General features: G+C 60.3%; 110 protein-coding genes and 3 pseudogenes (2 of these 113 running past the window's edge). 58 read left to right on the forward strand and 55 right to left on the reverse strand.

The genetic code is table 11. The annotated features are described in order from the left end of the window. The 4 genes and pseudogenes from J5M66_RS14350 to J5M66_RS14365 form a co-directional block, all read right to left on the reverse strand. Window positions 1–222, reverse strand: a pseudogene (locus tag J5M66_RS14350) (TIGR03915 family putative DNA repair protein) (its annotated part extends 597 nt beyond the left edge of the window); the annotation flags it as partial. Then, window positions 219–1,439, reverse strand: coding sequence for a putative DNA modification/repair radical SAM protein (locus J5M66_RS14355; RefSeq protein WP_024013352.1), 1,221 nt, complete (start codon window positions 1,437–1,439; stop codon window positions 219–221). The pseudogene J5M66_RS14350 and the gene J5M66_RS14355, both read right to left, overlap by 4 nt. A 166-nt stretch (window positions 1,440–1,605) precedes the next feature. Then, complete coding sequence (locus J5M66_RS14360; protein WP_280074297.1) at window positions 1,606–2,874, reverse strand: Nramp family divalent metal transporter; 1,269 nt, start codon at window positions 2,872–2,874, stop codon at window positions 1,606–1,608. A 131-nt stretch (window positions 2,875–3,005) separates the two neighbouring features. Further along, on the reverse strand, window positions 3,006–3,542 hold the full coding sequence (locus J5M66_RS14365; RefSeq protein ID WP_024013354.1) for a chalcone isomerase family protein: 537 nt from the start codon (window positions 3,540–3,542) through the stop codon (window positions 3,006–3,008). A gap of 146 nt (window positions 3,543–3,688) precedes the next feature. On the opposite strand from J5M66_RS14365, the gene J5M66_RS14370 reads away from it, so the two are divergent. Both J5M66_RS14370 and J5M66_RS14375 read left to right on the forward strand, forming a co-directional pair. Then, on the forward strand, window positions 3,689–4,462 hold the full coding sequence (locus J5M66_RS14370; protein WP_016775206.1) for a hypothetical protein: 774 nt from the start codon (window positions 3,689–3,691) through the stop codon (window positions 4,460–4,462). 84 nt (window positions 4,463–4,546) lie between these two features. Beyond that, window positions 4,547–5,104, forward strand: a complete 558-nt coding sequence (locus J5M66_RS14375; protein WP_123442171.1) for a hypothetical protein — start codon at window positions 4,547–4,549, stop codon at window positions 5,102–5,104. Here the strand turns inward: J5M66_RS14375 and J5M66_RS14380 are convergent. The 4 genes from J5M66_RS14380 to J5M66_RS14395 all read right to left on the reverse strand — a co-directional run bounded on the left by J5M66_RS14380 (window position 5,094) and on the right by J5M66_RS14395 (window position 8,817). Next, window positions 5,094–5,810: a dienelactone hydrolase family protein gene (locus tag J5M66_RS14380; protein ID WP_123442170.1), complete on the reverse strand. Its 717-nt coding sequence runs from the start codon at window positions 5,808–5,810 to the stop codon at window positions 5,094–5,096. The genes J5M66_RS14375 and J5M66_RS14380 overlap by 11 nt on opposite strands. Before the next feature lie 182 nt (window positions 5,811–5,992). Continuing rightward, window positions 5,993–7,105 (reverse strand): succinylglutamate desuccinylase/aspartoacylase family protein, encoded by a 1,113-nt coding sequence (locus tag J5M66_RS14385; RefSeq protein WP_024013358.1) that lies wholly within the window; start codon window positions 7,103–7,105, stop codon window positions 5,993–5,995. A gap of 200 nt (window positions 7,106–7,305) precedes the next feature. Next, entirely contained in the window at window positions 7,306–8,085 is a 780-nt protein-coding gene (locus J5M66_RS14390) for an ABC transporter substrate-binding protein (protein ID WP_024013359.1), read from the reverse strand. Window positions 8,086–8,388: 303 nt separating this feature from the next. Further along, window positions 8,389–8,817 carry a rhodanese-like domain-containing protein gene (locus J5M66_RS14395; protein WP_122747264.1) on the reverse strand — a complete coding sequence of 143 codons (429 nt, stop codon included), beginning with the start codon at window positions 8,815–8,817 and terminating at the stop codon, window positions 8,389–8,391. A 101-nt stretch (window positions 8,818–8,918) separates the two neighbouring features. On the opposite strand from J5M66_RS14395, the gene ftrA reads away from it, so the two are divergent. From ftrA to J5M66_RS14410, 3 genes are all read left to right on the forward strand, one after another. Then, entirely contained in the window at window positions 8,919–9,908 is a 990-nt protein-coding gene (ftrA, locus tag J5M66_RS14400) for a transcriptional regulator FtrA (protein WP_207808151.1), read from the forward strand. 193 nt (window positions 9,909–10,101) lie between these two features. Continuing rightward, window positions 10,102–10,425, forward strand: a complete 324-nt coding sequence (locus J5M66_RS14405; RefSeq protein WP_024013362.1) for a type II toxin-antitoxin system RelE/ParE family toxin — start codon at window positions 10,102–10,104, stop codon at window positions 10,423–10,425. Between the two features lie 3 nt (window positions 10,426–10,428). Beyond that, window positions 10,429–10,737, forward strand: a complete 309-nt coding sequence (locus tag J5M66_RS14410) for an XRE family transcriptional regulator (protein ID WP_016775213.1) — start codon at window positions 10,429–10,431, stop codon at window positions 10,735–10,737. A 135-nt stretch (window positions 10,738–10,872) separates the two neighbouring features. Here the strand turns inward: J5M66_RS14410 and J5M66_RS14415 are convergent, their stop codons facing one another. Beyond that, window positions 10,873–11,211, reverse strand: a complete 339-nt coding sequence (locus J5M66_RS14415) for an FKBP-type peptidyl-prolyl cis-trans isomerase (protein ID WP_041477007.1) — start codon at window positions 11,209–11,211, stop codon at window positions 10,873–10,875. 131 nt (window positions 11,212–11,342) lie between these two features. Here J5M66_RS14415 and J5M66_RS14420 point away from each other — a divergent pair, with 131 nt between their 5' ends. Together J5M66_RS14420 and J5M66_RS14425 are read left to right on the forward strand one after the other, a co-directional pair. Then, on the forward strand, window positions 11,343–12,389 hold the full coding sequence (locus J5M66_RS14420) for a M4 family metallopeptidase (RefSeq protein ID WP_207808150.1): 1,047 nt from the start codon (window positions 11,343–11,345) through the stop codon (window positions 12,387–12,389). Window positions 12,390–12,403: 14 nt separating this feature from the next. Beyond that, window positions 12,404–12,715: a protealysin inhibitor emfourin gene (locus J5M66_RS14425; RefSeq protein WP_122508038.1), complete on the forward strand. Its 312-nt coding sequence runs from the start codon at window positions 12,404–12,406 to the stop codon at window positions 12,713–12,715. Window position 12,716: 1 nt separating this feature from the next. On the opposite strand, the gene J5M66_RS14430 is transcribed toward J5M66_RS14425, so the two are convergent. Further along, window positions 12,717–13,229: a hypothetical protein gene (locus J5M66_RS14430; protein WP_168772700.1), complete on the reverse strand. Its 513-nt coding sequence runs from the start codon at window positions 13,227–13,229 to the stop codon at window positions 12,717–12,719. A gap of 88 nt (window positions 13,230–13,317) precedes the next feature. Then, entirely contained in the window at window positions 13,318–13,626 is a 309-nt protein-coding gene (locus J5M66_RS14435) for an RcnB family protein (RefSeq protein ID WP_186566484.1), read from the reverse strand. A gap of 485 nt (window positions 13,627–14,111) precedes the next feature. Here J5M66_RS14435 and J5M66_RS14440 point away from each other — a divergent pair, with 485 nt between their 5' ends. Then, window positions 14,112–15,404: an MFS transporter gene (locus J5M66_RS14440; RefSeq protein ID WP_207808149.1), complete on the forward strand. Its 1,293-nt coding sequence runs from the start codon at window positions 14,112–14,114 to the stop codon at window positions 15,402–15,404. A 12-nt stretch (window positions 15,405–15,416) separates the two neighbouring features. Next, the gene (locus J5M66_RS14445) at window positions 15,417–16,187 is read left to right on the forward strand and encodes a substrate-binding domain-containing protein (RefSeq protein WP_024013368.1); all 771 of its coding nucleotides are present in this window, start codon (window positions 15,417–15,419) and stop codon (window positions 16,185–16,187) included. On the opposite strand, the gene J5M66_RS14450 is transcribed toward J5M66_RS14445, so the two are convergent. Further along, window positions 16,177–17,091, reverse strand: a complete 915-nt coding sequence (locus tag J5M66_RS14450) for a LysR family transcriptional regulator (RefSeq protein WP_207808148.1) — start codon at window positions 17,089–17,091, stop codon at window positions 16,177–16,179. The two genes, J5M66_RS14445 and J5M66_RS14450, sit on opposite strands and share 11 nt — an antisense overlap. A gap of 250 nt (window positions 17,092–17,341) precedes the next feature. On the opposite strand from J5M66_RS14450, the gene J5M66_RS14455 reads away from it, so the two are divergent. Further along, entirely contained in the window at window positions 17,342–19,150 is a 1,809-nt protein-coding gene (locus J5M66_RS14455) for a monovalent cation:proton antiporter-2 (CPA2) family protein (protein ID WP_122703825.1), read from the forward strand. Window positions 19,151–19,327: 177 nt separating this feature from the next. Here J5M66_RS14455 and hcnC read toward each other — a convergent pair whose 3' ends face one another. The 4 genes from hcnC to J5M66_RS14475 all read right to left on the reverse strand — a co-directional run bounded on the left by hcnC (window position 19,328) and on the right by J5M66_RS14475 (window position 23,648). Continuing rightward, window positions 19,328–20,587 (reverse strand): FAD-dependent oxidoreductase, encoded by a 1,260-nt coding sequence (gene hcnC / locus J5M66_RS14460; RefSeq protein WP_207808147.1) that lies wholly within the window; start codon window positions 20,585–20,587, stop codon window positions 19,328–19,330. Beyond that, the gene (gene hcnB / locus J5M66_RS14465; RefSeq protein WP_207808146.1) at window positions 20,580–21,989 is read right to left on the reverse strand and encodes an FAD/NAD(P)-binding oxidoreductase; all 1,410 of its coding nucleotides are present in this window, start codon (window positions 21,987–21,989) and stop codon (window positions 20,580–20,582) included. The genes hcnC and hcnB overlap by 8 nt, the downstream gene beginning before the upstream one ends. Next, a complete protein-coding gene (locus tag J5M66_RS14470; protein ID WP_016775225.1) occupies window positions 21,986–22,300 on the reverse strand; it encodes a (2Fe-2S)-binding protein in 315 nt (104 codons plus the stop codon). Before J5M66_RS14470 ends, hcnB begins: the two co-directional genes overlap by 4 nt. A 418-nt stretch (window positions 22,301–22,718) precedes the next feature. After that, entirely contained in the window at window positions 22,719–23,648 is a 930-nt protein-coding gene (locus tag J5M66_RS14475) for a hypothetical protein (protein ID WP_207808145.1), read from the reverse strand. A gap of 308 nt (window positions 23,649–23,956) precedes the next feature. On the opposite strand from J5M66_RS14475, the gene J5M66_RS14480 reads away from it, so the two are divergent. Beyond that, on the forward strand, window positions 23,957–24,640 hold the full coding sequence (locus J5M66_RS14480) for a response regulator transcription factor (RefSeq protein ID WP_016775228.1): 684 nt from the start codon (window positions 23,957–23,959) through the stop codon (window positions 24,638–24,640). Next, window positions 24,618–26,012 (forward strand): HAMP domain-containing sensor histidine kinase, encoded by a 1,395-nt coding sequence (locus J5M66_RS14485; protein ID WP_110600882.1) that lies wholly within the window; start codon window positions 24,618–24,620, stop codon window positions 26,010–26,012. The genes J5M66_RS14480 and J5M66_RS14485 overlap by 23 nt, the downstream gene beginning before the upstream one ends. 131 nt (window positions 26,013–26,143) lie before the next feature. Here the strand turns inward: J5M66_RS14485 and J5M66_RS14490 are convergent, their stop codons facing one another. The 5 genes from J5M66_RS14490 to J5M66_RS14510 form a co-directional block, all read right to left on the reverse strand. Then, window positions 26,144–26,554 (reverse strand): SRPBCC family protein, encoded by a 411-nt coding sequence (locus tag J5M66_RS14490; RefSeq protein ID WP_123442154.1) that lies wholly within the window; start codon window positions 26,552–26,554, stop codon window positions 26,144–26,146. Window positions 26,555–26,575: 21 nt separating this feature from the next. Then, window positions 26,576–27,373 carry an SDR family oxidoreductase gene (locus J5M66_RS14495; RefSeq protein WP_206421915.1) on the reverse strand — a complete coding sequence of 266 codons (798 nt, stop codon included), beginning with the start codon at window positions 27,371–27,373 and terminating at the stop codon, window positions 26,576–26,578. A 351-nt stretch (window positions 27,374–27,724) separates the two neighbouring features. Further along, window positions 27,725–28,393 carry an HAD family hydrolase gene (locus J5M66_RS14500; protein ID WP_206421914.1) on the reverse strand — a complete coding sequence of 223 codons (669 nt, stop codon included), beginning with the start codon at window positions 28,391–28,393 and terminating at the stop codon, window positions 27,725–27,727. Between the two features lie 56 nt (window positions 28,394–28,449). Next, entirely contained in the window at window positions 28,450–28,863 is a 414-nt protein-coding gene (locus tag J5M66_RS14505; protein WP_016775233.1) for a response regulator, read from the reverse strand. 18 nt (window positions 28,864–28,881) lie between these two features. Continuing rightward, window positions 28,882–29,064: a hypothetical protein gene (locus J5M66_RS14510; protein ID WP_122508048.1), complete on the reverse strand. Its 183-nt coding sequence runs from the start codon at window positions 29,062–29,064 to the stop codon at window positions 28,882–28,884. Here J5M66_RS14510 and J5M66_RS14515 point away from each other — a divergent pair. The 3 genes and pseudogenes from J5M66_RS14515 (at window position 29,063) to J5M66_RS14525 (ending at window position 31,902) form a co-directional block, all read left to right on the forward strand. Further along, window positions 29,063–30,004, forward strand: a complete 942-nt coding sequence (locus J5M66_RS14515; RefSeq protein WP_123442150.1) for a class I SAM-dependent methyltransferase — start codon at window positions 29,063–29,065, stop codon at window positions 30,002–30,004. The two genes, J5M66_RS14510 and J5M66_RS14515, sit on opposite strands and share 2 nt — an antisense overlap. A gap of 191 nt (window positions 30,005–30,195) precedes the next feature. Beyond that, a pseudogene (locus tag J5M66_RS14520) lies at window positions 30,196–30,705 on the forward strand (extracellular solute-binding protein); the annotation flags it as partial. A 72-nt stretch (window positions 30,706–30,777) separates the two neighbouring features. Further along, window positions 30,778–31,902: a P1 family peptidase gene (locus J5M66_RS14525; RefSeq protein WP_207808144.1), complete on the forward strand. Its 1,125-nt coding sequence runs from the start codon at window positions 30,778–30,780 to the stop codon at window positions 31,900–31,902. Between the two features lie 210 nt (window positions 31,903–32,112). Here J5M66_RS14525 and J5M66_RS14530 read toward each other — a convergent pair whose 3' ends face one another. Next, on the reverse strand, window positions 32,113–32,745 hold the full coding sequence (locus tag J5M66_RS14530) for a TetR/AcrR family transcriptional regulator (RefSeq protein WP_207808143.1): 633 nt from the start codon (window positions 32,743–32,745) through the stop codon (window positions 32,113–32,115). A gap of 159 nt (window positions 32,746–32,904) precedes the next feature. Between J5M66_RS14530 and J5M66_RS14535 the strand changes: the two genes are divergently transcribed. Next, a complete protein-coding gene (locus J5M66_RS14535; protein WP_207808142.1) occupies window positions 32,905–33,345 on the forward strand; it encodes a hotdog fold domain-containing protein in 441 nt (146 codons plus the stop codon). 63 nt (window positions 33,346–33,408) lie between these two features. On the opposite strand, the gene J5M66_RS14540 is transcribed toward J5M66_RS14535, so the two are convergent. The 4 genes from J5M66_RS14540 to J5M66_RS14555 all read right to left on the reverse strand — a co-directional run bounded on the left by J5M66_RS14540 (window position 33,409) and on the right by J5M66_RS14555 (window position 37,273). Next, window positions 33,409–34,095, reverse strand: a complete 687-nt coding sequence (locus J5M66_RS14540) for a GNAT family N-acetyltransferase (RefSeq protein WP_207808141.1) — start codon at window positions 34,093–34,095, stop codon at window positions 33,409–33,411. Window positions 34,096–34,182: 87 nt separating this feature from the next. Then, complete coding sequence (locus tag J5M66_RS14545) at window positions 34,183–34,740, reverse strand: YceI family protein (RefSeq protein WP_207808140.1); 558 nt, start codon at window positions 34,738–34,740, stop codon at window positions 34,183–34,185. A 60-nt stretch (window positions 34,741–34,800) separates the two neighbouring features. Beyond that, complete coding sequence (locus J5M66_RS14550) at window positions 34,801–35,826, reverse strand: acyltransferase (RefSeq protein ID WP_207808139.1); 1,026 nt, start codon at window positions 35,824–35,826, stop codon at window positions 34,801–34,803. A gap of 88 nt (window positions 35,827–35,914) precedes the next feature. After that, window positions 35,915–37,273, reverse strand: coding sequence for an MATE family efflux transporter (locus J5M66_RS14555; RefSeq protein ID WP_207808138.1), 1,359 nt, complete (start codon window positions 37,271–37,273; stop codon window positions 35,915–35,917). A gap of 199 nt (window positions 37,274–37,472) precedes the next feature. Here J5M66_RS14555 and J5M66_RS14560 point away from each other — a divergent pair, with 199 nt between their 5' ends. Beyond that, window positions 37,473–38,042, forward strand: a complete 570-nt coding sequence (locus J5M66_RS14560; RefSeq protein ID WP_024013384.1) for a chorismate mutase — start codon at window positions 37,473–37,475, stop codon at window positions 38,040–38,042. 124 nt (window positions 38,043–38,166) lie between these two features. Further along, a pseudogene (locus J5M66_RS26975) lies at window positions 38,167–38,448 on the forward strand (hypothetical protein); the annotation flags it as partial. A gap of 77 nt (window positions 38,449–38,525) precedes the next feature. Here J5M66_RS26975 and J5M66_RS14570 read toward each other — a convergent pair. Further along, window positions 38,526–38,861 carry a hypothetical protein gene (locus tag J5M66_RS14570; protein ID WP_024013386.1) on the reverse strand — a complete coding sequence of 112 codons (336 nt, stop codon included), beginning with the start codon at window positions 38,859–38,861 and terminating at the stop codon, window positions 38,526–38,528. A 177-nt stretch (window positions 38,862–39,038) separates the two neighbouring features. On the opposite strand from J5M66_RS14570, the gene J5M66_RS14575 reads away from it, so the two are divergent. Beyond that, the gene (locus J5M66_RS14575) at window positions 39,039–40,694 is read left to right on the forward strand and encodes a diguanylate cyclase (RefSeq protein WP_207808136.1); all 1,656 of its coding nucleotides are present in this window, start codon (window positions 39,039–39,041) and stop codon (window positions 40,692–40,694) included. Window positions 40,695–40,929: 235 nt separating this feature from the next. On the opposite strand, the gene J5M66_RS14580 is transcribed toward J5M66_RS14575, so the two are convergent. Together J5M66_RS14580 and J5M66_RS14585 are read right to left on the reverse strand one after the other, a co-directional pair. Further along, window positions 40,930–41,307 (reverse strand): cytochrome c family protein, encoded by a 378-nt coding sequence (locus J5M66_RS14580; protein ID WP_207808135.1) that lies wholly within the window; start codon window positions 41,305–41,307, stop codon window positions 40,930–40,932. A 40-nt stretch (window positions 41,308–41,347) separates the two neighbouring features. Continuing rightward, window positions 41,348–42,679: a PLP-dependent aminotransferase family protein gene (locus tag J5M66_RS14585; RefSeq protein ID WP_207808134.1), complete on the reverse strand. Its 1,332-nt coding sequence runs from the start codon at window positions 42,677–42,679 to the stop codon at window positions 41,348–41,350. Window positions 42,680–42,768: 89 nt separating this feature from the next. On the opposite strand from J5M66_RS14585, the gene J5M66_RS14590 reads away from it, so the two are divergent. Next, entirely contained in the window at window positions 42,769–43,662 is an 894-nt protein-coding gene (locus J5M66_RS14590; protein ID WP_207808133.1) for a DMT family transporter, read from the forward strand. 3 nt (window positions 43,663–43,665) lie between these two features. Here the strand turns inward: J5M66_RS14590 and J5M66_RS14595 are convergent, their stop codons facing one another. Beyond that, window positions 43,666–44,481 (reverse strand): AraC family transcriptional regulator, encoded by an 816-nt coding sequence (locus J5M66_RS14595; RefSeq protein WP_130899270.1) that lies wholly within the window; start codon window positions 44,479–44,481, stop codon window positions 43,666–43,668. A 131-nt stretch (window positions 44,482–44,612) separates the two neighbouring features. Here J5M66_RS14595 and J5M66_RS14600 point away from each other — a divergent pair, with 131 nt between their 5' ends. Next, complete coding sequence (locus J5M66_RS14600; RefSeq protein ID WP_207808132.1) at window positions 44,613–45,131, forward strand: carboxymuconolactone decarboxylase family protein; 519 nt, start codon at window positions 44,613–44,615, stop codon at window positions 45,129–45,131. A 186-nt stretch (window positions 45,132–45,317) separates the two neighbouring features. Beyond that, entirely contained in the window at window positions 45,318–47,549 is a 2,232-nt protein-coding gene (locus J5M66_RS14605; protein ID WP_122612147.1) for a response regulator, read from the forward strand. On the opposite strand, the gene J5M66_RS14610 is transcribed toward J5M66_RS14605, so the two are convergent. After that, a complete protein-coding gene (locus J5M66_RS14610; RefSeq protein ID WP_207808131.1) occupies window positions 47,517–48,962 on the reverse strand; it encodes a SulP family inorganic anion transporter in 1,446 nt (481 codons plus the stop codon). The genes J5M66_RS14605 and J5M66_RS14610 overlap by 33 nt on opposite strands. Window positions 48,963–49,122: 160 nt before the next feature. Between J5M66_RS14610 and J5M66_RS14615 the strand changes: the two genes are divergently transcribed. Next, complete coding sequence (locus J5M66_RS14615) at window positions 49,123–49,467, forward strand: hypothetical protein (protein ID WP_123442136.1); 345 nt, start codon at window positions 49,123–49,125, stop codon at window positions 49,465–49,467. Here J5M66_RS14615 and J5M66_RS14620 read toward each other — a convergent pair. The 6 genes from J5M66_RS14620 to J5M66_RS14645 form a co-directional block, all read right to left on the reverse strand. Next, window positions 49,434–50,450 carry a lysozyme inhibitor LprI family protein gene (locus J5M66_RS14620; protein ID WP_207808130.1) on the reverse strand — a complete coding sequence of 339 codons (1,017 nt, stop codon included), beginning with the start codon at window positions 50,448–50,450 and terminating at the stop codon, window positions 49,434–49,436. The genes J5M66_RS14615 and J5M66_RS14620 overlap by 34 nt on opposite strands. A 103-nt stretch (window positions 50,451–50,553) precedes the next feature. Beyond that, window positions 50,554–51,087, reverse strand: a complete 534-nt coding sequence (locus J5M66_RS14625; RefSeq protein WP_123442135.1) for a cysteine hydrolase family protein — start codon at window positions 51,085–51,087, stop codon at window positions 50,554–50,556. A 65-nt stretch (window positions 51,088–51,152) separates the two neighbouring features. Next, window positions 51,153–52,880: a gamma-glutamyltransferase gene (ggt, locus tag J5M66_RS14630; protein WP_207808129.1), complete on the reverse strand. Its 1,728-nt coding sequence runs from the start codon at window positions 52,878–52,880 to the stop codon at window positions 51,153–51,155. Between the two features lie 148 nt (window positions 52,881–53,028). Further along, window positions 53,029–53,616 carry an NUDIX domain-containing protein gene (locus J5M66_RS14635; RefSeq protein WP_024013397.1) on the reverse strand — a complete coding sequence of 196 codons (588 nt, stop codon included), beginning with the start codon at window positions 53,614–53,616 and terminating at the stop codon, window positions 53,029–53,031. Window positions 53,617–53,714: 98 nt separating this feature from the next. After that, on the reverse strand, window positions 53,715–54,350 hold the full coding sequence (locus J5M66_RS14640; protein WP_207808128.1) for a lytic polysaccharide monooxygenase auxiliary activity family 9 protein: 636 nt from the start codon (window positions 54,348–54,350) through the stop codon (window positions 53,715–53,717). Between the two features lie 207 nt (window positions 54,351–54,557). Further along, a complete protein-coding gene (locus tag J5M66_RS14645) occupies window positions 54,558–54,998 on the reverse strand; it encodes a hemerythrin domain-containing protein (RefSeq protein WP_016775257.1) in 441 nt (146 codons plus the stop codon). A 152-nt stretch (window positions 54,999–55,150) separates the two neighbouring features. Between J5M66_RS14645 and J5M66_RS14650 the strand changes: the two genes are divergently transcribed. After that, window positions 55,151–55,576, forward strand: coding sequence for a GNAT family N-acetyltransferase (locus J5M66_RS14650; protein ID WP_207808127.1), 426 nt, complete (start codon window positions 55,151–55,153; stop codon window positions 55,574–55,576). A 101-nt stretch (window positions 55,577–55,677) separates the two neighbouring features. Here the strand turns inward: J5M66_RS14650 and J5M66_RS14655 are convergent, their stop codons facing one another. Further along, on the reverse strand, window positions 55,678–56,028 hold the full coding sequence (locus J5M66_RS14655; RefSeq protein WP_024013401.1) for a hypothetical protein: 351 nt from the start codon (window positions 56,026–56,028) through the stop codon (window positions 55,678–55,680). Window positions 56,029–56,161: 133 nt separating this feature from the next. Between J5M66_RS14655 and J5M66_RS14660 the strand changes: the two genes are divergently transcribed. The 7 genes from J5M66_RS14660 to J5M66_RS14690 all read left to right on the forward strand — a co-directional run bounded on the left by J5M66_RS14660 (window position 56,162) and on the right by J5M66_RS14690 (window position 60,124). Next, window positions 56,162–56,491, forward strand: coding sequence for a DUF6388 family protein (locus J5M66_RS14660; protein WP_073471290.1), 330 nt, complete (start codon window positions 56,162–56,164; stop codon window positions 56,489–56,491). Window positions 56,492–56,656: 165 nt separating this feature from the next. Further along, window positions 56,657–57,049, forward strand: a complete 393-nt coding sequence (gene tusD / locus J5M66_RS14665; RefSeq protein ID WP_207808126.1) for a sulfurtransferase complex subunit TusD — start codon at window positions 56,657–56,659, stop codon at window positions 57,047–57,049. A 2-nt stretch (window positions 57,050–57,051) separates the two neighbouring features. Beyond that, entirely contained in the window at window positions 57,052–57,408 is a 357-nt protein-coding gene (tusC, locus tag J5M66_RS14670) for a sulfurtransferase complex subunit TusC (RefSeq protein WP_071172887.1), read from the forward strand. After that, window positions 57,408–57,701, forward strand: coding sequence for a sulfurtransferase complex subunit TusB (gene tusB / locus J5M66_RS14675; protein WP_186566414.1), 294 nt, complete (start codon window positions 57,408–57,410; stop codon window positions 57,699–57,701). Before tusC ends, tusB begins: the two co-directional genes overlap by 1 nt. Continuing rightward, window positions 57,698–58,033, forward strand: a complete 336-nt coding sequence (locus J5M66_RS14680; protein WP_207808125.1) for a TusE/DsrC/DsvC family sulfur relay protein — start codon at window positions 57,698–57,700, stop codon at window positions 58,031–58,033. The genes tusB and J5M66_RS14680 overlap by 4 nt, the downstream gene beginning before the upstream one ends. After that, window positions 58,030–59,031 carry a glycosyl transferase family protein gene (locus J5M66_RS14685; protein ID WP_207808124.1) on the forward strand — a complete coding sequence of 334 codons (1,002 nt, stop codon included), beginning with the start codon at window positions 58,030–58,032 and terminating at the stop codon, window positions 59,029–59,031. The genes J5M66_RS14680 and J5M66_RS14685 overlap by 4 nt, the downstream gene beginning before the upstream one ends. A gap of 91 nt (window positions 59,032–59,122) precedes the next feature. Next, window positions 59,123–60,124, forward strand: a complete 1,002-nt coding sequence (locus J5M66_RS14690) for a glutathione S-transferase family protein (RefSeq protein WP_207808123.1) — start codon at window positions 59,123–59,125, stop codon at window positions 60,122–60,124. Window positions 60,125–60,240: 116 nt separating this feature from the next. Here the strand turns inward: J5M66_RS14690 and cysG are convergent, their stop codons facing one another. From cysG to ftsK, 6 genes are all read right to left on the reverse strand, one after another. Beyond that, entirely contained in the window at window positions 60,241–61,635 is a 1,395-nt protein-coding gene (gene cysG / locus J5M66_RS14695; protein WP_110600816.1) for a siroheme synthase CysG, read from the reverse strand. Continuing rightward, entirely contained in the window at window positions 61,636–62,916 is a 1,281-nt protein-coding gene (gene serS / locus J5M66_RS14700) for a serine--tRNA ligase (RefSeq protein WP_024013408.1), read from the reverse strand. It abuts the gene before it with no gap. 15 nt (window positions 62,917–62,931) lie between these two features. Then, window positions 62,932–63,306, reverse strand: a complete 375-nt coding sequence (gene crcB, locus J5M66_RS14705; protein ID WP_123442126.1) for a fluoride efflux transporter CrcB — start codon at window positions 63,304–63,306, stop codon at window positions 62,932–62,934. Next, window positions 63,306–64,628, reverse strand: coding sequence for a replication-associated recombination protein A (locus tag J5M66_RS14710; protein WP_051600478.1), 1,323 nt, complete (start codon window positions 64,626–64,628; stop codon window positions 63,306–63,308). Before J5M66_RS14710 ends, crcB begins: the two co-directional genes overlap by 1 nt. A 196-nt stretch (window positions 64,629–64,824) precedes the next feature. Further along, a complete protein-coding gene (gene lolA, locus J5M66_RS14715; protein WP_024013411.1) occupies window positions 64,825–65,445 on the reverse strand; it encodes an outer membrane lipoprotein chaperone LolA in 621 nt (206 codons plus the stop codon). A 67-nt stretch (window positions 65,446–65,512) separates the two neighbouring features. Then, on the reverse strand, window positions 65,513–67,921 hold the full coding sequence (gene ftsK, locus J5M66_RS14720) for a DNA translocase FtsK (protein ID WP_024013412.1): 2,409 nt from the start codon (window positions 67,919–67,921) through the stop codon (window positions 65,513–65,515). 521 nt (window positions 67,922–68,442) lie between these two features. Here ftsK and aat point away from each other — a divergent pair. The 3 genes from aat (at window position 68,443) to infA (ending at window position 70,220) form a co-directional block, all read left to right on the forward strand. Then, complete coding sequence (gene aat, locus J5M66_RS14725; RefSeq protein WP_076563519.1) at window positions 68,443–69,123, forward strand: leucyl/phenylalanyl-tRNA--protein transferase; 681 nt, start codon at window positions 68,443–68,445, stop codon at window positions 69,121–69,123. A gap of 58 nt (window positions 69,124–69,181) precedes the next feature. Beyond that, window positions 69,182–69,889 carry an arginyltransferase gene (locus tag J5M66_RS14730; RefSeq protein ID WP_016775265.1) on the forward strand — a complete coding sequence of 236 codons (708 nt, stop codon included), beginning with the start codon at window positions 69,182–69,184 and terminating at the stop codon, window positions 69,887–69,889. A gap of 112 nt (window positions 69,890–70,001) precedes the next feature. Continuing rightward, on the forward strand, window positions 70,002–70,220 hold the full coding sequence (gene infA, locus J5M66_RS14735) for a translation initiation factor IF-1 (RefSeq protein WP_002553999.1): 219 nt from the start codon (window positions 70,002–70,004) through the stop codon (window positions 70,218–70,220). A gap of 612 nt (window positions 70,221–70,832) precedes the next feature. Here the strand turns inward: infA and clpA are convergent. Both clpA and clpS read right to left on the reverse strand, forming a co-directional pair. Further along, entirely contained in the window at window positions 70,833–73,103 is a 2,271-nt protein-coding gene (gene clpA / locus J5M66_RS14740) for an ATP-dependent Clp protease ATP-binding subunit ClpA (protein ID WP_016775266.1), read from the reverse strand. 30 nt (window positions 73,104–73,133) lie between these two features. Further along, window positions 73,134–73,517, reverse strand: a complete 384-nt coding sequence (gene clpS, locus J5M66_RS14745) for an ATP-dependent Clp protease adapter ClpS (RefSeq protein WP_011334948.1) — start codon at window positions 73,515–73,517, stop codon at window positions 73,134–73,136. A 224-nt stretch (window positions 73,518–73,741) separates the two neighbouring features. Between clpS and J5M66_RS14750 the strand changes: the two genes are divergently transcribed. Then, the gene (locus tag J5M66_RS14750) at window positions 73,742–74,023 is read left to right on the forward strand and encodes a cold shock domain-containing protein (protein ID WP_016775267.1); all 282 of its coding nucleotides are present in this window, start codon (window positions 73,742–73,744) and stop codon (window positions 74,021–74,023) included. A gap of 77 nt (window positions 74,024–74,100) precedes the next feature. Here the strand turns inward: J5M66_RS14750 and icd are convergent, their stop codons facing one another. After that, a complete protein-coding gene (gene icd, locus J5M66_RS14755) occupies window positions 74,101–75,357 on the reverse strand; it encodes an NADP-dependent isocitrate dehydrogenase (RefSeq protein ID WP_024013414.1) in 1,257 nt (418 codons plus the stop codon). Between the two features lie 481 nt (window positions 75,358–75,838). Between icd and J5M66_RS14760 the strand changes: the two genes are divergently transcribed. From J5M66_RS14760 to nuoN, 22 genes are all read left to right on the forward strand, one after another. Continuing rightward, window positions 75,839–78,064 carry an NADP-dependent isocitrate dehydrogenase gene (locus J5M66_RS14760; RefSeq protein ID WP_071172899.1) on the forward strand — a complete coding sequence of 742 codons (2,226 nt, stop codon included), beginning with the start codon at window positions 75,839–75,841 and terminating at the stop codon, window positions 78,062–78,064. A gap of 189 nt (window positions 78,065–78,253) precedes the next feature. Further along, window positions 78,254–78,700, forward strand: coding sequence for an NUDIX hydrolase (locus J5M66_RS14765; protein ID WP_016775271.1), 447 nt, complete (start codon window positions 78,254–78,256; stop codon window positions 78,698–78,700). 59 nt (window positions 78,701–78,759) lie between these two features. Further along, window positions 78,760–79,884: a tRNA 2-thiouridine(34) synthase MnmA gene (gene mnmA / locus J5M66_RS14770; protein ID WP_207808122.1), complete on the forward strand. Its 1,125-nt coding sequence runs from the start codon at window positions 78,760–78,762 to the stop codon at window positions 79,882–79,884. Further along, complete coding sequence (hflD, locus tag J5M66_RS14775) at window positions 79,881–80,504, forward strand: high frequency lysogenization protein HflD (protein WP_039763308.1); 624 nt, start codon at window positions 79,881–79,883, stop codon at window positions 80,502–80,504. The genes mnmA and hflD overlap by 4 nt, the downstream gene beginning before the upstream one ends. 126 nt (window positions 80,505–80,630) lie before the next feature. Next, on the forward strand, window positions 80,631–82,001 hold the full coding sequence (gene purB, locus J5M66_RS14780; RefSeq protein ID WP_003223822.1) for an adenylosuccinate lyase: 1,371 nt from the start codon (window positions 80,631–80,633) through the stop codon (window positions 81,999–82,001). 86 nt (window positions 82,002–82,087) lie between these two features. After that, complete coding sequence (locus J5M66_RS14785) at window positions 82,088–83,257, forward strand: cupin domain-containing protein (protein WP_016775274.1); 1,170 nt, start codon at window positions 82,088–82,090, stop codon at window positions 83,255–83,257. Then, window positions 83,250–83,675, forward strand: coding sequence for a GNAT family N-acetyltransferase (locus J5M66_RS14790; protein WP_016775275.1), 426 nt, complete (start codon window positions 83,250–83,252; stop codon window positions 83,673–83,675). Before J5M66_RS14785 ends, J5M66_RS14790 begins: the two co-directional genes overlap by 8 nt. A 233-nt stretch (window positions 83,676–83,908) precedes the next feature. After that, window positions 83,909–84,670 carry a secretin N-terminal domain-containing protein gene (locus J5M66_RS14795; RefSeq protein WP_123442124.1) on the forward strand — a complete coding sequence of 254 codons (762 nt, stop codon included), beginning with the start codon at window positions 83,909–83,911 and terminating at the stop codon, window positions 84,668–84,670. 475 nt (window positions 84,671–85,145) lie between these two features. Further along, the gene (gene aceA / locus J5M66_RS14800) at window positions 85,146–86,471 is read left to right on the forward strand and encodes an isocitrate lyase (RefSeq protein WP_016775277.1); all 1,326 of its coding nucleotides are present in this window, start codon (window positions 85,146–85,148) and stop codon (window positions 86,469–86,471) included. Between the two features lie 646 nt (window positions 86,472–87,117). Then, window positions 87,118–87,531, forward strand: coding sequence for an NADH-quinone oxidoreductase subunit A (locus J5M66_RS14805; RefSeq protein ID WP_003223812.1), 414 nt, complete (start codon window positions 87,118–87,120; stop codon window positions 87,529–87,531). 10 nt (window positions 87,532–87,541) lie between these two features. After that, on the forward strand, window positions 87,542–88,216 hold the full coding sequence (locus J5M66_RS14810; protein ID WP_016775278.1) for an NADH-quinone oxidoreductase subunit B: 675 nt from the start codon (window positions 87,542–87,544) through the stop codon (window positions 88,214–88,216). A 69-nt stretch (window positions 88,217–88,285) separates the two neighbouring features. Then, window positions 88,286–90,070 carry an NADH-quinone oxidoreductase subunit C/D gene (gene nuoC / locus J5M66_RS14815; protein ID WP_207808121.1) on the forward strand — a complete coding sequence of 595 codons (1,785 nt, stop codon included), beginning with the start codon at window positions 88,286–88,288 and terminating at the stop codon, window positions 90,068–90,070. Window positions 90,071–90,072: 2 nt separating this feature from the next. Then, window positions 90,073–90,570, forward strand: coding sequence for an NADH-quinone oxidoreductase subunit NuoE (gene nuoE, locus J5M66_RS14820; protein ID WP_003223804.1), 498 nt, complete (start codon window positions 90,073–90,075; stop codon window positions 90,568–90,570). Continuing rightward, on the forward strand, window positions 90,567–91,922 hold the full coding sequence (gene nuoF / locus J5M66_RS14825; RefSeq protein WP_207808120.1) for an NADH-quinone oxidoreductase subunit NuoF: 1,356 nt from the start codon (window positions 90,567–90,569) through the stop codon (window positions 91,920–91,922). Before nuoE ends, nuoF begins: the two co-directional genes overlap by 4 nt. Before the next feature lie 136 nt (window positions 91,923–92,058). Continuing rightward, a complete protein-coding gene (nuoG, locus tag J5M66_RS14830; protein ID WP_122612131.1) occupies window positions 92,059–94,773 on the forward strand; it encodes an NADH-quinone oxidoreductase subunit NuoG in 2,715 nt (904 codons plus the stop codon). Next, entirely contained in the window at window positions 94,770–95,777 is a 1,008-nt protein-coding gene (nuoH, locus tag J5M66_RS14835) for an NADH-quinone oxidoreductase subunit NuoH (protein WP_016775282.1), read from the forward strand. The genes nuoG and nuoH overlap by 4 nt, the downstream gene beginning before the upstream one ends. Window positions 95,778–95,788: 11 nt before the next feature. Next, entirely contained in the window at window positions 95,789–96,337 is a 549-nt protein-coding gene (nuoI, locus tag J5M66_RS14840; protein WP_016775283.1) for an NADH-quinone oxidoreductase subunit NuoI, read from the forward strand. Between the two features lie 9 nt (window positions 96,338–96,346). Beyond that, the gene (gene nuoJ, locus J5M66_RS14845) at window positions 96,347–96,847 is read left to right on the forward strand and encodes an NADH-quinone oxidoreductase subunit J (protein WP_007951462.1); all 501 of its coding nucleotides are present in this window, start codon (window positions 96,347–96,349) and stop codon (window positions 96,845–96,847) included. A gap of 3 nt (window positions 96,848–96,850) precedes the next feature. Further along, the gene (nuoK, locus tag J5M66_RS14850; protein WP_003180046.1) at window positions 96,851–97,159 is read left to right on the forward strand and encodes an NADH-quinone oxidoreductase subunit NuoK; all 309 of its coding nucleotides are present in this window, start codon (window positions 96,851–96,853) and stop codon (window positions 97,157–97,159) included. Continuing rightward, entirely contained in the window at window positions 97,156–99,009 is a 1,854-nt protein-coding gene (nuoL, locus tag J5M66_RS14855; RefSeq protein ID WP_024013419.1) for an NADH-quinone oxidoreductase subunit L, read from the forward strand. The genes nuoK and nuoL overlap by 4 nt, the downstream gene beginning before the upstream one ends. Before the next feature lie 39 nt (window positions 99,010–99,048). Further along, entirely contained in the window at window positions 99,049–100,581 is a 1,533-nt protein-coding gene (gene nuoM / locus J5M66_RS14860) for an NADH-quinone oxidoreductase subunit M (RefSeq protein ID WP_016775285.1), read from the forward strand. A 7-nt stretch (window positions 100,582–100,588) separates the two neighbouring features. Then, window positions 100,589–102,052, forward strand: a complete 1,464-nt coding sequence (gene nuoN, locus J5M66_RS14865; protein WP_024013420.1) for an NADH-quinone oxidoreductase subunit NuoN — start codon at window positions 100,589–100,591, stop codon at window positions 102,050–102,052. Between the two features lie 252 nt (window positions 102,053–102,304). Here nuoN and J5M66_RS14870 read toward each other — a convergent pair whose 3' ends face one another. From J5M66_RS14870 to J5M66_RS14895, 6 genes are read right to left on the reverse strand one after another with little or no spacing between them, the layout of a single operon-like run. After that, window positions 102,305–104,047: an ABC transporter substrate-binding protein gene (locus J5M66_RS14870; protein WP_101159117.1), complete on the reverse strand. Its 1,743-nt coding sequence runs from the start codon at window positions 104,045–104,047 to the stop codon at window positions 102,305–102,307. 47 nt (window positions 104,048–104,094) lie between these two features. Next, the gene (locus tag J5M66_RS14875) at window positions 104,095–104,367 is read right to left on the reverse strand and encodes a DUF2160 domain-containing protein (protein WP_038861868.1); all 273 of its coding nucleotides are present in this window, start codon (window positions 104,365–104,367) and stop codon (window positions 104,095–104,097) included. A gap of 10 nt (window positions 104,368–104,377) precedes the next feature. Next, the gene (locus J5M66_RS14880) at window positions 104,378–105,178 is read right to left on the reverse strand and encodes a carbohydrate ABC transporter permease (RefSeq protein WP_073471306.1); all 801 of its coding nucleotides are present in this window, start codon (window positions 105,176–105,178) and stop codon (window positions 104,378–104,380) included. Between the two features lie 9 nt (window positions 105,179–105,187). Next, window positions 105,188–106,054: a sugar ABC transporter permease gene (locus J5M66_RS14885; RefSeq protein ID WP_007912484.1), complete on the reverse strand. Its 867-nt coding sequence runs from the start codon at window positions 106,052–106,054 to the stop codon at window positions 105,188–105,190. Next, window positions 106,051–107,163 carry an ABC transporter ATP-binding protein gene (locus J5M66_RS14890; RefSeq protein WP_041477087.1) on the reverse strand — a complete coding sequence of 371 codons (1,113 nt, stop codon included), beginning with the start codon at window positions 107,161–107,163 and terminating at the stop codon, window positions 106,051–106,053. Before J5M66_RS14890 ends, J5M66_RS14885 begins: the two co-directional genes overlap by 4 nt. Further along, window positions 107,163–108,257: an ABC transporter ATP-binding protein gene (locus tag J5M66_RS14895; protein ID WP_125918071.1), complete on the reverse strand. Its 1,095-nt coding sequence runs from the start codon at window positions 108,255–108,257 to the stop codon at window positions 107,163–107,165. Before J5M66_RS14895 ends, J5M66_RS14890 begins: the two co-directional genes overlap by 1 nt. A 320-nt stretch (window positions 108,258–108,577) precedes the next feature. Between J5M66_RS14895 and J5M66_RS14900 the strand changes: the two genes are divergently transcribed. Then, on the forward strand, window positions 108,578–110,413 hold the full coding sequence (locus J5M66_RS14900) for a sigma-54-dependent Fis family transcriptional regulator (RefSeq protein ID WP_207808119.1): 1,836 nt from the start codon (window positions 108,578–108,580) through the stop codon (window positions 110,411–110,413). A gap of 162 nt (window positions 110,414–110,575) precedes the next feature. Here J5M66_RS14900 and cysS read toward each other — a convergent pair whose 3' ends face one another. Further along, window positions 110,576–111,958 (reverse strand): cysteine--tRNA ligase, encoded by a 1,383-nt coding sequence (cysS, locus tag J5M66_RS14905; protein WP_122612129.1) that lies wholly within the window; start codon window positions 111,956–111,958, stop codon window positions 110,576–110,578. Window positions 111,959–111,976: 18 nt separating this feature from the next. Further along, window positions 111,977–112,900, reverse strand: the 3' portion of a protein-coding gene (locus J5M66_RS14910; protein WP_207808118.1) for a glutamine--tRNA ligase/YqeY domain fusion protein. Its footprint extends 774 nt past the window's final position; the window shows 924 of its 1,698 coding nt (coding positions 775–1,698); its start codon lies beyond the right edge, outside the window; the stop codon is at window positions 111,977–111,979.

The following is a 112,900-nucleotide window of genomic DNA, read 5'->3' on the forward strand; positions in this document are numbered from 1 at the left end:
GCCGCGATAGCGCGCCGCTTGTTCGAGGGTGGCGAGCAGCGCACGGGGAATACGCGCCTGAAACGGCCCCTGCCCTTCGGGCACGTGATCATCGCTGGCAAACAGATCGCCCACCCCTTCCGCCGCCCAGCTCACCAGACTTGGATCGATCTCATGGCTGAGCAACCAGCGCGCCTGCTGGCGCCAGGTGTCGAACAGATCGTCACAATCGAGACTGATCATCCCCACAACCCCATCTGCTGCGGCATCGGCCGGTCGCGCAATTGCTGGTAGAGCATGTGACTGGTGACTTCCGCCTGTTGCGGGTGGTAATCGCTGGTGATGATGAACGGCTTGGCCTTGGCCAGCACACAGCGCATCCGTGCCACGTCTTCGTAACGGATGCGGCGCTGACGGCGCAACTCGACCAGGCGCTCGGTGGTGCGCAAGCCGATGCCCGGGATGCGTGCGATCAACGTCGCGTCGGCACGATTGAGGTCGAGCGGGAACACTTCGCGATTTTCCAGCGCCCAAGCCAGCTTCGGGTCGATATCGAGCGCCAGATTGCCCGGGCCTTTGAGCAATTCGTCAGCGCTGTAGCCGTAGCTGCGCAGGAGAAAATCAGCCTGATACAAACGGTGCTCACGCATCAGCGGTGGCGCGGCGAGCGGTACGCTTTTCGGGCTGTCGGGGATCGGACTGAATGCCGAGTAATAGACCCGGCGCAAACGGAAGTTGCCATAAAGGGACTGAGCGCTGTGGAGGATGGTGCTGTCGTCGGTGTCATCGGCACCGACGATCAGTTGCGTGCTCTGCCCCGCCGGGGCGAATTTTGCCGAGCGCGGTTCGTTCAACACTGTTTGCACGCCGGTGTAGATGGTGTTCATCGCTTGCTTTATCGAGGTGATGTCCTTCTCCGGCGCCAGTGTCTGCAGGCTGGCGTCGGTGGGCAGTTCGATGTTGACGCTGAGGCGGTCGGCGTAACGCCCAGCCTCCTCGATCAAGGCCGGATCGGCTTCCGGAATGGTCTTCAAATGGATGTAGCCGCGAAATTCGTGCTCTTCACGCAGCAGCTTCGCCACGCGCACCAGTTGCTCCATGGTGTAGTCCGCCGAGCGGATGATCCCGGAGCTGAGAAACAGCCCGCTGACGCAGTTGCGGCGGTAGAAATCCATGGTCAGCGTCACGACTTCTTCCGGGGTGAAGCGCGCACGCGGTACATCGCTGGAACGGCGGTTGACGCAGTACTGGCAATCGTAAAGACAGAAGTTGGTCAGCAGGATTTTCAGCAACGACACACAGCGCCCGTCCGGCGTGTAGCTGTGGCAAATGCCCATGCCGTCCGTCGAACCGAGCCCGCTCTTGCCCTCGGAGCTGCGCTTGGGCGCACCACTGCTGGCGCAGGAGGCGTCGTACTTGGCGGCGTCGGCGAGGATGCTGAGCTTGTCGATGATTTGCATGGCGCGGGCTCTATACTGTGTGCATATACAGTATAGGCTCGCCCGCCGCGAAACAAGTTGATGGATGACCCCTCGTCGGCTGATCACCTGAATTGCCATCACCCGCGCAACCAGTGGGAGCGAGCCTGCTCGCGAATAGGCCCTGCCAGTCACCACAACTCAGTGATCAAACCGCCCACTGCAATATCAACCAACTGTTCGCCCCGCTGATCAACACAAACAGCCCCCAGGCCAGCACCCGCGTGGGCCAGCGATTGACGAACGGCCCCATCAATTGCCGATCGTTGGTCATGCGGATCAGCGGGTACAAGGCGAACGGCAGTTGCAGGCTGAGCACCACCTGGCTCAACACCAGCAGCTTGCCGATTGCGCCGTCACCGAGCAGCCATACGCCGATGAACGCCGGAATCAGCGCCAGCCCGCGGGTGATCAAACGCCGCTGCCAGCACGGGATGCGCAGGTTCAGATAGCCTTCCATGATGACCTGCCCGGCGATGGTCCCGGTGAAGGTCGAACTCTGCCCCGACGCGAGCAGCGCCACGCCGAACAACACACTGGCCAGCGCACCGCCCACCAGCGGATCGAGCAGATGATAAGCGTCCTGAATGTCGACCACATCGGTGTGCCCGGACTGGTGAAAGGCCGCCGCGGCGAGAATCAGGATCGCCGCGTTGACCAGCAACGCCAGGGCCAGCGAACCGATGGTGTCGATGCGTGCCAGTTTCACCGCGTCCTGTTTGCTCGCCAGGTCCTTGCCGATCATCCGCGTTTGCACGATCGAGGTGTGTAGATAAAGGTTGTGCGGCATAACGGTGGCGCCGAGGATGCCGATGGCCAGATACAGCGGCGCCGCATCGCTGATCGCGGACAGCGAGGGTTTGAAGCCCATCGCCACGTCTGGCCAGTACGGTTTGATCAACAACAATTCGACGAAGAAACACACACCGATGGTCGCGACCAGAACCAGCATGATCGCTTCGAGACGGCGGAAGCCCCGGTTCTGCAAGGCCAGCACCAGCAGCGTGTCGAACGCCGTGAGGGCAATGCCGAAGGTCAGCGAACAGCCGAGCAGCAAGTGAAACGCCAGGGCGCAGCCGAGCACTTCGGCGAGGTCGGTGGCGATGATCGAGATTTCCGCCAGCAGCCATTGCAGGCGCGCGGTCGGCGTGCTGTAGCGCTCGCGGGACAACTGCGCCAGATCGCGCCCGGTGGCGATGCCCAACCGCGAGCACAGGCACTGCACCACCATGCCGGCCAGACTCGCCAGCAACACGACGAACAACAGGCTGTAGCCAAAACGCGAACCGGCCTCGATCGCGGTCGCCCAGTTGCCCGGATCCATGTAGCCGATCGACACCAGCAAACCGGGACCGGCGAAACGCAGCACACGTTTGAAGAACGAGGCAGTCGGATCAACCGCAACACTGCCAGCCACTTCCGGCGGGCAAAACGGCGCGGTGGCGATTTTGGGCAAACTGAATTTCACGCACACATCCAGAAACAAAAACGGGAGCCCGGCAGCTTAGTCGTTTCGCCTGATGCCTTGAAGCGCAAAGATCACTGAACCTATGGGTTCACCCCCAGCAACTGCTCGCGCAACTCGGGACTGCGTGTTCGCGGATCCAGCCAGATATCGAAGAACGCCTTGGCAAACTGCGGATCCTCGATCTCATGCTGGAGCTTCTGCCCGACAAAAAACCGCGCGCCCTGCCCCGGCAGATACACGCCGGTTATGCGCGTGCCGGCCTGGACGTCGACAAAGGATTGCTGCATCTGCGCCTGCCAGCCGGCCAATTGCGCTGAAGTGACCCGAGGACCGGCAAGGCGTTTGATCTCATCGACGCTGGTGCTGACCAGATCGTCTCGCGAGATGTTGCGCCGGTAGATCAGCTCCAGAGCAAACGGCTGGCCGTCCGCCAGAGGCCGCGCGGCACTCCACAAGCGCGCGCTGTAAACATCGAAGCCGAACACGCTGAAATCGCCACTGCCGATGATTTGCGCCCCTGGCACTGCGTCCTGCCAATTGGCCCACGTCGGCGTCAGCAACAGCGCCCACAAGCCGATGCCACAACAGCCACGTACGAGCTTGGGTGTTCTGTTCATCGCCGTATCGTCTCCGCTGCATTCTGATGATCAAAGCATAGCCGGATTCGCGCCTGAATTTTTGTATACAAAAATTGAGAACATAGGCAGCAATCTTTAATCGGCAGTGCTAACGTGGCTCATCCTGACCCGATGGAGACACCCGCGTGCTGATACTCAAACTGCTGCTGATTCCCGGTTTTCTCCTGCTGATTTCCCTGGCGGGCAAACGCTGGGGGCCGAGCGTGGCCGGGTGGTTGTCGGGATTGCCGGTGGTGGTCGGGCCGATTCTGTTCTTTCTGGCGATTGAACAAGGGCCGCAGTTTGCCGCGCAATCGGCGGTGGCGGCGCTGTCGGCGATGTTCGCGATGATCGCTTTCTGCATTACCTATGCGCAGGTGGCGCAGCGGGCGAACTGGCCGTGGGCGTTGACCATTTCACTGGCGGTTTGGGCCGCGCTGGCGACGGTGTTGTCGGTGATTCCGGCGTCCTTGCCGTTCTCGGTGATTGCGGCAGCGGTGGCACTGCTCGCTTCGCCTTATCTGTTCCCTGAGGTGCAGCCGGTGTTGAACGGGCCAGCACCGAAGTCGGACAAACTGATCTGGCGGATGATCGCCGGTGCGGCGCTGACGCTGGTGGTGACGATGCTGGCAAGCACCGTCGGCGAACGCTGGAGCGGCCTGCTCGCGGTGTTCCCGGTGCTCGGCAGCGTCATGGCAGTTTTCTCGCAACAAACTCGCGGCCCGGCGTTTACCGCTGCGTTATTGCGCGCAACGGCGACCGGCATGTATTCGTTCTCGGCGTTCTGCCTGGTGTCGGCCTTGACGCTGCCGACCATGGGCCTCAGCGGTTTTGTCGTAGGCGTGGCAGTGTCGGTGGCCATGCTCGGGGTGACCCGGCGTCTGCTGGCGCGGCCAGTGGCCAAGGCGCAAGCGCAATAACCGCCCGGACGAATCGCGCTGGAACGCCCGGCACGCTCCGTGGGATGATCGCCCGCCTCGCGCGACCATTCACCGGAGATTCACATGTCATTGTTGAGCAAAAAAGCCCTCGTCCTGATGCTGGCGGCCGTCGCCGGTTTCGCCGCGATCAACGCGCACGCCGCCAAGGAAAAGGTCAAAACCGAGAAGGTTACGCTGCTCGACGGCAAATTCGCCTTCGTCCTGCCCAAAGGCTTTGTCGCTGACCCGCTGCCCACCAGCCCGAGCGGGGCCAAGGGCACGATGTACACCAACCAGACCACCAAGACCGTGGTCATCGCCGCCGAAAACCAGATCCCCGCAGGCCAGAACGTCAAGGACAACGACGGTGAGTTTCTTGACGGCAGCGTGTCGAGTTTCATCGACGATCAGCGCAAGGCCCTGCCGGACTTCAACAAGCTCAGCGAAAAAAGCCTGACCCAAAAAGGCACCGGCCTGGGGCTGCGTCAGGTTGACAGCACCGCCACTCAGGGCGGTGGCCAAACCCTGAACACCACATTGCTGGCCGGCTCGGGGACGAAGATGGCGCTGGTGCAGGTGATTTCCCGCGTCAGCGACAAGAAGGGTCACGATGCTTTGGTCAAAGCCATCGTCAAGGATTGAGCCTCTGCAACCAGCCGTTCAAATCGCGCAATTCGGCCGCACTGATGCTGTGGCCGACGCCCGGATACGCGTGAAACTCGGGCTGGTAATCGAGCTTGTGCAATAGCGCGTTGGCCTCGGTGCCGTGACGGTAAGGCACCGGATCATCAGCGGTGCCGTGGCCGATAAATATGCTCAGCGGCAGTGGCGCTTGCCCGGGCTTGAGTTCGGCTTTGAGCACCGGCAACAAGCGCCCGCTCAACGCGGCAAACCCGCCCACGACCGCTGGCGCGCGCAGGCCCACTTCGTAACTCATCATCGCGCCCTGGCTGAAGCCGATCAGGTACACCTTGTCCGGCGCGGCGTGATATTTCTTCGCCGCCTGGGCGATAAAGTCGCGCAGCTTCTGGCCGCTGACCTTCAGATCATCGGTCTCGCCGTTGTAGGCGCCTTCACCCTTCTTGCGAAACCACTGGAAACGTCCTTCACCCAACGTCATCGGTGCGCGCACGGAAAGGTAGTTGTACTGCGCCGGCAGCTGAAATTTCATGCCGATCAGATCGGCCTCGTTACTGCCGTAACCGTGCAGGAAAATCACCAGCGGACGTGGTTCGGCGTCGGCGTGGACCTGTTCGAGGTATTTGAGCGGCAGGTCGGATTGCAGGGTGGTTTGCGCGTGGATGGCGGTGGATGCGAGCAGGGTCAGCAGGGCGAACAATTTGAGCATTGCAGCGTTCCTTCACAGAGTGTCGGGTTCGCCGGGGAGCCTAACATTCTCGGCTGAGGATCCAAATTTTGTGGAGTGGCTGATGGCCCTTTCGCGAGCAGGCTCGCTCCCACCGTTAAAATGCGTTCCCCCTGTGGGAGCGAGCCTGCTCGCGAAGAGGCCCGCACCTTCACCGCAACCTGTCAGTCGTTCGTCAGCTTGCCCGTACGAAACGGCACCCGCCCCGCCACTTTCGCCTGCCAGATCCCCGGCTCGGTATAGCGCCCGCGATCAATCGCGAACAGCACCCCGCTGGTGCCGGCGCGCACGGTGGTCACGCGATCCTGCAACGGGTCAACGACCTCGAACAGCGCATCGCCCTGCTCTACCCACTCGCCGGCATTGCGCAAGAAACTGACCACGCCGTGGTGCGGGGCGAACAGGTATTCGGTGCCTTCGAACGGCAGACCTTCACAACATTCGTTCGGGGCTGCCGGCCATTCGCCGCTGATGAAACCCTGCTCGGCGAGAAAACCCAGGATCGCTTCGCAGTTGGCCTGAGCCTGATCGACGCGGGTGTCGCCCATACTGCCCAGCTCCAGCGTCGTCGCCAGATTCGCCGCCGGAATCGCCGCGTTCGGGAACGCTTTGGCCAGACGCAGCCACGGCGTCGAGCACGACTCATCGAACGAGCTGCCGCCGGAGTCCTCGCAGAGCAACGCGACGCCGGCCTGCAACCGCGCCGCCAGCGATTGCCATTGCGGCCAGTGTTGCGGCAGCGCGTAGAGGTGAATCGCAGCGTCGAAGTCGCAATGCAGATCGAGGGTGATGTCGGCGTCGCAGGCGTGGCGCAGCAACAAGCGGTGCAAGGCTTCCAGTTGCGAGGCCGGCGCTGGCAACTCCTCGAAGACCTGAGCCATGGCCTGGCGGATCAGGGCGACGTTGGCCTCGGCATCCGCGCCCAGACGCTCGCCCACCAGCGCTGCGACCGGGGCGCTGAGTTCGACGAATGCGCGGTTGAAATTCTTGCCGCTGCCCAATTCGAAGCGGCCCATGTGATTGCCTTGCAGATGCTGATCCAGGCCGATCGGATTCGCCACCGGCACCAGTTCGATAATGCCCTGCAAACGGCCCTGCCGTTCCAGTTCGTTCAAGCGCAGCTTGAGTTCCCACGCGGTGCGCATGCCCGGCAGTTCATCGGCGTGCAGGCTGGCCTGGATATACACCTTGCGGCTGCCGGCGCCGTAGCGAAAAACGCTGAGGGAGCGCTCGCTGCCCAAGTGGCTCCAGGGCAGAACGTGGTCGATGCGTTGCATGGAAAACTCCTTAATAGCTGGGTTACGCAAATCCCTGTGGGAGCGAGCCTGCTCGCGAATGCGTCAGGTCAGACGATGACGATGTCGAATGTCAGACCGCTTTCGCGAGCAGGCTCGCTCCCACAGAGAATTTCCATCAATAAAAGAACATAAAAAAAGTGGCCACCGCGCAAACGGGGCCACTTTTTTTTCACGGCGTATTAATGGCCGTATACGTCAAAGTCGAAGTACTTGTCCTGGACTTTCTTGTACTCGCCATTGGCGCGGATTTCGGTGATGGCTTTGTTGAATTGCTCAGCCAGTGCGGTATCGCCCTTGCGCACCGCGATGCCAGCGCCGCCGCCGAAGTACTTGGCGTCTTCGTAGGTCGGGCCGACGAATTCGAAGCCTTTGCCGGCGTCGGTTTTCAGGAAACCGTCGCTGAGGTTGACCGAGTCGGCCAGCATCGCGTCGATACGCCCGGACACCATGTCGAGGTTGGCTTCCTGCTGCGAGCCGTAGCGCACCAGTTCGATCCCGGCCGGAACCAGCACTTCGGTCGCGTAACGGTCGTGAGTACTGGCGCGCAGCACGCCGACTTTCTTGCCCTTGAGTTCGGTCAGCGGGTCTTTCACGCCCGAGCCTTCCTTCATCACGAAGCGTGCCGGGGTGTGGTAGTACTTGATGGTGAAATCGACGTTCTTCTTGCGATCGTCAGTGATGGTCATCGACGACAGGATCGCGTCGATCTTCTTCACTTTCAGCGCCGGGATCAGGCCATCGAACTCTTGCTCGACCCAAGTGCATTTAACCTTCATCTGCGCGCACAGTGCGTCACCGATGTCCACGTCAAAACCAGTGAGTTTGCCGTCAGGGGTTTTCATCGAGAATGGCGGGTACCCGGCTTCGATACCGATGCGGATCGGCTTGGCGTCTTCGGCCACGGCGGTCAGGGACAACATCGACAGTGCCAGGGCACCGAACATCACTAGCTTTTTCATTTATTACTCCCGTGCGGAGGCTTTTATTGGCAGCTTTCGAGTCAGCGTTCGGTCATGGCGTTCTAACGGCAAAAACCGACGTGGCCGGCAGTCTATGGCGGCGCGCACGGAGGCAATTGTTTTTAAGCGACAATTACTTACAGAACATCGGCGCACGCATTGACTGGGGTCAACGCGTGCGCCGTGGTGGTGCGAAGGCTGTAGGACACTGCCCTTTTCAGGTCAGAAATATGCTTTTTTTGCTCGGGACTCTCTATGTCCTGACACGAGATGCGGAGCGTCCATGGCGGCGAGATCGAAGCGTCAGCAGGCGCAGCTGATCGCAGTGTTGGTTGCTGAAACCGCGTTCAATTCGAAACCCTCATCGAGCCATCCGGTGACACCGCCGATCATCTCCTTGACCGGATAGCCCAATGCCGCCAGCTTCACCGCAGCCTTGTTCGCGCCGTTGCAATGCGGCCCGGCGCAATAGACCACGAACAAAGTGTGTTTCGGGTAATCGGCCAAGCGCTCCGCCGTGAGCAAGCGGGTCGGGATATTGATCGCGCCGGGCACATGGCCGCGCTCGAACGCCAATGGGCCGCGCACATCCACCAGAACAAAATCGACCTCCCCGGCCTCGTGGCTACTGAACACGTCGGAACAATCGGTTTCGAAGGTCAGACGATTGCTGAAATGCATCAGGGCAATCGCCGAAGGGGCGGCGGGAATTTCGCGAACCAGGCTGGTCATGCTGTGTTGCTCCTTTGTCTGTGGGGGATGAACAGACTTTATCGAGACGGCGCTTGCCGCTACAGTGGCGCGCAAGACACCGACCGGGAGATTTCCGCCAAATGCCCACTCAGCCCAATCTGGTTGCCATTCTGGCCTACGACGGCCTCTGCACATTCGAGTTCGGCATTGCCGTGGAGATCTTCGGCCTGGCCCGACCAGAGTTCGACTTCCCTTGGTACGAACACGCGATAGCGGCAGTCGATCAAGGCCCGATGCGCGCCATGGGCGGGATTCAGGTGCTGGCCGATGGTGGCCTGGAACTGCTCGCCGCAGCGCGCACCATCGTCATTCCGGGCTGGCGCGACCGCAACGCCCCGGTACCGCCTGCGGTGATCGACGCGTTGCGTCAGGCCCATGACCGAGGCGTGCGGTTGCTGTCGATCTGCTCGGGCGTGTTCGTCCTCGCCGCCAGCGGCCTGCTCGACGGCCACCGCGCCACCACGCACTGGCGCTACACCGGTGAACTGGCGCAACGCTTCCCGGCGATCGAGGTCGATCCGGACGTGCTCTACGTCGACGCCGGTCAACTGATCACCTCCGCCGGCAGCGCCGCCGGCATCGACGCCTGCCTGCATCTGGTAACCCGCGACTTCGGCACGCAGGTCGCCAACGCCGTCGCGCGGCGCTTGGTCATGTCGCCACAACGCACCGGCGGCCAGGCCCAATTCATCCCCACCCCGGTCAGCCCGACACCCCGCAGCGACCTGTCGCGCGTCATGCAATGGGCCCGCGAACGCCTGCACGAACCACTGGAAGTCCGCGATCTGGCCAGCGAAGCGGCGATGAGCGAGCGCACGTTTTTGCGGCGCTTCACCGAAGCCAGCGGGCAAACGCCCAAGGCGTGGCTGCAACATGAACGCCTGGCGCGAGCACGAGAGCTGCTCGAGAGCACCCATCAACACACCGAGCAGATCGCCCAGCGTTGCGGCTATCGCTCGGTGGAGAGTTTTCGTGTGGCGTTTCGCAGCGTGGTGGGCGTACCGCCGTCGGTTTATCGGGAGCGGTTTGGGCGAAGCAACAAGCTTTCGCTCCATTCCACAGCGTTTTAAGGGCCGACGCTGGCGGCGAGACCTGCAGAAACGCCAGCCGATGAAAATCATAAAACGGACAAATGCGGCTTGCTTTATATTGATTCTGATATAACCTGAAAATCAAACGCGCACTGGCACTTCTTGCAATACAACTCACCGTCGCCGCTTACGTTCAGCTATTACGCTTTTCCTTTTGACACAGGACTAACCGATGCCGAAACACAAGGATGTGGTGTTCGTGGGAAGCGCGTTGAAAGATCTCAAAGCGTTCCCGGTTGATGCCCGAAGAGCGGCGGGGTTTCAGCTGGACCTGTTGCAACAGGGTGATGCCCCACTCGATTGGCGCCCTATGAAAACCGTAGGACGCGGTGTCAACGAAATCAGAATCACCGAGGACTCAGGGGCGTTTCGCGTGTTTTATGTAGTCAATCGACCTGAAGCAATCTATGTGCTTCACGCCATGCACAAAACCACGCGTAAAACGGAAATTAGAGACATCGAACTGGCCCGGGCCAGATATCAGGAAATAGGTTAAGCCATGAAGGAACATCAAGACTCATCCCAACGATTTTCCAGTGTATGGGATGCATTGGAGGACACGCCTCAGGAAGCCGCCAACATGCGTTTGCGAGCCAAGCTCATGCGTTCGCTTTGCGAGACCATTCGAGCGTGGGAGCTCCCTCAAAAGGACGCGGCACAGAGATTGGGAATCTCGCAGCCGCGCCTCAATGATGTACTCAACGGGAAAATCGACAAATTCTCGCTCGATGCATTGGTCAACCTGTCAGCTGCTGCAAGGCTGGAGGTGGACATTTGCTTTCCGTCAGGCCCGTTGCAATGGGCCTGACACTGGCTCTGCGTGGCAATGTCCACCCTGCATTCCGAGTTTCGAAATCGAGGGAGTTGAATAGCATGCAACTTCGCAGCTAACCATCGACATCATCCAGCTGCACAGAAACTCCGCTGGATGATTCCTCCCCCTTCAATCCTCCCGCGTCAAAACCTCCAGCAACTCAATCTCAAACACCAGATTCGAATTCGGCGGGATCTTGCCCATGGTCCGCTCGCCGTAGCCCAGATGCGCCGGTACCAGCAATTTGCGTTTGCCGCCGACCTGCATGCCCATCAGGCCCTGATCCCAGCCTTTGATCACGCGCCCAGTGCCGATTACGCACTGAAACGGCTTGCCCCGGCTCCAGGACGAATCGAATTCAGTGCCGTCTTCCAGCCAGCCGGTGTATTGGGTGGTGATCAGCGCGCCTTTCACCGCGGCTTTGCCGTCGCCCGGTTGCAGGTCGATGATTTGCAGTTCGTCTGTCATGTCGTTGGCTCTTGAGATGTTCGCAGGCGGCGTTTTTCGCAGAATCCAGCGTCGATGGCAATCCATGGAACCGAAAACACGCCTTGCCGCTCACATGTGTATCGACATCGTATGACGACAAGGATGCTTAGATGACCGACTCTCGATTGCTGCGCAGTTTCATCCCACCCTACATTCTCAACCGCATCATTGCCCACGGTTCCGAGCCGCAGCGCAACGCCGCGATGCAGACGCTCAATCATGTGCGCAGCCTGCTGCCCAACCCCGGCCGTCCTTCGCAGCCGCCGGCGCGGGCGATTCTGCCGGAGGCGAGCAAGCCTGGCCTGGCACGGCGCAGCGTGCATGATGCGCAGAACAAAATGCTCTTGCCGGGCATGCCGGTGCGTCTCGAGGGCCAGCCGGCGTCCGGGGATCCGGCGGTCGATGAGGCGTACGATGCGCTGGGCGCCAGCTATGATTTCTTCTGGAAAGTGCTCGGTCGCGACTCGATCGACAATCAGGGATTCGCGCTGATCGGCAGCGTGCATTATGGCCAGGGCTACGAAAACGCATTCTGGAACGGCGCGCAGATGGTCTTCGGTGACGGCGATGGCGAAATCTTCCAGCGCTTCACCCGCTCGCTAGACGTCATCGGCCATGAACTGGCCCACGGCGTCACCGAAAGCGAAGCCGGGCTGATTTATGCCAATCAGTCCGGCGCGTTGAACGAGTCGCTGTCAGACGTGTTCGGCGTGTTGACCAAGCAGTACACCCTCGGCGAGACCGCCGAGCAGGCAGACTGGTTGATCGGCGCCGACCTGCTGATGCCACAGATCCAAGGCAAGGGCCTGCGCTCGATGTCGCACCCCGGCACGGCATACGATGACCCGATGCTGGGCAAGGATCCGCAACCGGATCACATGCGCAAGTTCGTCATCACCAGCGAAGACAATGGCGGCGTGCACATCAACTCCGGCATTCCCAACCGCGCGTTTTACCTGGCAGCCCGAGCGTTTGGCGGCTTCGCCTGGGAAAAAGCCGGACGCATCTGGTACGACACACTGTGCGACGACCGTTTGAAACAGGACGCAACGTTCGACGCGTTCGCAAAACTGACGATCAACCACGCCGGCGAGCGCTTCGGCGCCGAAGCAGCCGACACGGTGCAGCAAGCCTGGGCACAGGTCGGCATCGAATAATCCGAGGAGACCGTATGAAAACGCTACCCGAGCTGGATAAAGATTCCGTTTTGCGCGTATCTCGCCAGGGTGGCGTTGCAGCGATTCACAGCCTGAGCCGACCACGGGAAATCGAATTTGCCCAGTGCGATATCAGTCAGCGTTCAAGGATCTGCTCGGTGCTTGAGGGTTGCCTGCCACTCGATAGCAGCGAATCGGGCCGTGGGGATCAGCGCTTCTACCAGATTGAAGTGCGCTATCAGTCCGGGGAAATGGTGTTGAAGGTGCCGGAGGATCGGGCGCCGGGGGAGCTGGTGCATTTGTGGGACAAGGGGGAGCTGCTCTGATTCACGCTGGCGGCTCTTCTGCGTCGACAACTGACGATGTGCGCGGGCCAAAGCCCGCGGTCTGGCCGAATACGACACCGTTGAACGTGTGGGTACAGCACTCGCAGCTCGGCGTCATGTCCTGCGCCTTCAGTTTCGGATTGACCATTTGCAGGAGATTTTGCTCGTCGACGTACAGCCCGTTGAAATAACTGGACTCACCCAGTCGCACGACTTCTTCGCGATCCTTCTCATGGATGGCAACCATCCAGAACACCGGCGCTGATTGATCCAGTCGCGCCACAGCTTCGCTGAAAATGGCATCCCAAGAACCGCCCACCCGAGACAGCAGGAAGCGAAACAACGGCGTGTAATCTCGCCCGTATTGTTTGCCTGCGTGCATCGAACTTCGCATGCCTTCGTCACGGCTTGCAGCTTTGCTGTTGCGCTGATCGCGATAATGCGCAACTGATTCGTGGCGACGAACACCCCACGTTCGAGTGTTCACTTTGCGGTAGAGCGGTTTCTTGTCCAATCCCTTGTTCCTCATCCAGACGTTCGTTCTTTTACCGGAACGGCGTTTGAATGCGATCAGCCATCCGTGGCCAATTGTAAAACCGGGCCTATCGCTCGACCGGCTGCATCTCGACAATCGTGCCGTTGGTGATCATCACCATCACGTACTGGTCATTGATCTGCACCCACTGCGCCTGGTCGATAGGCGCTTTCAGACCTTTGGCTTTCCAGTTCTCCAGAGCCTTGTCTTTGCGCTGGTACATTTCCGGCGCGCGGTCGTTGACCTTCAACTGGCGGTCGCTGGTCGGCGATTGCACGGCGGGTTCGCTGGAGGTTTGCGCCGCTTGAACAATGGGTGTGATTCCGGCAATGCCCGCAACAAGGGCCAGGCTGGCGATTAGGGTTTTGCTGTTCATCGGTGAACCTCTTTCGGATGAGTAGTACCTGAACTCCGACTGCACGGCGCGGGAAACATTCCTTGTTTTTTGCCGGAGGTGGCCGTAAGAGGCCTTGTCCATCAGACCGCCATCGCTGGCAACTCGAATCGTCGCACCGCAGCTCCCACAGGGTTGGTGTTACACCACAGTTTTTGACCTGAGCTCCATTCCCACAAGTCTTGGCGGACGCTGATTCTCTGATCAGCACCGATCCCCTGTGGGAGCGAGCCTGCTCGCGAATACGCCGGCACATCCGCCATCGTTGCCAACTGACGGAAAGCCTTCGCGAGCCGGCCCGCTCCCACAAATGCGCCGAGCACTGAAGCCATTGATCCGCCCCACGCATCAATCCATGCCAACAATGCAATTAACAGATTGTTACATCTGCGCCACCATCCACCTCAATAAAAACCGTGCGCCGCCTCTCCGTAGCGCACGTCATAAAAGCGGTGGAGTACTTTTCAATGACAGCCTCAATCCCAACCAACGGCTCGCGGGCCGGTGCCATCTTCCGGGTGACCTCGGGCAACTTTCTCGAACAGTTCGACTTCTTTCTGTTCGGCTTCTACGCCACGCAGATCGCGGCGGTGTTCTTCCCGGCGAGCAGCGAGTTCGCCTCCCTGATGATGACTTTTGCGGTGTTCGGCGCAGGCTTCCTGATGCGTCCGCTCGGCGCCATCGTGCTCGGCGCGTACATCGATGATGTCGGCCGGCGCAAAGGTCTGATCGTCACCCTGTCGATCATGGCCAGCGGCACGATATTGATTGTGCTGGTGCCCGGATACGAAACCATAGGCCTGTTCGCACCGGCGCTGGTGTTGATCGGGCGGATGCTGCAAGGCTTCTCGGCCGGCGCGGAACTTGGTGGTGTCTCGGTGTATCTGTCCGAGATCGCTACGCCGGGCCGCAAAGGGTTTTTCACCGCTTGGCAGTCGGCCAGCCAGCAAGTGGCGATCATCGTCGCGGCCGCGCTGGGCTACGGTCTGAACCAGTGGATGGAGCCGCAAGCCGTGGCAGCCTGGGGCTGGCGCATTCCGTTTTTCGTCGGTTGCATGATCGTCCCGTTCATCTTCTTCCTGCGTCGTAATCTGGCGGAAACCGAAGAGTTCGCCGCACGCAAACACCGTCCAAGCATGCGCGAAGTGTTCCGCACCCTCGGCCAGAACTGGGGCGTGGTGCTCGGCGGAATGCTGATGGTCGCGCTGACCACCACCGCGTTCTACCTGATCACCGTGTACGCGCCGACCTTCGGTAAAACCGTGCTGCACCTGAGCACTTCCGACGCGCTGCTGGTGACGCTGCTGGTGGGTGTGTCGAACTTCTTCTGGCTGCCGATTGGCGGCGCGTTGTCCGACCGTATCGGTCGTCGCCCAGTGCTGATAGGCATGGCCCTGCTGGCGCTGGCCACGACTTATCCGGCGCTGTCGTTCCTGGTGCAGGCGCCGAGCTTCACCAACATGCTGCTGTCGCTGCTGTGGTTGTCCTTCATTTACGGCTTGTACAACGGCGCGATGATTCCGGCGCTGACCGAAATCATGCCGGTTGAAGTGCGCGTCGCCGGTTTCTCGCTGGCCTACAGCCTGGCCACGGCGATCTTCGGCGGTTTCACCCCGGCGATGTCGACCTTCCTGATCCAGTACACCGGCGACAAAGCCGCGCCAGGTTATTGGATGAGCATCGGTGCCCTGTGCGCGCTGTGCGCCACGCTTTATCTGTACCGCCGTGCCGGTGGTCGTCTGCAACCTGTCGCGGCCTGAGGAAAACTCGCCATGAAAAAACTTTTTACTGTCACCGCCCTGCTCGCCGGTCTCGCCTTCAACGTCGCGGCCCAGGCCGAAGAACTCAGCGTGATGACCTCCGGTGGTTTCACTGCCGCCTACAAGATCCTCGGGCCGAAATTCGCCGCCGCAACGGGCAACACGCTGACCACCAGCCTCGGCCCGTCGATGGGCAAGGCGCCGGAAGCGATTCCCAATCGTCTGGCGCGCGGCGAGCACGCCGACGTGGTGATCATGGTCGGTTACGCCCTCGATGAGCTGATCAAACAAGGCAAGGTCGACCCGGCTTCCCGCGTCGAACTGGCGGATTCGCGGATCGGCATGGTGGTGCGTGAAGGCGCGGCGAAACCGGACATCAGCAGCGTCGATGGCCTGAAGAAAACCCTGCTTGATGCGCAATCGGTGGCCTACTCCGACAGCGCCAGCGGCGTGTACATCGAGCAGCAGCTGTTCAAGAAACTCGGCATCGAAGATCAGTTGAAACCGAAAGCCAAGATGATCGCCAGGATCCCGGTCGGCTCGGTGGTCGCCACTGGCGACTATCAGTTGGGCTTCCAGCAGGTCAGCGAATTGCTGCCGGTGCCGGGCGTGAGCTTCGTCGCGAAGATTCCGGAATCGGTGCAGTCGGTGACGCGTTTTGCCGCTGGCATTCCGGTCAAGGCCGAGCATCCGCAAGAAGCCAAGGCCCTGCTCGCCTACCTCGCTGCACCGGCCGCTCAGGCTGACGTGCAGGCCACCGGGCTGGATTCGGTCAAGCGTTGATCGTTGGCGGCTGGACGCGCATTTCCACGACCAGCCGCTCCAGTTCCAAAGCCGCCGGGGTCAACGTGCGATCCCGGCGCTTGATGATGCCGACACTGCGCATCACCTGCGGCTCAATCAGTGGCACCCGCGTCAGGATCGGATGATCCGGCCCGGGCATCGCCATCAACGGCACCGCCGCCACGCCCAGCCCCGCCTCCACCAAGCCGATCATCGTCGTCACATGCCGCGTCTCGCAGATGCTCTGCCGCTGCGGCACTACCCCGCCCAAGGCCTGATCGAGCAGAAAGCGATTGCCCGAAGTCTTGTCCAGCGCAATGTAATCCTGTTGATAGAACTCGTCCCAACTGACGCTGCTGCGCCCGGCCAGTGGATGATCGCGACGACAGGCGACAACGTAGCACTCCTGCACAAGCGGTTCGAACTCGACTTTGGCATCCTGCGTGCCGAGAAAACTCAAACCGAAATCCGCCTCGCCATTGACCACCCCACTCAACACATCGTGGGCGCTGGAATCGAGGACTTTGACCTTGATCCGTGGAAACTGCCGGTGATAGCGCGCGACCACGCGGGGCATGAAGTAGTACGCCGCCGACGGCACGCAGGCGACGGTGACATGGCCCAGACGCGTCGAGGCGACTTCGCTGATGCCGAGCAAGGCAATGTCGAGATCATCCAGCAAGCGCTCGACGCTGGGCATGAAGCCGCGCCCGGCCTGGGTCAGGCTGACCTTGCGCGTGGTGCGCTCGAACAGTTTCACGCCGAGGGCGTCTTCGAGCTTTTCGATGCGCCGGCTGAGCGCCGGTTGCGACAGGCGCACGGTGTCGGCAGCCTTGCGAAAACTGCCCTGCTCGACCACCGCGCGAAAGGCTTGCAGGTCGTTGAGGTCGAAGTTGATGGCCATGGCGTTTCCGGAAATTGATGCGCAGGGGTTATAAATGTAACCAGTTGATGCAAATTATTACAGACCTGATGAAAGCTGCCCTTGTGGGAGCGAGCCTGCTCGCGAATGCGGAGCATTAGTCAATGCATAGGTGACTGACCCACCGCATTCGCGAGCAGGCTCGCTCCCACATTGGATCTCGAATGGTCTGGAGACCGCGTAACCCTTATCCTTGTCCCCCCCGCCGTACCCGTAGTCAGGAGTCGTTCCAATGCCCCATGAAGGCAATCTGTTGCAAGCCGCTGTCGTGTTTCTGTTCGCGGCAGTGCTCACCGTGCCTTTGGCCAAACGTCTGCAACTGGGCGCGGTGCTCGGTTATCTGTTTGCCGGGGTGATCATCGGCCCGTCGGTGCTCGGCCTGATCGGCAACCCGCAAAGCGTTGCGCATATCTCCGAGCTGGGCGTGGTGTTGCTGCTGTTCATCATCGGCCTGGAGCTGTCGCCGCGCCGCTTGTGGGTGATGCGTAAATCCGTGTTCGGCGTCGGTCTGGCGCAGGTGCTGTTGACCGCATCGGTGATCGGCGTGCTGGCGCTGTCGGTGTTCGGCCAGCCGCTGAACAGCGCCATTGTGCTGGGCCTCGGTCTGGCGCTCTCCTCCACGGCGTTCGGCCTGCAAAGCCTTGCCGAACGCAAGGAACTGACCAGTCCCCACGGGCGGCTGGCCTTTGCGATTCTGCTGTTCCAGGACATCGCCGCGATTCCGCTGATTGCCTTGGTGCCGATGCTCGCCGGCGTCGATCACCACACCAGCACCGCCGACGATATTCGTCACAGCTTGCAGGTGCTCGGCGGTATTGCCGTGGTGGTGATCGGCGGGCGGTATCTGCTGCGTCCGGTGTTCCGCGTGGTGGCGAAAACCGGTCTGCCCGAGGTATCCACTGCCACGGCGTTGCTGGTGGTGATCGGCACGGCATGGCTGATGGATCTGGTCGGTGTGTCGATGGCGTTGGGCGCGTTTCTCGCCGGTCTGCTGCTGGCGGACTCGGAATATCGCCACGAGCTGGAAGCGCAGATCGAACCGTTCAAGGGCCTGCTGCTCGGGCTGTTTTTCATCAGCGTCGGCATGGGCGCCAATCTCAGCCTGTTGTTGAGCGCGCCGATCACCGTGTTGGGCCTGACTCTGCTGCTGATCGGTCTGAAATTGCCGCTGCTGTTCGTGGTTGGGCGCCTGGCAGGAGGATTGAACAAGATCAGCGCAATCCGCCTCGGCATCGTCCTCGCTGCCGGCGGTGAGTTTGCCTTCGTGGTGTTCAAGATCGGTCGCGATCAGGGCCTGTTCGAGCCGCGTCTGTACGACCTGCTGGTGCTGACCATCACCCTGTCGATGGCGCTGACGCCGCTGCTGCTGTTGATTTGCGCACGTCTGGTCAGTCCGAAAGTACAGCCAGTGGAAGTGCCGGAGAAATTCCGCGAAATCGATACCGAGGCGCCACGCGTGGTGATTGCCGGCATGGGCCGGATGGGCCAGATCGTGGCGCGGATTCTGCGCGCGCAGAACATCAAGTTCGTTGCGCTGGACACCTCGGTGGAAACCATCGAACTGTCGCGCAGCTTCGGCGGTGTGCCAGTGTTCTATGGCGACCCGATGCGCCCGGAAATCCTTCACGCGGCGAAGGTCGGCGAGGCGGAATATTTCGTCATTGCCACGGACGATCCGGAGACCAACATCAAGACTGCCGAAGTGGTGCACAAGCACTATCCGCACATGAAAATCATCGCCCGCGCGCGTAACCGTCAGCACGTGCATCGCCTGGTGGATGTCGGCGCGGAAGCGATTCGTGAGACCTATTATTCGAGCCTGGAAATGAGCCGGCGCACGCTGGTCGGCCTCGGTCTGACCCAAGCCCAGGCCGATGCGCGGATCAAGCGTTTCAAGCATCACGACGAACAGGTGCTGGAGGCGCAACACGCTGTCTACGACGACGCCGCCAAAGTCCTGCAGACCGCCCAGGAAGCCCGGGCGGAACTGGCCAAACTGTTTGAATCGGATCAGCTCGAAGAAGAAGCCCGCAACACCTGATGCATGCGAATCCTCTCTAGAAGCTGCCGAAGGCTGCGATCTTTTGATTTGATTGTTCCCACGCTCCGCGTGGTAACACAGCCCGGGACGCTCCGCGTTCCACTTCCCGAGCTGGAACGCGGAGCGTCCCTTGAGGCATTCCCACGCAGAGCGTGGGAACGATCATGCGGGAGAGGGTCAGGCCCGTTCCAGCGCGGGCACTGGCTCGACGGCTGCAACCGCAAACCGATCCGCCAGAAACGGTGTGATATCCAGCGGCAGCGGTTCGTCATTCACCAGTTTATCCAGCAACACCCCGGTAATCGCCGACGTCAGAATCCCGGTGCGGAAGTGCCCGCAAGCATTCAGATAACCCTCGACCCCACGCATCGGCCCGAGGATCGGCAACTCATCCGGTGAGCCCGGACGCAGTCCCGCCCAGGTGCGCTTCAGATTGACGTCCACAAGCTCCGGCAGACAGCGCACCGCGCCCTGCACCAGCCCGGCGATTTCCGGGTAGGTGGTGGTGACGTCGAAGCCTTTGTCCTCGGTGGTGCTGCCGATAAGGATTTCGCCGTTGTCCTTCTGCGCCACGTAGCAATCGCTGGTAGTCAGGCAGCCGTTGAGGATTTTCGGCATGCGCTCGGTCAGCAGGATCTGCCCTTTCACCGGTTTCACCGGAATACGAATTCCCGTCGCCCACTCGCTCAAATCCGCCGCCCAGGCACCGGCGGCGTTGATCAGCGTCTTGCAGTGAAACACGCCCGCTTCTGCCGTCTGCACACCCGTCACGCGAGTGCCGTGATGCAGCACGCCGGTGACGTTGGTGTTGACGAAGAGGTCGACGCCGTTCTGCCGCGCGCCTTCCATGTAGGCATCCGCGAGGCGAAACGGACTGACCTGATGGTCGCAGAGAAACTCCAGCGCCCCGCGCGCCTCATGGCTGACACTCGGTTCAGCCGCGCGCAACGCCGCCTGATCCAGCCAGCGCACCTGATCGGCCAGATGCGGAATGCAGCCGACGATGTGCTCGGCGTAGAGCCGATCTTCGTCGTCATAGATCACGAATTTCAATCCGGTCTTCTCGAACTTGCAATCCATGCCGTGATTGTCTTTCAGCTCGCGGTGCAGCGCCGGATAGAGCGCGTTGGACTGCAAGGCAAAATCGAAGAAGGATTCCGGCAAGATATGCGGGGTACTGGCGTCGACCGCCACCGCTGCGCCCTGGGTTTCGCGCTTGCGGTTGGCCGACATCATGCGAAAGAAAATCACCCCGCAGCCGAGGCCGACCGATTCGCCGATCGCCCATAAACCACCCGCCGAAGCGCGGGTCGCGTTGCCGGGGCGCTTGGCGTCGATCAGCGCAACTTTCAAATCTTTGCGCTTGGACAATTGGTAGGCACAGGAGGCGCCGATCACGCCGCCACCGGCAATGACCACGTCGTAGAACTTACTCATGGCAAGCGCCCTCCGTGCCGAGAGACTGGAACGCGGAAAACGGTACCGGATCGATTGGAAAGCGTGGGCGCAGCCAACCGACATCCTGACGTCCGGTGGCCTGGCGCAAGCGATCGATGCAATAGCCGACGCACATCCGCCCCTGACAATCGCCCATGCTCACGCGGGTGCGCATTTTCAGGCTGGCGATGTCTTGCACACCCTGCTCCAGCGCCAGATCGATGTCGGCGCGGGTTGCGTGCTCGCAGCGACAGATCACCGTGTCGGCTGCGGGCAAAGCAATCTGCCCGACACCGCGTTCGGTGTAGCGATCCACCGCCGCACGAAAGCGCACGATGGCTCTGAGTTTGCTTGCGTAGCGATCACGGCGCACCCGGGCGAGCTCGGCGTCGAGCACGCCGCGTTGCAGCAGGATAGAAGTGGCGGCGATCTTGCCGGCGAGCATCGCCGCTTCGCCGCCGCGGATCCCGCCCATGTCGCCGGCCAGATGCACATGCGCCACGCTGCTTTGCTGCCAGACATTGGCGTGCGCACGCAGGTAGCCATCGGCGCTGAAGCCGTGATCAAGGCCCATCTGCTGGCTCAATTGCGTGCGCGGAATAAAACCGTAACCGACCGCCAGCGTCTGCGCTTCGAAACGCTCGACCCGCGACAGATCTGCCTCCCACGTCGGCGAATACGGCGCGACGCTGACGCTTTTCAATTCGCCGTCGCCATGGGCCTCAACCACGCCCCAGCCGTAGTTCATCGGGATGCCGTGCAACTTGAGGTAAGCGAGCATGCTCAACCCGTCGAGGAACAGCTGCGGCTTGTTCAGCAGCGCCAGACTCTCGCGGGCGATCTTGCCGAATGCGCAAGCCTCATAGACGCCGGCGACGCGCACGCCAGACGCATGTAACTGGGTCGCGACAAGCGGCAGCAACGGCCCGGTGCCGGCGATGATCACCGGCCCTTGCGGCTTGACCACGCCACTCTTGATCTGCAACTGCAGGCCGCCGAGCAGGTTCACCCCCGGCAACGTCCAGCCGGGAAACGGTACGCTGCGTTCATGGCAACCGGCGGCCACCAGCAGTTGCGGATAAGCCATCTCGTGCAGTTGCTCATCACCGTCGAGCACCACCACTGCGCGGGTGCCTTCGGCGCCGACCACCCGATGGTTGAGGCGCACGTCGATCAGCCCGGACTGCTGCTGGAATTCACCGTGCAGTTTGTCCAGTGCTTCGGAATAACGCGGCCCGAGATAATCCAGTTGCACGCCATCGCGCAACGGCCCGCGATAAACCACACCGCCGAGGCGCGAAGCCTCTTCGAGCAAGGTGCAGCGCACGCCGTGGCGCGCCAGTTCGATGGCCGCCGCCATCCCCGCCGGCCCGCCGCCGACAATCAACGGTTGCAGGCTCATACAACCTCCTGCGCGACGACGCGGTTGACTCGGGTTTCGATCTGCATGCCGTCGCGTACCACGGTCTGGCAGGCGCGGCGCTTGTGGCGACCGTTGATTTTCACCAGACAGCACTGGCACACGCCCATGCCGCAATAGGCGCCGCTGATCTGATCGTGGTCATTGCGTGCGATCTGGCGCACGCCGAGGGACTGGATGACGCTGAGAACGGTTTCGCCAATGGCGGCGCTGACCGCTTGGCCGTTGATGTGCACGGTCATATCCGCCTGCACCAAGGGCTGGATATCGAAGGTTCTTTCTAGGCAGTTCATTACGGTGTTCGTCCGTGAAGATTCAGTTGAGGTTGTGTCAGCTCCTTGCTGCACTACGCCTCGTCGACGCTTTTATTGCTGTGTTTTCAACGTCGACGCGGATACTTCGTCAGCGCAACAAGGTGCGCGACAAGCACTGTAGCTCATACCTCAGCAAAGGCCTGGATCATTTACGGTAGGCGATATCGCCAGGCGAAATATTGATCCAGGCCAGTGAAAATGGCGGGATGGACAACGATCAATTGGAGAAGACGAACTGGCCCCGCAGAAAGCAAAAAGCCGCTTTCACCCGAAGATGAAAGCGGCAGAGGCATCCTGCCTCAGAGGGATCAGTGTACGAACAGGGCGATCAGGATGATGATCGGGATCGGTACGCCGAGGAAGAACAGCAGTAATGAGCGCATGGTGACTCTCCTTTTTAACGGACCGGAGTGGTAGTGGTGTAGGTGTCGACTTCAACGTACTCGACTGCATCGCGACGACGACCGCCGAAGGTGGCTGCGAGGCTGGCAAAGAACGCACCGGCCAGCAGCGCGACGAACATCCACAGCGAGGTGTAGGCAGCGACTTTCGCGGCGGTGTCGGCAGCTTGCTGGGCTTTCAGTTTCGCGTCAGCGATGGCTTTCTGCGTGTTGGCGTAGATTTCGTCGACACGACGTTCAGCATCGGCCTGGCTCAGATTGGTACGTTGCGTTACCAGTTGTGCGAGGTAGGTGCGGTCTTCGGCGCTGAGCTGACCGTTGGCCAGACTTTGGGCGAAGATGCGGGTCACGGTGCCGCGTGCGGCGTCATCGCTGACGGCAGCCGGACGGTCGTCACGGAACAGACTGTCGACAAAGTAGCCGTACTGATCGCTGTCAGTATTGGCTGCGGCAGAACCGGCGGCCTGGCTCATCGCACCGGCAGCACCGCCGACGACGTTAGCCCCAGCCTGCACACCGCCGCTGACGACGCTGCTGACCGAACCGACCACCAGCACAGCGGTGACCAGCGTGGCGACGCACCAGGCGAGGAAGCCGTGGGCGGTGTCGCGGAAGTAGACTTCGTCACCGTGCATGTTCGCCCATTTCACCCGCAGACGACCGGCAATGTAGCCGCCCATGCCGGAAGCAATGATCTGCGTCACAGCCAGCCAGACAATCGTCGAAATGCCCAAGCCCTTGGCGCTCACGCCCTCTCCGGCCCACGGTGAAACCGCCGAAAAGCCCAGACCGAAACCGAGCAGCACGAGAATCATCGACAGCGCAGCGGCCGCCGCAGCACCGGCAAAGATCGCGCCCCAGGACACGCCTGAGACGCTGTTCGACTCTTCCACGGCAGGATAATAGCCATCAGGGGATCTATTCATTGTTGTACTGCTCCAGGCATGAAAAATGGTGTTACAACTCGTCAAGTGAGGAATTGCAGTGACCGTGCCAGTTACAGAAACTAAATAAACTGTTTATTTTCAACAGGTTAGAAAGTTTGAACTTCGCTGATCCGTGCAATTTGCAATAAATGGTCAGAGCCTGCGGGTTTTCTGCATTGATGACTGACTGGCAAATCCGATCAGTTCCGATTCACCGTCGCGACGAAGATGAAAGTTAATTTAAAGCGTCACGGTAAATTCTTGGCAAAATGCTGCCATTCCGTTTGAACCGATCAGCAGGCCTGCCTATGACTCGTATCTTGACCATCGAAGACGACGCCGTGACCGCGCGGGAAATCGTTGCCGAACTGAGCAGCCACGGGCTGGATGTCGACTGGGTCGACAATGGCCGCGAAGGCCTCGACCGCGCCGTCAGCGGCAACTACGACCTGATCACCCTCGACCGCATGTTGCCCGAGCTGGATGGTCTGGCCATCGTCACCACCCTGCGCACCATGGGCGTGGCGACGCCGATTCTGATGATCAGCGCCCTCTCCGATGTCGATGAGCGAGTGCGCGGTTTGCGCGCCGGTGGCGATGACTACCTGACCAAACCGTTCGCCACCGATGAAATGGCCGCGCGGGTCGAAGTGTTGCTGCGTCGGCAAAACAGCGTCGCCACCCAGGCCACGACATTGAACGTCGCCGACCTAGAACTCGACCTGATCAGCCATGAAGCCCGCCGCGCCGGACAGGTGCTGACGCTGCTGCCCACCGAATACAAACTGCTCGAGTTTCTGATGCGCAACAGCGGCCAGATTCTCTCGCGGATGATGATTTTCGAAGAGGTCTGGGGTTATCACTTCGACCCGGGCACCAACCTGATCGACGTGCACATCGGCCGCCTGCGCAAGAAGATCGACGCAGCCGGCAACGTTCCGCTGATCCGCACGGTACGGGGCTCCGGCTATGTCATTGCCGAACCCGTCTGACGGCTGGCGTTCCTCCAGCAGCCGCTTGCTGGCGCTGTACAGCTCGCTGTTCGTGGCGTGGAGCGCGATCCTCATGGGGGTCATGTACTACGAGGTATCCGGCTACCTCGACAAACTCGCCAAACATTCGTTGATGCAACGCCAGCATCTGTTCTCGCATTTTCGCGGCGAGCAACTCGAAGACGCGCTCGCGGCCAGCATGACCTTCGATATTCGTGGTATCGACGCCTATGGTCTATTCAGCGCTGACGGCGTTTACCTGGGCGGCGCACTTCAGCAAATTCCCGAAGGACTGCCGCTCGACGGCAAGATCCACATGCTCGCCGAGTGCGCCGATTCCGATGACCCGACCCTGCCGAACGACAGCTGCGATGCTGTGGCCACCCAGACTCGCGACGGGCGCTGGCTGGTGCTGCTGCGTGACAATGGCTCGCTGTTCGCGGTGACGCGGATCATTTTGCACGCGTTGTTCTGGGGCGTGTCGCTGACGATTATTCCCGGGGTCGCCGGTTGGCATCTGCTGCGGCGTCGACCGTTGCAGCGCATCCGCGCGATTCAGAACAGCGCCCAGGCCATCGTTGCCGGCGACCTGACGCACCGCTTGCCGCTGTCCAATCGCCGCGATGAGCTGGACATGCTCGCCGCCATCGTCAACGCCATGCTGGAGCGCATCGAGCGCTTGATGAACGAGGTCAAAGGCGTCTGCGACAACATCGCCCACGACTTGCGCACACCGCTGACTCGCCTGCGCGCGCAGTTGTATCGGATGCAGCAACAGGCGGGCGAAGGTTCACAAGAAGCGGCGCAACTGGATCTGGTACTGGCTGAGGCGGACACGCTGATGGCGCGGTTTCGCGGACTGCTGCGGATTTCCGAACTGGAAGATCGCCAGCGCCGCTCAGGTTTCGTCGAACTTGATCCGGTGCGTTTGCTGGAGGAGTTGCACGAGTTCTATCTGCCGCTGGCCGAGGAAGGCGATCTGCGCTTTCAGTTGAACATGCCGGAGACGCTGCCGCCGCTCAATGGCGACCGCGCGTTGCTGTTCGAAGCGTTGGCGAACCTGCTGAGCAACTCGATCAAATTCACCCCGCCCGGCGGCACGGTGATGTTGCGTGGGGTCAATGCCAATGGCCAGACGCGGATCGAGGTTCACGATTCAGGCCCGGGGATTCCCGAGGCTGAACGTGAGGCGGTGTTCCAGCGGTTTTACCGCACCGAGGGTGGCCAGCCGCAGAGTGGATTCGGTCTGGGGCTGTCGATTGTTGCGGCGATTGTCAGCTTGCACGGCTTCAGTCTTGAAGTCGGCAGCAGCGATCTGGGCGGGGCGAAACTGGTGCTGGATTGTCGGCAGAGTTTGATCAGTCAGGCCTGACGTCTCGCGCCGATCGTTCCCACGCTCCGCGTGGGAATGCCTCAAGGGACGCTCCGCGTTCCGGCTTTCGAAATGGGACGCAGAGCGTCCCGGGCTGCATTCCCACGCAGAGCGTGGGAACGATCTGCGTCTCAGGTTGGGTAATTCGCCCGCAAGGCTTCGAGCCCGCCCTGGTAGATGCCGTTGAACAACGCCACCACCTCTTCATCGCTCACGCCCACCGCATTAAATCGCCCCGACCACGTCACCCGCGCGCCCTGCCCTTGGGCTTCAACCTTGATCGTCGCGAGATAATCGCTGGCCGGGAACGGTGCCTGTTCAATCGAATAGCTGTAGGTTCGGGCGGCGTTATCGAAGGTCTGCAGACGTTCGACGACCACGCCGCCGTCAGCGGTTTGCAGGGTGCGTACGCGCCCGCCTTCGCTCAGTTCACTGTTGGTAATCAACGGCAGCCAGTCCGGCAGCGTGTTGAAGCCGCCGATCAATTGCCAGACCTGATCGGCCGCGGCCGGGATGTCGATGGTTGCAGATGCTGTTGGCATAAAACCTCTCTTTCGGAAATTTCAGATAGTCAGGCTGTCGACCACACCGCCATCAACGCGCAAGGCCGCGCCCGTGGTGGCCGAAGACAGCGGTGAAGCGATATAGGTGACCAGATGCGCCACTTCCGAAACATCCGCCACGCGCTGGATGATCGAAGTCGGACGGGCCTTGCGCACAAAGGCGTCGGCTTCGTCGCGCAGGTCGCGCCCGGATTCGGCGGCCGCGTCTCTGAGCATGTCCTGCAGGCCATCGGTGAAAGTCGGTCCCGGCAGGATCGCATTGACCGTGACCCCGGTGCCAGCCAGACGTTTGGCCAAGCCGTGGGACACCGCGAGGTTGGCGCTTTTGGTCACGCCGTAATTGAGCATGTCAGCCGGCGTCGCCACCCCGGATTCCGATGACAGAAAGATCACCCGGCCCCAACCCTGCTCGACCATCGCCGGCACGTAATGCCGCGCCAGGCGCACGCCGGAAATCACGTTGACTTCATAGAAGCGCGTCCACTCGCTGTCGGGAGTCTCGAAGAAATCGACGTCGTTGAAGATGCCGAGGTTGTTGACCAGAATGTCCGCGCGCGGTTCGGCGGCGAAAAGCTTTTCCGCGCCCTCGGCCGTGCCCAGATCGGCGGTAAGACCACGCAACTGCGCGCGGGGCACCGCTTCGCGTATGCTCGCCAGCGCCTGCTCGACCTTGGCCATGTCGCGACCGATGACCACCACCGTCGCCCCGGCTTCGGCCAGCGACTGGCTGATGCCCAGACCGATGCCGCCGGTACTGCCGCTGACAATGGCCAGTTTTCCACTCAGATCGATCTTCATGCGTTTACCTCATTAGCAAGGAGTTCCACCGCGCTCGACTTTGGCGACGATTTCACAAGCATGGATCAGCGTAGTTGCGATATTGCCGGCATGGTTGAGCTGCCGACCGGTGACGGGGATGTGGTTTGATCGACGATCCCCTGTGTCTGGCAGACCGTAGCCCCTCACCCTAGCCCTCTCCCGGGGGAGAGGGAACCGACCGAGTTGTGCTGAACTTGACGTCGACCTGAAAGACCATAGCGATTATGGATTCAGAGAAGACCTTTCACGTCGGCGTATTACCTGAATATCCCCCGGTCAGTCCCCTCTCCCTCCGGGAGAGGGCTAGGGTGAGGGGCATTTCGGAACAGATCAGATTTCCGTCAGACGAAGCAGACCATCGGCGCCGACCCTGACGCCGATCGCATCGTAACTGGCCAACGTCGCATGCGCCGTTTCGATCGGGTGCTGGTGCGTGGTGGTGATGATCATCAACGCCGCGCCCGCCGACTCCGCAGCCTGAATACCAACCGTGGCGTCTTCAAAAATCAGACAGTCATCCGGCTCGACACCGAGCTTTTTCGCCGCCAGCAGATACCCCGCAGGATCAGGCTTGCCAGCCTTTACATCTTCCGCCGTGATCATCACCGCCGGCTCCGGAATCCCCGCAGCCGCCATCCGCCGCAACGCCAGATCGCGAGGCGCCGACGTCACCATCGCCCAACGGTTTTTCGGCAGCGCGTTGAGAAAGGCTGCCGCCGCAGGAATCTCGACAATGCCTTCAACGTCATTGATTTCCGCTGCGGTGATGAACGCTGCTTGTTGCTCGGCATCCACGCCCGGCAGACTCAGCCGGGTGATCGTGTCGATCGCACGCGCGCCATGGATGGTCGGCAGGAACGTCTCGACATCAACGCCATGGCGCACCGCCCACGCTGACCAGATGCGCTCGGCGGCGGCGATGGAGTTGAGGACGGTGCCGTCCATGTCGAACAGGAACGCGCCGAACGCGCGATCAAAAACCGATGCTTGTGCAGACAAGAGAGCAAATCCTCTGACAGTTGGCCGGGCAGGCTGGCCCGGCAATGTAGCACTTGTCAGTGCAGCTGCGGGGCCTTGGATTTGAACGCACTTTCCACACAATCGAGCAACTGACCGATCGCCCACGGCTTCTTGATGAACGCCACCGAGTGCTTGACCCCGGAGGTCTCGGGCGTTTCATAGCCGGACATGACCATCACCGGTTTTTCCGGCCAGCGGTCGCCGAACAGATTAGCCAGGTCCGCGCCGTTAAGCGTGCCGGGCATGGTGATGTCGGTCAGCAGCAGCGCAACGTCGGCTGCATGTTTTTCCAGATACAGTGAGGCGGCGTCGGCGCTGGTTTGCGGTTCGACCTTGAACCCTTCCTCCTGGAGAATTTCGCAAAGGAACTCCAGAATCAACGGATCGTCCTCGACAACCAGAATCAACCCGCCAGGAAGGTGCGCGCTCGACGTAGGTGTAGGGCACATGAACAGCACTCCCCCGAATTACATTTTTGATAAGCGGTTTTGAATCCGCTGCTTATCTGGTATGAGCAGCGCGCCTTGTAGAAATTCACTTTTGATGCAGCAGATTTCGCCAAGGTGTTGTTTTTCGAAGCGCAGCGCCCGTCGAAAACCTTCATTTGTGGTTAAAATGCCGGCCCTTTGAACGGCCGAACCGTAATCCATGAACCCTCAAGCCCTCGCTACCCTCCACGCTCATTTGCTGCCCGCACTGGCAACGGCGCCCAGCGAAACCCGTCGGTTGTTTCACGGGCGCGGACGCTGCTGGCCGGGGCTGGAGCAGCTGACCGTGGACTGGTTGCAGGGCGTGGTGCTGGTGTCGCTGTTCAAGGAACCGGCGCCTGAGCAGCTGCAAGATCTGCGGGATTTACTGCTGCAACTCGCGGCATCGGCCGAATGGCAGCAGTCCGGCGCGCACACTTTGCTGATCCAGCATCGTTATCTGCCGCAGAGCACGGCCGAATGGCTGATCGGGGAGGAAATCGAGGAAATGAGCATCGTCGAGGGTGGCTTGCAGTACCGCGTCGACCTGGGGCGCAAGCAGAACGCCGGGCTGTTTCTCGACATGCGCTACGGCCGCAACTGGGTGCGCGAACAGGCGGCGGGCAAGCGGGTGTTGAACCTGTTCGCCTACACCTGCGGCTTTTCCGTGGCGGCAATCGAAGGCGGCGCCAGCCATGTGGTCAACCTCGATATGTCCCGCGCCGCGCTGAGCCGAGGTCGCGACAATCACCGCCTGAACGGCCACGACCTGAGCAAGGTCAGCTTTCTCGGTCACGACCTGTTCAAATCCTGGAGCAAGGTGATCAACAGCGGCCCGTACGATCTGGTGATCATCGACCCGCCGTCGTTTCAGAAAGGCAGCTTTTTGCTGACCAAGGATTATCAACGGGTGCTGCGCCGCTTGCCGGAACTGCTCACCGCGCAAGGCACGGTGCTGGCGTGCATGAACGACCCGTCGTTCGGTTCCGACTTTCTGATTGATGGCGTGACCCAGGAAGCGCCGAGCCTGCGCTTCGAGCATCGGCTGGACAACCCGCCGGAGTTTCCCGATATCGATCCAGAGAGCGGCCTGAAAGCCCTGGTCTTCCAGCGCAGCCACTGACACAGCGTAAGTTCACCTGTGGGAGCGAGCCTGCTCGCGAAAGCGCAGTGTCAGATAACAATTTTGTTGACTGATACACCGCTTTCGCAAGCAGGCTCGCCCCCACACAAGTTCTGTGTTGATCAAAAAACCGTCGGCCGCAGCACCAATGCAAACAACTCACCATGCCCGGTGACGTTGAGCTTGTGATCACCGATCCCGAGGACTACAAAAAAGCCGAAGCACTGCTGCTCAAGCTGCGCCCGCACATCGCCTACTTCAGCTCTTCGAAGTTCATCAGCGATCTGTCCAACGGCAATATCTGCGTGGCGGTTGGCTGGTCCGGGGCGATGCTCGAAGCCAAGACCAATGCCGAGCAGGCCAATAACGGCGTAAAGATCGCCTACAGCCTGCCCAAGGAAGGCGCGCCGGTGTGGTTCGACACTCTGGTGCTGCTCAAGGACGCCCCCAATCGCGCCCAAGGCCTGGCGTTTATCGATCACCTGCTGCGACCGGAAGTGATCGCGCCGGTCAGTGATCACTTGTCGTACCCGAATGGCAATCGCGCCGCGACAACGCTGGTGGCAGCAGCCACTCGCGACAACCCGGCGGTCTACCCTTCCCCTGCCGCCATGGCCACGCTTTACACCCTCGAACCCTTGCCCAAAGCCGCCGAACGCGTGCGTACGCGGGTGTGGAGCAAGGTCAAGAACGGCCAGTAGCCCGCGCAAGAAATCTGCCTGCCTCATCCGAGCGGTAAGCCGCCCGACCTTTGAATGAAGAGACTGAATCTTATGAATCCGCGTGCCCGTGATCTCGATATCCTGATTGGCCAGATGCAACCCGGCCCGCTCAACGCCATCACCGATGTGCCGGGGGTGCGCGTCGGTCACAGCAATGTACGTGGTCGCAGCAGCAGCGGCCGTGACATCTGCACCGGCGTCACGCTGATCGAGCCGCGCCCCGGCTCGACCGGCCAGCAACCGTGCTTTGCCGGCGTGCATGTACTCAATGGCAACGGTGACGCGACCGGCCTGGAATGGATTCGCGAGGCCGGTCTGCTGACCAGTCCGATTGCCTTCACCAACACCCACAGCCTCGGTGTGGTGCGTGATGCGCTGATTGTGCTGGACCGAGAGCAGCAGCCGGATGACGGGCGGCTTTACTGGAATATGCCGGTGGTGCTGGAAACCTTCGATGGACTGCTCAATGACATCAACGGCTTTCACGTCAAACCCGAGCACGTCGCCGAGGCACTGAACGGCGCCGTGGACGGGCCGGTAGTCGAGGGTGCGGTGGGTGGTGGCAGCGGCATGATCTGCCACGAATTCAAAGGTGGCATCGGCACCGCATCGCGCCGTTTGAGTGCTGCCCAGGGAGGCTGGACCGTTGGCGCGATCGTGCAGGCCAACCACGGCATTCGCAGTGAATTACGCGTCGATGGTTACCCGGTCGGGCGCTATATGGAACAGAAGGATTCACCGTTCCTGCGGGCAGCGCTGCCGCACCCGGGCATGGGCTCGATCGTCGTCTGCCTGGCGACTGATGCGCCGCTGCTGCCCCATCAATGCACGCGTCTGGCACAGCGTGCCAGCCTGGGCCTGGCGCGTACCGGCGGCGGTAACGAAGACCACAGCGGCGACATCTTCATTGCCTTCGCCACCGGCAATGATCACGTCCCGCCTGCGGCTTACGAGGCTAAACGCGCAGCCACCTGCGACGGTTTGCGCATGGTCAACAACGACCACATCAGCGAGCTGTTTCTGGCCGCGACCGAAGCCGTGGAAGAAGCGATCATCAATGCCCTGCTCGCCAGCGACAGCAGCGAGGGCAACGGCCATTCGGTGCCGGGCCTGGATGGGCAGACGCTTCTGGCGGCGCTGAAAAAATCCGGTTGGCCGGGATCGCGCCCGGCATGAGCCGGCATTGTGCAAGGACGACTGGCGGTACTTGAGTCGTCCATTGCACGCTCCTAGGATGAAGGTACGCGGTGACTGGATTGATCCGGCGCTGCGTAGGCGTGGGTGTTCTGAACCCCAATCAAGCCCACGCTTTGCTTCTCTTGAGCCTCACGGGCTCTACTTCCTCCCCATCAAAGAGCTTTGAGGCTCTTTTTTTGTCTGCGTATTTCAGTTCTCGGCGAGACCTTCGGCGCGTATCGAACGCCACGCCGCTTGCGCGAGCACTTCGCGATAGGCGCTCGGGCTGCCTTTCACTCGCCCTGCCAGCCAGGCTCGGCAGTAGCTGTCCGCTTGGCCAATGATCAGCGATGGCAGCAGCTCGGCAGGCAAATCCTGCAGCTCGGCGGCACGCCCCGATTCCGCGAGCCATTGGCGCAGACGCAGATTGCGCGTCTTGTTGCGCTCGGCCAGGTCTTCCTTGAACGGGCCTTTGGTCACGGCGAACCGCGCGTGGTACTGGAAACGCGCCCACTGCGGCTGTTGCTCGACCCAGTCGACATAGCTGAAGACCAGCGCCTGCACGCCTTCTTCAGTGGTATTGGCCGCGTCCAGATACGCATCACGCAAACGCGCCTGATCCTCCAGCGCGGTGAAAAACAGCGCCGCGACCAGCCCTTCCTTGTTGCCGAAATGGTGGTAGATCGCGCCGACGCTGGTGTCGCACTCGGCACGGATCATTTCGATGGTGGTGGCTTCGATCCCCTGTTCATTGAACAGGCTCAGGGCCTTGCGAAAGATATCGCGTTTGAGTTCGGCGCGGCGGCCGGGGTAGCTGCGTTCCAGTAGATCGGCGGTGTCCATGCTGCTCGGGTCCAAAAACGGAGGTTCAAAAAGGCATCAAGTGCCCGGGAACAAATCGCGCCTAGGTTGACAGATTTGCCGCGAACAGAATACCGTTCCGTTACAGAATATTATTCTGTAACGGAACATCATTCTGCAAACTACCCAGCGAGGCTTCCCATGAGTCAATCTCTCAGCATGTTCAACAGCGTCGGCCCGGATGCATTCAGCAAAATGGCCTGCCAGTTCGCCCCGTACTTCAGCAGCATCAATCCGCTGATTTCCGAGTTGCGCCCGAATGCCGCCACCGTGCAAGTGCCGTTTCGCAAGGAAATCACCAACCACCTCGGCACGGTGCACGCGATCGCCATGTGCAACGCGGCAGAACTGGCCGGCGGAATGATGACCGACGTGTCGATCCCGGCCGGCGCGCGCTGGATTCCCAAAGGCATGACCGTGGAATATCTGGCCAAGGCGAAAACCGACGTCACCGCTGTGGCCAGCGCTAAAGGTGTGGATTGGCAAAGTGATGGCGACAAGGTAGTCAACGTCGACATTCACGATTGCGAGGGTAAAAAAGTCTTCACCGCGCGTATCACCATGAACGTCAAGCTCGGTTGAGAAGCAGGTACAAAAAAGCCCTTGCCGCGGGATGCGCAGCAAGGGCTTTTGATTGGCCGACGATCAGTGCAGGGTCAGGCGCTGACGGACAAATTCTTCTACGTGGCGGCTGGTCTGGTCCAGATGGCGGTCGCGTTGTTTTTCCGCATCGAGCATTGCGCGCTTGCCGTTCTTCTGCAGCAGATAGGTGTGAATCTGCTGCACTTCCAGCGAGCGATAGATCGGCGTGGTGTCGATGAACCCGCGCAGGCCGTTGCTGCGGTAATGCCGCGTGCTCATCAGCACCTGGGTTTCGCGCTGGCCGATCACTTCAAAACCCAGTGCCTCGAAATACGGCACCTTGCCAATGCTGCAGGCCAGTTCCGCATGCGGATAGCGCCCGACCATGTCCGTGAGCATCGCCCGCGCCACACCTTGGCGCCGATGGCCTTCACGCACCGCCATGTACGCGACGCTGCACGCTTCCCAATCGCCCTGCACCGGCAGACAGATGAGAAATCCGATGACTTGCTCCGGGTCTTCTTCGTTTGTGGCCACCAGCAATTCCACCTCGGTGCCCTTCTGGCCGTTCAACGCCTCGAGGTAGAGATGCACCTCATAACCCACCGCGTACTGATAAACGTTGTACAGCAGATTGCTCGGGCCGAGGCCGACCGCACTGATGTCGGTCAGGTAATCGACGACCATTTGCAGGATCTGGCTGTTGACGCTTTCCGGGCATGGGGAGGTGTAGTGGGTGATGCGTGGCATGGGCAAACTCCGGCGATAAAAAACGTTGCCGATGATCAGAGCCGTCGACGAACCGCGACATCATACCGTGCCGGATCTATTGAACCGTCACTGTTGTGGCGCCACCATCCTGAATTTGATGTTGATGTCCCTCGACACCACGCTGTCAGCCCACTCCCCTGCGCCGAGGCCGAACTCCTCTCGATTGAGCACCAGCTCACCGTCGAAGATGCCGATGGCGTTGTCCGGTTTCAACTCCACCGGCACCTCGACCTCGCGAGTGATGCCCTTGAGCGTGAGCTGACCGGCGACTTGATAACGATGCTCGTCCACTTGAGTAAAACGGCTGGACTTGAACACCGCGAGCGGGAATTTCCCGGTGTCGAACCACGCCGGTTTCACCAGTTCGGTATTGGCGTCTTCACTGCCAGCATCGATGCTGGCGAGATCGATATGCAGCGTGGTCTGGGCTTTGCCGAGGTCGTCGGTATCGAAGTCCAGCGTCGCCTCGAATCTGCCGAAGGTGCCGTACATTCGCGAGCCCATCTGGTTGTAGGTGAAACTGATCTGGCTGGCGCTGGTGTTGACCCGGTTGTATTCAGCGGCCTGCGCACCGACCATGACGCACGATGTAAACGCGGCAACCAGCAGCAATCGCAACGTCATGGAATTCTCCGGGCGGCGTGTCGTCGAGGGCCTTGGTTGACTTAAGCAAACAGCCGAGCGTTATGCCAGTTCACGCTCACCCACAGGGGATAAAATTTTCTCGGCGCTACCCGGTTGAACCAGCCTTTCCTTCGCCCTGCCGCGCAGGTGGTGACGCAACTTCAGCGCCGGACGCTCGACGCAGTAATACGTCAGGCCACTGCAGAAAAATGACAACGCCAGCACCGCTCCGACAACGTTGGCGTCATACGCGACGGGCCAAAAACCTCGCAATAGATACATCACCACAAAGTGGTTGAGAAACACGCCATAACTGATGTTGCCCAGGAACTCGTCCATCCGATGGAATTTCAGTTTGGTCAACATGTAGACCAAAGGAATGCCCACGGCGATACCGAGAGTGACTTCGGCATTGAACGGACGACGCTCGATCCACCCGACCATGATCGCCACAAACATCAGTCCCGCCGCAACGGCTGTGCCGGTGACAACGATCATTGCTCTGAGATTGCGTTGGTACAGATAGCAGCCGCACAGGAAGATGAACAACACGCCCGGCAGCAAACGATATCCATAGATATCGGTATTGATAAAGCCAACGCACGCCAGCAGAAAAATCCCGACCGATACCGCAAAGGCGACACCCTGCGCTTTGAAAATCAGCAGAAACGGGATCAGCAGATAAAAACTCATTTCCAGCCCCAGCGACCAGCCCGGTGGCAGGATCTCGGTCCCGCCGACGCCGAACATGTAATAGCCAAGCGGTAGCATGAGCAAACTGGTGGATAGGGTTTTCCATGTCAGCTCAGCCGCTTGGGGCGTACCGGGCAACAGAAAATGAATAACCAGACACGAGGCGACGAAGTAGACCAGAAATTGCGGATACAACCTCAGAGCCCTGTCGATATAGAACAGACCGATCTTCCTCGGCTCACGGTAGTTTCGCTCGATGAGCGAAGCCATGACGAATCCACTGATGATAAGAAACGAGATAACGGCGATCACACCAGGATTCAGTCCGGCGAACTTTTTGCCCATATGAGATACAGCGACCAACACCGCCAACAGCAGTCGAAAAGCTCCCACTTGAACCCTCGTCATTCCCTTATTGTTGTGGGCGCATACGCTACGATGCTTTCGTCTCCGGGAACAGAGAAATGTTTGTCCGCCGTGCCTAAATCAACCGCTCGATCTTCTGGTGCTTCCAGACCAGTTTGTAATAGAGCGTCTGCAGTATCAGCATCCCCAAATAGGCAACCGGGAACGCCATCCACACACCCTGCAAACCGAACTGCCCGTCGAGCCAGTAAGCCGCCGGCAACTGCACGCCGACCACACAGATAATCGAAATGACCACCGGCACCAGGACAGTGCCGCTGGCGCGCATGATCCCGCCGATGATGGCCTGGAAACCGAATACCAACAGGCTCCAGAGCATGATATGCAGCAGGTGCTCGGCCATCGCCCGGGTCGAGTCCTCGGTGAGGAACAGGCCCAGCAACCAGTGCGATAACAGATAACCCAGCACAATCAGGCCACCGGTCAGGCACACATTGATCAACAGCCCGGTGCGCAGGATCGGACCCATGCGTTGCAGATCCCCGGCGCCGATTGCCTGGGCACCAAGGATCGATGCGGTGATTGCAATCGACAGCGCCGGAAACTGCACATAGTTGACGATCTGCGTTACTGCGCCATACGCCGCTGTCGCTTGCGAGCCGTGCTGATTGACCAGTGCCAGGATCACCAGCTCCGATAACGACAGGACGATCATCTGTACCCCGGTGGGCAGGCCGATGCGCAGGACCTTGCCGAGAATGGCCCGATCCAATCGCAGCGCGGCGAAGAACTCTCGATCCGGCGCTAGCGGATGGCCCTTGCGAATCAGCCGCCAGGCCAGCCACGCCATTGCCGACAGATTCCCCGCCAGCCCGGCATACGCCGCGCTCTGAATGCCCAATGGCGGCAAACCCAGCCAGCCGCGAATCAGCGCTGGCGTCAGCGCCAGCCCCACGGCGGTTGAGACGATCAGCGCGAGCAGTGGCGACAGCGTATCGCTGACACCGCGCAGCAACTGGGTAAACAGGACGAATACCAGCAACGACGGCAGGATCCACAACATGACGCGGGCATAGTCCACCGCGTCATCGAGTACATCCGCCGGCGTGCCCAACCCCGTCAGTGCCTGTCGCGCAAACACCGTGCCCAGCACCGCCGCGACCAAACCGATCAACACACCCAGCAGCAACGTCGCTCCGGCAATCGCTTTGACCATATGCGTTTCGCGCGCGCCCCACGCCTGACCGATCAACACGCCCGCGCCAGCGCCGAGGCCGATGACCAGGGCGATGAAAAAGAATACGACAGGAAACATGCCGGATACGGCCGCAAGCGCTTGGGTGCCGAGCATCTGACCGATGTAGATGCTGTTGACCGTCCCGGACATCGATTGCAGGAAGTTCGACAGCACCATCGGCGCGAGAAACAGCAGATAGGTTTGCCAGAGCGGTTTGGCGAAGGTGGCGCTATGCATTGAATGGAGGTCCATCTCGACGGCGGCAGGCCTGATTGACGATAGCTTCGGTGAGTTGCGTGCAGCGTGCAATCAACATTTCCAGACGGTGTTGATTGTCTGTTTTGCATTTGTGTAAATGCCGTGCATCGCTTTGTGTCAGTGTTGCGGCTGTGGTAAATCAGCGACTCTGTCGACACGTACTATTGAGGCTCGGTTCATGCGTAACGTTGCAAATTTTCTGCTTGGTTCCCTCCTCGCTCTGTCGGCCGCCTACGCTCAGGCAGCCGCACCCGCAGCGGCGCCTGCTTCGTTGAAACCGCTACTGGCCACTTTGAATGAACGCCTGAGCATCGGTGATCTGGTTGCGTTGACCAAATGGGACAGCGGCAAGCCTATTCAGGACAGCCCGCGTGAGGCGCAGGTCATCGCCAATGCCCGAACTCTGGCCACCGAATACAAACTCGATCCGGACGACGTCGCGCAACTTATCGCCGCACAGATGGAAGCGAACAAACTGGTGCAATACGGTCTGCTCGCGCAATGGCAAGCGGCAGGTGCTGCACCGGACACACCGCGTCCGGATCTGGGCAAACAGATCCGCCCGCGCCTGGATGAACTGCAAAAGCGCTTGTTGCAGCAGTACGCCGCCTTCGCGCCCTATCGCCAGGATCCGAATTGCCCGGCATGGCTGGCCGATGTCCGCGGCACTCTGGGCGCCGATGCGCTGCACGACCTGGCGCTGATTCGTGCCAGCGGCGAGTTGTGCATCCGGGCGAAAGCGCTCTGAATCAACGCTCCTGGCAAACATCATCGGCGTCGATGTTCACCATCACGTCAATGAAGTTCTCATAAAAACTGCGCGGCGTAACATCGGCTCCAGACAAACAAACAACTTTCTGGAGCACACGATCATGAAACGCCAAACCCTTCTCGGCATCGCTTTCTCGGTTTTCGCAGTTAACGCTTTTGCAGTAACGCCTGCTCACACCCTGGTCGCTGAAGGCGGCTCGGACAAGCTGATCGAAAGCCGTCTGGCTGAAGGTGGTTCTGATCGTCTGATCGAACGTCGCGTTGCTGAAGGTGGCTCTGATCGTCTGCTCGAACGCCGCGTCGCTGAAGGTGGCTCTGATCGTCTGATCGAACGCCGCGTCGCTGAAGGTGGCTCTGATCGTCTGATCGAGCGCCGCGTTGCATGAATCTACTGCATGACCGCAACCCCCATGAAAAAGCCCGGCCTGATCAGCCGGGCTTTTTTGCATTCAGCCGTCGCTTATTGCGCGGTTTTCAGCTTGACCACGTCACCGGAGATGGTGGTGGTGTAGCCGGTCAGAACCCAGGCCCAGAACCAGTTTTCCTGAACCTGCGTGTTGATCATTGCATCGCCGCCCTTGGCTTGGATGGCCGCGTTTTGCGCGCGCACAAATCGGCTGTTCTGGCGGATTGGGATAATGCCAAACAGCAGCAGGCCGGTGGCCGATGCTTCGCTGTGGCCAACCACGGTGTATTGGTTGCTGTCGTAATGGGCGGTTTTCATCGGGGCGCCGGTGCAACCTGCCAGAACCACACCGAACAGTGCGGCGGCGACTACTTTGCTGAGGTATTTCACAGTAAAACTCCATGGGGAAACGCCCGGGATCCGTCTCTCGGGCGGCGCGCATTCTAACCAAAATGATGGCTCATTGACATCAATCTTCTTTGTATTTACTTGAACCCGTTCGCTGGCCCGCCGTCGGCGATGTCGCATACCATGGCGCCACTTCAATAAAGACAGACACCCGCCTCCATGTTCAAAGCCAGTCTGCGTAGCCATCTCACCCTGTGGTTCGGCGGTTTGTCCCTGCTGACGTTATTGAGCGTCGGCTTTTATGTCGGTCACATCGCCACCGAACAAATGAAACAGGCCAGCGGCAACGCGTTGCTGAACACGGCGCGCGCGGCGGCGACGCTATTGGGCGAACAACTGCGCGAACGGCAACTGGAGGTCTACCTGCTCAGTCGCGCGCCGCATCTGGAGCGTGGTGATCTGGACAATCCAGCCATCCTCAAGTCGATGCAGTTGCGCACCCAGGCGCGCGCCGAATATGCGTGGATGGGCGTCACCGACGCCGAGGGCAACGTGCGCCAGGCGGTCAATGATCTGCTGGTCGGTCAATCGGTGCAGAAACGCCCGTGGTTCCAGATCGGCCTGCGCCGGCAATACACCGGCGATCCCCATGAAGCTGTGTTGCTGGCCAAGTTGTTGCCGGGCCTGCCCAATGGCGAGCCGCTGCGCTTCATCGATTTCGCCGCGCCAATCCACAATGCCGAAGGGCAGGTGATCGGCGTGCTGGGTGCACATGCGCACTGGAGTTGGGTGACGCGCATCGTCGAGTCGGCGGCGTTTTCCCACAAGAACTCGGCGCCGGATATTCAGGCGCTGATCGTCGACCACGATGGCAAGGTGCTCTACCCCGAAGCGCTGATGGGCCAACAGCTGGCGACCAACGATCCGGTATTGTCGGGCTGGACGGCGGCCAACGGTTACCTGACCAGCATGGTCACCGTGCCGACGCCATCGGGCACGGCGCTATCATGGTCGATCGCCATTCGCCAGCCATTGGAGACTGCGCTGCAACCGGCGCGGATGCTGCAATACGAATTGCTAATCCTCGGCGTTTTCGCCGCCATCGTTTTCGGTCTGGTGGCTTATTACTTGGCGCTGTACCTGAGCCGGCCGATCGAACAACTGGCACGCTCGGCCAAACAAGTGCAAAACAACCAGGCCGGCGCGCAGTTTCAGCTCCAGCATCCGGTGCTGGAAATCGCCCAGCTCGGCCAGTCCATCGACGCAATGACGCAGTCACTGCTCGGCAAGGAACGCGAACTGCAAGAAGCCAACGCCTCGCTTGAAGCCACCGTGGCGCAACGCACCGCCGCACTCACCGAGGCCAACGCCGAGCTGCTGAGCCTGGCCACTCACGACGGCCTGACCGGCGTTTACAACCGTCGCCGGTTTGACGAAAAAATCACTGAATACTCGCTGCTGTCCCGACGCACCGGACGCCCGTTTGCCCTGCTGCTGATCGATGCCGACCACTTCAAACGCATCAATGACAGCCACGGCCACGCGGTCGGTGACGAGGTCCTGCAACAACTGGCGACCTTGATCCAGAACAGCGTACGCAGCACCGATTTCGTCGCCCGCTACGGCGGCGAAGAGTTCGCCGTACTGCTGCCGGAAGTCGCGCAACCCGACACCCCGGAAGTCGTCGCCGAAAAGATTCGCGCAGCGGTAGCCGACGCGGAGTTTCCCGGCGTCGGCAACGTTACCGTGAGTATTGGCCTTGGCCTGGCAGATCCGGCGGACAACAACCATACGACGCTGATCAAACGTGCCGATCAGCAGCTGTATCAGGCGAAGGCTGCGGGGCGCAATCAGGTCGCGTTCCATGCCCACTGACACCGGCGTATATCAACCAGAGACAGGCCGGCTCACCGACCCCATCGCTGGCAAGCCAGCTCCCACAGGGATGGGGTAAAAGCGGAAATATGGGTCGTTTGGAGAACCGCTTTCGCCAGCAGGCTCGCTCCCACAGAAAAGCAAAAAAAGGTGACCCGCCGTAAGGGCGGAACCCTAAGCAGCCGTTACCGCAGCAATGGCTATGTACTCAATCAGCCAGGAAACCATCGCCCGACTAGGGCTCAGCACTGAACCTCTGCAGATAAGCCAACAGATTCTCCAGCTTCTCCTCATCACTCAGCCCCCAGAAAATCATCCGCGTCCCCGGCACCACCCCTTTCGGATCCTCGAGATAAGCCTTCAACGTCGCCCGATCCCAGGTAATCCCCGAGTTCTTCATCGCATCGGAATAAACATAATTGGCCGAAGTCCCCGCAGCCCGGCCAATGATGCCGTTGAGCTGCGGACCAAACCCCGAACGAGCCGACTCGCCAACCTGATGGCAACCGCCGCACAGACGCGGAAAGATTTTCGCCCCGGCCTCAGGATCGCCCTCAGCCTGTGCGCTGGTGCTGAAGATCAAGGCGAGAAACAGTGTCGTGGTGAATTTCATTGAACAGTCCAAACCTCGCTTCGCATGGCGTGGGTGCAGTTTACAGATAAGCGCCGACAATCGTTCTGACGGTGATCAACGCCTGACGCAACACGTGCATGTCCACCGAGCCAAGAGCCAGACGAATCGCATGGGGCGTATGGGTCGACAGCGAAAACGGCTCGGCGCTGGTGACGGAAATCTGCTGCTGCATCAACTCGACCACGATCTGATCGGCACGCACATCTTCGGGCAACGGCAACCACAGAAAATACGAGGCCGGATGAGCAATGTAGCGCAGCCCTTTGAGCACCTCGGCGGCCAAGGCCTGTCGCGCCATCGCATCACGACGTTTCTGCGCCTCAAGCACGGTGACGGTGCCGTCGTCGAGCCAGCCGCACGCAATGGCGGTCATCACCCCAGGCGTGTTCCATGTCGTCGCGCGAATGATTCGCTCCAGTGCGGACACTAGAGGAAGCGGCGCGGCAATGAAGCCGACCCGCAATCCGGTGGCGATGTTTTTCGACAGGCCCGATACGTAAAACGTCCGTTCCGGTGCCAGTTCAATCAACGGACATGGCGGATTTTCGACCAGAAACGCGTAGGCAGCGTCTTCAATGATTGTCAGATTGTGCCGCCGGGCAATCGCCACCAATTGCTCGCGCTGTTCCAGTGGCATGACCCAGCCCAGCGGATTGTGCAGCGTCGGCATGCTGTATACGGCGCGCACCGCACGCTGGCGACAGAGTCTGTCCAGTGCCGGCAAATCCGGGCCGTGCTCCGTCATCGGGATCGCCAGCACTTCCAGATGCAGCGCGTCGGCCAGCACCTTGAATCCCGAATAGGTCAGCGCATCGGCGGCGATCACATCGCCGGGTTTGAGCAGGGCCATCAGCGTCACCGCCAAACCTTGCTGAGCGCCATTGACGACCAGCACTTGGTCGGCTTCAACCGCCACGCCGCGTGTCGACAAATGTCGCGCCACCGAGGCGCGTTCGTGGGCACGTCCCGCGTGGGGTTGATAACGCAGCAGTGCTTCCAGATCACCGGACAACGCCAGTTGGCGCAACGCCGTGCGCAACAGTTCAGCCTGACCTGGCAACGAGGGATAGTTGAAATTCAGGTCGATCATGCCGACCGCCACGTCTTTCTGATCGATGCCCTGCCCCGGCGCCAGCGACGTTTCCCGAACAAACGTGCCGCGCCCGGCTTCGCCACTGACCAGGCCCATCGCTTCAAGCTCCGCATAAACCCGTGAAGCGGTAACCAGCGCCAGACCTTCCTGGCTCGCCAGCTGCCGATGCGTTGGCAGTCGCGTGCCCGGCGCCAATCGTCCGCCACGAATGTCTGCCGCATAGCGATCAACCAGGGTCTTGTAACGGGAACGCGGCATGTCGGCCGTATCCATGACAATTTTTTGATTGTGCTGATTCTCCGCCCTAGGATCACGGCGACACAAGCCACTTTTTGAGCGCGACCGACATGCACACAACATCGACTGCGGCCCACCCGGCACTGGAAAAAACCAGTGGCTGGATCAACGGTTTTATCGGCGTGCTGATTTTCAGCGGTTCGCTGCCGGCCACACGTTTGGCGGTGCTGGAATTCGATCCGGTGTTTCTGACCGTGGTGCGAGCAGCGATTGCCGGGGCACTGGCCGTCGGACTTCTGCTGTTGTTCAAACAGCGGCGACCGGCGCATCATCAGTGGCTGTCGCTGTTGATTGTGGCGCTGGGCGTGGTGTTGGGTTTCCCGCTGCTGACCGCGTTGGCATTGCAGCACGTAACGTCAGCGCACTCGATTGTGTTTGTAGGATTGCTGCCGCTGGCCACGGCGATGTTTGGTGTCTTGCGTGGCGGTGAGCGGCCACGTCCAGTGTTCTGGTTCTTTTCGGTGCTGGGCAGCGCATTGGTGGTGGGCTTTGCCCTGTCCCAAGGCTTGAGCGCCTCGCCCACCGGCGATCTGCTGATGCTCGCGGCGATCCTGGCCTGCGGCCTCGGTTACGCCGAAGGCGCGAAACTGTCGCGCAGCCTCGGCGGCTGGCAGGTGATCTGCTGGGCGCTGGTGTTGTCGTTACCGCTGATGGCAGTGCTGAGCCTGTGGCTGGCGCCCGCTTCGTTCGCCGACATCAGCTTGCCTGCGTGGATGTGCCTGGGCTACGTGTCGCTGTTCAGCATGCTGATCGGCTTCGTGTTCTGGTATCGCGGTCTGGCACAAGGTGGAATCGCAGCGGTCGGGCAGTTGCAGTTGCTGCAGCCGTTTTTTGGTCTGGCACTGGCGGCGACGTTGCTGCATGAGCAGGTCAGTGTCGGCATGCTCGGCGTCACGCTGGGGGTGATTCTTTGCGTGGCCGGAGCGAAGAAATTCGCCAGGTAATGTTCAGTGTTCGGCTTTCCATTGCCGAGGACTGAGCCCGGTCTTGCGCCGAAACGCCCGGGCCAGCGCCGACGGACTTTCGTATCCAACCTCCTCGGCAATCAATGCAATCGGGCGGCCTTCGCGCAGGCGTTTCTGCGCAAGACTGACGCGCCAGCTCAGCAGGTAATCGGCCGGCGTCTGCCCGACCACGCGGCGGAACTGCTCGGCAAAACCGGCGCGGGACTGGTTCGCCGCTGCAGCGAGATCAGCGACACTCCAAGGCTTGTGCGGCTGCTCGTGGATCAGGTTCAAGGCGCGAGACACGCGCGGATCCGCCAGCCCGGCCATCATGCCCGGTTGCTGATCACGACTGCCGATGAGATGGCGCAGCAGCAGAATCACCAGCAATTCAAACAGGCGATCCATCACCGCCACGCGCCCGCAATGCCCTTCAAAAGCTTCGTTGAACAGCCAGTCAAGGGTGCTGCGCAATTCCGGGATATCGGTGAGTTTCAATACCAGATAGTCCGGTAACGCGGCGGCCAGGGCATTGCCTGAGCCACCGTCGAAGCTCAGCGAGGCGCACACCACCTGGCTGGCCATGGCCTCGTCGGCAAACATCCGGTGAGTGAAAGGCCGGGGAAAGAAAATCAGCGACGGTTCTTCCAGGCGAATTTCCCGCTCGTTGCCCGGTTTGAGCAGCAACGCCCCGGCTTGCAGAACATGCACATGGCCGACCGGTTCGCCTTGGTGAACGCTCACGCCGCAAAACGCGCCGCTATGGAAGGTGCCGGCGTTCACACCGAAATGACTGAGTAATGTGGAAAGGCGATCCATGGCTGACTCCCGAAGGCATATCTGGACGATCTGCCGCATATCCTCGACGATTTGCCGCCAAAGCGCCATTGGCAGCCCCTAAGATCTCTCAATCGCCGCTGCACTTCGCTGCGGAATTTCGGAGAATCACCATGAGCCGCATCCCTGCAATCAGCCTCGACACCGCCACCGATGCCACCCGTCCCGCACTGGAAGGCGTAAAGAAAAAAATCGGCTTCCTGCCCAACGTCTTCACCACCCTCGCCCAGGCGCCGGTTGCATTCGACACTTACCTGCAAGCCTCGGCCATCCTCGGCAAGACCTCATTGAGCGGCAAAGAGAAAGAAGCCATCTACCTCGCTACTTCGCAAGTCAACGGTTGCGACTATTGCCTGTCCGCACACACCGTGTTTGCCGGCAAAGCCGGGCTGTCGGCGCAGGACATCATCGCGGCACGTCACGGCGAACTGAATGCCTACGCCGCCCTCGCCCGCGAACTGACCGAAACCCGTGGCCACTTGAGCGATGAACAATTGGCCACTGCCCGCGCTGCCGGTATCGATGACCGCAAGATCATCGAAGTGATTGCCCTGGTGGCCGTGCAGACATTGACCAACTACCTGAACAACACGGCGCTGACCGACATTGACTTCCCGGCCGTAGAGGCCTGAGCAGTCGCTCACGAACTGAAGAAAAATCCGCTGGCGAAAAGATGCTCTTTTCGCCAGCGCTGTTTTTTGCTGCCATGATGTAGGTCAGAATAATTCGCAGCGCAAACAGTGTCTGGTGCGCTGAAACCAAACACCCTGCGCGCAGGTCTTTGTTCTCAGACAAATGCCCGGAAAGACACGAACCCCATGACAGACTGGTTGCAAGACAACGGCGAGATGGCCGGGCAGATCCGCCGTCACGACTGGGCAAATTCGCCCCTCGGCCCGTTGGAAAACTGGCCCGATGTACTCAAGACCACTGTCTCGCTCAGTCTCGCCTCGCATTTCCCTCAGGCGATCGTCTGGGGCCCGCAACTCATCACTCTCTATAACGACGCCTTCGTACCGATTCTCGGCGACAAGCCGCACGCGTTGGGACGCCCTTTCAGCGACATCTGGAAGGAAGCCTGGCACGAGATCAGCCCGATTGCTGAGGCCGCGTACGCCGGCCAGGCCACCTACATCGAAAACTTTGCTCTGCAGATCGAACGCGGCAAAGGCCCGGAGCAGGCGTTCTTCACTTTTTGCTATAGCCCGATTCGTGATTCCCACGGCAATGTCGTCGGCATGATCGACACCGTCACCGAGACCACCCAGACCGTTTATCTCAACCGACGCCTGGCGGTCCTCGATGCCATCGGCGAAGCGGTGACCAATGCCACGGATGCGCAAGCAATCCTGGCGGCAAGCACGCGGCTGATGGTCGAGCAACTGCGTCTGTCCAATTGCGCCTACGCCGACATGGATGCCGACGAGGATGGCTTCACCATTCGCGGCGACTATGCAGCGCCGGGTTCGCCGAGCATCGTCGGCCACTACCATTTGCGCGATTTCGGCGAGAAAGCCGTACGCCTTCTGCGCGCGGGTCAACCTTTGGTGATCCACGACAACCGCAGCGAATTGCCGCCGGAAGAATCAGCGACCTTTCAGGGCATAGGCATCACCGCCACCATTTGCGTGCCGCTGATCAAGCAAGGTCGTCTTACCGCGTTAATGGCCATTCACGACAAAGTGCCGCGTGTGTGGTCGAGCTTCGAACAGGCGCTGCTCAGCGAAGTCACCGAACGTTGCTGGGCGCACATCGAGCGAGTGCGCGCCGACGCCAACGTGCGCGAGGGCCTGCTTGCATTGGCTGAACTCAATGCCACGCTGGAGCAACGGGTCGAAGAGCGCAGCCTGCGTCTGGCCCAGGCCGAGTCGGCGCTGCGCCAGTCGCAGAAGCTCGAAGCCATCGGCCAATTGACCGGCGGCGTCGCCCATGACTTCAACAATTTGCTGACGATCATTCGTTCGTCGGTGGATTTTCTGCGCCAGCCCAACCTGCCGGAAGAACGCCGCCAACGCTACATGCGCGCGGTTTCCGACACGGTCGAGCGCGCCTCCAAGCTGACCAGCCAGTTGCTCGCCTTCGCCCGCCGTCAGCCGCTCAATCCGCAGGTAGTCGACGCCGGCGAACGTTTGGCAAACATCGGCGAAATGCTCGAATCGGTCACCGGCGCGCAGATTCACGTGTGCGTCGAGCGCCCGGATCACCCCTGCTACATCCGCGTCGATCTCAGTCAGTTTGAAACCGCGTTGATCAACATCGCCCTGAACGCTCGCGACGCCATGAATGGTCAGGGTGAACTGAAATTGCGCCTGGAGTGCCATAAAGCGCTGCCGCCGATTCGCGGCCACGCGGGGTCCAGCAGCCATTTCGTGTCGATTGCCCTGGCCGACACCGGTGCCGGCATCGACGCACACACCCTCGAACACATCTTCGAGCCGTTCTTTACCACCAAGGCTGTCGGCAAAGGCACGGGGCTGGGGCTGTCGCAGGTGTTCGGCTTCGCCAAGCAATCGGGCGGCAACGTCGATGTTTCCAGCGTCCTTGGCCAAGGCACCGAGTTCACCTTGTATTTGCCGCAAGTGCCGGCGATCGAGGCAGAAATGGACGAAGCAGAGGACGATGGCGAGGTGCAGCCGGCCTGCGAAAAACGCCGGGTGCTGGTGGTAGAAGACAATCTCGACGTCGGCCGTTTCGCCAACCAGATCCTCCAGGATCTGGGCTATGAAACCGCATGGGCGACCAACGCTGAAGAAGCCCTGCAGTTGGCCGGTAGCGATGCCAGCGCGTTCGATGCGGTGTTTTCCGACGTAGTCATGCCGGGCATCACCGGCGTCGCGTTGGCCAAGGAACTGCGTCAGCGTCGCCCCGACCTGCCGGTGATTCTCACCTCCGGCTACAGCGAAGAACTGGCCCGCAGCGGGTACGAAGGTTTTGAATTTCTCGCCAAGCCCTACTCCGCCGAACAGGTCTCGCGGATTCTCGGCAAGACCTGGCTCAAGGACGCAAAACCAGCGGCGTCAGTCGTGATCGACGCCGGCGCGCTTGAGTAATTTCTTGCAGCGTTCCGACAGATGAAACACCTGTAGATGCTTGCCCGCCTTGGCGTAGCGTTCACGCAGGGTTTTCAATGCGGCGATCGCCGAGTAATCGACAAAGCTCAGGTGCCGGCAATCGAGAGTGACTTTGGCCGGGTCGTTGGCCGGATCGAACTGGTTGAGAAACGGCGTGGTCGAGGCGAAAAACAGCGTGCCGTGCAGGCGATAGAGCTTGCTGCCATCGGCTTCAAGATGTTCATCGGCATACAGTTCGCGGGCCTGCTGCCAGGCGAAGTTGAGCGCGGCGATGACGATCCCGCATAGCACGGCCGTGGCCAGATCGGTGAACACGGTGATGGTGGTCACCGCGATGATCACCAGCACATCGTGCAGCGGCACCTTGTTTATCACCCGCAACGACGCCCAGGCGAAGGTCTGCTGCGACACCACAAACATCACCCCCACCAGCGCGGCGAGCGGAATACGCTCGATCAGCGGTGACAGAAACAGAATGAACAACAGAATCAGCACACCGGCAACCACGCCGGACAAGCGCCCGCGCCCGCCGGAGCTGAGATTGATCACGGTCTGCCCGATCATCGCGCAACCGCCCATGCCTCCGAACGCCCCGGACACCATGTTCGCCGCGCCGAGCGCTACGCACTCGCGATCCGGATAGCCACGGGTTTCGGTGATCTCGTCGGTCAGGTTCAGCGTCAGCAGGGTTTCCAGCAGGCCGACCATCGCCATCAGGATCGCGTACGGGGCGATGATGCGCAGCGTTTCCAGGCTCCACGCAATGTCCGGCATGGCGAATGTCGGCAGACCGCCGGCAATGTGCGCCATGTCGCCGAGGGTGCGGGTCGGCAGCCCGAACAGGTAGACCAGCAGGCCGACACCAAGGATCGCCACCAGGGCCGGCGGTACCGCTTTGGTCAGGCGCGGCAGGATGTAAACGATGGCCATGGTCAGTAGCACTAGCCCGGTCATCAGATACAGCTGCGTACCGCTGAGCCAGTGCTCGCCGCTTTTGAAGTGCTCCAGTTGCGCCAGCGCAATGATGATCGCCAGGCCGTTGACGAAACCGAGCATCACCGGATGCGGCACCATGCGCACCAGTTTGCCCAAGCGCAACAGCCCGAACGCCATCATGATCAGACCGCCGAGCAGCACCGTCGCCAGCAGATATTGCACGCCGTGTTGCACCACCAGCGCGACGATCACCACCGCCATCGAACCCGCCGCACCGGAAACCATGCCCGGTCGACCGCCAAACAATGCCGTCAGCGTGCAAATGATGAACGCGCCGTACAGGCCCATCAGCGGATTGAGATGCGCGACCAGCGCGAAAGCAATGCATTCGGGCAACAGGGCGAATGAGGTGGTGAGTCCGGCGAGGACATCGGCGCGCAGACGAATCGGTTTCATGGCTTACCTGACTGAGCGGCCGCTGGGCACGGCTGCTGTTTTCGCGAAAAAAGAGGGAGGCGAATGTTACGGAATTGTTCAGCCTCGGGCCAGTGAAACGCTGACATGGGGTGGCGCGGGCCTTATCCTTGCAGGCTTGTCCATCGAATCGAGTCGCAGCATGTCAGCGTTTTTGTCCGCCCGTGATGTGTGTCAGCGCCTGCGCGAAGCTGCGCTGGGCGTGCTTGGGTTCGAAGTCTGCCAGGTAATGTCCGAGACCGGGCTGATTGCCGTTGATATCGAGGGCTGGCATCTGCGGTTGGACTTCGCCGAGGGACACTTGCATCACTGTGAATACGCGCGCAACTGCGCCGGGGATGAAGCGACGCTGGACACTTGGCAGCGTTATGGTACCGACCCGGTGAGTCTGCTCAGCACGTGGGAATTGGCGCAGATCGAACGGTTAGTGCGTGAGGCGGATGGAGTTGTGGCTCAGGGCATCATTTCCAGAACCAGAGACGACTGACTTTCGTGCATGCGGTCATACCAGCCCTGCAGCACATCGGGCAGCCGCTTCTTCCACTTCGCCACGTTGGTGTAGTACCGCAGATGTTCATGGCTCTGGTCATCGTAGCTTTTGAAGATCAGCCAGACCTGCGCATCGGCCGCGCTCATCAGGATCCCGATGCCGCCGAGACCGCGCATCCACATTTCTACAACCTGAGCATCGGGCACATCTTTTGAGTTTTCGCCGACCTGCAAGGAACCGGAGGTCTCTACCAGTTTTTGGTAGTCGGTCTTGAGCAGCGAACGCAGTGCCTGATCTTCTGCGGGTGTGCGAGCCAGACCCAGGCTGAGCAGATCGTAATCCAGCTTCAGCGGTTGTTCGGAGGCGACATACCGACCGGCGTAATACACGCCCATGCCTCCGCCGCAGTCGGAGTCCGCACCGGTTTGCGTGACGTTCAGTACGCCATTGATGGGCGTGAAGGCGAGTTTGCAGGCGTCCTCGGCGTACACGGCTGTTCCATCCTTGAGTATGGCAACGCCAGTCAAGTCTCCGGAATTGGCGCCCTCGCCTGCCGAGATATCGATGGCGATATGCGTGGCATTACGACGTTGGGTGACAAGGGTCGCCGAGGTCGAGGTGCCGCGCGGAATCAGTTGCCAGGTGGCATCCCAACTGAAGGGCTGAACCGCGTGTTCGAGCTCAGTGAGGCGCATCAGGTATTCGCGCCGAAGACACGCGCTCAGGGCACCGCAGGCGTTGCGGTTTTTCAGCCACTGACGCTGGTCGGTTTTCAGCATTTTGGGATCGGCAACTTTGCCCAGCGTGGTCCGCCATTGCTCGGCGAGCTTGTCGTCAAGGGTTGAGAGGTAGGGATCAGTGCAGATGGCTTTTTCGGTTTTGCTGGTGGCATGGGTGCAATCGAAACTGCTGGCGTGGGCGGTGCAGGCGAGGACGAGAGATGTCAGCGCCACGGCGTGACGCAGGTAGATAGCGAACATCGAGAGATTCCATTCTTCGGGCGGCGGGGATTATGCCAGTGCTGCTGCCGTAAATCGCCGTTGTCGTAGAGTCTGCTCGCTCCCACAGGGGTTTTATGTGAGTTCAGAAGGTGATTTGGGCTGCCGGTTTGACGTCGATTCGTGCCACGGAACTGGTCAGGGCGGCGAAGTCCTTGTTGTGTTCGGCAATGATGTCCTCGGCGCTCATGTTGCCGTTATCGACCGTCGAATGCGCATCCTGCGCGACGACGATGTCGTAGCCCAGTGAATGCGCGCTGCGCACCGTGGCGTTGACGCAGTAATCGGTTTGCAGGCCGCAGATGATCAGGCGTTCGAAGTCCTCGCTGGGCAGCAGCTTGCCGAGATCGGTCTGGTAGAAAGAGTCCCCGGTGGTTTTGTCTACGCGCAGGTCTTTCGTAGAAGTCAGAAGGTTTTTCGCCAGTTGCCAACCCTCAGCACCGCGAACAAATGAGCCGTCCTTTTCTTCGTGCTGAATCAAAACCACCGGAACGCCAGCCGTACGGGCGCGTTGGCTGAGATCATTGATCGTGGCGATCACGCGGTCGATTTCAAAGCACTGATATTCACCAGCACACAGCGCCTGCTGGACGTCGATGATCAGTAATGCGGTGGTCATGTCGAGCCTTCCTTGATCAGTCCTTGAGAATAGGGCGGACCTGCGCCCGCCCCTTTTTACTCCGCTCAGTAACCCAAAGACAAGCCGGTATTGCGCCGTGGATCGTTGGCGCCGTAGAAGCGATTCTTGCCAACCGGTTTGCCGTCCAGTGACGGCGCGCCGACCAGAATCGCGGCGATGTGGTTGGCATCCTGCGGGCCGGCAAACTTGTGGCCCCAGCTTTCCAGGATTTTTTTCGTATCCGGGCTGGCGGCGAAGTCTTCGAGGTTGGTTTCCTCCGGCATCCACTGCTGATGGAAGCGCGGCGCGTCGACCGCTTCCTGCAAGCCCATGCCGTAATCGATGACGTTGAGCATGGTCAGCAAGGTCGCGGTGATGATCCGGCTACCACCCGGCGTGCCGACCACCATCACCACTTTGCCATCCTTGGTGACGATGGTCGGACTCATCGACGACAGCGGCGCCTTGCCCGGTGCGATGGCATTGGCCTCCCCCTGGACCAGCCCGTACATGTTCGGCACGCCGACCTTGGAGGTGAAGTCGTCCATCTCGTCGTTGAGAATCACCCCGGTCTTGCTGGCCATGACGCCCGCGCCGAACCAGTCGTTGAGCGTGTACGTCACCGAAACGGCATTGCCCCACTTGTCGACAATCGAATAGTGCGTGGTGTTGCTGCCCTCGTGGGGCTCTACACCGGGCTTGAGCTCAGCCGACACGCCAGCCTTCTGCGGCTGGATGGCGTTGCGCAGTTTGGTCGCGTAATTCTTGTCCAGCAGGTGCTCGATCGGATTCTTCACGAAATCCGGATCGCCGAGGTAGCTGTTGCGATCGACGTACGCATGGCGCATCGCTTCGATCTGGTAGTGCATGCCCTGAGCGGAATGGAAGCCCAGGTCCTTCATCGGATAACCTTCGAGAATGTTCATGATCTGGCAGATCACCACCCCGCCGGAGCTTGGCGGTGGCGCCGAGACTACGTGATAGCCGCGATAATCGCATTCCACCGGGGCCAGTTCGCGAGTCTTGTATTTGTCCAGGTCGGCCTGGGTGATGATGCCTTTGTTGGCCTGGCTGGAAGTGACAATGGCATCGGCGACCCAACCTTTGTAGAAGCCGTCGGCGCCCTTGTCGGAGATTGTCCGCAGGGTTTTCGCCAGATCCTTTTGCACCAGTTTCTGCCCGACCTGCATCGGCTCGCCGTTGCTGAGGAAGATCGAGCCGGAATCGCGCATGTCCTTCTTGAACACATCCGTCGCGTATTCGAGCAGCTCGACATCGCCCTGCTGCAATTCGAAACCGTCTTCGGCCAGTTTGATCGCCGGGGCAATCATCTCCTTGCGCTGTTTGGTGCCGTATTTGCTCAGCGCCAGCTCCATGCCGGACACCGTACCCGGTACGCCGACCGCCAGGTGCCCGCGCGTGCTCAGTTCCGGAATGACGTTACCGTCCTTGTCCAGATACATGTTGGCGGTCGCTGCCAGCGGCGCTTTTTCACGGAAATCGAGAAAGGTCTTGCGCCCGTCCGCCAGTTGAATAGTCATGAACCCGCCGCCGCCAAGGTTGCCCGCAGCCGGATAGACCACCGCCAGCGCATAGCCCACGGCCACTGCCGCATCCACGGCATTGCCGCCGTTTTTCAAAACGTCGACGCCGACATGGGTCGCCAGATGTTGCGCGGTGACCACCATGCCGTTTTCCGCCGCCACCGGCGCCACTGATGCCGCGTGAGCCATGAGACAGCTGAGCGCCAGAGAGGTCGCAATGAGCGATCTGGCCAAAGGTTCGTACTTCATGAGTCGATCTCTTTTTGTTTTTGGGGACTGCGCAAAACGCAGGGCAACGCTTCAGGAGCAACAAGCAGTATGGCCGGCTTTGGGTATTGCGCCTCCCCGTTCAGCCAGTATGCTGAGCCATCGCAGTCTTCGGCAGCTCCTGCCCGAATCAAGCGAAGAGGTTATTCATCGCTGCGTACTGCAACAGCATGATGGTCTTGGCGTCACAGATCTCGCCGCGTTGAAATGCTGCCAGTGCCTCATCGAAGCCCCATTCGAGCACTTCCAGTTCTTCGGTTTCCTCTTCCAGGCCACCACCGTCGCTGACTTTGGACGCGGCGTCGTATTCGGCGATAAAAAAATGCAGCTTCTCCGTCACCGAGCCGGGACTCATGTACGCCTCGAATACTTTTTTCACGTCATGCACGCGATAACCGGTTTCCTCCTCGGCTTCGTCACGAATGCGTTGCTCAGGGGCGGCACCTTCCAGCAACCCGGCGGCCACCTCGATCAACAATCCATCGTGGCCGTTGACGAACACCGGCAAACGAAACTGGCGGGTCAGCACCACCGTGCGCTTTTCGCGGTTGAACAGCAGAATCGCCGCGCCGTTGCCCCGGTCGTATACCTCGCGGGTCTGGCGCTGCCATTCGCCGTTGTTGCGGTGGTAATCGAAGGTGATTTTCTTCAACAGATACCAGTCGTGGGACAACACCTGAGTGTCGACGATGTTGACCCGTTCGGCTGTGTTGGACATCGCGTCTGATCCTGTCTTCATGGGGGACTGCCATGGTCGGACAATTGCGCCGACAAAAAAAGCCCGGCAGCGCTACCGGGCTCGTTCCGCTCCCGCGGTTACTGGAAGTCGACGTCGAAGGCCTGGTAGAAGGCGTTGCCGGTATTGGCGACGATCCACATCAGCACAATGACGTGATGACCCTGCTTGTTCGCAGGCAGCTTCACTTGATGATCGACCTTGGCCTTCAATTCGCCGGCATGGCTGTAATACGGCACTTGCGGGTAGAAGTCTTCGAATAACGGCTGGGTTTCCAGCTGCGCACGGCTGATGCGTTGCTGGGGATCCCAGCCGTCTTGGGTGATCAGCCAGCGATAACCTCGGGTGGTGTGCGGCGCGGTGTACGCCCAGCTGACCTCGAAAATCTGCCCCGGATCGACATTCAGCAGCGGCCAGTTGAATGAACGGCCGAGCTTCTTGCTCATCTCGTCGTCGGTGTAATTGACGCAATCGCGGGCATCGGTCTTGCCGCCGCTGAGAATGTAGCCATCGGCCGGCGGCGCGACGCTGTCCGAGTCGGTCTCGAAAGGTTGCGGGAAAGGTCCGGCGTCCATGGCCGGAAAGTTCTTGCCACCTTCCATTTCATTGACTTGCCAGGCGCCTAGCAAGCCGAGGTCGATGGCGACCGCGCCGCGACTCGCTGGCGAGGTGACACGACCGTGTTTGAGTTGGGTTTGTGGGATTGCCTGATTCATCTTGCTCACTCCGTTGATTTGAGAACTCTCCTTCCCGAGGAGAGGCCTTCAAGCTAACGGAGGTGAATTTTTTGTCCATCGGCGCTTTTGTCACAGTCCCAGTGTGCAAGACGTAAAAAGCCCGGAAACACTGGATGCATAACCAGTGCTCGACGACGCATCGCACCCAACGTGTAGCTGAACACCTACACGCCGAGTCGCCTTTGGTCATTCAGACAGTTGCGCCTGATACTCCTTTTCGTACTGCCCGGCGAGTTGGGTTTTCTGTTTATCGTCGAGCAGCTTGCCGGCCATCTGGAAGAATTTGTGCTCTTCTTCTTCGAGGTGGTGATGAACCTTGTCGGAAAGCTTTTTGGCCGTGGCCAGCCAGGCCGGACTGGACATTTCGGTCTCGTCGAGCTCTTCCATCATCTCGTCCATTTCGTGGTGTTCGGCGATGGCGTGGCGGCTCAGGTCCACGCCTTCATCGATTTCCATCAACGGAATGTAGAAATGCCGCTCTTCAGCGGTTTCATGCGCTTGCAGTTCTGCTTTGAGCTGCTTGTAGGCCTCGACTCGCTCAGGGCTGTCGCCGCTGGTCGCGATCAAAGCCTTGGCGTAAGTGCGCTGGCGCTCGTGGCTTTCGCGCAGGGCTTCAAAAATATTCACGGGATTTCCTCATCAATCGCGCTCAGGGAAAGACGCGATAAAAGCCTAGACCGCAACGCTGGTTTGACGGTTCCGCTTGTTCGATCGAAGGGCTTGGAGGCGTTTGCCCGGACGGGTTAGGCTGGGCGTTCAATTACACAAGGAAGTCATGCATGAATTTGCGTATCGAGTTGACGCAGAATCCTACCGAGGAACAGCGTCAGGCCATTCTGCAGCCGCTGATCGAGTACAACGATGCTCAAACCGGCGGTTCGAAATCCGAGCCGTTCGCCTTGATGGTCAAAGACGAAAATGGCGAAATACTGGGCGGTTTGTACGGGCGAATGATTTTTCGCTGGATGTTCATCGAACTGCTGTCAGTGCCGGAACAAGGTCGCGGACAGGGGATCGGCTCGAAATTGATGGCTCAGGCGGAAGCCCTGGCCAAGGAAAAAAACTGCTACGGCCTCTGGCTCGACACCTTCGATTTTCAGGCGCCGGAGTTCTACAAGAAGCTGGGGTTCTGCCAGTTTGGGGAAATCGTTGACTACCCACCGGGGCACAAGCGGCACTACTTTCAGAAGCGCCTGATCGATTGAGTCATGCCGTATTCGCGAGCAGGCTCGCTCCCACAGTGCAATGCATTACAACTTGTGGGAGCGAGCCTGCTCACGAAAGCGTCAATCGCTTCACCCCATAATCACAGGCAGGTCGCCATCGCCGCCATCCGCCGCATCGCGACAAAATCACTCTTCTGCGCGTAATAGTTCAAGGTCGTGCCGGACGCTTCGGTGATCACATCGACAAACGACTCTGCCGAACGCGTATAAACCGTAGTGCCGCCGGACTCGCGCGGCTCCAGATAGGCCGCCGCGTCGACGCCGAACACGGCTTCGTCCTGCCAGGCGAATTGCACGCACCGGGCGACGTCTTTCTCCGGCTTGTCCGAGGTCAGGACCTTGTCCGGGCTCTTGCTGCGAGCATCGTTCATCACCGAACCGGCGCACCCGGCCAACAGGGCCGCCGCCAGCACTACCATCAGCATTCGCATTGCATTTGCTCATCGAGAAAAAAGCGGACTGTAGCACTGCGACGCGGCAAATCGTTCTGCTTTACTGTTTTTATGCGCGACATGCGCAAGCAGGTGCGGCACCCTATGGTCATCAGTCACACAAGGAAATTACATGGCGCCTAGCGACCAGCGACATGAACAGGCTTTGAAACTGTTTCTCGATGCGCGACCCGAACTACGTGAAACCCTCGACCATCTCAACCCGCTGCTGGCTCAAGCCAAGGGCGAAACCCAGGCGCAGTATCGCGAAGAACGCTTGCATGAGGCGTTTGAGGAAGAAGCGGAGAGACAGAGGTTGTTCGCCTGGGAGCTGACGTTGCAGTTGACCGCTGCTTCGCCCGAGGAATATCAGGCGCAACGGCTGGAAGTGCATCGGGAAGTGGCGGAAATGGCGGGGATGGGCTGGATCGAGTATTGCGAGCTTTACGGCATCACCCCGTAATCGATGTAGGAGCTGCCGAAGGCTGCGATCTTTTGATTTTGCTCTTCAAGATCAAAAGATCGCAGCCTTCGGCAGCTCCTACAAAGGTATCTGCGTAAAACTCGGGTTTCGCGGCTGTCGCAATAAAGCTTTATCATGGCCGCAGTTTCGCTGATCGAGTCCATCATGAAGTTCGCCATCGCGCTGTTTTCCGCCGCCCATGCGCCCTCCTCGCGCCGTGCCTTGGTGTTTGCCCAGGCCGCGCTGGCCGGCGGCCATGAGATTGTTCGGCTGTTCTTCTATCAGGACGGCGTGTTCAACGCCTCCGATGCGGTGGTGACGCCGCAGGATGAACTGGACTTGCCCAAGCAATGGCGCGCCTTTATCAACGAAAAGCAACTTGACGGCGTGGTCTGCATCGCCGCCGCTCTGCGCCGTGGTGTGTTGAACGAAGAAGAAGCCAAGCGTTACCAGCGTGAAGCGATTTCGCTCAGCACGCCGTGGGAATTGTCCGGTCTGGGTCAATTGCACGACGCCGTGCAGGACGCTGATCGGCTCATCTGTTTCGGAGGCGCTTGAACATGGCCAAATCGCTGTTGATCATCAGCCGCCAATCGCCGTGGTCCGGCCCCGGCGCCCGGGAAGCGCTGGATATCGTGCTCGCCGGTGGCGCCTTCGATCTGCCGATCGGTTTGCTGTTTCTCGATGATGGCGTGCTGCAACTGGCCGCCGGGCAGAACGCCAGGGCCTTGCAGCAGAAAGACCTCAGCGCCAATCTGCAGGCGCTGCCGATGTTTGGTGTCGAAGAGCTGTTCTATTGCGCCGAAAGCGCCAATGCTCGCGGTCTTGGCAACCTGTCGCTGGACGAAGCGCAGCCACTCGCCGCTGAACACATCACCGCCCTTATTGACCGTTACGATCAGGTGATCACCCTCTGATGTCGACTTTGCATGTGTTGTCTCATTCCCCGTTCGGCGACGATCGTCTGAGCAGTTGCCTGCGCCTGCTCGGCAGCGCCGACGCCGTGTTGTTGTCCGGCGATGCGGTGTATGCGCTGCAACCGGACACTGCGCCGTTCGCTGCTCTGCAAGAGCGACCAATCAAACTTTTTGTATTGGTTGAGGACGCACAGGCGCGTGCGATCGAGGTTCCAGACTGGGCCGAGGCCATTGACTACCCGGCCTTCGTCGAACTGTCGATCCATCACGCCAAGGTCAACAGCTGGCTATGAATTCAATGACCGTCGGCGCCCGCGCCATCGAACTGGACAAGGACGGCTTTCTCGTTGACCTCAGCGACTGGTCGGCTGAAGTCGCCAGCGCCCTCGCCGCCGCCGAAGACATCGCGTTGACGCCCGAACACTGGGAAGTCCTCGAGCTGCTGCGCAGCTTTTACGCCGAATTCCAGCTATCGCCGGCCACGCGGCCGCTGATCAAGTACACCGCGCTGAAACTCGGCGCGGACAAAGGCAACAGCCTGCACCTGAACCGACTGTTCAAAGGCACCCCTGCCAAACTCGCCGCGAAACTGGCGGGCCTGCCCAAACCGACGAATTGCCTATGAACGATTTTCCAGCTTTGACCCTCGAAACGCCTGCCGAGCATCCGTTCGCGCAATTCGTGCGCATTCTCGGCAAGGGCAAGCGCGGCGCCCGCGACCTGACGCGCGAAGAAGCCCGCGAGGCCATGGGCATGGTGCTCGATGACAAGGTCGAAGATACGCAACTGGGTGCCTTCCTGATGTTGCTGCGGCGCAAGGAAGAAAGTGCCGAAGAAATGGCCGGTTTCACCGAAGCCCTGCGCGCACGCTTGCACGCGCCCGCATTGAATGTCGACTTGGACTGGCCGACCTACGCCGGCAAAAAACGCCACCTGCCGTGGTATCTGCTGGCGGCCAAGTGCCTGGCGCAAAACGGCGTGCGCATCTTCATGCATGGCGGCGGCGCACACACGGCCGGGCGTCTGTACAGCGAACAACTGCTGGGCGAACTGAACATTCCCCTGTGCCGCAATTGGCAGCAGGTCGGCGCGGCACTGGACAACGGCGGTCTGGCGTTTATGCCGCTGGTGGACTGGGCGCCGCAGTTGCAAAAGATGATCGACCTGCGCAATACCTTGGGCCTGCGGTCGCCGATCCACTCGCTGGCGCGGATTCTCAATCCGTTGGGCGCACGCTGCGGCCTGCAAAGCATTTTTCACCCGGGTTACCAGGCGGTACATCGCGATGCCAGCGGCTTGCTCGGCGACACGGCAATTGTGGTCAAGGGCGATGGCGGTGAAATCGAGATCAACCCCGACGCCACCAGCCACCTTTACGGCACCAGCGGCGGTCACAGCTGGGACGAAGAATGGCCGCAGCTGTCAGCGCAGCGCCACGTCAAACCCGCCTCGCTGGACATCGAGCAATTGAAAGCCGTGTGGCGTGGCGATGTGGTCGACAGTTACCCGCAAATGGCCTTGATTGCGACCATGGCCCTCGCCCTGCGCGGTCTCGGTCAGAATCGCGAACAGGCCTTCGCAACCGCAGAACAGTACTGGGCGGCGCGCAACACATCGATCTAACCGATCATTAGCGCCCGATCTTTGCGCTTTTTGTTCGAACTCATCGGAATAGACTCGACTCCAACGAATATTGGTTTTGGGAGTCTTGATCATGGGTTTACTCGTCGACGGCCACTGGCAGGACAAGTGGTACGAAAGCAGCAAGGACGGCGCGTTCCAGCGCGAACAAGCGCAACGCCGCAACTGGGTGACCGCCGATGGTCAGCCAGGCCCCAGCGGTGAAGGCGGTTTCGCCGCCGAAGCCGGACGCTATCACCTCTACGTTTCCCTTGCCTGCCCTTGGGCGCATCGCACGCTTATTCTGCGCAAACTCAAAGGGCTGGAAGGTCTGATTGACGTGTCGGTGGTCAGTTGGCTGATGCTGGAAAACGGCTGGACTTTCGACAAAGCGCTAGGCTCGACCGGCGACAAACTCGATGGCTTCGACTTCATGCATCAGCGCTACACCGCTGACACGCCTGATTACACCGGGCGCGTGACGGTGCCAGTGCTGTGGGACAAGAAACTCAAGCGCATTGTCAGCAATGAATCGGCGGAAATCATCCGCATGTTCAACAGCGCCTTCGACGGGCTCACTGGTAACGATCTGGACTTTTATCCGGCGCCGCTACGCAACGAAATCGATGCGCTGAACGAGCGGATCTACCCGGCGGTGAACAACGGTGTCTACCGCGCCGGGTTCGCCACTTCGCAGCAGGCCTACGAACAGGCATTCGATGAAGTATTCGCCGAACTGGATCATCTGGAGCAACTGCTGGGTGCCAATCGCTACCTGAGCGGGGAATACCTGACTGAGGCCGACGTGCGCCTGTTTACCACGATGATTCGTTTCGACGCGGTGTATCACGGGCACTTCAAGTGCAACCTTAGGCGGATTGCCGATTACCCGAACCTGTCGAACTGGCTGCGCGAGATTTATCAGTGGCGGGGGATTGCCGAAACCGTGGATTTCCAGCACATCAAGCATCACTACTATGGCAGCCATAAGACCATCAACCCGACCGGCGTGGTGCCGAAGGGGCCGCAGCAGGATTTCAGCGTAGCGCATGATCGCGAGCGGTTGATCGGGAAAGGGGTTTGGCGCCGGGGTTGATTAGCTCGGTGTTTTCGAGACCCCGTTCGCGAGCAGGCTCGCTCCCACACGGGATTTGTGCATGACACAGATCCAATGTGGGAGCGAGCCTGCTCGCGAAGGGAACGACGCGGTGTTTAGACCTGCGCCTGCGCCCCTTCAAACCACGCCAGTTTCTCGCGCAGTTGCACCACTTCGCCGACAATCACCAGGGTCGGCGCATGCACTTCATGCTCCGCCACCATTCGCGGCAAATCCGCCAGCGTGCCGGTGAAAACCCGCTGATTGACTGTAGTGCCCTGCTGAATCAACGCCGCCGGGGTATCCGCCGCGCGACCGTGCTTGATCAACTGCTCACAGATGATCGGCAAACCCACCAGGCCCATGTAGAACACCAGCGTCTGCGCCGGGGCGACAAGATCGGCCCATGGCAGATCGGTGGAACCATCCTTCAAGTGGCCAGTGACAAACCGCACGGACTGCGCATGGTCACGGTGGGTCAGCGGAATCCCCGCATAAGCGGCGCAACCGCTGGCCGCGGTAATGCCGGGGACCACCTGGAATGGAATACCGTGGGCCGCGAGTTCTTCGATCTCTTCGCCACCGCGGCCGAAGATAAACGGATCGCCACCCTTCAACCGCACCACACGCTTGCCGGCCTTGGCCAGATCGACCAGTTGCTGGTTGATCTGATCTTGCGGCACTGCGTGTTCAGAACGACGCTTGCCGACATACACCCGCTCGGCATCGCGACGGCACAACTCAAGAATTGCCGGCGCCACCAGGCGGTCATAGAGCACCACATCGGCTTGCTGCATCAGACGCAGCGCGCGGAAGGTCAACAGATCCGGGTCACCCGGGCCGGCACCGACCAGATAAACCTCGCCAGTGGTGACCATGGGCTCGCCATCGACCTTGGCCTGCAACAGGCGCTCGGCTTCAGCGCCCTGCCCGGCCAGTTGACGATCGGCAATCGGGCCCTGGAAAACGTCTTCCCAGAAGCCGCGACGTTGCTGAACATCCGGAAACAGGTTTTTCACCTGATTGCGAAAACGCGCAGCCAATCCAGCCAACTGACCGTAAGTCGAAGGAATCCAGGTTTCGATTTTCGCGCGGATCAGGCGCGCCAGTACCGGCGCATCGCCGCCGCTGGACACGGCGATAATCAACGGCGAGCGATCGACGATCGCCGGGAAGATCACGCTGCACAAGGCCGGCGCATCGACCACGTTGACCGGCACGCAACGGCGGTGGGCGTCGGTGGAGACTTGCGCGTTGAGCGTTTCGTCGTCGGTAGCGGCAATGATCAGCCCGCAACCGTCCAGATCCGTTTCGGCGTAACCGCGCAACAGGCATTCACCGCCGCTGGTAGCGACCAGTTCAGCCAGTTGCGTTTCGATTTCAGGTGCGACCACCCGCAGCAGCGCACCGGCATCGGCCAGCAGGCGGGATTTGCGCAAGGCAATTTCCCCCCCACCGACAACCAACACACGACTGCCGCGCAGGTTGTGAAACAGCGGCAGATATTTCATTTAGCCGATGACCTCGAGGCCACCCATGTACGGCTTGAGCACGTCCGGTACGCGGATAGAACCGTCGGCCTGCTGGTAGTTTTCCAGCACGGCAACCAGAGTACGACCGACCGCCAGGCCGGAACCGTTCAAGGTGTGCACCAGCTCGGGCTTGCCAGTTTCCGGGTTGCGGAAACGCGCCTGCATGCGCCGCGCCTGGAAGTCGCCGCAGTTGGAGCACGAGGAGATTTCGCGGTATTTGTCCTGGCTCGGAATCCAAACTTCCAGGTCATAGGTCTTGACCGCGCTGAAGCCCATGTCGCCGGTGCACAGCGCCAGGGTGCGGTAAGGCAGACCGAGCAGTTGCAGAACCTTTTCGGCGTTGGCGGTCAGGCCTTCCAGCGCTTCCATCGATTGCGATGGCTCGACGATCTGGACCATTTCGACTTTGTCGAACTGGTGCTGGCGGATCATGCCACGCGTGTCGCGGCCCGACGCACCGGCTTCGCTGCGGAAGCATGGGGTATGGGCGACGAACTTGATCGGCAGCAGTTTCGAATCGACGATTTCGCCGGCAACGATGTTGGTCAGCGACACTTCGGCAGTCGGGATCAGGTACAGATCGGCTTCGCCTTCGCGGGCAATCTTGAACAGATCCTCTTCGAACTTTGGCAACTGGCCGGTGCCTTGCAGCGCCGGAGCCTGAACCAGATAAGGCGTGTAAGCCTCTTCGTAGCCATGTTCGGTGACATGCAGGTTGATCATGAACTGCGCCAGTGCGCGATGCAGCCGCGCGATCGGGCCACGCAACAGCGCAAAGCGCGCGCCGGACAGCTTGGCGGCGGTTTCAAAGTCCAGCCAGCCGAACTTTTCGCCGAGGGCAACGTGGTCTTTGACTTCGAAATCGAACTGAGTCGGCGTGCCCCAGCGGCGCACTTCGACGTTGTCGTCTTCGTCCTTGCCGACCGGAACCGACTCGTGCGGCAGGTTCGGGATACCGAGCAGGATCGAATCGAGTTCGGTCTGGATCGCATCCAGCTCGACCTTGCCAGCGCTCAGCTCGCCCGCCATGCGCTCGACGTCCGCCATCAGCGGCGCGATGTCTTCGCCACGCTGCTTGGCCTGCCCGATGGATTTGGAACGCGCGTTACGCTCAGCCTGCAGTGCTTCAGTGCGGGTCTGGACGGTCTTGCGCTGTTCTTCCAGCGCTTCGATGCGCGCGGTGTCCAGGGCAAAGCCACGGGAAGCCAGGCGGTCCGCTACGTCCTGAAGGTTGCTACGTAACAGTTTGGAATCGAGCATGTCGGTTTCTCGTTATCAAAGTTTGGTCAGGGACAGGCCGGCCCACGTCGCGAGCAGCCCGCCGAATACGCTGAGTGCGGCATAGCCCAGGGCCAGCAACACTTGCCCGCTTTCCAGCAGGCGCACCGTATCCAGTGAAAAGGATGAAAAAGTCGTCAGCCCCCCGAGGAAGCCGACCATCAACCCGGCGCGTACTTCGATCGGCACCTCCGGGCGTATCAGAAACAGGCCGTACAACACGCCAATCAGCAGGCAGCCCACGATATTAACGGCCAGCGTCGCGGTATAGAAGTGCCGCGGCCAATTGGCGCTGACCCAATTACCGGTGGCGAAGCGCAACAAGGTGCCGGCAACACCGCCGACCGACACTGCAAGGATCAATGGAAGCACTATTTTCTCCGCTGCCGAGGGCTCAGACGATCGAGCTGAGCGAGGTGATTGAGCTTCTCGCCGATCTTCAACTCCAGGCCACGGGGCACTGGCTGATAGAACGGAATCGGCTCGAGTTCTTCCGGAAAATAGTCTTCGCCGGCGGCATAGGCGTCCGGCTCGTCGTGGGCGTAGCGGTATTCGTCGCCATAACCCAATTGCTTCATCAGCTTGGTCGGTGCATTGCGCAAATGCAGCGGGACTTCCAGCGAGCCGTTCTCAGCCGCTGCGCGCAGCGCGGTTTTGAAGCCCATGTACACCGCATTGCTTTTCGGTGCGCAGGCCAGATAAGTAATGGCCTGGGCGACTGCCAATTCGCCCTCGGGGCTGCCGAGACGCTCCTGCACTTCCCACGCCGCCAGGCACAGGCTCAGCGCACGCGGATCGGCATTGCCGATGTCTTCGCTGGCCATGCGCACCACGCGGCGGGCCAGATAAAGCGGATCGCAGCCGCCGTCGATCATCCGCGCAAACCAGTACAACGCGCCGTCAGGGTTGGAGCCGCGCACCGATTTGTGCAAGGCCGAGATCTGGTCGTAGAACGCTTCACCGCCCTTGTCGAAACGCCGACGGGTGTCGCCGAGCAGGCTTTGCAGCAGCTCGATGCCGATTTCGCTGTTGTCTTCGGCCAGATCGGAGGCGTTTTCCAGCAGATTGAGCAGACGCCGGCCATCGCCATCGGCGGCCGACAGCAGCATCTGGAAGCCTTCATCGCTCAGGGTCAGGTTGCGCTTGCCCAGCCCGCGCTCTTCGGTCAAAGCCCGATGCACCAGTTTGCGCAGCGCCGCTTCGTCGAGGCTTTTCAGCACGTAGACGCGGGCACGCGACAACAGGGCGTTGTTGAGTTCGAACGAAGGGTTTTCGGTGGTGGCGCCGATGAAGATCAGCGTGCCGTCTTCAACGTAGGGCAGAAACGCGTCCTGCTGCGACTTGTTGAAGCGGTGCACTTCATCGACAAACAGGATCGTGCGCTTGCCGTACTGGCCGGCCTGCTGCTTGGCGATTTCAACGGCCTGGCGGATTTCCTTGACCCCGGCGAGCACCGCCGAAACCGTTTCGAAGTGCGCATCGGAGACTTCTGCGAGCAAGCGCGCCAGGGTGGTCTTGCCCACGCCCGGCGGCCCCCAGAAAATCATCGAATGCAGCGCGCCCTGCTCCAGCGCCTCACGCAGAGGCTTGCCGCGAGCGAGCACGTGTTCCTGACCGACGTACTCATCCAGATTGGCCGCACGCAAACGCGCGGCCAAGGGTTGGGCAATCGGTGCACTGCGAAACAGATCCATCACGTAGCGTTGAAACCTCTGATTTTCTGAAATCTGCTGAAGAACCTGTGGTGAGGGGATTTTATCCCCGTTGGGCTGCGAAGCGGCCCCAAAAGCGACGTCTGCTGCGCAGCCGGACGGGGTCAAATCCTCTCGCCACAATAGCCCCTCAATAGCAGGCCCTCACCATAAAGGCCCTGACACAAAGGGCCGGTGTTTATTCCTGGATAACGTCGGCACCCTTGGGAATGTCGAATTTGAATTTCGACGCTGGCACCGCTTCGTTGGCCTTGACCCCGGTAAACAGGATATTGGTGCGCTGGCCGACGCTGTCAATCAGTTGCATGTCATTGAGCAGGCCGTTGCGGAACGACAGGCGCAGGTTGTCGAACAGGGTGTCCTTGGTTTTCGGCTTGAGAGTGAAGTCGATCACGCCGCCCGCCTCTTTCGCGCTGATATCGAAGCTCTGGCTGATCTTCGAGACATCACCGGACAGCAACAGCGCTGGCGTCTGGGTCAGACGCTCGTCGAGCTTCTTGATGGTTGCCTGTTCCAGGTCCGGGTCCCACAAGGTGACTTTCTTGCCATCGGAAACCATGGTCTGCTCGGCCGGCGGGTTGGTGTGCCAGTAGAACAGGCCCGGACGCTGCAGGGTCATGTTGCCGGTGGTTTCCTGCAACTGGGTGCCGGTGCCGTCGAGGGTCAACTGCGAAAAGTTCGCCGACAGGGTTTTCGATGTTTCGAGCAATTGGGTCAGACGCGCCACGTCCTTTTCATCGGCGTGGGCCGTGAGTGTGGTCAGCGCCAGTACTGGCAACAGCATGCGGATAAGGCGCATGAGAGTCCTCTTGAATAATCGTGGGAGAGCGGGTGGTGCGTCATTGCGCCACCCGCGTCGTTGCGTTTCAGTCGCGTACCGGGCCCGGGGCCAGGACTTCACGCGAACCGTTGGTGTTCATTGAGGTAACGACGCCGGCCATTTCCATCGCCTCGATCATCCGCGCGGCGCGGTTGTAGCCGATCTTCAGCTTGCGCTGCACAGCGGAAATCGATGCGCGACGGCTTTCGAGGACGAACTGCACCGCTTCGTCATACAGCGCGTCGGCTTCCGGATCATCACCGTCGCCACCACCGCTGCCGCCTTCAAAGCCGCTGCCCGCCTCTTCGACACCGTTGAGGATATCGTCGTTGTATTCCGGCGCGCCGCGCAGCTTCCACGCTTCGACCACGCGGTGAACCTCATCGTCGGAGACGAATGCGCCGTGGACGCGGATCGGCAGACTGGTGCCCGGCGGCATGTAGAGCATGTCACCGTGACCGAGCAGTTGCTCGGCGCCACCCTGGTCGATGATGGTCCGCGAGTCGATCTTGCTCGATACCTGGAACGCCATACGGGTCGGGATGTTGGCCTTGATCAGACCGGTGATCACGTCAACCGACGGGCGCTGGGTCGCAAGAATCAAGTGAATCCCCGCCGCACGCGCTTTTTGCGCAATACGGGCAATCAGTTCTTCAACCTTCTTGCCGACGATCATCATCATGTCGGCGAATTCGTCCACCACTACGACGATGGTCGGCAGTTTCTGCAGCAGCGGCGCTTCGTCGTGAATGCTTTCGCGCTTGTACAGCGGATCGCTCAACGGCTCGCCGGCATCCTGGGCTTCCTTGACCTTGGCGTTGAAGCCGGAGAGGTTACGCACGCCCATTTTCGCCATCAGCTTGTAGCGACGCTCCATCTCGGCAACGCTCCAGCGCAAGGCGTTGGCGGCGTCCTTCATGTCGGTCACAACCGGGCAAAGCAGGTGCGGAATGCCTTCGTAGATCGACAGCTCAAGCATTTTCGGGTCGATCATGATCAGCTTGGCGTCGTCAGGCCCGGACTTGAACAGGATCGACAGGATCATCGCGTTCACGCCCACCGACTTACCGGAACCGGTGGTACCGGCCACCAGCAAGTGCGGCATCTTCGCCAGGTCGGTGATGACCGGCTTGCCGCCGATGTCATGACCGAGCGCCAGGGTGACCGGGGATTTGAAGTTGTCGTACTCGGGGGTCGACAGCACCTCGGAGAAACGCACGATCTGGCGGTCTTCGTTGGGAATCTCGATACCGACAGTGGTCTTGCCCGGAATCACCTCGACGACCCGCACACTGGTCACCGCCAGCGAACGCGCCAGGTCTTTCGCCAGGTTGGCGATACGGCTGACTTTTACCCCGGCGGCAGGCTGGATTTCGTAACGGGTAATCACCGGGCCCGGGTGGATCGAGTCAACGGTGACTTCGACGCCGAATTCCTTGAGCTTGATTTCCAGCAAGTGGCCGACCGCTGCCAAGGATTCAGGCGAATAGTTGAGCTGTTTCTTCTCCGCAGGATCAAGAATGGAGATCGGCGGCAAGGTGCCTTCGACCGCGCTGTCGACGAACAACGGCGCCTGCTTCTCTTTCTGTACGCGCTTGCTCGGCTCTGGGGCCTTGGCCGGTGCCGGCGCGATCACCGGTGGCACCTGCTTCTCGCGGTCGGACATGTGCTTGCTCAGCGCTTGCTCACGCTCGATCAGGCGTTCCTTGACCTTGGCCTGTTCACGCTTGTCGGTGACAGTCGGTGCGACCACATCGTGGACGCGGTCATCAACCTCACGCAGTTGCGCGACCAGTTGCTTGCGCTCGGTGCGCGCCGACCACCAGCGGTTGAGCGCGCCTTGGAACAGTTCGAACAGATCGAGGGTGATCTTGCCGGTGACGTCCATCACCTTGAACCACGACAGGTCGGTGAATACGGTCAGGCCGAACAGGAACAGCGCGATGAACAGCAGCGTGCTGCCTTGAATGTTCAGCGCATTCTTCGCCAGATCGCCAAGGCTTTCGCCCAGGGCACCGCCAGCGCCGGCCGGCAGACCGGTCGCGGCATGGAAATGAATGTGCGCCAGCGCAGCACCGGAGAGCACGAGGAACACCAGACCGATCAGGCGCCAGGAAAACAGCCAGCCGCTCCACTGCCATGGTTCGTGGCGTTGACGGAAGATCTGGTACGCCTTGACCGCCAGCAGCAACGGAAAAATATAGGCGAAGTAGCCGAGCACCATGAACAGGATATCGGCGCTGTACGAGCCGGCCGGGCCGCCGAAGTTCTGCACATCGTCGATCTTGCTGTTATGGCTCCAACCCGGGTCGTCCTTGCCGTAAGTCAGCAAAGCCATCATCAGGAACAGGCACAAGGCGCCGATGGCGATCAATGCACCTTCCTTGAGCCGGTAGTGCAGTTGCTGGCGCCAGAGCGGAACGACTGTTTTGGGTGCTTCGGTGGTCTTCTTCAAAACGCTTCTTTTCCTGCGCCCGAGGCGCGTCCATCTATTGAATGACGATAAAAAACTGCCCAATCCAGGCAGGTAAAAAAGGTGAAAAGCTCAACTGGGACTACTTTTAACACTGTGCCACTGGTTTTATAAACACAGCCATAAACACTGTGCGCAGCGAAAAGGCCGTCACAACCCGGCATTGTACGGGTTTGTGCGCCCGACGCCATGTTTCAGACCCCAGCCTTGAGCATAGCCAATCGCACACGCAGTGCCTTGCAATTGGAGCATGCATTGCCTTTTGTGACAAAGGCTTATGAGCTGTATTTGATGAACGTAGCGAACCTGGCCGGATCGGGCTCACAGGAATGCTCAACAGCATCGACACGGCGACGCTTACGACCACGGGCGACACATCAAGTTGCAGCTCAATGCTCGCTGCACCAGACAACTGTGCAGGACAGCGGCGCCGTTTCGCGGCAAACTCTTTCGCGGGGCCTGCACGCCCCTGACCGCCCTCCCCTTCTGCAAGCCTGGATGCCATGCTGACTTGGTTACAACGTAATTCCCTGACCTTTCCGCCACTGGAAAAAGCCATGCGCGAGCCGAACGGATTGCTCGCCGCCGGCGGCGATCTGTCCGCCGACCGCCTGATCCAGGCCTATCGCCATGGCTGCTTTCCCTGGTTCTCCGAAGGCCAACCCATTCTCTGGTGGTCGCCAGACCCTCGCACCGTGCTGTTTCCCGACGAACTGCACGTCTCGCGCAGTCTCGGAAAGCTGCTGCGCAAGCAACGCTATCAAGTGACTTTCGATCAGGATTTCGACGCCGTCATCCGCGCCTGCGCTGCCCCGCGTGACTACGCCGACGGCACCTGGATCACCGAGGCCATGCAGGATGCTTACGTAGAATTGCATCGGCGCGGTTTCGCTCATTCGGTTGAGGTCTGGGACGAGGGACAGCTGGTCGGCGGCCTGTATGGCCTGGCAATGGGCCAACTGTTTTTTGGCGAGTCGATGTTCAGCCGTGCCGACAACGCGTCCAAATACGGCTTTGCCACGCTGGTCCAGCATTTGAAAGCCGCCGGGTTTGTGCTGATCGATTGCCAGATGCCGACCGATCACCTGCACAGCCTCGGTGCACGATCCATTCCGCGCGGCGAATTCGCCGACTATCTGCAACGCCATCTCGACCAACCGAATTCGGCGACCTGGGTTTGCTGAGCGACTTTTGCGCAGGTGGCTTACACTTAATCCACCAGCTTATCCCGAGGGTTGATTCATGACCGAGTTGGCGCGTTTGAAGTTTTATGCCACTCAGCCCCACTCTTGCAGTTATCTGCCCGAGGAGCAGGCCACGACGCTGTTTCTCGACCCGAGTCAGCCCATGGATGTGCATGTCTACGCAGACCTGTCGGAAATGGGCTTTCGTCGCAGCGGCGATCATCTGTACCGGCCGCATTGCCAGAATTGCAATGCGTGCGTGCCTGCGCGCATTCCTTCCGCCCAGTTCATCGCCAATCGCCAGCAGAAGCGTATCTACAAACGCAACGCGGATTTGCAGGTGCAGCCGGTCAAACCGCACTTCAGCGAAGAATATTTCGACCTGTACCAGCGCTACATCGAACAGCGCCATGCCGACGGCGACATGTACCCGCCAAGCCGTGATCAGTTCTCGACGTTCCTGGTGCGTGACCTGCCCTTCTCGCGCTTCTACGAGTTTCGACTCGACGGACGGTTGCTCGCAGTGGCGGTCACCGATCTGCTGCCCAACGGCCTGTCGGCGGTGTACACCTTCTACGAACCGAACGAAGAACGCCGCAGCCTCGGCCGTTACGCAATCCTCTGGCAAATCGCCGAGAGCCAGCGCCTGGGACTTGAGGCCGTGTACCTGGGTTACTGGATCAAGAACTGCAAAAAGATGAATTACAAGACGCAATATCGACCCATCGAATTGCTGATCAATCAGCGCTGGGTCATCCTGAACTGAACCTGCGGCCTAAACCCCTTGGCGTAAACACCATTTTTCGGGCACAATGCACGCCGCTTTTGCCTGGCGCAGTTGCACCGGGCCATTCATTGGATACCGAGGGCTTTACTGCATGTCGAAAGAAGACAGCTTCGAAATGGAAGGCACTGTCGTCGACACCCTGCCCAACACCATGTTTCGTGTGGAGTTGGAAAATGGGCACGTCGTAACCGCGCATATTTCCGGCAAGATGCGCAAGAACTACATTCGTATTCTTACCGGCGACAAAGTGCGCGTCGAGCTGACGCCCTATGACTTGAGCAAAGGGCGGATCACTTACCGCGCTCGTTAATCAAGTCAATACAGAACGCCCGGGTAATGCCGGGCGTTTTTGTATCTGCGTTTTGAGGTTTTGGGGCTGGCGGTTTCGCGCTTACAGCATGCAAATCAAAAGATCGCAGCCTTCGGCAGCCCCTACGATTGGATCGCGCGCATTCGACAGAAACGGGTTGACCTGCGGGCCGCCTTCGCGAGCAGGCTCGCTCCCACAGAAAAGCAAGCAGCGCAGCTGCCCGCGGCGAAGCCGCCCCACTCAACAATGAGCGCAAGCTCGAGTGCTTTTGATCTTGATCCACCGGCGACGTCGGAAGGCTGAGTGGAGGGATTGATCAGGGCGTGGGAGCGCAGCGACCGTCTGGCGCAGCCAGACACAGCGGAAGGAGGTGCAGCGAAGCAAACCGTAGCCGCTGCGCCCGGATCGATCCCGCAGCGAAGGAACCCGAGCCTGCGAGGGCCGAACGCAGGAGCAAGCCTTTTGGGTTACCTTTTTGGCGTTTGAAAAAGGTGACTCGCCGTAAGGGCGAAACCGTAATAAGCCATCACCGCAGCAACGGATATACATCCAAAGCCCAAAAACACCGGACAACAAAAAGGCGCCCGAAGGCGCCCTCTTGACCCACAGCCGTCAGGCCATTTCTGCAGTGGTTTCGAAGTCGAACGTCAACTCCCCATCCTTGATGTCGATGTGCACCACACCGCCATGCTCGGCCAGTTCGCCAAACAGAATCTCCTCCGCCAGCGGACGCTTGATCTTGTCCTGGATCAGACGCGCCATCGGACGTGCACCCATCGCCGAGTCATAACCACCCGCCGCCAGCCAACTACGCGCAGCATCAGTAACCTCAAGCAACACACGCTTGTCTTCCAGCTGCGCCTGAAGCTCGGTGAGGAACTTGTCCACCACACTCTTGATGACCTCATGGCTGAGGCGACCAAACTGGATAATGGTGTCCAGACGGTTACGGAATTCCGGCGTGAAGCTCTTCTTGATCACTTCCATCGCATCGGACGAGTGGTCCTGATGAGTGAAACCGATCGAAGCCCGCGCGGCCGTCTCGGCACCGGCGTTGGTGGTCATGATCACGATCACGTTGCGGAAATCCGCCTTGCGCCCGTTGTTGTCGGTCAGCGTGCCGTGGTCCATGACCTGCAACAGCAGGTTGAAGACTTCCGGATGCGCCTTCTCGATTTCATCGAGGAGCAATACGCAATGCGGCTGCTTGGTAATGGCTTCGGTCAACAGACCGCCCTGATCGAAACCGACATAGCCTGGAGGCGCACCGATCAGACGCGATACGGTGTGCCGCTCCATGTACTCGGACATGTCGAAACGCACCAGTTCAATGCCCAGGGCCTTGGCCAGTTGTCGCGCGGCCTCGGTTTTACCGACACCGGTAGGCCCGGCAAACAGGAACGAACCGACTGGCTTGTCCGGCGATTTGAGGCCGGCGCGGGACAGTTTGATCGCAGTCGACAGCGAATCGATCGCCGCGTCCTGACCAAACACCGTCAGCTTCAGGTCACGCTCCAGGTTACGCAGCAGCTCCTTGTCGGAACTGGTGACGTGCTTTGGCGGAATCCGCGCGATTTTCGCGACGATGTCCTCGACCTGTGGCACTTCGATACGCTTGACGCGCATCTCTACCGGTTGCAGACGCTGGTAGGCGCCCGCTTCGTCGATCACGTCGATGGCCTTGTCCGGCATGTGCCGGTCATTGATGTAGCGCGACGCCAGTTCGGCAGCGGCACGCAACGACTCATCGCTGTATTCGATATTGTGGTGCTGCTCGAAACGCCCTTTCAGACCGCGCAGGATACCGATGGTGTCTTCCACCGACGGCTCGACGACATCGACCTTCTGGAAGCGACGCGCCAAGGCACGATCCTTCTCGAAGATGCCGCGAAATTCCTGGAATGTGGTCGAACCGATGCAGCGAATGTCGCCAGACGACAGCAGCGGCTTGAGCAGGTTGGACGCATCCATCACGCCACCGGAAGCAGCACCCGCACCGATGATGGTGTGGATTTCGTCGATGAACAGGATCGCCTGCGGACGCTTTTTCAGCTCATTGAGCAGCGCCTTGAAGCGCTTCTCGAAATCACCGCGATACTTGGTACCCGCGAGCAGAGCGCCAAGATCGAGCGAATAAACCACCGCATTGGCCAGCAGATCCGGCACCTGATTGTCGACGATGCGCTTGGCCAGGCCTTCGGCAATTGCGGTCTTACCCACGCCTGCCTCACCCACCAGCAGCGGATTGTTCTTGCGCCGGCGCGCGAGGATCTGCGCGACACGCTCGACCTCCGATTCACGGCCGACCAGCGGATCGATGCGACCCTGGCGCGCGAGTTCGTTGAGGTTGCTGGCATAAGCATCCAGAGGATTGCCTGAAGAAGAAGACTCACCGCCCTCGTCGTCCTGCATATCTTGTTCACCTTCAGAATGATCGCCGTGCCCCGGTACTTTCGAAATGCCGTGGGCGATGTAGTTGACGACATCGATGCGCGCCACGCTCTGCTGTTTCAGCAGGAACACTGCCTGACTCTCTTGCTCACTGAAGATGGCGACCAGCACGTTGGCGCCGGTCACTTCGCGTTTGCCCGAGCTCTGTACATGAAAAACAGCACGCTGCAGGACACGCTGGAAGCCCAGGGTTGGCTGGGTTTCGCGATCCTCGTCATGCACGGGGATCAATGGCGTGGTGGAGTCGATGAACTCCTGCAGATCATGCTTGAGTTTGTCGAGGTTTGCGCCGCAGGCACGCAAAACGGTGGCGGCAGCCTCATTATCCAATAGGGCCAGCAGGAGATGTTCGACGGTCATGAACTCATGACGCTTCGAACGAGCCTCCTTGAAGGCAAGATTGAGGGTGACTTCGAGCTCGCGGTTTAACATAGCTTCACCTCATACCCAAGTGGTCGGCGATTAACCGTCCTTCTCGATTTCACAGAGTAGCGGATGCTGGCTTTCCCTGGCGTACTGGTTGACCTGCATGGCCTTTGTCTCGGCGATGTCGCGGGTAAACACTCCACATACCGCCCGTCCTTCTGTATGGACGGCCAGCATGACCTTGGTCGCCAGCTCGCGATTCAGGTTAAAAAACACCTCGAGCACTTCGACGACGAAATCCATCGGTGTGTAGTCATCGTTGAACAAAACCACCTTGTACATCGGCGGCGCCTGTAACGCGGGCTTTGCTTCCTGAACAGCAACGCCTGCCGAATCGTCGTCGTGCTCCTGTGGAAGATCCTTTTGGAGAAGCGGGCGATCCTGATTGAATGTTAGTCGAATCTGGCTGATTGCATGCATGGAAAAAAAGGTTCGTCAGTTGTGCGAATACAGTGGTGGGGGCGGTTGCACACGTTTTCAACTACGACTGCCCGGTCACCTTGACTATCGGGAAAACGGTGTTACAACCAATAGAGCCCACAGTGGGTAAAAAAGATCCGCGGAGTCAATTCTTTTATCGAATTCGATTGCGGATGTCGTGGATGATACTCCAGCGATGGAGTCTGTTGCAGAGGGATTTGAGCATGGCTGTCGGCAAGGTGAAATGGTTCAACAATGCCAAGGGATTCGGCTTTATCAATACCGACGCCCGGGAAGGTCGCGATGAGGATGGCAAGGACATTGATTTCTTTGCCCACTACTCGGCCATTGAAATGGAAGGGTACAAGACCCTGAAAGCGGGTCAGGCAGTCACATTCGACATCGTTCAAGGCCCCAAAGGCTTGCATGCCGTGAAGATAACTCCGGTCGAAGCAGCTTCGACGCCAAGCTCGATTGCCACGAAAAAACAAACGGCAACCAGTTGAAGCCTCAAAACATTCGGTCATAAAAAACCGCCTGACTCAACCCATCGAGTCAGGCGGTTTTTGCGTACCTGCAGCTTTTACATATGCGAAATCAACGCATCCCCGAACCCAGAAGACGACACCAGCTTCGCGCCATCCATCAAGCGCTCGAAATCATAAGTAACAGTCTTGGCGCCGATCGCACCGTTGGTGCCCTTGATGATCAGGTCCGCCGCTTCGGTCCAGCCCATATGACGCAACATCATCTCGGCCGAGAGAATCAGCGAGCCCGGGTTGACCTGGTCCTTGCCGGCATATTTCGGCGCGGTACCGTGGGTCGCTTCGAACATCGCCACGGTGTCGGACAGGTTGGCGCCCGGCGCAATACCGATACCACCCACTTCCGCCGCCAGCGCGTCGGACAGGTAGTCACCGTTGAGGTTAAGCGTAGCGATCACATCGTATTCGGCCGGGCGCAGCAGGATCTGCTGGAGCATGGCGTCGGCGATGGCGTCCTTGACCACAACGTTCTTGCCGGTTTTCGGATTCTTGAACTGCATCCACGGACCGCCGTCCAGCAGTGTCGCGCCGAACTCTTCGGCGGCCACTTCGTAGGCCCATTCCTTGAAGGCACCTTCGGTGAACTTCATGATGTTGCCTTTGTGCACGATGGTCAGCGAGTCGCGGTCATTGTCGACCACATATTGCAGAGCCTTGCGCGCCAGACGCTTGGTGCCTTCGCGGGAGACCGGCTTGACGCCGATGCCGCAGTTTTCGTCGAAACGGATCTTGGTGACGCCCATTTCTTCTTTAAGGAATTTGATGACCTTGGTGGCTTCCGGCGAACCGGCCTTCCATTCGATACCCGCGTAGATGTCTTCGGAGTTCTCGCGAAAGATGGTCATGTCGACATCGCCGGGCTTTTTCACCGGGCTCGGCACGCCTTCGAACCAGCGCACCGGGCGCAGGCAGACGTACAGGTCGAGTTGCTGACGCAGGGCCACGTTCAGCGAGCGGATGCCGCCACCGACCGGAGTGGTCAGCGGGCCTTTGATGGAGACCACGTAATCCTTGACCGCGTCGAGGGTTTCCTGCGGCAGCCAGGTGTCCTGGTCATAAACCTGAGTGGCCTTTTCGCCGGCGTAGACTTCCATCCAGGAAATCTTGCGCTTGCCGCCGTAGGCCTTTTCAACAGCAGCATCGACAACCTTGATCATCACCGGACTGATGTCGACACCAATACCGTCACCTTCGATGAAGGGGATGATCGGGTTATCAGGAACATTGAGAGAATGGTCTGCATTGACAGTGATTTTGTCACCGACGGCTGGAACCTGAATCTTCTTGTAACCCATGCTGAACTCCATTGTTTGGATTGAACACCTGGCTTGCTTCGAGCGTAACCCAGTTGAATCAACACGCAAACCCTATGTTCCTGCGCCGCGCACATCTCGTTTCCTACAAGCCTGAAAGCAAAGGGAAAAGCGCCAAAGTCCAGCATTCGTAACGAGTCTTTGCCCGGTCGCGCCCTGCGACCTTTAGACCAATGGACGAGAATCGTTGCATATGAACCATCGGCAGATTGCCAGCTACCTATGTATAATGCCGCCCGCTGACCACAGGGTCACGACGGCTGGCCTCTCTAGCACGAGACTTTCCGCCTGATTGGTCGGGTTGTTACCGCAGCCTGACTGCTTGACGCTCTACTGATGCACCCAACATCACCGCGAAGAATCTCGACATTCGGTTCATGGATGACTTTGAACGAACGCGCTTACCCGGCGCCCCTCGAGTTTCTGCGCACGCTTTAGCAAAGAAGAGAGAGTTAATCCGAATATGCCCACCCGCTCGAAGATCATCTATACCTTCACCGACGAAGCTCCTGCCCTCGCCACCTATTCCCTGCTGCCGATCATCGAGGCTTACACCGCCTCGGCCGATATCGCCGTGGAAACCCGCGATATCTCTCTTGCAGCGCGCATCCTGGCAAGCTTCCCCGAGCAACTGGGTGACAAAGCCGTAGCCGACCACCTCGCCGAACTGGGCGACCTGGCCGTTACGCCTGAAGCCAACATCATCAAGCTGCCGAACATCAGTGCTTCGGTGCCACAGCTGCAAGCCGCGATCAAAGAGCTGCAGGCGCAGGGCTACAACCTGCCGGACTACCCGGAAACCGTGACCAGCGACGCCGACAAAGACGCCAAGGCGCGTTACGACAAGGTCAAGGGCAGCGCCGTGAACCCGGTTCTGCGTGAAGGCAACTCCGACCGCCGCGCTCCGCTGTCGGTGAAGAACTACGCGCGCAAGCACCCGCACAAGATGGGCGCCTGGGCCAAGGACTCCAAGTCTCACGTCGCACACATGAGCACCGGCGATTTCTACGGCAGCGAAAAAGCTGTCCTGATCGACGCCGCTGACGCTGTGAAGATCGAACTGATCGCCAAGGACGGTGCTGCCACCGTTCTGAAAGAAAAAACCACCGTTCAGGCTGGCGAGATCCTCGACTGCGCCGTGATGAGCAAAAACGCCCTGCGTGCGTTCATCGCTGCCGAAATCGAAAGCGCCAAGGCCCAGGGCGTGCTGCTCTCGGTGCACCTGAAAGCGACCATGATGAAGGTCTCCGACCCGATCATGTTCGGCCAGATCGTTGCCGAGTTCTATAAAGACGCACTGACCAAGCACGCTGACGTGCTGAACCAGATCGGCTTCAATCTGAACAACGGCATCGGCGATCTGTACGCGCGCATCAAGGCCCTGCCGGCCGAGCAGCAAGCGCAGATCGAAGCCGATATCGCAGCGGTCTACGCCGTTCGTCCGTCGCTGGCGATGGTCAACTCCGACAAAGGCATCACCAACCTGCACGTGCCGAGCGACGTCATCGTTGACGCCTCGATGCCAGCGATGATCCGTGACTCCGGCAAGATGTGGGGCACCGACGGTCAGCTGCACGACACCAAGGCTGTGATCCCGGATCGTTGCTACGCGACCATCTACCAGGCGGTGATCGAAGATTGCAAAGCCAATGGCGCTTTCGATCCGACCACCATGGGCAGCGTGCCGAACGTCGGCCTGATGGCGAAGAAAGCCGAAGAGTACGGCTCCCACGACAAGACCTTCCAGATCAAGGCTGACGGCGTTGTTCGCGTCACCGACAGCAAAGGCAAGCTGCTGATGGAACAGGCTGTCGAAGCCGGCGACATCTTCCGCATGTGCCAGACCAAAGACGCGCCGATCCAGGACTGGGTCAAACTGGCCGTCAACCGTGCTCGCGCGAGCAGCACGCCGGCGATCTTCTGGCTCGACCCGATGCGCGCTCACGATGGCGTGGTGATCGAGAAGGTTCAGGCCTACCTGAAGGATCACGACACCAGCGGTCTGGACATCCAGATCATGGCGCCGGTCGACGCGATGAAGTACACCCTGCAGCGCACCCGCGAAGGCAAGGACACCATTTCGGTGACCGGCAACGTACTGCGCGACTACCTGACCGACCTGTTCCCGATCATGGAACTGGGCACCAGCGCCAAGATGCTGTCGATCGTACCGCTGATGAATGGCGGTGGTCTGTTCGAAACCGGCGCCGGCGGTTCGGCGCCGAAGCACGTGCAGCAACTGGTTGAAGAAAACTTCCTGCGCTGGGATTCGCTGGGTGAGTTCCTTGCCCTCGCCGCTTCCCTTGAGCACCTGGGTGTGAACTACAACAACCCGAAAGCACTGGTGCTGTCGAAAACCCTGGACCAGGCCACCGGTCAGTTCCTCGACAACAACAAGTCGCCATCGCGCAAAGTCGGCAACATCGACAACCGCGGCAGCCACTTCTACCTGGCGATGTACTGGGCTCAGGCCCTGGCCGCCCAGACTGAAGACGCTGCACTGCAAGCGCAGTTCGCGACTCTGGCCAAAACCCTGACCGAGAACGAAGCGACCATCGTTGCCGAGCTCAACGCCGTGCAGGGCAAGCCAGTCGACATCGGCGGTTACTACCACGCCGACGCCGAGCTGATCAGCAAGGCCATGCGCCCAAGCGCAACCTTCAACGCGGCGATTGCTGCGCTGGTTTAAGGTTGTAATGCGGTAAACAAACCCCGGCCGAGTGCCGGGGTTTGTGTTTCTACTGACAACATAAATCCCTTGTGGGAGCGAGCCTGCTCGCGAATGCGGTTTATCATTCAGCACCTTCGTTGACTGACCCACCGCTTTCGCGAGCAGGCTCGCTCCCACAGTTGACCGCGCTACCGTCGAGGAAATCTTATGGAATGGCTCCCCCACATCACCGTCGCCACCATCGTCGAGGACAACGGGCGCTTCCTGATGGTCGAAGAACACAAGGGCGGGCGCAATGTGCTCAACCAGCCCGCCGGTCATCTCGACCCGGATGAAACCCTGATCGACGCGGCGATTCGCGAAACCCTCGAAGAAACCGGCTGGGACGTCGAACCCACCGGCGTGATCGGCATTTATCTGTATACCGCACCGAGCAACGGCGTGACTTACCAGCGCATATGCTTCAGCGCCAAAGCCGTGCAGCATCACCCGGATTACCAACTCGACGACGGCATTGTCGGCGCCAAGTGGCTGACCCGCGACGAATTAATCGCCCAGCGTGACAACTGGCGCAGCGAGCTGATCATCCGCTGCATCGACGATTATCTGGCCGGTCATCACTTCAGCCTCGAACTGATCCGCCCTTCTCTTTAGCCTTGCGGCCGTGAGCCTGATAGAATCGCGCCCTTTTCCAAGACACTCATTGAATCCCTATGCGTGATCCAGCCCCTTCTGACACATCCAAGAAGCGCGTCATTGTCGGCATGTCCGGCGGCGTGGACTCTTCCGTTTCTGCCCTTCTGCTGATCGAGCAGGGTTATGAAGTGGAAGGCCTGTTCATGAAGAACTGGGAAGAAGACGACGGAACGGAATACTGCACCGCCATGGACGACCTGGCGGATGCTCAGGCTGTCTGCGAAAAGATCGGCATCAAGCTGCACACCGCCAACTTTGCCGCCGAGTACTGGGACAACGTGTTCGAGCACTTCCTCGCCGAATACAAGGCGGGGCGCACGCCGAACCCGGACATCCTGTGCAACCGCGAGATCAAGTTCAAAGCGTTTCTCGACTACGCGATGATGCTCGGCGCCGACCTGATCGCCACCGGTCACTACGTGCGCCGCCGCGACATCGATGGCCGCACCGAACTGCTCAAGGGCCTCGATCCGAACAAGGATCAGAGCTACTTCCTGCACGCCGTTGGTGGCGAACAGATCGCCAAGACCCTGTTCCCGGTCGGCGAGCTGCAAAAGCCTGAAGTCCGCGCGATTGCCGAGAAATACGAACTGGCCACCGCCAAGAAGAAGGATTCCACCGGGATCTGCTTCATCGGCGAGCGCCGTTTCAGCGATTTCCTCAAGCAATACCTGCCGGCACAACCGGGCGAGATCAAGACCACCGAAGGCGAAGTCATCGGCCGTCACCACGGCTTGATGTACCACACCATCGGCCAGCGCCAGGGCCTCGGCATCGGCGGCCTGAAGGATGCCGGCGATGAGCCGTGGTACGTGCTGCGCAAGGATCTGCAGACCAACGAGCTGATCGTCGGCCAGGGCAACAACCATCCATGGCTGTTCTCCAGCGCCCTGCTCGCTTCGGAAATCTACTGGGTCAATCCGATCGATCTGAGCCAGCCGCTGCGCCTGACGGCGAAAGTGCGCTATCGCCAGAGCGATCAGGCCTGCACCCTGGAAAAAACCGCCAGCGGCTATCGCGCCGTGTTCGACGAACCGCAACGCGCGGTGACGCCGGGCCAGTCGGTCGTTTTCTATGACGGTGAAATCTGCCTCGGCGGCGGCGTGATCGAAGTGGCCGAGCCGTGGAGCGGCCAGGCATGAGCCCGACTCAGGAACAACTGACAGCGCTGGGCGGTGTGTTTCTCGCCGCCGTGCTGGTCGATCGCATCGCCAAGACTGGCCAGACCAACGAGGCCGGCCTGAGTTGCATGCTCGGCAGCCTGTTGGTACGGGATCCGAAAGATACGCTGGACGTGTACGGTGGCGACGACATCAATCTGCGCGAGGGTTATCGCGCATTGATCGGCGCTTTGGAGCGCGATCCAAGCACTTTGCAGCGCGAGCCATTGCGCTACGCCCTGTCGATGCTCGGACTGGAGCGACAGCTGGCCAAGCGTGACGACATGCTTGAGACGATTGCCAAACGCCTGCCGCAGATTCAGTCGCAGGTGGAGCATTTTGGCCCTGCGCACGAAAACGTCGTCGCCGCTTGCGGTGCGTTGTATCAGGACACGTTAAGCACCCTGCGCCAGCGCATTCAGGTGCACGGCGATATGCGCAACCTGCAGCAGCCGAGCAACGCCTCGAAAATCCGCGCCCTGCTCCTCGCGGGTATCCGCTCGGCGCGCCTGTGGCGTCAGCTCGGTGGTCATCGCTGGCAGTTGGTAATCAGCCGCCGCAAGCTGCTCAAAGAGCTTTATCCGTTGATGCGCAGCGAGTAAACGCCGCGTCACGAAGGCTTTGTAGTCTGTAACGCGTAATACGCCGGTCAGTTGGCGACGGACCGGCGGATTTTTTCATGTATGATACGCGCCCCATTTCGTTGCCCGACTGTCCGAGAACACCCCATGCAGCTCTCTTCGCTCACTGCGGTTTCCCCTGTTGACGGCCGCTACGCCGGCAAAACCCAGGCCCTGCGCCCGATTTTCAGCGAGTACGGCCTGATCCGTGCCCGCGTTCTGGTTGAAGTGCGCTGGCTCCAGCGCCTGGCCGCCCACGCTGGCATCCCTGAAGTGCCAGCCTTCTCCGCCGAGGCCAACGCCGTTCTCAACGAACTGGCTGAAAACTTCTCGCTGGAGCACGCCGAGCGCGTCAAAGAGATCGAGCGCACCACCAACCACGACGTCAAAGCGATCGAATACCTGCTCAAAGAGCAGGCGGCCAAGCTGCCGGAGCTGGCCAAGGTCAGCGAATTCATCCACTTTGCCTGCACCAGCGAAGACATCAACAACCTGTCCCACGCCCTGATGCTGCGCGAAGGCCGTGACGACGTGATGCTGCCGCTGATGCGCCAGACCGCCAACGCCATCCGCGAACTGGCCATCCGTTTCGCCGACGTGCCGATGCTGTCGCGCACCCACGGTCAGCCGGCTTCGCCGACCACTCTGGGTAAAGAGCTGGCCAACGTGGTTTACCGTCTCGAGCGTCAGATCGCTCAGGTCGCTGCCGTGCCGCTGCTGGGCAAGATCAACGGCGCCGTCGGCAACTACAACGCGCACCTGTCGGCCTACCCGCAGATCGACTGGGAAGCCAATGCCCGCGCCTTCATCGAAGACGAGCTGGGTCTGGGCTTCAACCCGTACACCACGCAGATCGAACCGCACGACTACATCGCCGAGCTGTTCGACGCCATTGCGCGCTTCAACACCATCCTGATCGACTTCGACCGCGACATCTGGGGCTACATTTCCCTGGGTTATTTCAAGCAGCGCACCATCGCTGGCGAAATCGGCTCCTCGACCATGCCGCACAAGGTCAACCCGATCGACTTCGAAAACTCCGAAGGCAACCTGGGTATCGCCAACGCACTGTTCCAGCACCTGGCGAGCAAGCTACCGATTTCCCGCTGGCAGCGCGACCTGACCGACTCCACCGTCCTGCGCAACCTCGGTGTCGGCTTCGCCCACAGCGTGATCGCATACGAAGCCAGCCTCAAAGGCATCAGCAAACTCGAGCTCAACGAGCAGAAGATTGCCGCTGACCTCGACGCTTGCTGGGAAGTATTGGCCGAGCCGATCCAGACCGTGATGCGTCGCTACAACATCGAAAACCCGTACGAAAAGCTGAAAGAACTGACCCGTGGCAAGGGCATCAGCCCTGAAGCGCTGCAGACTTTCATCGATGGCCTGGACATGCCAGCCGAAGCCAAAGCCGAGCTCAAGCAACTGACTCCGGCCAACTACATCGGCAACGCTGTGGCACAAGCCAAACGCATCTGATCGACCGTTTGCCCCGTTTGAGACGCCCGGCCGCGCCGGGCGTTTTTATTCCCGTCTGAAAAGTGCTTTTTTTCAATAGGTTACATATGAATTCCGATATTCCTCTTCAACTTCTGGGCGGCCTCACAGCACGCGAATTCCTGCGTGACTACTGGCAGAAAAAACCGCTGCTGATCCGTCAGGCGATTCCTGACTTCGAAAGCCCGATCGACGCCGACGAACTGGCCGGCCTGGCCCTGGAAGAAGAAGTCGAATCGCGCCTGGTCATCGAGCACGGCGAGCGCCCATGGGAACTGCGTCGCGGCCCGTTTGCCGAAGACGAGTTCAGCAAATTGCCAGAAAAAGAGTGGACGCTGCTGGTGCAGGCGGTTGACCAGTTCGTGCCGGAAGTCAGCGAACTGCTGGAAAACTTCCGCTTCCTGCCGAGCTGGCGCGTCGACGACGTGATGATCAGCTTTGCCGCACCGGGTGGCAGCGTCGGCCCGCATTTCGACAATTACGATGTTTTCCTGCTACAGGGCCACGGCAAGCGCAACTGGAAAATCGGCCAGATGTGCGATTCCGAGAGCCCGCTGCTGCAACACGCCGACCTGCGCATCCTCGCTGAATTCCACGAAACCGAAGAATGGGTGCTGGAACCGGGCGACATGCTCTACCTGCCGCCGCGCCTGGCCCATTGCGGTGTCGCGGTCGACAACTGCATGACCTACTCGGTCGGCTTCCGCGCGCCAAGCGCCGCTGAAGTGCTGACCCACTTCACCGACTTCCTCAGCCAGTTCCTGACCGACGAAGAGCGCTACACCGATGCCGACGCCAAGCCGGCGGTCGATCCGCACCAGATTCAACACGATGCGCTGGATCGCCTGAAAAGCCTGCTCGCCGAGCACATGAGCGATGAGCGTCTGCTGCTGACCTGGTTCGGCCAGTACATGACCGAGCCGCGCTACCCCGAATTGGTGGTCGGCCCGGAAGACGTCGAAGAAGAAGACTTCCTCGCCGCCCTGCAGGATGGCGCCGTGCTGATCCGCAACCCGAGCGCGCGCCTGGCCTGGTCGGAAGTCGACGACGATCTCCTGCTGTTCGCCAGTGGCCAGAGCCGCTACCTGCCGGGCAAGCTGCGCGAACTGCTGAAGCTGATCTGCGCCGCTGACGCCCTGCACGCCGATAACCTCGGCGAGTGGCTGAGCGACGAAGACGGCCGCAGCCTGCTCTGCGAACTGGTCAAGCAAGGAAGCCTGGGGTTCGCCGATGAATAAAATTCGCGTTCGTGTCGCAGACTGGCAGAAGGATATCGCCGAGATCCGGCGCATTCGTGAAACGGTGTTCATCGCCGAACAATCGGTGCCACCCGAGCTTGAGTGGGACGCCGATGACGCGACCGCCGTGCATTTTCTGGCGTTCGAAGGCGACTTCCCGATCGGCACGGCGCGGCTGTTGCCCGACGGGCACATCGGCCGCGTTTCAGTACTCAAAGACTGGCGCGGAATGAAGGTCGGTGATGCGCTGATGCAAGCGGTCATCGCCGAAGCTGAAGCGCGCGGGCTGAAACAGCAGAAGCTCAGCGCTCAGGTGCAGGCCACGGCGTTCTACGAGCGCCTGGGTTTCAGCCTGGTCAGCGAGGAATTCCTCGAAGCCGGGATTCCGCATGTCGACATGGTTCGGCATTCGGCCTGAGCCCCGCCCTGATCGTTCCCACGCTCTGCGTGGGAATGCTTCTCGGGACGCTCCGCGTCCCTTGCGGCATGTGACGCAGAGCGTCACTGGCTGCATTCCCACGCAGAGCGTGGGAACGATCACGCCCCGCCATCCACCGATGCCGGGGCGTTTTGCTGTCTACGATTCAACTTGCCCCACCCCGGGCCGACAAACTGGCAATATCAAGCCTTTCGAACGCGGAGATAACGGACATGTCCCTACGCACCCTGCTCACCACCCTGCTGCTCGGCTGCAGTTTTTCGGTGCTGGCAGCCACAGAAATCGTCCCCCTCAAATACCACACCAGCGCTGACATGTTGCCAGTGGCGCAGGATTTCATCGGCCAGGACGGTCAGGTCAGCGCTTACGGCAATCAGCTGATCGTCAAGGCCGAGCCGGGCAAGATTCAGGAGTTGAAGGATCTGCTGGCGCAACTCGATACCGCGCCGAAGCGCTTGCTGATCACCGTCGACACCAACGAAAACAATGGCCGCGGCGACGAAGGTTATGCGGTCAATGGCGCCCAGCCGAGCCAGACCCGGATCATCAGCCGCAGCACCACCAGCCGCAACGGCGGCGTTCAGCAAGTGCAGACCAGCGAAGGCACTCCGGCGCTGATCCAGGTCGGCCAGAGCGTGCCGATCACCAACACCCAGAGCGATTCCTACGGCGGTTACAGCAGCGAGACCCAATACCGCAACGTCACCCAGGGTTTCTACGTCACCGCCAGCGTCACCGGCGATACCGTTCATCTGGCGATCAGTACCAACCGTGACCGCATGAGCCAGGAACGTCCCGATGTAGTGAACGTGCAAAGCACCGACACAACCGTCACCGGGCGCCTCGGTGAATGGATCACTCTGGCAGGCGTCAATAGCCAGACTCAGGCCGATAAACAGGGCCTGACCCGCAGCTACTCGACTCAAGGCCGGGATGACATGACCTTGCGGGTGAAAGTCGACACGCTGGACTAAAGCACCGAAAACTGACTGATTAGTCGTATTATACGAAAGATGTAGTGCTTGGAAAAAAGCACTACAAAACGTTTGACGCGAAAAAAAAGCGAAGGCATGATGGCCTCGCTCCCGCTAATCAGAGGCCCTGGCAAGGGCCTTCGAAGCGCCGCTCGCACCTACCCCGCGAGCCGTTTCGTGTCTGTACCGCCCACAAGGTGTGTTTGACGAGGTTGCCGACTGGAACGAAGTTGTCCCGAGGGACGGAAGCGTATTTAGGTAACCCGGCTTCACGCTGTTGTCCGTATAAAGGCCCACGACGCCCGCATGCGCCCCGCAGTCCGCCACTACCTGCTCACTTCCCCTCGAGCCCATCGTTCATCCCGTCGCCTACCCCGCCGAATCCGACTTGACCACCTAAGCTTCTGGTCAGCGAGCGCAGGAATTTTCCACCGCAGAACAACTTTTCATAAAAGACGCGACGAGGTTTATCTCCATGGCACTGACACGCGAACAGCAAATTGCAGCCCTCGAAAAAGACTGGGCCGAGAACCCGCGCTGGAAAGGCGTGACTCGCACTTACTCCGCTGCCGACGTGGTCCGCCTGCGTGGCTCGGTTCAGCCAGAGCACACCTTCGCGAAGATGGGCGCCGAGAAGCTGTGGAACCTGGTCACCCAGGGTGCCAAGCCGTCCTTCCGTCCAGAGAAAGATTTCGTCAACTGCATGGGCGCCCTGACCGGCGGCCAGGCTGTTCAGCAGGTCAAGGCCGGTATCCAGGCGATCTACCTGTCCGGCTGGCAGGTGGCTGCGGACAACAACTCCGCAGAATCGATGTACCCGGACCAGTCGCTGTACCCGGTTGACTCGGTACCGACCGTGGTCAAGCGCATCAACAACTCGTTCCGTCGTGCTGACCAGATCCAGTGGAAAGCCGGCAAGAACCCGGGCGACGACGGCTACATCGACTACTTCGCGCCAATCGTGGCCGACGCTGAAGCCGGTTTCGGCGGTGTACTCAACGCCTACGAGCTGATGAAAAGCATGATCGAAGCCGGCGCCGCTGGCGTTCACTTCGAAGACCAACTGGCCTCGGTGAAGAAATGCGGCCACATGGGCGGCAAGGTTCTGGTGCCAACCCAGGAAGCCGTGCAGAAGCTGACCGCTGCCCGTCTGGCAGCTGACGTTGCCGGCACGCCGACCATCATTCTGGCCCGCACCGACGCCAACGCGGCTGACCTGCTGACCTCCGATTGCGACCCGTACGATCAGCCATTCGTGACCGGCGAGCGTACTCAGGAAGGTTTCTACAAGGTACGTGCCGGCCTGGATCAAGCGATCGCCCGTGGCCTGGCTTACGCGCCGTACGCGGACCTGATCTGGTGCGAAACCGCCAAGCCGGATCTGGAAGAAGCCCGTCGCTTCGCTGAAGCGATCAAAAAGGAATACCCGGACCAGCTGCTGTCGTACAACTGCTCGCCTTCCTTCAACTGGAAGAAGAACCTGGACGACGCGACCATCGCCAAGTTCCAGCGCGAACTGTCCGCCATGGGCTACAAGCATCAGTTCATCACCCTGGCCGGCATTCACAACATGTGGCACAGCATGTTCAACCTGGCGCACGACTACGCCCGCAACGACATGACTGCCTACGTGAAGCTGCAAGAGCAGGAATTCGCTGACGCCGCCAAGGGCTACACCTTTGTTGCGCACCAGCAGGAAGTGGGCACTGGCTACTTCGACGACATGACCACCGTGATCCAGGGCGGCTCGTCCTCGGTGACCGCGCTGACCGGTTCGACCGAAGAAGAACAGTTCCACTGATTCGGCTACACCTGAGCAAACGGCCTTTGCGGGTCGGATAAAAAGCTAACCGCAGAGCCGCAAAACTGACGCCCCGACTGGATCGGGGCGTTTTTTTGCCTGTTGGAATCTCAAAGACACTACAAATCCCCTGTGGGAGCGAGCCTGCTCGCGAAGGCGATAAGTCAGCTTGCACATCTGGAGGCTGATCCACCGCTTTCGCGAGCAGGCTCGCTCCCACAGGGCTACCGTCAGCCGCGAGACGAAACATTGATATGAAGCGCTACAAGCGTCAGAAATTTCCGTTAAAACGGTAGGCTTCGCTACTTGCAGTAACGCGCAAGTAAGACAACTTCCCAGCCACTCACTCGTTAAACAGTTACAAAACCACGCCAAACGATATTAATTATCATTTAGCCGCAACTATGTTCGTTACAAACTCTACAAAACATAATTGATGGAAACCCGGCTAATGCCCGCAACGCATGGGCCGCAGCGCTTTCAGGAGGCGCTATGTCCTTAATCCGGTAAATAATTTCGCCTTTGGAATTTTACTTGCCGGGTGTTTAGCCATAAAATCAGCCCGATTGATTGCTGCGACATATCGTCACTGCCTTATTTCTTTATCAAGCTCAGAGACCTTTGCTCTCTGTTAAGGATTACCAGCATGCCCGAAGCGACAGGACTCATGGCCCACAACTGGGGCTTTGCCATTTTCCTTCTGGGTGTCGTCGGCCTGTGTGCCTTCATGCTTGGCGTCTCCAGCCTCCTCGGGTCAAAAGCCTGGGGTCGCAGCAAAAACGAACCGTTCGAGTCGGGCATGCTACCTACCGGTGGCGCCCGCTTGCGGCTCTCAGCCAAATTCTATCTGGTCGCGATGCTCTTCGTGATCTTCGATATCGAAGCCCTCTTTCTCTTTGCATGGTCTGTGTCCGTCCGCGAAAGCGGCTGGACCGGATTCGTCGAAGCTCTCGTTTTCATAGCAATTCTGTTGGCAGGTCTTGTCTACCTGTTCCGAGTGGGCGCCCTTGACTGGGCTCCGGAAGCTCGTCGCAAGCGGCAGGCGAAGCTGAAACAATGAGGCTTTGGCAATGCAATACAATCTCACCAGGATCGACCCCGATGCTCCTAACGAGCAGTATCCGATTGGCCAGCGGGAAACCGTTGCCGATCCGTTAGAAGATCAAGTCCACAAAAACATTTTCATGGGCAAGCTGGAAGACGTGCTGAGTGGCGCGGTCAACTGGGGACGTAAGAACTCCCTGTGGCCGTACAACTTCGGCCTGTCGTGCTGCTACGTGGAAATGACCACCGCCTTCACGGCGCCCCACGACATCGCGCGCTTTGGCGCCGAAGTGATCCGGGCCTCGCCGCGTCAGGCCGACTTCATGGTTATCGCCGGTACCTGCTTCATCAAGATGGCGCCGATCATCCAGCGTCTCTACGAGCAAATGCTCGAACCGAAATGGGTTATCTCCATGGGTTCGTGCGCCAACTCCGGCGGCATGTACGACATCTACTCCGTGGTTCAAGGGGTGGACAAGTTCCTGCCCGTGGACGTCTACGTACCTGGCTGCCCGCCCCGTCCGGAAGCATTTCTGCAAGGCTTGATGCTGTTGCAGGAATCGATTGGACAGGAGCGTCGTCCGCTTTCCTGGGTCGTTGGTGATCAAGGCGTGTATCGCGCCGACATGCCATCGCAGAAGGAACAGCGCCGCGAACAGCGAATCGCAGTCACCAATCTGCGCAGCCCTGACGAAGTCTGATCCAGTTCTGTTCCAAGTAACGAGAAGCTGGCTTCATTCTTTACGTTGACCGAAAGCGAAAAAATAACCATGACTACAGGCAGTGCTCTGTACATCCCGCCTTACAAGGCAGACGACCAGGATCTGGTCGTCGAACTGAACAACCGTTTTGGCGCCGAAGCGTTCACCGCGCAGGCAACCCGCACCGGCATGCCGGTGCTGTGGGTGGCCCGTGCCAAACTGGTTGAAGTCCTGACTTTCCTGCGCAACCTGCCCAAGCCGTACGTCATGCTCTATGACCTGCACGGCGTGGACGAGCGTCTGCGCACCAAGCGTCAAGGGCTGCCGACCGGCGCCGATTTCACTGTGTTCTATCACCTCATGTCGCTGGAGCGTAATAGTGACGTGATGATCAAGGTGGCCTTGTCCGAAGGCGACCTCAGCATGCCTTCCGTTACCAGCATCTGGCCGAACGCCAACTGGTACGAGCGCGAAGTCTGGGACATGTTCGGCATCGACTTCAAAGGCCACCCGCACCTGTCGCGCATCATGATGCCGCCGACCTGGGAAGGTCACCCGCTGCGCAAGGACTTCCCGGCGCGCGCCACCGAATTCGACCCATACAGCCTCAACCTCGCCAAGCAGCAGCTGGAGGAAGAAGCCGCGCGTTTCCGTCCGGAAGACTGGGGCATGAAGCGTTCCGGTGCCAACGAGGACTACATGTTCCTCAACCTCGGCCCGAACCACCCTTCGGCGCACGGTGCGTTCCGCATCATCCTGCAGCTGGACGGCGAAGAGATCGTCGACTGCGTCCCGGACATCGGTTACCACCACCGTGGCGCCGAGAAGATGGGCGAGCGCCAGTCCTGGCACAGCTACATTCCGTACACCGACCGCATCGACTACCTCGGCGGCGTGATGAACAACCTGCCGTACGTGCTCTCGGTCGAGAAGCTGGCCGGCATCAAGGTGCCGCAGAAAGTCGACGTCATCCGCATCATGATGGCCGAGTTCTTCCGGATCACCAGTCACCTGCTGTTCCTGGGTACCTATATCCAGGACGTCGGCGCCATGACCCCGGTGTTCTTCACCTTCACCGACCGCCAGAAGGCGTACACGGTGATCGAGGCGATTACCGGTTTCCGTCTGCACCCGGCCTGGTACCGCATCGGCGGCGTCGCCCACGACCTGCCGCGCGGCTGGGAAAAACTGGTCAAGGATTTTGTCGAGTGGATGCCCAAGCGTCTGGACGAATACACCAAGGCCGCCCTGCAGAACAGCATCCTCAAGGGTCGTACCATCGGCGTTGCCGCCTACAACACCAAAGAGGCCCTGGAATGGGGCGTCACCGGTGCCGGCCTGCGTTCGACCGGTTGCGATTTCGACCTGCGCAAAGCGCGTCCGTACTCGGGCTACGAGAACTTCGAATTCGAAGTGCCGCTCGCCGTCAACGGCGATGCGTACGACCGCTGCATGGTTCGCGTCGAAGAGATGCGCCAGAGCATCAAGATCATCGATCAATGCATGCGCAACATGCCGGAAGGCCCGTACAAGGCGGATCACCCGCTGACCACGCCGCCGCCGAAAGAGCGCACGCTGCAGCACATCGAAACCCTGATCACGCACTTCCTGCAGGTTTCGTGGGGCCCGGTCATGCCGGCCAACGAATCCTTCCAGATGATCGAAGCGACCAAGGGCATCAACAGTTATTACCTGACGAGCGACGGCGGCACCATGAGCTACCGTACCCGGATCCGTACTCCGAGCTTCCCGCATCTGCAGCAGATCCCTTCGGTGATCAAAGGCAGCATGGTCGCGGACTTGATTGCGTACCTGGGTAGTATCGACTTCGTTATGGCCGACGTGGACCGCTAAGCATGAACAGCACGCTTATCCAGACAGACCGTTTCACCTTGAGTGAAACCGAGCGCTCGGCCATCGAGCACGAGCTGCATCACTACGAAGACCCGCGCGCAGCGTCGATCGAAGCCCTGAAGATCGTTCAGAAGGAACGTGGCTGGGTGCCGGACGGCGCCCTTTACGCGATCGGCGAAATCCTCGGCATCCCGGCCAGCGACGTTGAAGGCGTGGCGACGTTCTACAGCCAGATCTTCCGTCAACCGGTCGGCCGTCACATCATTCGCGTCTGCGACAGCATGGTCTGCTACATCGGCGGCCACGAGTCGGTGGTCAGCGAAATCCAGAACAATCTGGGCATCGGCCTGGGTCAGACCACCGCCGATGGTCGTTTCACCCTGCTGCCTGTCTGCTGCCTCGGCAACTGCGACAAGGCACCGGCGCTGATGATCGACGACGACACCTTTGGCGACGTGCAGCCTGCTGGCGTGGCCAAACTGCTCGAGGGCTACGTATGACCCTGACATCTTTTGGTCCAGCCAACCGCATCCAGCGCTCGGCCGAGACTCACCCGCTGACCTGGCGTCTGCGCGATGACGGCGAAGCCGTGTGGCTCGACGAATACCAGGCCAAGAACGGTTACGCCGCTGCACGCAAAGCCTTCGCCGACATGGATCAGGACGCTATCGTCCAGACCGTCAAAGACGCTGGCCTCAAGGGTCGCGGCGGCGCCGGCTTCCCCACTGGCGTGAAGTGGGGCCTGATGCCCAAGGACGAATCCATCAACATCCGCTACCTGCTGTGCAACGCGGATGAAATGGAGCCGAACACCTGGAAAGACCGCATGCTGATGGAGCAACTGCCCCATCTGCTGATCGAAGGCATGTTGATCAGTGCCCGCGCGCTGAAAACCTACCGTGGCTACATCTTCCTGCGCGGCGAATACACCACCGCCGCCACGCACCTCAACCGTGCCGTGGAAGAAGCCAAGGCGGCCGGCCTGCTGGGCAAGAACATTCTCGGTTCGGGTTTCGATTTCGAGCTGTTCGTCCACACCGGCGCCGGGCGTTACATCTGCGGTGAAGAAACCGCACTGATCAACTCCCTCGAAGGCCGCCGCGCCAACCCGCGCTCCAAGCCGCCCTTCCCTGCCGCCGTCGGCGTGTGGGGCAAGCCGACCTGCGTGAACAACGTCGAAACCCTGTGCAACGTGCCGGCGATCATTGCCGACGGCGTTGACTGGTACAAATCGTTGGCCCGCGAAGGTTCCGAAGACATGGGCACCAAGCTCATGGGTTTCTCCGGCAAGGTCAAGAACCCGGGCCTGTGGGAACTGCCGTTCGGCGTCACCGGTCGTGAACTGTTCGAAGACTACGCCGGCGGCATGCGCGACGGCTTCAAGCTCAAGGCCTGGCAGCCAGGCGGCGCCGGTACCGGTTTCCTCCTGCCCGAGCACCTCGACGCACAAATGTATGCCGGCGGCATCGCCAAGGTCGGCACCCGGATGGGTACCGGTCTGGCGATGGCGGTGGATGACAGCGTCAACATGGTCTCGCTGCTGCGCAACATGGAGCAGTTCTTCGCACGCGAATCCTGCGGTTTCTGCACCCCGTGCCGCGATGGTCTGCCATGGAGCGTCAAGCTCCTGATGGCCATCGAACAGGGCAAGGGCCAGCCGGGCGACATCGAGACCCTGCTGGGTCTGGTCGGCTTCCTCGGCCCGGGCAAGACCTTCTGTGCTCACGCACCGGGTGCCGTGGAGCCGCTGGGCAGCGCCATCAAATACTTCCGTCCAGAGTTCGAAGCCGGTATCGCGCCTGTCAGCGCCGCCGTCCCGCCTCTGGCAAGGCCGATCGTAGTCGGCGCGTAAACGCTTAAAAAGGCGAAGGGTCCGTGCCCTTCGCCTTTCGTCCGATGACGCCCTTCGGGGCTGTTTGGATTCGGACGCATAACAAGATTCCATTAGCCACGCCCGCTGACACCGGGCCAACGAAGACCTTTGAACCATGGCCACTATCCACGTAGACGGCAAAGCGCTCGAAGTCGACGGGGCAGACAACCTGTTACAGGCATGTCTGTCGCTGGGCCTCGACATTCCATATTTCTGCTGGCACCCCGCGCTTGGTAGCGTCGGGGCCTGCCGCCAGTGCGCGGTCAAGCAGTACACCGACGAGAACGACACCCGTGGTCGCATCGTCATGTCCTGCATGACCCCGGCCACCGACAACACCTGGATCTCCATCGACGATGAAGAATCCAAGGCGTTCCGCGCCAGCGTTGTCGAATGGCTGATGACCAACCACCCGCACGACTGCCCGGTGTGCGAGGAAGGCGGTCACTGCCACCTGCAAGACATGACAGTGATGACCGGCCACAACGAGCGCCGTTATCGCTTCAGCAAACGCACCCACCAGAACCAGCAACTGGGCCCGTTCATTTCCCACGAAATGAACCGCTGCATCGCTTGCTACCGCTGCGTGCGTTTCTATAAGGACTACGCCGGCGGCACCGACCTCGGTGTATTCGGCGCCCACGACAACGTGTACTTCGGTCGCGTTGAAGACGGCACCCTCGAAAGCGAGTTCTCCGGCAACCTCACCGAGGTCTGCCCGACCGGTGTGTTCACCGACAAGACTCACTCCGAGCGCTACAACCGCAAGTGGGACATGCAGTTCGCACCAAGCATCTGCCACGGCTGCTCGAGCGGTTGCAACATCTCCCCGGGCGAGCGTTACGGTGAACTGCGTCGCATCGAAAACCGTTTCAACGGTTCGGTGAACCAGTACTTCCTCTGCGACCGTGGCCGTTTCGGTTATGGCTACGTCAACCGCACCGACCGTCCACGTCAGCCGCTGCTGGCCGATGGCACCAAGCTCGGCCTCGACGCTGCGCTGGACAAAGCCGCTGACCTGCTGCGCGGGCGCAACATCGTCGGCATCGGTTCGCCGCGTGCCAGCCTCGAAAGCAACTACGCGTTGCGCGAACTGGTTGGTGCCGAGCACTTCTATTCGGGTATCGAAGCCTCCGAGCTGGAGCGCATCCGTCTGGTCCTGCAGGTGCTGAACGACAGCCCGCTGCCAGTGCCGAATATGCGCGACATCGAAGACCACGACGCGATTTTCGTCCTCGGCGAAGACCTGACCCAGACCGCCGCGCGTATGGCGCTGGCTCTGCGTCAGTCGGTCAAGGGCAAGGCTGAAGACATGGCCGAAGCCATGCGCGTCCAGCCTTGGCTCGATGCGGCAGTGAAGAACATCGGCCAGCACGCGCTGAACCCGCTGTTCATCGCCAGCCTCGCCGAAACCAAGCTCGACGACGTTGCCGAAGAGTGCGTACACGCCGCTCCCGACGATCTGGCGCGCATCGGTTTCGCCGTGGCTCACGCGCTGGATGCCAGCGCTCCGGCCGTTGAAGGTCTGGACACCGAAGCCCTGGAACTGGCGCAGCGCATCGCCGATGCCCTGCTCGCCGCCAAGCGTCCGCTGATCATCGCCGGTACTTCGCTGGGCTCCAAAGCCTTGATCGAAGCCGCCGCGAACATCGCCAAGGCCCTGAAGCTGCGCGAGAAGAACGGTTCGATCAGCCTGATCGTGCCGGAGGCCAACAGCCTCGGTCTGGCCATGCTCGGTGGCGAGTCGGTCGACGCCGCGCTGCAAGCGGTCATCGATGGCAAGGCCGACGCTATCGTCGTGCTGGAAAACGATCTGTACACCCGCACTGCCAACGCCAAGGTCGATGCTGCATTGAACGCCGCGAAAGTGGTGATCGTTGCCGACCATCAGAAAACCGCCACCACCGATCGCGCGCACCTGGTTCTGCCAGCGGCGAGCTTCGCCGAGGGCGACGGTACGCTGGTCAGCCAGGAAGGCCGCGCCCAGCGCTTCTTCCAGGTTTTCGATCCGCAATACCTGGACGCGAGCATTCTGGTGCACGAAGGCTGGCGCTGGCTGCACGCCCTGCGCGCGACCCTGCTGAACCAGCCGATCGACTGGACGCAACTCGACCACGTCACCGCTGCCGTTGCCTCGAGCACCGCGCAACTGGCGCGCATCGTCGATGCTGCACCGTCGGCGGCTTTCCGCATCAAGGGTCTGAAACTGGCCCGTGAGCCGCTGCGTTATTCCGGTCGCACCGCCATGCGCGCCGACATCAGCGTTCACGAACCACGCACCCCGCAAGACCAGGACACCGCGTTCGCCTTCTCCATGGAAGGTTACTCGGGCTCCGCCGAACCGCGTCAGCAGGTGCCATTCGCATGGTCGCCGGGCTGGAACTCGCCACAAGCGTGGAACAAGTTCCAGGACGAAGTCGGTGGTCATCTGCGTGCTGGCGACCCGGGCACGCGCCTGATCGAAAGCACCGGTGATTCGCTGAACTGGTTCGCCGCTGCGCCGCGTGCGTTCAACCCGGCGCCGGGTACCTGGCAAGCCGTGCCGTTCTTCCACCTGTTCGGCAGCGAAGAAAACTCTTCGAAAGCCGCCCCGGTACAGGAACGCATCCCGGCACCTTACGTCGCGCTGGCGAAATCCGAAGCGGATCGCCTCGGCGTCAACGACGGTGCCCTGCTGAGCCTGAACGTGGCCGGTCAGACATTGCGTCTGCCGCTGCGCATCAATGAAGAACTGGGCGCCGGTCTGGTGGCATTGCCTGCGGGCATCGCCGGCATTCCACCGGCATTCGCCGGCGTGTCCGTCGACGGTCTGCAGGAGGCAGCGCAATGACCTGGTTCACCCCTGAAGTGATCGATGTGATCCTGACGGTCATCAAAGCCATCGTGATCCTGCTGGCCGTGGTGGTCGCAGGCGCCTTGCTCAGCTTTGTCGAACGTCGCCTGCTGGGCTGGTGGCAGGACCGTTACGGTCCGAACCGCGTTGGCCCGTTCGGCATGTTCCAGATCGCCGCCGACATGCTGAAGATGTTCTTCAAGGAAGACTGGACGCCGCCGTTTGCCGACAAGGTGATCTTCACCCTGGCGCCGGTGGTGGCCATGTCCGCCCTGCTGATCGCCTTCGCGATCATCCCGATCACCCCGACCTGGGGCGTGGCGGATCTGAACATCGGCCTGCTGTTCTTCTTCGCCATGGCCGGTCTGTCGGTCTACGCGGTGCTCTTCGCCGGCTGGTCGAGCAACAACAAGTTCGCCCTGCTCGGCAGCTTGCGTGCCTCGGCGCAGACCGTGTCCTACGAAGTGTTCATGGGCCTGGCCCTGATGGGCATCGTGGTCCAGGTCGGCTCGTTCAACATGCGCGACATCGTCGAGTACCAGGCGCAGAACCTGTGGTTCATCATTCCGCAGTTCTTCGGTTTCTGTACCTTCTTCATCGCTGGCGTCGCCGTGACTCACCGTCACCCGTTCGACCAGCCGGAAGCGGAACAGGAACTGGCCGACGGTTACCACATTGAATACGCCGGTATGAAATGGGGCATGTTCTTCGTCGGTGAATACATCGGCATCATCCTGATCTCGGCGCTGCTGGTCACCCTGTTCTTCGGTGGCTGGCACGGTCCGTTCGGCATCCTGCCGCAACTGTCCTTCGTCTGGTTCGCACTGAAGACCGCGTTCTTCATCATGCTGTTCATCCTGCTGCGCGCTTCCATCCCGCGTCCGCGTTATGACCAGGTGATGGATTTCAGCTGGAAATTCTGCCTGCCACTGACCCTGATCAATTTGCTGGTGACCGCTGCGGTTGTGTTGATGAACACGCCTGCGGTTGCGGTTCAGTGAGGATTTGACCCATGTTCAAATATATTGGCGACATCGTTAAGGGTACCGGTACCCAGTTGCGCAGCCTGGTCATGGTCTTCGGCCATGGCTTTCGCAAGCGCGACACCCTGCAATACCCCGAGGAGCAGGTCTACCTGCCGCCGCGTTACCGTGGCCGCATCGTCCTGACCCGCGACCCCGATGGCGAAGAACGCTGCGTAGCCTGCAACCTGTGCGCCGTGGCCTGCCCGGTGGGTTGCATCTCGCTGCAGAAAGCTGAAACCGAAGACGGTCGCTGGTACCCGGACTTCTTCCGGATCAACTTTTCGCGCTGCATTTTCTGCGGTCTCTGCGAGGAAGCCTGCCCGACCACCGCGATCCAGCTGACCCCGGATTTCGAGATGGCCGAGTTCAAACGTCAGGACCTGGTGTACGAGAAAGAAGATCTTTTGATCTCCGGCCCCGGCAAAAACCCTGATTACAACTTCTATCGTGTTGCAGGTATGGCAATCGCTGGCAAGCCGAAAGGCGCTGCGCAGAACGAAGCCGAACCGATCAACGTGAAGAGCTTGCTGCCTTAAGGAAGAACGATGGAATTCGCTTTCTATTTCGCATCGGGTATTGCTGTGGTGTCCACGCTGCGTGTGGTCACCAACACCAACCCCGTGCACGCCCTGCTCTACCTGATCATCTCGTTGATCGCCGTGGCCATGACCTTCTTCGCCCTCGGCGCGCCGTTCGCCGGTGTGCTGGAAGTGATCGCCTACGCCGGCGCCATCATGGTGCTGTTCGTGTTCGTGGTGATGATGCTCAACCTCGGTCCCGCCTCGGTGCAACAGGAACGCACCTGGCTCAAACCCGGCATCTGGGCAGGACCGGTGATTCTTGCCGCGCTGCTGCTGGCCGAACTGCTGTATGTGCTGTTCGCTCACCAGAGCGGCCAGGCCATCGGCCACACCACCGTAGACGCGAAAGCCGTGGGCATCAGCCTGTTCGGCCCGTACCTGCTGGTGGTCGAACTCGCCTCGATGCTGCTGCTTGCCGCAGCCGTCACGGCGTTCCATTTGGGCCGTAACGAGGCGAAGGAGTAAGACATGCCTGCTATCCCTCTCGAACATGGACTGGCCGTCGCCGGCATCCTGTTCTGCCTTGGTCTGGTCGGCCTGATGGTCCGCCGCAACATTTTGTTCGTGTTGATGAGTCTGGAAGTGATGATGAACGCCTCTGCCCTGGCCTTCATCGTCGCGGGCGCCCGCTGGGCGCAGCCGGATGGACAGATCATGTTCATCCTGGTGATCAGCCTTGCAGCGGCCGAGGCCAGTATTGGCCTGGCGATCCTGCTGCAACTGTATCGCCGCTTCCACACGCTCGATATCGACGCTGCCAGTGAGATGCGCGGATGAACCTACTCTTTCTGACTTTCGTATTCCCTCTGATCGGGTTCCTGTTGCTGTCGTTCTCGCGCGGCCGCTTCTCGGAAAACCTCTCGGCGCTGATCGGTGTCGGTTCGATCGGCCTGTCGGCCATCGTCACCGCTTACGTGATCTGGCAATTCAACGTCGCACCGCCGGAGGGTGGCGTGTACACCCAGGTGCTGTGGCGCTGGATGTCGGTGGAAGGTTTCCAGCCGAACTTCGCGCTGTACCTGGATGGCCTGTCGGTGACCATGCTCGGCGTGGTCGTCGGCGTCGGCTTCCTGATCCACCTGTTCGCGTCCTGGTACATGCGTGGCGAAGACGGTTACTCGCGCTTCTTCTCGTACACCAACCTGTTCATCGCCAGCATGCTGTTCCTGATCCTCGGCGATAACCTGCTGTTCATCTACTTCGGTTGGGAAGGCGTGGGCCTGTGCTCGTACCTGTTGATCGGTTTCTACTACAGCAACCGCAACAACGGTAACGCGGCACTCAAGGCGTTCATCGTCACCCGCATCGGCGACGTGTTCATGGCCATCGGCCTGTTCATCCTGTTCCAGCAACTGGGCACGCTGAACGTCCAGGAACTGCTGGTACGTGCGCCGGAGCACTTCAAGGTCGGCGACTTCTGGATCGTTCTGGCAACCCTGATGCTGCTCGGTGGTGCTGTCGGTAAATCGGCGCAACTGCCGCTGCAAACCTGGCTCGCGGATGCGATGGCCGGCCCTACCCCGGTTTCGGCACTGATCCACGCCGCGACCATGGTCACCGCCGGTGTCTACCTGATCGCCCGTACCCATGGTCTGTTTGCCTTGGCGCCGGACATCCTGCACCTCGTCGGCATCGTCGGTGGCGTGACCCTGGTACTGGCCGGTTTCGCCGCGCTGGTGCAGACCGACATCAAACGTATCCTCGCCTACTCGACCATGAGCCAGATCGGCTACATGTTCCTGGCGCTGGGCGTTGGTGCCTGGGAAGGCGCGATCTTCCACCTGATGACCCACGCCTTCTTCAAGGCCCTGCTGTTCCTTGCTTCCGGTGCGGTGATCGTTGCCTGCCACCACGAGCAGAACATCTTCAAGATGGGCGGGCTGTGGAAGAAACTGCCACTGGCCTACGCCAGCTTCATCGTCGGTGGTGCCGCGCTGGCCGCTCTGCCACTGGTTACCGCAGGCTTCTACTCCAAGGACGAAATCCTCTGGGAAGCGTTCGCCAGCGGCAACCAGGGTCTGCTCTACGCAGGTCTGGTCGGTGCGTTCATGACGTCGCTGTACACCTTCCGCCTGATCTTCATCGCGTTCCACGGTGAAGCCAAGACCGAAGCCCACGCCGGCCACGGCATTGCTCACTGGCTGCCATTGTCGGTGCTGATCGTGCTGTCGACTTTCGTCGGCGCGATGATCGTGCCGCCGCTGCACGGCGTACTGCCGCAAAGCGTCGGGCATGCCGGTGGCGAAGCCAAGCACAGTCTGGAAATCGCCTCGGGCGCCATCGCCCTGGCCGGTATCCTGCTGGCAGCGCTGCTGTTCCTTGGCAAGCGTCGCTTCGTCACGGCGATCGCCAACAGCGGCATCGGCCGTTTCCTTTCGGCCTGGTGGTTCGCTGCCTGGGGCTTCGACTGGATCTACGACAAACTGTTCGTCAAGCCGTACCTTGCGATCAGCCATGTACTGCGCAAAGACCCGCTCGACCAGACCATCGGTCTGATCCCGCGTATGGCCAAGGGTGGTCACACTGCCCTGAGCCGCACCGAGACCGGTCAACTGCGTTGGTACGCCGCCTCGATGGCTGCTGGTGCCGTGCTGGTGATAGGCGCCATCGTGCTGGTAGCGGTCTGATATGAACCTTGCGAATTTGCGAAAGGAAACGAGCCCGTCATGATTCTGCCTTGGCTAATCCTGATCCCCTTCATCGGCGGCCTGCTGTGCTGGATGGGTGAGCGCTTCGGCGCTACCCTCCCGCGCTGGATTGCGCTGTTGACCATGACCCTGGAACTCGCGCTCGGCCTCTGGCTGTGGGCCCACGGTGACTATTCATTCGCACCGGCGCCGGGCGCCGATCCGACCTGGGCGCTTGAGTTCAAGCATGTCTGGATCCAGCGTTTCGGCATCAACGTGCACTTGGCCCTCGACGGCCTGTCGCTGTTGATGATCCTGCTGACCGGTCTGCTGGGTATCCTCTCGGTACTCTGCTCGTGGAAAGAGATTCAACGTCACGTTGGCTTCTTCCACCTGAACCTGATGTGGATCCTGGGCGGTGTGGTCGGCGTGTTCCTCGCCCTCGACCTGTTCATGTTCTTCTTCTTCTGGGAAATGATGCTGGTGCCGATGTACTTCCTCATCGCGCTCTGGGGTCACAGTTCTTCGGACGGCAAGAAAACCCGGATCTACGCAGCGACCAAGTTCTTCATCTTCACTCAGGCGTCCGGCCTGATCATGCTGGTGGCGATCCTCGGTCTGGTGCTGGTCAACTTCAACAATACCGGCGTGATCACCTTCAACTACGCCGACCTGTTGAAAACCAAGATGTCGATGACCACCGAGTACATTCTGATGCTCGGCTTCTTCATCGCCTTCGCGGTCAAGCTGCCAGTGGTTCCGTTCCACTCCTGGCTGCCTGATGCTCACGCCCAGGCACCGACTGCCGGTTCCGTCGACCTCGCCGGTATCCTGCTGAAAACCGCGGCCTACGGTCTGCTGCGTTTCGCCCTGCCGCTGTTCCCGAACGCTTCGGCCGAGTTCGCGCCGATCGCCATGACCCTGGGTCTGATCGGAATCTTCTACGGCGCGTTCCTCGCGTTCGCGCAAACCGACATCAAGCGTCTGATTGCCTTCTCTTCCGTTTCCCACATGGGCTTCGTGTTGATCGGTATCTACTCCGGCAGCCAACTGGCGCTGCAAGGCGCAGTGATCCAGATGCTGGCGCACGGTCTGTCGGCAGCGGCGCTGTTTATCCTCAGCGGTCAGTTGTACGAGCGTCTGCATACGCGTGACATGCGTGAGATGGGCGGTCTGTGGTCACGTATCGCTTACCTGCCGGCGATCAGCCTGTTCTTCGCGGCGGCGTCGCTGGGCTTGCCGGGCACCGGTAACTTTGTCGGCGAGTTCCTGATCCTGATCGGTTCCTTCGCCAGCGCTCCATGGGTCACGGCGATTGCCACTTCCGGTCTGGTGTTCGGTTCGGTCTACTCGCTGATCATGATTCACCGTGCCTACTTCGGCCCGTCGAAATCCGACGCGGTGCTGCACGGCATGGACGCGCGCGAACTGATCATGGTGCTCGGTCTGGCGGTGTTGCTGATTTACCTCGGCGTCTACCCGCAACCGTTCCTCGACACCTCTGCCGCCACCATGCATGGCGTGCAGCAGTGGCTCGGCACCGCCTTCTCTCAACTCGCTTCGGCCCGGTAAGAGCGCTATGGAATTCACGATTCAACACTTTATTGCGCTTGCGCCACTGTTGATCACCAGCCTCACCATTATCGTGGTGATGCTGGCAATCGCCTGGCGCCGCAACCACTCGCAGACCTTCCTGATTTCGGTGGCGGGTCTGAACCTGGCCCTGCTGTCGATCCTGCCTGCGTTGAAAGTCGCGCCTCTGGCCGTGACCCCGTTGCTGCAGATCGACGCGTTTGCCTGCCTGTACATGGCGATGATCCTGGTCGCCACCCTCGCCTGCGTCACCCTCGCCCACGCCTATTTGGGTGATGGCGGTTCGGGCTACCCGGGCAATCGCGAAGAACTGTACCTGCTGATCCTGATGGCCGCCGCCGGTGGTCTGGTGTTGGTCAGCGCGCAGCACCTGGCCGGGTTGTTCATCGGTCTGGAACTGCTCTCGGTACCGGTCTACGGTCTGGTGGCTTACGCCTTCTTCAACAAGCGTTCGCTGGAAGCCGGCATCAAGTACATGGTGCTGTCGGCCGCCGGTTCCGCGTTCCTGCTGTTCGGTATGGCGCTGCTCTACGCCGACGCCGGTTCGCTGAGCTTCGTCGGCATCGGTCAGGCCTTGGCTGCAACCGGTCTGCCAAGCCCGCTGGCGCAACTGGGCCTGGGCATGATGCTGATCGGTCTGGCGTTCAAGCTGTCGCTGGTACCGTTCCACCTGTGGACGCCGGACGTCTACGAAGGTGCTCCGGCACCGGTGGCGGCGTTCCTCGCTACCGCTTCGAAGGTCGCAGTGTTTGCGGTGATGGTGCGTCTGTTCCAGCTCTCCCCTGCTGCCAGCAGTGGTGTGCTGAGCGATGTGCTCAGCGTGATCGCGGTCGCCTCGATCCTGTTCGGTAACCTGCTGGCCCTGACCCAGAGCAACCTCAAGCGTCTGCTCGGTTACTCGTCGATTGCGCACTTCGGCTATCTGCTGATCGCGCTGGTGGCGAGCAAGGGTCTGGCGGTGGAAGCCATCGGCGTCTATCTGGTGACTTATGTCATCACCAGCCTCGGCGCGTTCGGCGTGATCACCCTGATGTCGTCGCCGTACAACGGCCGCGACGCTGACGCGCTGTACGAGTACCGCGGCCTGTTCTGGCGCCGTCCGTACCTGACCGCCGTGCTGACCGTGATGATGCTGTCCCTGGCCGGCATCCCGCTGACCGCCGGCTTCATCGGCAAGTTCTACATCATCGCCAGCGGCGTCGAAACGCGTCAGTGGTGGCTGGTCGGCGCATTGGTACTGGGCAGCGCCATCGGCGTTTTCTACTACCTGCGCGTGATGGTCACCCTGTACCTGATCGAGCCTAACCTGCGTCGCCACGACGCCCAGCTGCACTGGGAACAGAAGGCAGGCGGCGTGATGCTGCTGGCCATCGCCCTGGTCGCATTCTTCCTGGGCGTGTACCCGCAGCCATTGCTGGTGCTGGTACAGCAGGCGGGTCTGGCGGGCTGATTGCTCGGCTGATCTGGCTGGAATGGAAACGGCACCTTCGGGTGCCGTTTTTTGTTTGTAGCAGAAGTCGATATCGCCGGCGTTTGTGCAAGCGTCATCGCGGGCAAGCCCGCTCCCACAGGTGTGTGTGTCGCTCATAGCATCCGGGTGCATCGCACACCCAGCAGGAGTGAGCCTGCTCGCGAAAGCGGCAGATCCGGCAGCAAAAAAAACGGCACCTTCCGGTGCCGTTCGCTTCTCACATTTCCAACATCACTTGCGCGCATCCGCCCAGGATTTAAGCAGTTCGCTATAGCTCACGGTTTCGCCCTTCGGCTTCTCGTTGGCCAGTTTCGGTTTCGGTGCGCCCGGTTGATCGAACCAGTATTGCGCATCGCGTTCCGGGTTCATTTTCGGTGCGCACACGGCCTGGGCCTTGGAGCGTTCGAGGCGTTCCATGATGCGGTCCTGATCCTTGGCCAGGCCATCGAGCGCTTGTTGCGGTGTTTTCTCGCCGCTGGCGGCTTCGGCGATATGGCTCCACCACAGCTGAGCGAGACGTGGATAGTCGGGCACGTTGGTGCCGGTCGGCGACCATTGCACGCGGGCCGGGCTGCGATAGAACTCGACCAGACCACCGAGTTTCGGCGCCAGATCGGTCATGGCCTGCGAGTTGATGTCCGACTCGCGAATAGGTGTCAGACCGACGATGGTTTTCTTCAGCGAAACAGTTTTCGACGTAACGAACTGCGCGTACAGCCACGCCGCGAGTTTCTGTTTCTCAGGCGTGGATTTCATGAACGTCCACGACCCCACGTCTTGATAGCCGAGCTTCATGCCCTCTTCCCAATACGGGCCTTTAGGCGACGGCGCCATGCGCCATTTCGGCGTGCCGTCGGCGTTGACCACCGGTAGGCCGGGTTTGGTCATGTCGGCGGTGAACGCGGTGTACCAAAAGATCTGCTGGGCGATGTTGCCCTGCGACGGCACCGGGCCGGACTCGGAGAAAGTCATGCCGGCCGCTTCCGGTGGTGCGTATTTCTTCAGCCAGTCGACGTATTTCGTGGTGGCAAACACCGCCGCCGGGCCGTTGGTGTCGCCGCCACGGGTCACGCTGGAGCCGACCGGGTGGCAGTCCTCGACGCGGATGCCCCACTCGTCCACCGGCAAGCCGTTGGGCAGTCCCTTGTCGCCGCCACCGGCCATGGAGAACCAGGCATCGGTGAAGCGCCAGCCCAGCGACGGGTCTTTCTTGCCGTAATCCATGTGGCCGTAGACGCGTTTGCCGTCGATTTCCTTGACGTCTTCGCTGAAGAATTTGGCGATGTCTTCATAGGCCGACCAGTTCACCGGTACGCCCAGCTCGTAACCGTACTTTTCCTTGAACTTGGCTTTCAGATCGGCGCGCTCGAACCAGTCGGCACGGAACCAGTACAGGTTGGCGAATTGCTGGTCGGGCAGTTGATAGATCTTGCCGTCCGGCGCGGTGGTGAAGGAGATGCCGATGAAGTCCTTGATGTCGAGGGTCGGCGAAGTGAAGTTCTTGCCTTCGTTGGCCATCAGGTCGGTGATCGATTCGGTCTTGCCGTAGCGAAAGTGCGTGCCGATCAGGTCGGAGTCGTTGACCCAGCCGTCGTAGATGTTCTTGTCCGACTGCATCACCGTCTGCATTTTCTCGACCACGTCGCCTTCCTGCAGCAGGTCGTGGGTTAGTTTGATCCCGGTGATTTCGCTGAAGGCCTTGGCCAGCACCTTGGACTCGTATTCGTGAGTGGTCAGGGTTTCCGAAACCACCTTGATGTCCATGCCGCGAAACGGCTCGGCGGCCTTGATGAACCACTTCAATTCTTCGAGCTGCTGTTCGGCCGTCAGGGTCGAGGGCTTGAACTCGCTGCCGATCCATTTTTTCGCAGCATCTTCGTAGGCGTCGGCCCAGGCAGATGCGCTCAGACCGCTGAGTGCCAGCATGGCTGCCAATGAAATGCTATGTCGCAGCTTATTGTTTTTATCGAACATAGAGACCTCCTGTTTAAGTTGTGGAGCCGCGTTGCCGAACGATTCGACTAGCCCCAACGCATCACAGCCAACAGCCACACCAGGGACAACGCGGACGCTACCCAGATGCTCCAGTCGGTGACGCCGATTACCAGCAAATGCAGGTAGGCGCTGCCGAGAAGACCGATAAACAAGCGATCGCCACGGGTGGTGGCAATCGGCAAAAACCCTCGCCGCAGAATGCTCGGCGAGCGCAATTCCCAGGTGGTCATGCCCACCAGAATCAGACCGATGCCGATGAAGAACGCGGCGGTCGGTGTCGTCCAGCTCATCCATTCCATCATCAGCTCCTCAGACTCGACCGAGGGCAAAGCCCTTGGCCACGTGGTTGCGTACAAACCAGATCACCAGCATGCCCGGCAGAATGGTCAACACCCCCGCCGCCGCCAGCACGCCCCAATCGATCCCCGACGCCGACACCGTGCGCGTCATCACCGCCGCAATCGGCTTGGCGTTGACCGAGGTCAGCGTGCGCGCCAGCAGCAGCTCGACCCAGGAAAACATGAAGCAGAAAAACGCCGTGACGCCGATACCGGAACCGATCAACGGGATGAAAATCTTCACGAAGAACTTGGGGAAACTGTAGCCGTCGATGTAGGCCGTTTCGTCGATCTCCTTGGGCACGCCGGACATGAAACCTTCGAGAATCCACACCGCCAGCGGCACGTTGAACAGGCAGTGCGCCAAAGCCACGGCGATATGCGTGTCGAAAAGGCCGATCGACGAATACAACTGAAAGAACGGCAGCAAGAACACCGCCGGCGGCGCCATGCGGTTGGTCAGCAGCCAGAAGAACAGATGCTTGTCGCCGAGGAAACGATAGCGTGAAAACGCGTAAGCCGCCGGTAACGCCACGCTCAGGGAAATCACCGTGTTGAGGCTGACGTAATACAGCGAGTTCAAGTAGCCGGTGTACCAGCTCGGATCAGTGAAGATCACCTTGTAGTTCGCCAACGTGAATTCCTGTGGGAAAAGCGTCAGGCCGCCGAGGATTTCGGTGTTGCTCTTGAACGACATGTTCAGTAGCCAGTAGATCGGCACCAGCAGGAACAGGATGTAGACCAGCAACGGAATAAGCTTTTTCTTGCTCATGGCCGGGCCTCAGCGGTTGGCGTCGGAGTGCGTCATGGCGGTATAGAACAGCCAGGACACCAACAGGATGATCAGGAAGTACACCAGCGAAAACGCCGCTGCCGGACCGAGGTCGAATTGCCCTACAGCCATCTGCGTCAACGTCTGACTCAAGAACGTCGTGGCATTGCCCGGCCCGCCACCGGTGAGCACGAACGGCTCGGTGTAGATCATGAAACTGTCCATGAAGCGCAGCATCACCGCGATCAGCAGCACGCTTTTCAGTTTGGGCAACTGAATGTGGCGGAACACTGCCCAGGCCGAGGCGCGATCGATGCGCGCGGCCTGGTAATAGACGTCGGGAATCGCCCGCAGGCCGGAGAAACACAACAGCGCGACCAGAGAAGTCCAATGCCAGACGTCCATCACCAGCACCGTCACCCAGGCGTCCATGGTGTTGGCCGCGTAGTTGTAGCTGATGCCCATCGCGTTGAGGCTGGAACCGAGCAGGCCGATGTCGGCGCGGCCGAAGATCTGCCAGATGGTGCCGACCACGTTCCACGGAATCAGCAACGGAATCGCCAGAATGATCAGCACCACCGAGGACCAGCGACCCTTGGTCGGCATGGTCAGCGCGACGGCGATGCCCAGGGGGATTTCAATCAGCAACACGCAGGCCGAATAGATGAACTGGCGCAGCAGCGAATCATGCAGACGCGGGTCAAGCAGCACTTGCTTGTACCAGTCAGCGCCAACGAAGTAGCGGCTGGACTGGTCGAAGATGTCCTGCACCGAATAGTTGACCACGGTCATCATCGGGATCACCGCACTGAACGCCACCAGCAGGAACACCGGCAACACCAGCCACCAGGCCTTGTTGTTCTGCACCTTGTTCATGGCTGCACCTCCTCGTCGCTGACTTCCAGGAGAAACTCATCGGCATAGACCATCAGCCATTGCGCCGGAAAACTGATGTAAGCCGTGCCTTGAGGCACCGGTTTGTCTTCAGCCAGGCGCACCTTCAACGGCGCGCCGTCGAGGTTGAGGGTCATGATCTTGTAGGTGCCGAGGTCTTCGACGTGTACGACTTTTGCCTGCATCGCGTCGTCAAACGGCTCGTCCCACACATGAATGAATTCGGGGCGGATGCCGACCTTGAGATTTTTCCACTGGCCGTGCTCGATATGGCGCTGCAAGGCGTCGGACAGCGGCAGGTGCGTCGAGGCGAAACCGACACCACCGGGCTGCGGCTGCACCTCGATCAGATTCATCCCCGGGCTGCCGATGAAATAGCCGACAAAGGTGTGGCTCGGCCGCTCGAACAATTCCCGTGGCGTGCCGAACTGGACGATCTGGCCGCCGTACATCACCGCGATCTTGTCAGCGAAGGTCGAGGCTTCGAGCTGATCGTGGGTGACGTAGACCATGGTGATGTTGAACTGCTCATGGATCTGCTTGAGCTTGCGCCGCAGTTTCCACTTCAAGTGCGGGTCGATCACCGTCAGCGGCTCATCGAAGAGGATCGCCGAGACGTCATCGCGCACCAGACCACGGCCCATGGAGACTTTCTGCTTTTCGTCGGCGGTGAGATTGCGCGCTTTTTTGCTCAGCAGATTCTGCAGATCGAGCACTTCGGCAATTTCCTGCACCTTGCTGTGCACTTTCGCCTCGGCCATGCCCTGGTTTCGCAGCGGGAAGGCGAGGTTGTCGAACACGGTCATGGTGTCGTAGACCACCGGAAACTGGAAAACCTGGGCGATGTTGCGCTTCTCCGGCGTCAGGTCATTGACCGCTTTGCCGTCAAACAACACATGGCCCTGGGACGGGCTGAGCAGGCCGGAAATGATGTTGAGCAAGGTCGACTTGCCGCAACCGGACGGGCCGAGCAAAGCATAGGCGCCGCCCTGCTCCCAGACGTGATCCATCTCGCGGATCGCATAATCCTCGGCGCCGCTCGGGGTTTTGCTGTAGCTGTGGGCGAGGTGTTGCAAACGGATTTCGGCCATCAGGCAACCCTCGCGACACGCCGGCCCGGTGCTTGCACCAGACGGCCCTGCGCATCGAAAACGAACAGTTTGTGGGTCGGGATATAGATGCGGATCGGCGCATCGACGTCGTATTCGTGAACCCCGGGCAAGTGCAGCACCAGCAGGAAATGCTCGTTGCGCACATGCAGGAAGGTTTCCGAACCGCTGATTTCGGCGACCTCGACGGTCACCGCCAGTTCGAGGTCGTCATCGTTGCTCGGCACCAGTGAGATATGGCTGGGGCGCACGCCGAAGCGGAACTCGCCCTCGCCTACCGGGCGCAGATCGACGTTCAGCGGGAAGTGCACAAAATTGGCGAAGCTGACTTCGTTGCCGGCGATGCGTCCGGGCATCAGGTTGATCGGTGGTTCGGAGAACAATTCCGCCGCCAACACGGTTTGCGGCTGGTGATAGACCTCGGTCGACGGCCCGCTCTGGATCACCCGGCCTTCGTGCAGGATGGTGGTGGTGCCGCCGAGGGCCAGCGCTTCGTTGGGTTCGGTGGTGGCGTAGATGGCGATGGTGTGGCGGGCCTTGAACAGCTCGCGCATTTCCTGACGCAGCTCTTCGCGCAGCTTGTAGTCGAGGTTGACCAGCGGCTCGTCGAAGAGGATCAGTTCAGCATCCTTGACCAGCGCGCGGGCCATGGCCGTGCGCTGCTGCTGCCCACCGGAGAGCTCCAGCGGATAGCGCTGCAAGAACTTCTCGATGCGCAGCATGCGTGCGGTTTCCTGCACCTTGCTGTGGATGATCTCTTTCGAGATGCCGGCCTGGCGCAGTGGCGAGGCGATGTTCTCGAACACGGTCATGGTCGGGTAATTGATGAACTGCTGATAGACCATCGACACGTTGCGCAGCCGCACCGGGCGCTGGGTGACGTCGACGCCGTTCATCAGCACGCGGCCGCTGTCGGGCTTGTCGAGGCCGGCCATCAGACGCATGAGGCTGGTCTTTCCGGACAGCGTGCGCCCGAGCAGAACGTTGAAGGATCCGGGTTCGAATTTCAGGCACGCATCGTCGATCCAGATCTGGCCCTCGACGGTACGGCTGACGTGCTCCAGGGTGAGTGACATGGCTCGGCCTTTTTTATTTTTGGAGTCAAGCGACCGGAGCAACAGAGCGACATTCGTGCCAGAAATGGCAAGTGCTTGATTTGTCTTGAGAAGCAGTGTTTACGGGGGCAAGCGGCGTTCACAGCTGAACACTTTTGAACAGTCGGGGTGATTGACAATGAACAATAGTGAACAACACTCTATGCACGCTTTTGCCCAATCCTCAATGCAAATGGATCCCCTGTGGGAGCGAGCCTGCTCGCTCCCACAGGGGGTTTGTGGAGTTTTGAAGATCGGGTTCATAACAATAATAAAATCGCTGCACTCAGAGGCTCGCCCCCATGGCCGCACCTGCTTCGCCGCTGTCCCACGACGCGATCGTCCAGACCTCCTGGCAACGTTGCCGCGCGTTCGGCCTCGACCACCAGAGCGCCCCGGCCTTCGATCAATTGCCCGCCGCCGGCATTGCGCGGTTGCTCGACAGCCATCATTCGCTGGTGCAGACCACGCATCAGGAAGTCCTGCCCTACTACGAAAACATCCTCAGCAATTCCAACTGCCTGATCATGCTTGCCGACAATCAGGGCCAGGTGCTGACCTCGTGGGGCACACAGCGCTTTATCGAGCCGAATCTGGCCCGGGGCTTTCAGGCCGGGGCGAGCTGGATGGAGCGCAGCAGCGGCACCAATGCGATCGGCACCGCACTGGCCTGTGAGCAGGCGGTGCACATCGAACACGATGAACACTTCCTCAAGGCCAACCGCTTCATGACCGGCTCCGCCGCGCCGATTTTCGACGCCGAGCGCAAGGTCATCGCCGTGCTCGATGTCTCCAGCGACAGTTACCTGCCGCCCTCGCACACCCTCGGAATGGTCAAGATGATGAGCCAGACCGTGGAGAACCGGCTGATCCTCAACCTGTTCCATGGCCAGCATTTTCAACTGACCTTCAACACCGGGTTGAACAACCTCGACAGCCAGTGGGCCGGGTTGTTGATTTTCGATGAGAGCGGACAGGTGCTGTCGGCCAATCGCCGTGCCGACAATTTGCTCGGTGTGCGTTTGTCCCGCGTCAGCGTTGAAAGCCTGTTCAAGGTGTCGCTGCTGGAGCTGATCAACCAGCCCGAAGGTCTGCCGTTTGCCTTGCAGACCTCCGGACGCAACCGTTTCCAGTGCTTGCTGAAACGGCCGAAACAGGCGCCGGTGCAGGCGCGGGTATTTGTCGCCGAGGACAAGCCTGCGCCAGCCAGCGCGATCAGCCTCAATACCCTGCATTTCGGCGACAGTCGCGTGGAAAAAGCCGTACGCCAGGCCGAGCGCTTGCTGGAGAAGGACATTCCGTTGCTGATTCACGGTGAGACCGGCGTCGGCAAGGAAGTCTTCGTCAAAGCCTTGCACCAGGCCAGTTCCCGGCAAAAACAGGCGTTCATCGCAGTGAACTGCGCGGCGATCCCCGCTGAACTGGTCGAGTCCGAGTTGTTCGGTTACGAGAAAGGCGCGTTCACTGGGGCCAACCAGAAAGGCAGCATCGGCCTGATCCGCAAGGCCGACAAAGGCACGCTGTTTCTCGACGAGATCGGTGACATGCCGCTGCCAACTCAGGCGCGTTTGTTGCGCGTGTTGCAGGAGCGCTGCGTGCAGCCGGTGGGCAGCAGCGAGTTGTTTCCGGTGGACTTGCGGATCATTTCCGCGACTAACCGATCGTTGCGCGAGCAGGTACAACTGGGCCGCTTTCGCGAAGACTTGTACTACCGCATCGGCGGCCTGACCCTGGAGCTGCCGCCGTTACGCGAACGCAGTGACAAGCAGGCGCTGTTCAAACGGCTGTGGGAGCAACATCGCGAGCCGACGCAATGGGCGGGGCTGAGCCCGGAGGTATTGGAGCTGTTTGAAAAGCACCCGTGGCCGGGGAATTTGCGTCAGGTCAGCAGCGTGATGCAGGTAGCGCTGGCCATGGCCGAGGAACAACCGGTGCGGGCTGAGCATCTGCCGGATGATTTTTTTGTCGACCTGGAGATGGAGCCGGTTGAGACGGCGGCGCCGCTGGGGCTGGATTTGAATGATGTTGAGGCGTTGAATCGGGAGTTGAAGGCGGCCGGGGGGAATATTTCGCATCTGGCGCGGCGCTTGGGGGTTAGCCGGAATACGCTGTACAAGAGGTTGCGGCAGGCTGAATGACCCACAGGGCATTTGCGTCGTGCATTGAAAGTCGATCGTTCCCACGCTCTGCGTGGGAATGCAGCCCGGGACGCTCTGCGTCCCTACAGAGCCGAACGCGGAGCGTCCGTTGAGGCATTCCCACGCAGAGCGTGGGAACGATCATGGGAGGGGCTGTGGGCCTCAGTCAGCCAGACGCCAGGTAGTCCCACCCTTGCCATCTTCCAGCACCACACCCATCGCCGTCAGCTGATCACGAATCCGGTCCGACTCGGCCCAGTCTTTCGCCGCCCGAGCTGCCAGGCGCGCCGCAATCAGTGCATCGACTTCAGCCGCATCGACCCGCCCTTCAGCGCCGGCCTGCAGGAAGTCATCCGCCTCCAACTGCAACACACCGAGCACACTCGCCAGTTCTTTCAGACGTGCCGCCAGCCCCGCCGCTGCATCGAGATCGCTCTCACGCAGACGGTTGATCTCACGGACCATCTCGAACAGCACGGCGCAGGCTTCAGGGGTGCCGAAGTCATCGTTCATCACCGTGGTGAAACGCTCGACAAACGCTTCGCCGCCCGCCGGCGCCACGCTCGGCAGGCCTTTCAACGCGTGGTAGAAACGCTCCAGTGCGCCCTTGGCGTCCTTGAGGTTATCTTCCGAATAGTTGATCGCGCTGCGGTAGTGGCTCGATACCAGCAGGTAACGCACGACTTCCGGGTGGTACTTGTCGAGCACGTCGCGGATGGTGAAGAAGTTGTTCAAGGACTTGGACATCTTCTCGCCATTGATGCGAATCATCCCGCAATGCATCCACGCATTGGCGTAGGTCTTGCCGGTGGCCGCTTCGCTCTGGGCGATTTCGTTTTCGTGGTGCGGGAACTCCAGGTCGCTGCCGCCGCCATGAATATCGAAAGTCTCACCGAGGCAGCAGGTCGACATCACCGAGCACTCGATGTGCCAGCCCGGACGCCCGGCGCCCCATGGCGATTCCCAGCTCGGCTCGCCCGGCTTGGCGGCTTTCCACAGGACGAAGTCGAGCGGGTCTTGTTTCGACTCGTCGACCTCGATACGTGCGCCAATGCGCAGGTCTTCGATCTTCTTGCGCGACAGCTTGCCGTAGCCCATGAATTTGGCAACGCGGTAGTACACGTCGCCATTACCTGGCGCGTAAGCGTAGCCCTTGTCGATCAGGGTCTGGATCATCGCGTGCATGCCAGCGATGTGATCGGTGGCGCGCGGTTCCATGTCCGGCTTCTGGATGTTCAGGCGCGCTTCGTCTTCGTGCATCGCGGCGATCATGCGCTCGGTCAGCGCTTCGAACGACTCACCGTTCTCGCGGGCGCGATTGATGATCTTGTCGTCGATGTCGGTGATGTTGCGCACGTAGGTCAGGTCGTAACCGCTGAAGCGCAGCCAGCGCGTCACGAGGTCGAACGCGACCATGCTGCGGCCGTGGCCAAGGTGGCAGTAGTCGTACACGGTCATCCCGCAGACGTACATGCGCACCTTGTTGCCATCCAGCGGCTTGAAGACTTCTTTGCTCTTGCTGAGCGTGTTGTAGATCGTTAGCACGTTAGTTCCTTGACTCACTCACTGGCCCCACGAATCACGCAGGGTCACGGTACGGTTGAATACCGGCTGACCGGGTTTCGAGTCCTTCAGGTCTGCGACGAAGTAGCCTTCGCGCTCGAACTGGAAACGGTCTTCCGGCTGGGCGTTGCCGAGCGATGGCTCAGCGCGACAACCGGTCAGCACTTGCAGCGAGTCAGGGTTGATGTTGTCGAGGAAGCTGGCGCTGTCTTCGGCCTTCTCCGGGTTCGGCGAACGGAACAGGCGATCGTACAGACGCACTTCGCACTCGACGCTGGCGGCGGCCGGCACCCAGTGGATCACGCCTTTGACCTTGCGCCCTTCCGGGTTCTTGCCGAGGGTGTACGGGTCGTACGAGCAACGCAGTTCGACGATGTTGCCGTCGGCGTCCTTGATCGCTTCGTCGGCGCGGATCACGTAGCTGCCGCGCAGACGCACTTCACCGGCCGGTTCCAGGCGCTTGTAGCCCTTCGGCGGCTCTTCCATGAAGTCTTCACGGTCAATGTAGATTTCCCGGGCAAACGGCAGCGCGCGCACGCCCATGTCTTCTTTCGGGTGGCGTGGCAGTTCGAGGTTTTCGACCTGGCCTTCCGGGTAGTTGGTGATGACCACTTTCAGCGGACGCAGCACGCACATGGCGCGCGGGGCACTGTGGTCGAGGTCGTCACGAATGCTGAATTCGAGCATGCCGAAATCGACCACGCCGTCGGAACGGTTGGTGCCGATCATTTCGCAGAAGTTGCGGATCGATTTCGGCGTGTAGCCACGGCGGCGGAAGCCCGACAGCGTGGACATCCGCGGATCGTCCCAGCCATTGACGTGCTTCTCGTCAACCAGTTGCTTGAGCTTGCGCTTGCTGGTGATCGTGTAGTTCAGGTTCAGGCGGCTGAACTCGTACTGGCGCGGGTTCGCCGGCACCGGCAG

This window comes from Pseudomonas sp. 67(2021), assembly GCF_017491835.1.
Lineage (GTDB): Bacteria > Pseudomonadota > Gammaproteobacteria > Pseudomonadales > Pseudomonadaceae > Aquipseudomonas > Aquipseudomonas atacamensis.

Bases quoted from the DNA above. Each gene is read 5' to 3' on its own strand.
- J5M66_RS14355 (WP_024013352.1), bottom strand. From the start codon at position 1,439: ATGCAAATCATCGACAAGCTCAGCATCCTCGCCGACGCCGCCAAGTAC.
- J5M66_RS14365 (WP_024013354.1), bottom strand. From the start codon at position 3,542: ATGAACAGAACACCCAAGCTCGTACGTGGCTGTTGTGGCATCGGCTTG.
- J5M66_RS14375 (WP_123442171.1), top strand. From the start codon at position 4,547: ATGTCATTGTTGAGCAAAAAAGCCCTCGTCCTGATGCTGGCGGCCGTC.
- J5M66_RS14380 (WP_123442170.1), bottom strand. From the start codon at position 5,810: ATGCTCAAATTGTTCGCCCTGCTGACCCTGCTCGCATCCACCGCCATC.
- J5M66_RS14385 (WP_024013358.1), bottom strand. From the start codon at position 7,105: ATGCAACGCATCGACCACGTTCTGCCCTGGAGCCACTTGGGCAGCGAG.
- J5M66_RS14390 (WP_024013359.1), bottom strand. From the start codon at position 8,085: ATGAAAAAGCTAGTGATGTTCGGTGCCCTGGCACTGTCGATGTTGTCC.
- J5M66_RS14395 (WP_122747264.1), bottom strand. From the start codon at position 8,817: ATGACCAGCCTGGTTCGCGAAATTCCCGCCGCCCCTTCGGCGATTGCC.
- ftrA (WP_207808151.1), top strand. From the start codon at position 8,919: ATGCCCACTCAGCCCAATCTGGTTGCCATTCTGGCCTACGACGGCCTC.
- J5M66_RS14405 (WP_024013362.1), top strand. From the start codon at position 10,102: ATGCCGAAACACAAGGATGTGGTGTTCGTGGGAAGCGCGTTGAAAGAT.
- J5M66_RS14410 (WP_016775213.1), top strand. From the start codon at position 10,429: ATGAAGGAACATCAAGACTCATCCCAACGATTTTCCAGTGTATGGGAT.
- J5M66_RS14415 (WP_041477007.1), bottom strand. From the start codon at position 11,211: ATGACAGACGAACTGCAAATCATCGACCTGCAACCGGGCGACGGCAAA.
- J5M66_RS14420 (WP_207808150.1), top strand. From the start codon at position 11,343: ATGACCGACTCTCGATTGCTGCGCAGTTTCATCCCACCCTACATTCTC.
- J5M66_RS14425 (WP_122508038.1), top strand. From the start codon at position 12,404: ATGAAAACGCTACCCGAGCTGGATAAAGATTCCGTTTTGCGCGTATCT.
- J5M66_RS14435 (WP_186566484.1), bottom strand. From the start codon at position 13,626: ATGAACAGCAAAACCCTAATCGCCAGCCTGGCCCTTGTTGCGGGCATT.
- J5M66_RS14440 (WP_207808149.1), top strand. From the start codon at position 14,112: ATGACAGCCTCAATCCCAACCAACGGCTCGCGGGCCGGTGCCATCTTC.
- J5M66_RS14445 (WP_024013368.1), top strand. From the start codon at position 15,417: ATGAAAAAACTTTTTACTGTCACCGCCCTGCTCGCCGGTCTCGCCTTC.
- J5M66_RS14450 (WP_207808148.1), bottom strand. From the start codon at position 17,091: ATGGCCATCAACTTCGACCTCAACGACCTGCAAGCCTTTCGCGCGGTG.
- J5M66_RS14455 (WP_122703825.1), top strand. From the start codon at position 17,342: ATGCCCCATGAAGGCAATCTGTTGCAAGCCGCTGTCGTGTTTCTGTTC.
- hcnC (WP_207808147.1), bottom strand. From the start codon at position 20,587: ATGAGTAAGTTCTACGACGTGGTCATTGCCGGTGGCGGCGTGATCGGC.
- hcnB (WP_207808146.1), bottom strand. From the start codon at position 21,989: ATGAGCCTGCAACCGTTGATTGTCGGCGGCGGGCCGGCGGGGATGGCG.
- J5M66_RS14470 (WP_016775225.1), bottom strand. From the start codon at position 22,300: ATGAACTGCCTAGAAAGAACCTTCGATATCCAGCCCTTGGTGCAGGCG.
- J5M66_RS14475 (WP_207808145.1), bottom strand. From the start codon at position 23,648: ATGAATAGATCCCCTGATGGCTATTATCCTGCCGTGGAAGAGTCGAAC.
- J5M66_RS14480 (WP_016775228.1), top strand. From the start codon at position 23,957: ATGACTCGTATCTTGACCATCGAAGACGACGCCGTGACCGCGCGGGAA.
- J5M66_RS14485 (WP_110600882.1), top strand. From the start codon at position 24,618: ATGTCATTGCCGAACCCGTCTGACGGCTGGCGTTCCTCCAGCAGCCGC.
- J5M66_RS14490 (WP_123442154.1), bottom strand. From the start codon at position 26,554: ATGCCAACAGCATCTGCAACCATCGACATCCCGGCCGCGGCCGATCAG.
- J5M66_RS14495 (WP_206421915.1), bottom strand. From the start codon at position 27,373: ATGAAGATCGATCTGAGTGGAAAACTGGCCATTGTCAGCGGCAGTACC.
- J5M66_RS14505 (WP_016775233.1), bottom strand. From the start codon at position 28,863: ATGTGCCCTACACCTACGTCGAGCGCGCACCTTCCTGGCGGGTTGATT.
- J5M66_RS14515 (WP_123442150.1), top strand. From the start codon at position 29,063: ATGAACCCTCAAGCCCTCGCTACCCTCCACGCTCATTTGCTGCCCGCA.
- J5M66_RS14510 (WP_122508048.1), bottom strand. From the start codon at position 29,064: ATGGATTACGGTTCGGCCGTTCAAAGGGCCGGCATTTTAACCACAAAT.
- J5M66_RS14525 (WP_207808144.1), top strand. From the start codon at position 30,778: ATGAATCCGCGTGCCCGTGATCTCGATATCCTGATTGGCCAGATGCAA.
- J5M66_RS14530 (WP_207808143.1), bottom strand. From the start codon at position 32,745: ATGGACACCGCCGATCTACTGGAACGCAGCTACCCCGGCCGCCGCGCC.
- J5M66_RS14535 (WP_207808142.1), top strand. From the start codon at position 32,905: ATGAGTCAATCTCTCAGCATGTTCAACAGCGTCGGCCCGGATGCATTC.
- J5M66_RS14540 (WP_207808141.1), bottom strand. From the start codon at position 34,095: ATGCCACGCATCACCCACTACACCTCCCCATGCCCGGAAAGCGTCAAC.
- J5M66_RS14545 (WP_207808140.1), bottom strand. From the start codon at position 34,740: ATGACGTTGCGATTGCTGCTGGTTGCCGCGTTTACATCGTGCGTCATG.
- J5M66_RS14555 (WP_207808138.1), bottom strand. From the start codon at position 37,273: ATGCATAGCGCCACCTTCGCCAAACCGCTCTGGCAAACCTATCTGCTG.
- J5M66_RS14560 (WP_024013384.1), top strand. From the start codon at position 37,473: ATGCGTAACGTTGCAAATTTTCTGCTTGGTTCCCTCCTCGCTCTGTCG.
- J5M66_RS14575 (WP_207808136.1), top strand. From the start codon at position 39,039: ATGTTCAAAGCCAGTCTGCGTAGCCATCTCACCCTGTGGTTCGGCGGT.
- J5M66_RS14580 (WP_207808135.1), bottom strand. From the start codon at position 41,307: ATGAAATTCACCACGACACTGTTTCTCGCCTTGATCTTCAGCACCAGC.
- J5M66_RS14585 (WP_207808134.1), bottom strand. From the start codon at position 42,679: ATGCCGCGTTCCCGTTACAAGACCCTGGTTGATCGCTATGCGGCAGAC.
- J5M66_RS14590 (WP_207808133.1), top strand. From the start codon at position 42,769: ATGCACACAACATCGACTGCGGCCCACCCGGCACTGGAAAAAACCAGT.
- J5M66_RS14595 (WP_130899270.1), bottom strand. From the start codon at position 44,481: ATGGATCGCCTTTCCACATTACTCAGTCATTTCGGTGTGAACGCCGGC.
- J5M66_RS14600 (WP_207808132.1), top strand. From the start codon at position 44,613: ATGAGCCGCATCCCTGCAATCAGCCTCGACACCGCCACCGATGCCACC.
- J5M66_RS14605 (WP_122612147.1), top strand. From the start codon at position 45,318: ATGACAGACTGGTTGCAAGACAACGGCGAGATGGCCGGGCAGATCCGC.
- J5M66_RS14610 (WP_207808131.1), bottom strand. From the start codon at position 48,962: ATGAAACCGATTCGTCTGCGCGCCGATGTCCTCGCCGGACTCACCACC.
- J5M66_RS14615 (WP_123442136.1), top strand. From the start codon at position 49,123: ATGTCAGCGTTTTTGTCCGCCCGTGATGTGTGTCAGCGCCTGCGCGAA.
- J5M66_RS14620 (WP_207808130.1), bottom strand. From the start codon at position 50,450: ATGTTCGCTATCTACCTGCGTCACGCCGTGGCGCTGACATCTCTCGTC.
- J5M66_RS14625 (WP_123442135.1), bottom strand. From the start codon at position 51,087: ATGACCACCGCATTACTGATCATCGACGTCCAGCAGGCGCTGTGTGCT.
- ggt (WP_207808129.1), bottom strand. From the start codon at position 52,880: ATGAAGTACGAACCTTTGGCCAGATCGCTCATTGCGACCTCTCTGGCG.
- J5M66_RS14635 (WP_024013397.1), bottom strand. From the start codon at position 53,616: ATGTCCAACACAGCCGAACGGGTCAACATCGTCGACACTCAGGTGTTG.
- J5M66_RS14640 (WP_207808128.1), bottom strand. From the start codon at position 54,350: ATGAATCAGGCAATCCCACAAACCCAACTCAAACACGGTCGTGTCACC.
- J5M66_RS14650 (WP_207808127.1), top strand. From the start codon at position 55,151: ATGAATTTGCGTATCGAGTTGACGCAGAATCCTACCGAGGAACAGCGT.
- J5M66_RS14655 (WP_024013401.1), bottom strand. From the start codon at position 56,028: ATGCGAATGCTGATGGTAGTGCTGGCGGCGGCCCTGTTGGCCGGGTGC.
- J5M66_RS14660 (WP_073471290.1), top strand. From the start codon at position 56,162: ATGGCGCCTAGCGACCAGCGACATGAACAGGCTTTGAAACTGTTTCTC.
- tusD (WP_207808126.1), top strand. From the start codon at position 56,657: ATGAAGTTCGCCATCGCGCTGTTTTCCGCCGCCCATGCGCCCTCCTCG.
- tusC (WP_071172887.1), top strand. From the start codon at position 57,052: ATGGCCAAATCGCTGTTGATCATCAGCCGCCAATCGCCGTGGTCCGGC.
- tusB (WP_186566414.1), top strand. From the start codon at position 57,408: ATGTCGACTTTGCATGTGTTGTCTCATTCCCCGTTCGGCGACGATCGT.
- J5M66_RS14680 (WP_207808125.1), top strand. From the start codon at position 57,698: ATGAATTCAATGACCGTCGGCGCCCGCGCCATCGAACTGGACAAGGAC.
- J5M66_RS14685 (WP_207808124.1), top strand. From the start codon at position 58,030: ATGAACGATTTTCCAGCTTTGACCCTCGAAACGCCTGCCGAGCATCCG.
- J5M66_RS14690 (WP_207808123.1), top strand. From the start codon at position 59,123: ATGGGTTTACTCGTCGACGGCCACTGGCAGGACAAGTGGTACGAAAGC.
- cysG (WP_110600816.1), bottom strand. From the start codon at position 61,635: ATGAAATATCTGCCGCTGTTTCACAACCTGCGCGGCAGTCGTGTGTTG.
- serS (WP_024013408.1), bottom strand. From the start codon at position 62,916: ATGCTCGATTCCAAACTGTTACGTAGCAACCTTCAGGACGTAGCGGAC.
- J5M66_RS14710 (WP_051600478.1), bottom strand. From the start codon at position 64,628: ATGGATCTGTTTCGCAGTGCACCGATTGCCCAACCCTTGGCCGCGCGT.
- lolA (WP_024013411.1), bottom strand. From the start codon at position 65,445: ATGCGCCTTATCCGCATGCTGTTGCCAGTACTGGCGCTGACCACACTC.
- aat (WP_076563519.1), top strand. From the start codon at position 68,443: ATGCTGACTTGGTTACAACGTAATTCCCTGACCTTTCCGCCACTGGAA.
- J5M66_RS14730 (WP_016775265.1), top strand. From the start codon at position 69,182: ATGACCGAGTTGGCGCGTTTGAAGTTTTATGCCACTCAGCCCCACTCT.
- infA (WP_002553999.1), top strand. From the start codon at position 70,002: ATGTCGAAAGAAGACAGCTTCGAAATGGAAGGCACTGTCGTCGACACC.
- clpA (WP_016775266.1), bottom strand. From the start codon at position 73,103: ATGTTAAACCGCGAGCTCGAAGTCACCCTCAATCTTGCCTTCAAGGAG.
- clpS (WP_011334948.1), bottom strand. From the start codon at position 73,517: ATGCATGCAATCAGCCAGATTCGACTAACATTCAATCAGGATCGCCCG.
- J5M66_RS14750 (WP_016775267.1), top strand. From the start codon at position 73,742: ATGGCTGTCGGCAAGGTGAAATGGTTCAACAATGCCAAGGGATTCGGC.
- icd (WP_024013414.1), bottom strand. From the start codon at position 75,357: ATGGGTTACAAGAAGATTCAGGTTCCAGCCGTCGGTGACAAAATCACT.
- J5M66_RS14760 (WP_071172899.1), top strand. From the start codon at position 75,839: ATGCCCACCCGCTCGAAGATCATCTATACCTTCACCGACGAAGCTCCT.
- J5M66_RS14765 (WP_016775271.1), top strand. From the start codon at position 78,254: ATGGAATGGCTCCCCCACATCACCGTCGCCACCATCGTCGAGGACAAC.
- mnmA (WP_207808122.1), top strand. From the start codon at position 78,760: ATGCGTGATCCAGCCCCTTCTGACACATCCAAGAAGCGCGTCATTGTC.
- hflD (WP_039763308.1), top strand. From the start codon at position 79,881: ATGAGCCCGACTCAGGAACAACTGACAGCGCTGGGCGGTGTGTTTCTC.
- purB (WP_003223822.1), top strand. From the start codon at position 80,631: ATGCAGCTCTCTTCGCTCACTGCGGTTTCCCCTGTTGACGGCCGCTAC.
- J5M66_RS14785 (WP_016775274.1), top strand. From the start codon at position 82,088: ATGAATTCCGATATTCCTCTTCAACTTCTGGGCGGCCTCACAGCACGC.
- J5M66_RS14790 (WP_016775275.1), top strand. From the start codon at position 83,250: ATGAATAAAATTCGCGTTCGTGTCGCAGACTGGCAGAAGGATATCGCC.
- J5M66_RS14795 (WP_123442124.1), top strand. From the start codon at position 83,909: ATGTCCCTACGCACCCTGCTCACCACCCTGCTGCTCGGCTGCAGTTTT.
- aceA (WP_016775277.1), top strand. From the start codon at position 85,146: ATGGCACTGACACGCGAACAGCAAATTGCAGCCCTCGAAAAAGACTGG.
- J5M66_RS14805 (WP_003223812.1), top strand. From the start codon at position 87,118: ATGCCCGAAGCGACAGGACTCATGGCCCACAACTGGGGCTTTGCCATT.
- J5M66_RS14810 (WP_016775278.1), top strand. From the start codon at position 87,542: ATGCAATACAATCTCACCAGGATCGACCCCGATGCTCCTAACGAGCAG.
- nuoC (WP_207808121.1), top strand. From the start codon at position 88,286: ATGACTACAGGCAGTGCTCTGTACATCCCGCCTTACAAGGCAGACGAC.
- nuoE (WP_003223804.1), top strand. From the start codon at position 90,073: ATGAACAGCACGCTTATCCAGACAGACCGTTTCACCTTGAGTGAAACC.
- nuoF (WP_207808120.1), top strand. From the start codon at position 90,567: ATGACCCTGACATCTTTTGGTCCAGCCAACCGCATCCAGCGCTCGGCC.
- nuoG (WP_122612131.1), top strand. From the start codon at position 92,059: ATGGCCACTATCCACGTAGACGGCAAAGCGCTCGAAGTCGACGGGGCA.
- nuoH (WP_016775282.1), top strand. From the start codon at position 94,770: ATGACCTGGTTCACCCCTGAAGTGATCGATGTGATCCTGACGGTCATC.
- nuoI (WP_016775283.1), top strand. From the start codon at position 95,789: ATGTTCAAATATATTGGCGACATCGTTAAGGGTACCGGTACCCAGTTG.
- nuoJ (WP_007951462.1), top strand. From the start codon at position 96,347: ATGGAATTCGCTTTCTATTTCGCATCGGGTATTGCTGTGGTGTCCACG.
- nuoK (WP_003180046.1), top strand. From the start codon at position 96,851: ATGCCTGCTATCCCTCTCGAACATGGACTGGCCGTCGCCGGCATCCTG.
- nuoL (WP_024013419.1), top strand. From the start codon at position 97,156: ATGAACCTACTCTTTCTGACTTTCGTATTCCCTCTGATCGGGTTCCTG.
- nuoM (WP_016775285.1), top strand. From the start codon at position 99,049: ATGATTCTGCCTTGGCTAATCCTGATCCCCTTCATCGGCGGCCTGCTG.
- nuoN (WP_024013420.1), top strand. From the start codon at position 100,589: ATGGAATTCACGATTCAACACTTTATTGCGCTTGCGCCACTGTTGATC.
- J5M66_RS14870 (WP_101159117.1), bottom strand. From the start codon at position 104,047: ATGTTCGATAAAAACAATAAGCTGCGACATAGCATTTCATTGGCAGCC.
- J5M66_RS14875 (WP_038861868.1), bottom strand. From the start codon at position 104,367: ATGGAATGGATGAGCTGGACGACACCGACCGCCGCGTTCTTCATCGGC.
- J5M66_RS14880 (WP_073471306.1), bottom strand. From the start codon at position 105,178: ATGAGCAAGAAAAAGCTTATTCCGTTGCTGGTCTACATCCTGTTCCTG.
- J5M66_RS14885 (WP_007912484.1), bottom strand. From the start codon at position 106,054: ATGAACAAGGTGCAGAACAACAAGGCCTGGTGGCTGGTGTTGCCGGTG.
- J5M66_RS14890 (WP_041477087.1), bottom strand. From the start codon at position 107,163: ATGGCCGAAATCCGTTTGCAACACCTCGCCCACAGCTACAGCAAAACC.
- J5M66_RS14895 (WP_125918071.1), bottom strand. From the start codon at position 108,257: ATGTCACTCACCCTGGAGCACGTCAGCCGTACCGTCGAGGGCCAGATC.
- J5M66_RS14900 (WP_207808119.1), top strand. From the start codon at position 108,578: ATGGCCGCACCTGCTTCGCCGCTGTCCCACGACGCGATCGTCCAGACC.